This window comes from Treponema succinifaciens DSM 2489, assembly GCF_000195275.1.
Taxonomy (GTDB): domain Bacteria; phylum Spirochaetota; class Spirochaetia; order Treponematales; family Treponemataceae; genus Treponema_D; species Treponema_D succinifaciens.
The window spans coordinates 172,193-287,535 of the sequence record NC_015385.1; the positions used below are offsets into that span (position 1 = coordinate 172,193).

Annotated in this window: 104 protein-coding genes, 1 tRNA gene and 1 pseudogene (1 of these 106 cut by a window edge); 76 read left to right on the forward strand and 30 right to left on the reverse strand. The window is 38.7% G+C overall.

What is annotated here, in order from left to right:
* Window positions 1-1,539, forward strand: partial view of a formate C-acetyltransferase gene (gene pflB / locus TRESU_RS00835; protein ID WP_013700438.1) — the 3' portion only. The gene continues 759 nt to the left of window position 1, outside the view; the window shows 1,539 of its 2,298 coding nt (coding positions 760-2,298); its start codon lies off the left edge, out of view; its stop codon occupies window positions 1,537-1,539.
* Between the two features lie 96 nt (window positions 1,540-1,635).
* Here pflB and TRESU_RS00840 read toward each other — a convergent pair whose 3' ends face one another.
* The 4 genes and pseudogenes from TRESU_RS00840 to TRESU_RS15875 form a co-directional block, all read right to left on the reverse strand.
* Complete coding sequence (locus TRESU_RS00840) at window positions 1,636-2,802, reverse strand: hypothetical protein (protein WP_013700439.1); 1,167 nt, start codon at window positions 2,800-2,802, stop codon at window positions 1,636-1,638.
* A 20-nt stretch (window positions 2,803-2,822) separates the two neighbouring features.
* The gene (locus tag TRESU_RS00845; protein WP_013700440.1) at window positions 2,823-3,578 is read right to left on the reverse strand and encodes an exodeoxyribonuclease III; all 756 of its coding nucleotides are present in this window, start codon (window positions 3,576-3,578) and stop codon (window positions 2,823-2,825) included.
* A gap of 14 nt (window positions 3,579-3,592) precedes the next feature.
* Window positions 3,593-3,691 carry a DUF7723 family protein gene (locus TRESU_RS15870; RefSeq protein WP_423838478.1) on the reverse strand — a complete coding sequence of 33 codons (99 nt, stop codon included), beginning with the start codon at window positions 3,689-3,691 and terminating at the stop codon, window positions 3,593-3,595.
* A pseudogene (locus TRESU_RS15875) lies at window positions 3,681-3,961 on the reverse strand (DUF7724 family protein). The gene TRESU_RS15870 and the pseudogene TRESU_RS15875 overlap by 11 nt, the downstream one beginning before the upstream one ends.
* Before the next feature lie 178 nt (window positions 3,962-4,139).
* Here TRESU_RS15875 and TRESU_RS00850 point away from each other — a divergent pair.
* From TRESU_RS00850 to thrS, 7 genes are all read left to right on the forward strand, one after another.
* Window positions 4,140-4,487: a hypothetical protein gene (locus TRESU_RS00850; protein WP_013700441.1), complete on the forward strand. Its 348-nt coding sequence runs from the start codon at window positions 4,140-4,142 to the stop codon at window positions 4,485-4,487.
* A 119-nt stretch (window positions 4,488-4,606) separates the two neighbouring features.
* Window positions 4,607-5,353, forward strand: coding sequence for a pyruvate formate-lyase-activating protein (gene pflA, locus TRESU_RS00855; RefSeq protein ID WP_013700442.1), 747 nt, complete (start codon window positions 4,607-4,609; stop codon window positions 5,351-5,353).
* A 120-nt stretch (window positions 5,354-5,473) separates the two neighbouring features.
* Window positions 5,474-6,607 carry a hypothetical protein gene (locus tag TRESU_RS00860; protein WP_013700443.1) on the forward strand — a complete coding sequence of 378 codons (1,134 nt, stop codon included), beginning with the start codon at window positions 5,474-5,476 and terminating at the stop codon, window positions 6,605-6,607.
* Between the two features lie 116 nt (window positions 6,608-6,723).
* A complete protein-coding gene (locus tag TRESU_RS13965; protein WP_013700444.1) occupies window positions 6,724-7,530 on the forward strand; it encodes an HD-GYP domain-containing protein in 807 nt (268 codons plus the stop codon).
* 67 nt (window positions 7,531-7,597) lie between these two features.
* Window positions 7,598-8,866, forward strand: coding sequence for a peptidase T (gene pepT, locus TRESU_RS00870; RefSeq protein WP_013700445.1), 1,269 nt, complete (start codon window positions 7,598-7,600; stop codon window positions 8,864-8,866).
* Window positions 8,867-8,897: 31 nt separating this feature from the next.
* Entirely contained in the window at window positions 8,898-10,181 is a 1,284-nt protein-coding gene (gene murA / locus TRESU_RS00875) for a UDP-N-acetylglucosamine 1-carboxyvinyltransferase (protein ID WP_013700446.1), read from the forward strand.
* Window positions 10,182-10,253: 72 nt separating this feature from the next.
* On the forward strand, window positions 10,254-12,011 hold the full coding sequence (gene thrS, locus TRESU_RS00880) for a threonine--tRNA ligase (protein ID WP_013700447.1): 1,758 nt from the start codon (window positions 10,254-10,256) through the stop codon (window positions 12,009-12,011).
* On the opposite strand, the gene TRESU_RS13970 is transcribed toward thrS, so the two are convergent.
* On the reverse strand, window positions 12,008-12,670 hold the full coding sequence (locus TRESU_RS13970; RefSeq protein WP_013700448.1) for a hypothetical protein: 663 nt from the start codon (window positions 12,668-12,670) through the stop codon (window positions 12,008-12,010). The genes thrS and TRESU_RS13970 overlap by 4 nt on opposite strands.
* Window positions 12,671-12,699: 29 nt before the next feature.
* The gene (locus TRESU_RS00890) at window positions 12,700-13,272 is read right to left on the reverse strand and encodes a C40 family peptidase (RefSeq protein WP_169309723.1); all 573 of its coding nucleotides are present in this window, start codon (window positions 13,270-13,272) and stop codon (window positions 12,700-12,702) included.
* Window positions 13,273-13,671: 399 nt separating this feature from the next.
* On the opposite strand from TRESU_RS00890, the gene fabV reads away from it, so the two are divergent.
* Window positions 13,672-14,889, forward strand: coding sequence for an enoyl-ACP reductase FabV (gene fabV, locus TRESU_RS00895; protein WP_013700450.1), 1,218 nt, complete (start codon window positions 13,672-13,674; stop codon window positions 14,887-14,889).
* 81 nt (window positions 14,890-14,970) lie between these two features.
* A complete protein-coding gene (locus tag TRESU_RS00900; protein WP_013700451.1) occupies window positions 14,971-15,984 on the forward strand; it encodes an endo-1,4-beta-xylanase in 1,014 nt (337 codons plus the stop codon).
* Between the two features lie 34 nt (window positions 15,985-16,018).
* Here the strand turns inward: TRESU_RS00900 and TRESU_RS00905 are convergent, their stop codons facing one another.
* Window positions 16,019-17,164 (reverse strand): hypothetical protein, encoded by a 1,146-nt coding sequence (locus tag TRESU_RS00905; protein WP_013700452.1) that lies wholly within the window; start codon window positions 17,162-17,164, stop codon window positions 16,019-16,021.
* 396 nt (window positions 17,165-17,560) lie between these two features.
* Here TRESU_RS00905 and TRESU_RS00910 point away from each other — a divergent pair, with 396 nt between their 5' ends.
* A complete protein-coding gene (locus TRESU_RS00910) occupies window positions 17,561-18,583 on the forward strand; it encodes a LacI family DNA-binding transcriptional regulator (RefSeq protein ID WP_013700453.1) in 1,023 nt (340 codons plus the stop codon).
* On the opposite strand, the gene TRESU_RS00915 is transcribed toward TRESU_RS00910, so the two are convergent.
* Genes TRESU_RS00915 through TRESU_RS00925 form a run of 3 tightly spaced genes read right to left on the reverse strand, consistent with a single transcriptional unit; the run spans window position 18,561 to window position 20,100 of the window.
* Window positions 18,561-19,220: an epoxyqueuosine reductase QueH gene (locus TRESU_RS00915; protein WP_013700454.1), complete on the reverse strand. Its 660-nt coding sequence runs from the start codon at window positions 19,218-19,220 to the stop codon at window positions 18,561-18,563. The two genes, TRESU_RS00910 and TRESU_RS00915, sit on opposite strands and share 23 nt — an antisense overlap.
* Before the next feature lie 2 nt (window positions 19,221-19,222).
* Entirely contained in the window at window positions 19,223-19,846 is a 624-nt protein-coding gene (locus TRESU_RS00920; RefSeq protein WP_041611855.1) for a diacylglycerol/lipid kinase family protein, read from the reverse strand.
* A complete protein-coding gene (locus TRESU_RS00925) occupies window positions 19,843-20,100 on the reverse strand; it encodes an acylglycerol kinase family protein (protein WP_148228225.1) in 258 nt (85 codons plus the stop codon). Before TRESU_RS00925 ends, TRESU_RS00920 begins: the two co-directional genes overlap by 4 nt.
* A gap of 192 nt (window positions 20,101-20,292) precedes the next feature.
* Between TRESU_RS00925 and TRESU_RS00930 the strand changes: the two genes are divergently transcribed.
* The 5 genes from TRESU_RS00930 (at window position 20,293) to TRESU_RS00950 (ending at window position 26,534) form a co-directional block, all read left to right on the forward strand.
* Window positions 20,293-21,357 carry a PTS sugar transporter subunit IIC gene (locus TRESU_RS00930; protein ID WP_013700455.1) on the forward strand — a complete coding sequence of 355 codons (1,065 nt, stop codon included), beginning with the start codon at window positions 20,293-20,295 and terminating at the stop codon, window positions 21,355-21,357.
* A 47-nt stretch (window positions 21,358-21,404) separates the two neighbouring features.
* On the forward strand, window positions 21,405-23,810 hold the full coding sequence (locus tag TRESU_RS00935; RefSeq protein ID WP_013700456.1) for a putative glycoside hydrolase: 2,406 nt from the start codon (window positions 21,405-21,407) through the stop codon (window positions 23,808-23,810).
* Complete coding sequence (gene mnmE / locus TRESU_RS00940; protein ID WP_013700457.1) at window positions 23,807-25,195, forward strand: tRNA uridine-5-carboxymethylaminomethyl(34) synthesis GTPase MnmE; 1,389 nt, start codon at window positions 23,807-23,809, stop codon at window positions 25,193-25,195. The genes TRESU_RS00935 and mnmE overlap by 4 nt, the downstream gene beginning before the upstream one ends.
* Before the next feature lie 34 nt (window positions 25,196-25,229).
* Window positions 25,230-26,027: a hypothetical protein gene (locus TRESU_RS00945; protein ID WP_013700458.1), complete on the forward strand. Its 798-nt coding sequence runs from the start codon at window positions 25,230-25,232 to the stop codon at window positions 26,025-26,027.
* Window positions 26,028-26,117: 90 nt separating this feature from the next.
* Entirely contained in the window at window positions 26,118-26,534 is a 417-nt protein-coding gene (locus TRESU_RS00950) for a hypothetical protein (protein WP_013700459.1), read from the forward strand.
* Between the two features lie 46 nt (window positions 26,535-26,580).
* On the opposite strand, the gene TRESU_RS00955 is transcribed toward TRESU_RS00950, so the two are convergent.
* Complete coding sequence (locus tag TRESU_RS00955) at window positions 26,581-27,474, reverse strand: DUF4349 domain-containing protein (protein WP_013700460.1); 894 nt, start codon at window positions 27,472-27,474, stop codon at window positions 26,581-26,583.
* A 59-nt stretch (window positions 27,475-27,533) separates the two neighbouring features.
* A complete protein-coding gene (locus tag TRESU_RS00960; RefSeq protein ID WP_013700461.1) occupies window positions 27,534-28,415 on the reverse strand; it encodes a PHP domain-containing protein in 882 nt (293 codons plus the stop codon).
* A 118-nt stretch (window positions 28,416-28,533) separates the two neighbouring features.
* On the opposite strand from TRESU_RS00960, the gene TRESU_RS00965 reads away from it, so the two are divergent.
* Window positions 28,534-29,814, forward strand: coding sequence for a Crp/Fnr family transcriptional regulator (locus tag TRESU_RS00965; protein WP_013700462.1), 1,281 nt, complete (start codon window positions 28,534-28,536; stop codon window positions 29,812-29,814).
* A 106-nt stretch (window positions 29,815-29,920) separates the two neighbouring features.
* On the opposite strand, the gene TRESU_RS00970 is transcribed toward TRESU_RS00965, so the two are convergent.
* Window positions 29,921-30,481, reverse strand: a complete 561-nt coding sequence (locus TRESU_RS00970) for a flavin reductase family protein (protein ID WP_013700463.1) — start codon at window positions 30,479-30,481, stop codon at window positions 29,921-29,923.
* 341 nt (window positions 30,482-30,822) lie between these two features.
* Here TRESU_RS00970 and TRESU_RS00975 point away from each other — a divergent pair, with 341 nt between their 5' ends.
* Window positions 30,823-31,320 (forward strand): shikimate kinase, encoded by a 498-nt coding sequence (locus TRESU_RS00975; protein WP_013700464.1) that lies wholly within the window; start codon window positions 30,823-30,825, stop codon window positions 31,318-31,320.
* A 3-nt stretch (window positions 31,321-31,323) separates the two neighbouring features.
* Here the strand turns inward: TRESU_RS00975 and TRESU_RS00980 are convergent, their stop codons facing one another.
* On the reverse strand, window positions 31,324-33,564 hold the full coding sequence (locus TRESU_RS00980; RefSeq protein ID WP_013700465.1) for a patatin-like phospholipase family protein: 2,241 nt from the start codon (window positions 33,562-33,564) through the stop codon (window positions 31,324-31,326).
* Between the two features lie 212 nt (window positions 33,565-33,776).
* On the opposite strand from TRESU_RS00980, the gene TRESU_RS14540 reads away from it, so the two are divergent.
* The 15 genes from TRESU_RS14540 (at window position 33,777) to TRESU_RS01055 (ending at window position 52,389) form a co-directional block, all read left to right on the forward strand.
* Window positions 33,777-34,079, forward strand: a complete 303-nt coding sequence (locus TRESU_RS14540; RefSeq protein WP_245535682.1) for a hypothetical protein — start codon at window positions 33,777-33,779, stop codon at window positions 34,077-34,079.
* Complete coding sequence (locus tag TRESU_RS00985) at window positions 33,967-35,250, forward strand: hypothetical protein (RefSeq protein WP_148228226.1); 1,284 nt, start codon at window positions 33,967-33,969, stop codon at window positions 35,248-35,250. The genes TRESU_RS14540 and TRESU_RS00985 overlap by 113 nt, the downstream gene beginning before the upstream one ends.
* A gap of 374 nt (window positions 35,251-35,624) precedes the next feature.
* Entirely contained in the window at window positions 35,625-37,979 is a 2,355-nt protein-coding gene (locus TRESU_RS00990; protein ID WP_013700467.1) for a helix-hairpin-helix domain-containing protein, read from the forward strand.
* 185 nt (window positions 37,980-38,164) lie between these two features.
* Window positions 38,165-38,237: transfer RNA gene (locus TRESU_RS00995), tRNA-Met, on the forward strand.
* A 296-nt stretch (window positions 38,238-38,533) separates the two neighbouring features.
* The gene (locus TRESU_RS01005) at window positions 38,534-40,276 is read left to right on the forward strand and encodes a type I restriction-modification system subunit M (RefSeq protein WP_013700468.1); all 1,743 of its coding nucleotides are present in this window, start codon (window positions 38,534-38,536) and stop codon (window positions 40,274-40,276) included.
* The gene (locus TRESU_RS01010) at window positions 40,273-41,211 is read left to right on the forward strand and encodes an ORF6N domain-containing protein (protein ID WP_013700469.1); all 939 of its coding nucleotides are present in this window, start codon (window positions 40,273-40,275) and stop codon (window positions 41,209-41,211) included. Before TRESU_RS01005 ends, TRESU_RS01010 begins: the two co-directional genes overlap by 4 nt.
* 49 nt (window positions 41,212-41,260) lie before the next feature.
* The gene (locus TRESU_RS01015; protein WP_013700470.1) at window positions 41,261-41,701 is read left to right on the forward strand and encodes a DUF1016 N-terminal domain-containing protein; all 441 of its coding nucleotides are present in this window, start codon (window positions 41,261-41,263) and stop codon (window positions 41,699-41,701) included.
* A gap of 94 nt (window positions 41,702-41,795) precedes the next feature.
* Window positions 41,796-42,950, forward strand: a complete 1,155-nt coding sequence (locus TRESU_RS01020) for a restriction endonuclease subunit S (protein ID WP_013700471.1) — start codon at window positions 41,796-41,798, stop codon at window positions 42,948-42,950.
* A complete protein-coding gene (locus TRESU_RS01025; RefSeq protein ID WP_013700472.1) occupies window positions 42,947-44,284 on the forward strand; it encodes a hypothetical protein in 1,338 nt (445 codons plus the stop codon). Before TRESU_RS01020 ends, TRESU_RS01025 begins: the two co-directional genes overlap by 4 nt.
* Window positions 44,284-45,957, forward strand: coding sequence for a KAP family P-loop NTPase fold protein (locus tag TRESU_RS01030; RefSeq protein ID WP_041611864.1), 1,674 nt, complete (start codon window positions 44,284-44,286; stop codon window positions 45,955-45,957). The genes TRESU_RS01025 and TRESU_RS01030 overlap by 1 nt, the downstream gene beginning before the upstream one ends.
* A gap of 20 nt (window positions 45,958-45,977) precedes the next feature.
* The gene (locus TRESU_RS15400; protein ID WP_013702691.1) at window positions 45,978-46,268 is read left to right on the forward strand and encodes a transposase; all 291 of its coding nucleotides are present in this window, start codon (window positions 45,978-45,980) and stop codon (window positions 46,266-46,268) included.
* A 26-nt stretch (window positions 46,269-46,294) separates the two neighbouring features.
* A complete protein-coding gene (locus TRESU_RS01040) occupies window positions 46,295-47,176 on the forward strand; it encodes an IS3 family transposase (protein WP_041611865.1) in 882 nt (293 codons plus the stop codon).
* A gap of 267 nt (window positions 47,177-47,443) precedes the next feature.
* Window positions 47,444-47,911 (forward strand): hypothetical protein, encoded by a 468-nt coding sequence (locus TRESU_RS01045; protein WP_148228227.1) that lies wholly within the window; start codon window positions 47,444-47,446, stop codon window positions 47,909-47,911.
* A gap of 179 nt (window positions 47,912-48,090) precedes the next feature.
* A complete protein-coding gene (locus TRESU_RS01050; RefSeq protein ID WP_013700474.1) occupies window positions 48,091-49,146 on the forward strand; it encodes a Fic family protein in 1,056 nt (351 codons plus the stop codon).
* A gap of 12 nt (window positions 49,147-49,158) precedes the next feature.
* Window positions 49,159-52,389: a type I restriction endonuclease subunit R gene (locus tag TRESU_RS01055; RefSeq protein WP_013700475.1), complete on the forward strand. Its 3,231-nt coding sequence runs from the start codon at window positions 49,159-49,161 to the stop codon at window positions 52,387-52,389.
* 108 nt (window positions 52,390-52,497) lie between these two features.
* Here the strand turns inward: TRESU_RS01055 and TRESU_RS01060 are convergent, their stop codons facing one another.
* On the reverse strand, window positions 52,498-53,268 hold the full coding sequence (locus TRESU_RS01060) for a ZIP family metal transporter (RefSeq protein ID WP_013700476.1): 771 nt from the start codon (window positions 53,266-53,268) through the stop codon (window positions 52,498-52,500).
* Window positions 53,269-53,414: 146 nt separating this feature from the next.
* On the opposite strand from TRESU_RS01060, the gene TRESU_RS01065 reads away from it, so the two are divergent.
* The 5 genes from TRESU_RS01065 to TRESU_RS01085 all read left to right on the forward strand — a co-directional run bounded on the left by TRESU_RS01065 (window position 53,415) and on the right by TRESU_RS01085 (window position 60,769).
* On the forward strand, window positions 53,415-54,695 hold the full coding sequence (locus TRESU_RS01065; protein ID WP_041611867.1) for a TolC family protein: 1,281 nt from the start codon (window positions 53,415-53,417) through the stop codon (window positions 54,693-54,695).
* Between the two features lies 1 nt (window position 54,696).
* Complete coding sequence (locus TRESU_RS01070) at window positions 54,697-55,635, forward strand: efflux RND transporter periplasmic adaptor subunit (RefSeq protein WP_013700478.1); 939 nt, start codon at window positions 54,697-54,699, stop codon at window positions 55,633-55,635.
* Between the two features lie 3 nt (window positions 55,636-55,638).
* The gene (locus TRESU_RS01075) at window positions 55,639-58,743 is read left to right on the forward strand and encodes an efflux RND transporter permease subunit (RefSeq protein WP_013700479.1); all 3,105 of its coding nucleotides are present in this window, start codon (window positions 55,639-55,641) and stop codon (window positions 58,741-58,743) included.
* Window positions 58,744-59,034, forward strand: a complete 291-nt coding sequence (locus TRESU_RS01080; protein WP_013700480.1) for a PG0541 family transporter-associated protein — start codon at window positions 58,744-58,746, stop codon at window positions 59,032-59,034.
* 130 nt (window positions 59,035-59,164) lie between these two features.
* Entirely contained in the window at window positions 59,165-60,769 is a 1,605-nt protein-coding gene (locus TRESU_RS01085) for a CTP synthase (protein ID WP_013700481.1), read from the forward strand.
* Between the two features lie 186 nt (window positions 60,770-60,955).
* Here the strand turns inward: TRESU_RS01085 and TRESU_RS01090 are convergent, their stop codons facing one another.
* Window positions 60,956-61,537, reverse strand: a complete 582-nt coding sequence (locus TRESU_RS01090; protein WP_013700482.1) for an ANTAR domain-containing response regulator — start codon at window positions 61,535-61,537, stop codon at window positions 60,956-60,958.
* Window positions 61,538-61,548: 11 nt separating this feature from the next.
* On the reverse strand, window positions 61,549-62,757 hold the full coding sequence (locus TRESU_RS01095; RefSeq protein WP_013700483.1) for a glutamine synthetase family protein: 1,209 nt from the start codon (window positions 62,755-62,757) through the stop codon (window positions 61,549-61,551).
* Between the two features lie 369 nt (window positions 62,758-63,126).
* On the opposite strand from TRESU_RS01095, the gene TRESU_RS01100 reads away from it, so the two are divergent.
* From TRESU_RS01100 to TRESU_RS15760, 4 genes are all read left to right on the forward strand, one after another.
* Window positions 63,127-65,220 carry a glutamine synthetase III family protein gene (locus TRESU_RS01100; RefSeq protein ID WP_013700484.1) on the forward strand — a complete coding sequence of 698 codons (2,094 nt, stop codon included), beginning with the start codon at window positions 63,127-63,129 and terminating at the stop codon, window positions 65,218-65,220.
* 112 nt (window positions 65,221-65,332) lie between these two features.
* Window positions 65,333-65,812 (forward strand): CAP domain-containing protein, encoded by a 480-nt coding sequence (locus TRESU_RS01105; RefSeq protein ID WP_013700485.1) that lies wholly within the window; start codon window positions 65,333-65,335, stop codon window positions 65,810-65,812.
* 22 nt (window positions 65,813-65,834) lie between these two features.
* Window positions 65,835-66,827 carry a glycosyltransferase family 2 protein gene (locus TRESU_RS01110; RefSeq protein ID WP_013700486.1) on the forward strand — a complete coding sequence of 331 codons (993 nt, stop codon included), beginning with the start codon at window positions 65,835-65,837 and terminating at the stop codon, window positions 66,825-66,827.
* A gap of 237 nt (window positions 66,828-67,064) precedes the next feature.
* Window positions 67,065-68,816 carry an ammonium transporter gene (locus tag TRESU_RS15760; protein ID WP_013700487.1) on the forward strand — a complete coding sequence of 584 codons (1,752 nt, stop codon included), beginning with the start codon at window positions 67,065-67,067 and terminating at the stop codon, window positions 68,814-68,816.
* 163 nt (window positions 68,817-68,979) lie between these two features.
* Here TRESU_RS15760 and TRESU_RS15035 read toward each other — a convergent pair whose 3' ends face one another.
* The 7 genes from TRESU_RS15035 to TRESU_RS01145 form a co-directional block, all read right to left on the reverse strand.
* Entirely contained in the window at window positions 68,980-69,156 is a 177-nt protein-coding gene (locus tag TRESU_RS15035; RefSeq protein ID WP_169309724.1) for a hypothetical protein, read from the reverse strand.
* A 64-nt stretch (window positions 69,157-69,220) separates the two neighbouring features.
* Entirely contained in the window at window positions 69,221-70,522 is a 1,302-nt protein-coding gene (locus TRESU_RS01120; RefSeq protein ID WP_013700488.1) for a hypothetical protein, read from the reverse strand.
* Between the two features lie 43 nt (window positions 70,523-70,565).
* Window positions 70,566-70,814 (reverse strand): hypothetical protein, encoded by a 249-nt coding sequence (locus tag TRESU_RS01125; RefSeq protein ID WP_013700489.1) that lies wholly within the window; start codon window positions 70,812-70,814, stop codon window positions 70,566-70,568.
* 325 nt (window positions 70,815-71,139) lie between these two features.
* Window positions 71,140-72,357 carry an ATP-binding protein gene (locus tag TRESU_RS01130; protein WP_013700490.1) on the reverse strand — a complete coding sequence of 406 codons (1,218 nt, stop codon included), beginning with the start codon at window positions 72,355-72,357 and terminating at the stop codon, window positions 71,140-71,142.
* A gap of 328 nt (window positions 72,358-72,685) precedes the next feature.
* Entirely contained in the window at window positions 72,686-74,272 is a 1,587-nt protein-coding gene (locus TRESU_RS15280) for a carboxypeptidase-like regulatory domain-containing protein (RefSeq protein ID WP_013700491.1), read from the reverse strand.
* A gap of 285 nt (window positions 74,273-74,557) precedes the next feature.
* On the reverse strand, window positions 74,558-75,712 hold the full coding sequence (locus TRESU_RS01140; RefSeq protein WP_013700492.1) for a type II toxin-antitoxin system HipA family toxin: 1,155 nt from the start codon (window positions 75,710-75,712) through the stop codon (window positions 74,558-74,560).
* A complete protein-coding gene (locus TRESU_RS01145) occupies window positions 75,709-75,930 on the reverse strand; it encodes a helix-turn-helix domain-containing protein (protein WP_013700493.1) in 222 nt (73 codons plus the stop codon). Before TRESU_RS01145 ends, TRESU_RS01140 begins: the two co-directional genes overlap by 4 nt.
* A 160-nt stretch (window positions 75,931-76,090) precedes the next feature.
* On the opposite strand from TRESU_RS01145, the gene TRESU_RS01150 reads away from it, so the two are divergent.
* The 13 genes from TRESU_RS01150 to rnhA all read left to right on the forward strand — a co-directional run bounded on the left by TRESU_RS01150 (window position 76,091) and on the right by rnhA (window position 89,809).
* On the forward strand, window positions 76,091-77,056 hold the full coding sequence (locus TRESU_RS01150) for a substrate-binding domain-containing protein (protein WP_041611868.1): 966 nt from the start codon (window positions 76,091-76,093) through the stop codon (window positions 77,054-77,056).
* Entirely contained in the window at window positions 77,053-78,543 is a 1,491-nt protein-coding gene (locus TRESU_RS01155; protein WP_013700495.1) for a sensor histidine kinase, read from the forward strand. Before TRESU_RS01150 ends, TRESU_RS01155 begins: the two co-directional genes overlap by 4 nt.
* The gene (locus TRESU_RS01160) at window positions 78,536-80,104 is read left to right on the forward strand and encodes a response regulator transcription factor (protein ID WP_013700496.1); all 1,569 of its coding nucleotides are present in this window, start codon (window positions 78,536-78,538) and stop codon (window positions 80,102-80,104) included. Before TRESU_RS01155 ends, TRESU_RS01160 begins: the two co-directional genes overlap by 8 nt.
* Complete coding sequence (locus TRESU_RS01165; RefSeq protein ID WP_013700497.1) at window positions 80,101-81,138, forward strand: sugar ABC transporter substrate-binding protein; 1,038 nt, start codon at window positions 80,101-80,103, stop codon at window positions 81,136-81,138. The genes TRESU_RS01160 and TRESU_RS01165 overlap by 4 nt, the downstream gene beginning before the upstream one ends.
* Before the next feature lie 44 nt (window positions 81,139-81,182).
* Window positions 81,183-82,172: an AAA family ATPase gene (locus TRESU_RS01170; protein WP_013700498.1), complete on the forward strand. Its 990-nt coding sequence runs from the start codon at window positions 81,183-81,185 to the stop codon at window positions 82,170-82,172.
* A complete protein-coding gene (locus TRESU_RS01175; RefSeq protein ID WP_013700499.1) occupies window positions 82,169-83,047 on the forward strand; it encodes a DUF58 domain-containing protein in 879 nt (292 codons plus the stop codon). Before TRESU_RS01170 ends, TRESU_RS01175 begins: the two co-directional genes overlap by 4 nt.
* A gap of 9 nt (window positions 83,048-83,056) precedes the next feature.
* Complete coding sequence (locus TRESU_RS01180) at window positions 83,057-84,103, forward strand: hypothetical protein (RefSeq protein ID WP_013700500.1); 1,047 nt, start codon at window positions 83,057-83,059, stop codon at window positions 84,101-84,103.
* A gap of 135 nt (window positions 84,104-84,238) precedes the next feature.
* The gene (locus TRESU_RS01185) at window positions 84,239-85,240 is read left to right on the forward strand and encodes a VWA domain-containing protein (protein WP_013700501.1); all 1,002 of its coding nucleotides are present in this window, start codon (window positions 84,239-84,241) and stop codon (window positions 85,238-85,240) included.
* Window positions 85,237-86,853 (forward strand): VWA domain-containing protein, encoded by a 1,617-nt coding sequence (locus TRESU_RS01190; protein WP_013700502.1) that lies wholly within the window; start codon window positions 85,237-85,239, stop codon window positions 86,851-86,853. Before TRESU_RS01185 ends, TRESU_RS01190 begins: the two co-directional genes overlap by 4 nt.
* Window positions 86,805-88,187, forward strand: a complete 1,383-nt coding sequence (locus tag TRESU_RS01195) for an SH3 domain-containing protein (protein ID WP_013700503.1) — start codon at window positions 86,805-86,807, stop codon at window positions 88,185-88,187. Before TRESU_RS01190 ends, TRESU_RS01195 begins: the two co-directional genes overlap by 49 nt.
* A 14-nt stretch (window positions 88,188-88,201) precedes the next feature.
* A complete protein-coding gene (locus TRESU_RS01200; RefSeq protein WP_013700504.1) occupies window positions 88,202-88,759 on the forward strand; it encodes a Smr/MutS family protein in 558 nt (185 codons plus the stop codon).
* 62 nt (window positions 88,760-88,821) lie between these two features.
* Window positions 88,822-89,328, forward strand: a complete 507-nt coding sequence (locus TRESU_RS15880) for a DnaJ domain-containing protein (protein ID WP_013700505.1) — start codon at window positions 88,822-88,824, stop codon at window positions 89,326-89,328.
* Between the two features lie 22 nt (window positions 89,329-89,350).
* Window positions 89,351-89,809 (forward strand): ribonuclease HI, encoded by a 459-nt coding sequence (gene rnhA, locus TRESU_RS01210; RefSeq protein ID WP_013700506.1) that lies wholly within the window; start codon window positions 89,351-89,353, stop codon window positions 89,807-89,809.
* A 42-nt stretch (window positions 89,810-89,851) separates the two neighbouring features.
* On the opposite strand, the gene TRESU_RS01215 is transcribed toward rnhA, so the two are convergent.
* Both TRESU_RS01215 and hflX read right to left on the reverse strand, forming a co-directional pair.
* A complete protein-coding gene (locus TRESU_RS01215) occupies window positions 89,852-90,349 on the reverse strand; it encodes a flagellar basal body-associated FliL family protein (RefSeq protein WP_013700507.1) in 498 nt (165 codons plus the stop codon).
* Window positions 90,346-91,635: a GTPase HflX gene (gene hflX, locus TRESU_RS01220; protein ID WP_041612126.1), complete on the reverse strand. Its 1,290-nt coding sequence runs from the start codon at window positions 91,633-91,635 to the stop codon at window positions 90,346-90,348. Before hflX ends, TRESU_RS01215 begins: the two co-directional genes overlap by 4 nt.
* A gap of 163 nt (window positions 91,636-91,798) precedes the next feature.
* On the opposite strand from hflX, the gene TRESU_RS01225 reads away from it, so the two are divergent.
* A complete protein-coding gene (locus tag TRESU_RS01225) occupies window positions 91,799-92,074 on the forward strand; it encodes a hypothetical protein (RefSeq protein ID WP_041611869.1) in 276 nt (91 codons plus the stop codon).
* Window positions 92,075-92,076: 2 nt separating this feature from the next.
* Here TRESU_RS01225 and TRESU_RS01230 read toward each other — a convergent pair whose 3' ends face one another.
* On the reverse strand, window positions 92,077-92,469 hold the full coding sequence (locus TRESU_RS01230) for an acyl-CoA thioesterase (RefSeq protein ID WP_013700510.1): 393 nt from the start codon (window positions 92,467-92,469) through the stop codon (window positions 92,077-92,079).
* A gap of 16 nt (window positions 92,470-92,485) precedes the next feature.
* Entirely contained in the window at window positions 92,486-94,018 is a 1,533-nt protein-coding gene (locus tag TRESU_RS01235; RefSeq protein WP_013700511.1) for a DUF5312 family protein, read from the reverse strand.
* A gap of 85 nt (window positions 94,019-94,103) precedes the next feature.
* Here TRESU_RS01235 and TRESU_RS01240 point away from each other — a divergent pair, with 85 nt between their 5' ends.
* The 17 genes from TRESU_RS01240 (at window position 94,104) to TRESU_RS01315 (ending at window position 106,731) form a co-directional block, all read left to right on the forward strand.
* Window positions 94,104-96,323 carry a peptidase U32 family protein gene (locus tag TRESU_RS01240; protein ID WP_013700512.1) on the forward strand — a complete coding sequence of 740 codons (2,220 nt, stop codon included), beginning with the start codon at window positions 94,104-94,106 and terminating at the stop codon, window positions 96,321-96,323.
* Window positions 96,324-96,439: 116 nt separating this feature from the next.
* Complete coding sequence (locus tag TRESU_RS14550) at window positions 96,440-97,456, forward strand: phage tail protein (RefSeq protein WP_013700513.1); 1,017 nt, start codon at window positions 96,440-96,442, stop codon at window positions 97,454-97,456.
* Window positions 97,457-98,179, forward strand: coding sequence for a WG repeat-containing protein (locus TRESU_RS01250; RefSeq protein ID WP_013700514.1), 723 nt, complete (start codon window positions 97,457-97,459; stop codon window positions 98,177-98,179).
* Between the two features lie 267 nt (window positions 98,180-98,446).
* On the forward strand, window positions 98,447-98,791 hold the full coding sequence (locus TRESU_RS01255) for a hypothetical protein (protein WP_013700515.1): 345 nt from the start codon (window positions 98,447-98,449) through the stop codon (window positions 98,789-98,791).
* 185 nt (window positions 98,792-98,976) lie between these two features.
* Window positions 98,977-99,162: a phage tail protein gene (locus TRESU_RS15420; RefSeq protein WP_245535741.1), complete on the forward strand. Its 186-nt coding sequence runs from the start codon at window positions 98,977-98,979 to the stop codon at window positions 99,160-99,162.
* 163 nt (window positions 99,163-99,325) lie between these two features.
* The gene (locus tag TRESU_RS01265) at window positions 99,326-99,796 is read left to right on the forward strand and encodes a CIS tube protein (protein ID WP_245535683.1); all 471 of its coding nucleotides are present in this window, start codon (window positions 99,326-99,328) and stop codon (window positions 99,794-99,796) included.
* Window positions 99,797-99,932: 136 nt separating this feature from the next.
* On the forward strand, window positions 99,933-100,475 hold the full coding sequence (locus TRESU_RS01270) for a hypothetical protein (protein WP_013700517.1): 543 nt from the start codon (window positions 99,933-99,935) through the stop codon (window positions 100,473-100,475).
* On the forward strand, window positions 100,444-100,803 hold the full coding sequence (locus TRESU_RS01275) for a YolA family protein (RefSeq protein ID WP_013700518.1): 360 nt from the start codon (window positions 100,444-100,446) through the stop codon (window positions 100,801-100,803). The genes TRESU_RS01270 and TRESU_RS01275 overlap by 32 nt, the downstream gene beginning before the upstream one ends.
* Before the next feature lie 251 nt (window positions 100,804-101,054).
* Complete coding sequence (locus tag TRESU_RS01280) at window positions 101,055-101,465, forward strand: hypothetical protein (RefSeq protein ID WP_013700519.1); 411 nt, start codon at window positions 101,055-101,057, stop codon at window positions 101,463-101,465.
* 96 nt (window positions 101,466-101,561) lie between these two features.
* Window positions 101,562-102,476: a phage tail protein gene (locus TRESU_RS14560; protein ID WP_013700520.1), complete on the forward strand. Its 915-nt coding sequence runs from the start codon at window positions 101,562-101,564 to the stop codon at window positions 102,474-102,476.
* Complete coding sequence (locus TRESU_RS01290; protein ID WP_013700521.1) at window positions 102,476-102,964, forward strand: hypothetical protein; 489 nt, start codon at window positions 102,476-102,478, stop codon at window positions 102,962-102,964. The genes TRESU_RS14560 and TRESU_RS01290 overlap by 1 nt, the downstream gene beginning before the upstream one ends.
* Window positions 102,965-103,147: 183 nt before the next feature.
* Window positions 103,148-103,615: a hypothetical protein gene (locus TRESU_RS01295; protein WP_013700522.1), complete on the forward strand. Its 468-nt coding sequence runs from the start codon at window positions 103,148-103,150 to the stop codon at window positions 103,613-103,615.
* On the forward strand, window positions 103,615-104,379 hold the full coding sequence (locus TRESU_RS01300) for a DUF4097 family beta strand repeat-containing protein (RefSeq protein ID WP_013700523.1): 765 nt from the start codon (window positions 103,615-103,617) through the stop codon (window positions 104,377-104,379). Before TRESU_RS01295 ends, TRESU_RS01300 begins: the two co-directional genes overlap by 1 nt.
* 69 nt (window positions 104,380-104,448) lie before the next feature.
* Window positions 104,449-105,405, forward strand: a complete 957-nt coding sequence (locus TRESU_RS14565; RefSeq protein WP_013700524.1) for a phage tail protein — start codon at window positions 104,449-104,451, stop codon at window positions 105,403-105,405.
* A 9-nt stretch (window positions 105,406-105,414) separates the two neighbouring features.
* On the forward strand, window positions 105,415-105,891 hold the full coding sequence (locus tag TRESU_RS01310; protein ID WP_013700525.1) for a hypothetical protein: 477 nt from the start codon (window positions 105,415-105,417) through the stop codon (window positions 105,889-105,891).
* 94 nt (window positions 105,892-105,985) lie between these two features.
* Window positions 105,986-106,162: a hypothetical protein gene (locus TRESU_RS15040; protein WP_013700526.1), complete on the forward strand. Its 177-nt coding sequence runs from the start codon at window positions 105,986-105,988 to the stop codon at window positions 106,160-106,162.
* A 185-nt stretch (window positions 106,163-106,347) separates the two neighbouring features.
* Window positions 106,348-106,731: a hypothetical protein gene (locus TRESU_RS01315; RefSeq protein WP_013700527.1), complete on the forward strand. Its 384-nt coding sequence runs from the start codon at window positions 106,348-106,350 to the stop codon at window positions 106,729-106,731.
* 94 nt (window positions 106,732-106,825) lie between these two features.
* On the opposite strand, the gene metE is transcribed toward TRESU_RS01315, so the two are convergent.
* Complete coding sequence (gene metE, locus TRESU_RS01320) at window positions 106,826-109,099, reverse strand: 5-methyltetrahydropteroyltriglutamate--homocysteine S-methyltransferase (RefSeq protein WP_013700528.1); 2,274 nt, start codon at window positions 109,097-109,099, stop codon at window positions 106,826-106,828.
* Window positions 109,100-109,622: 523 nt separating this feature from the next.
* Between metE and TRESU_RS01330 the strand changes: the two genes are divergently transcribed.
* The 3 genes from TRESU_RS01330 (at window position 109,623) to TRESU_RS01340 (ending at window position 112,798) form a co-directional block, all read left to right on the forward strand.
* Window positions 109,623-110,792: a type III PLP-dependent enzyme gene (locus TRESU_RS01330; RefSeq protein WP_013700529.1), complete on the forward strand. Its 1,170-nt coding sequence runs from the start codon at window positions 109,623-109,625 to the stop codon at window positions 110,790-110,792.
* A gap of 197 nt (window positions 110,793-110,989) precedes the next feature.
* Window positions 110,990-111,529 carry a hypothetical protein gene (locus tag TRESU_RS01335; protein WP_013700530.1) on the forward strand — a complete coding sequence of 180 codons (540 nt, stop codon included), beginning with the start codon at window positions 110,990-110,992 and terminating at the stop codon, window positions 111,527-111,529.
* Between the two features lie 9 nt (window positions 111,530-111,538).
* Window positions 111,539-112,798 (forward strand): glutamate-5-semialdehyde dehydrogenase, encoded by a 1,260-nt coding sequence (locus TRESU_RS01340; protein ID WP_013700531.1) that lies wholly within the window; start codon window positions 111,539-111,541, stop codon window positions 112,796-112,798.
* A 245-nt stretch (window positions 112,799-113,043) separates the two neighbouring features.
* Here the strand turns inward: TRESU_RS01340 and pheT are convergent, their stop codons facing one another.
* A complete protein-coding gene (gene pheT, locus TRESU_RS01345) occupies window positions 113,044-115,341 on the reverse strand; it encodes a phenylalanine--tRNA ligase subunit beta (protein WP_013700532.1) in 2,298 nt (765 codons plus the stop codon).
* Window positions 115,342-115,343 lie beyond the last annotated feature (2 nt).

Genomic DNA, 115,343 nt, shown 5'->3' on the forward strand with positions numbered 1-115,343 from the left:
GCAAAGAATGCAAAAGAAGCTTTCCAGTGGCTTTATTTTGGCTACCTTGCCGCAATCAAGACACAGAACGGTGCTGCAATGTCTGTAGGACGCATTTCTACATTCCTTGACTGCTACATTGAGCGCGACTTGAAGAAAGGAATCCTTACAGAAGAAAAAGCACAGGAACTTGTTGACCATATTGTTATGAAGTTCCGCATGGTTCGCTTTGCACGTATTGAATCTTACAACCAGCTTTTCTCTGGCGACCCGATTTGGGCTACATTGGAAGTTGCGGGTCTCGGTCAAGATGGACGCGACATGGTTACAAAGAACGACTACCGCTTCCTCCACACATTGGAGAACATGGGACCAAGCCCGGAGCCAAACATGACAGTTCTCTATTCAAAGAGACTTCCAGAAAACTTCCGCCGCTATGCCGCAAAGATTTCTATTGACACATCTTCAATTCAGTATGAAAACGACGATGTAATGCGCCCAATCTGGGGAGATGACTACTCAATCTGCTGTTGTGTTTCTGCAACTCAGACAGGAAAAGAAATGCAGTTCTTTGGTGCGCGCGCAAACCTTGCAAAAGCACTTCTTTATGCAATCAACGGCGGAAAAGACGAGCCTGCAGGTCTTACACCTGGAGTTCAGGTTGGTCCGGAATTCGCTCCAATCACTTCTGATTATCTTGATTATGATGAAGTTATGCGCAAGTATGATGCTATGCTTGAATGGCTTGCAAGTCTTTATGTAAATACATTGAACGCAATCCATTATATGCACGACAAGTACTACTATGAGGCTGCCGAGCTTTCTCTTGAAGACACAAATCTTAAGAGAACATTTGCAACTGGAATCGCAGGATTCAGCCACGTAGTTGACTCACTTTCTGCAATCAAGTATGCAAAGGTAAAAGTAATCCGTGATGAAAGCGGACTTGCAAAGGACTTTGAAATTGAAGGCGACTTCCCACGCTACGGACAGGATGATGACCGCGCGGACGAAATTGCAACATGGCTTCTTAAAACTTTCATGTCAAAGATTGAAAAGAACCACACATACCGCAATGCTGAGCCTACAACTTCTATTCTTACAATTACTTCAAACGTTGTATACGGAAAGGCAACAGGCGCACTTCCAGACGGACGCAAAGCCGGCGAGCCATTCTCTCCTGGAGCTAACCCTTCTTACGGAGCTGAAACAAAAGGTCTTATCAAGTCTTTGAACTCTGTTGCAAAAGTTCCTTACAAATATGCTTTGGACGGAATTTCAAATACACAGACAATCAACCCGAATGCTCTTGGACACGATGAGAATGAGCGCATTTCTAACCTTGTAAACGTTTTGGATGGATACTTTGATCAGGGAGCACACCACTTGAACGTTAACGTGTTTGGAGTTGAAAAACTCAAGGACTGCCAGGCTCATCCTGATAAGCCAGAATATGCAAACTTCACAGTTCGTGTTTCTGGTTATGCAGTTCGCTTTATCAACCTTACAAAGGAACAGCAGGACGATGTTATTGCCCGCACTTGCCACGCAAGCCTCTAATGCTGACTTTTAAGACTGTATAAAAACGGCCGCTTTTGGTTTTCCAAAGGCGGCTTTTTTGTTATATAATGCTTTTTATTTTTTCTTCAAAAACATTTACCAGTTTTCAATCGCATTTCTTGGAACACGGACTTTTATATATGCTTTGCATGCTGAAGTGTCATAAAACTCATTTACTATTTCGTAAGGAAGTTGCGAGTTTGTTGCAGTGTCTGTATGCTGCGTAATATTTTTTATATGCTCACTTTTTTCATCTGACTGCGATGCCTGTGCAGAAGCAATTGTCTTTGAAGAAATTTCTAAAGACGAAATTGAAGAGAGCTCGCTTAATGCGTAAATTTTTGCAAGCTGAACGGCAGTTTCTTTGTCGCCCTTTTGTTTCGTTCCGCAGGCATAATAATAATCATTGTCTTTTTTTATTCCAAACTCATACCATTCGGGGATATTTTTATCTGGATAATATATTTCATATCCTGTTTTTGCAGGTTTCCAAAGCACTGACTGTGCGGTTTCTGTATGAGCTGAAATAGAATTTACAGTGGAGAATATATTCTGATTTTGGCTGCTTCCGTATCCACTGCCTGTTGTCGTTAAGGTTTTCAGGTCAAGTCCTCCTCCAGGTGAAAAAACACCTCTTGATTCAGATTCTATCGATGTGTTTGAACTTACCATTTGTCCCATGGAAATTTTTATTGTCTGGCTGTATCCGTTATAGAATGTTCCGTCGGCGTTTATAACTCCCGTGCCCCCTCCTTTGTAAACACCTTTTGCAACTTCTATTTCTATTTCGCTTCCCGATTTGTCTTTAAGCTTGTATTTTCCATCATAGGAACTGAATAGGGATTCCGCTCCTGTTCCGTGCCAAAGAAGAACGCAATGTTGTGTCAATAGATATGTTGTACTGTTTTCTTCAATTAGCATGCGGAAGTGCATTCTTCCGTCTTTTTCTGCATATCCATTTAGCGAAGGATTGCCTGGGCTTGATAGAGTCAAGTCGTCATTTACTTGTATGATAAAATTTAGTTCAGGCTCAAAGAACTGTGATTCCTTTACGAATACAGCTTGTCCATATCCTTTTCTGTCTATGTTTATGCTGTATTCTATTTCCGGCGAAATGAAGTCGTAGCTTTCCATTGTGCGCTCATAAGTATAGTAATATATTCCGTCCTTAAAAGAATGGTTTAAGGACTGCTCAAGATTATTTGGGGTTGATGTGCATGAAACAAGAAATGTCGCTAAAAAAATAAAACTGAATTTTTTCATAATATTTTCCTTTATTAATATTAAAATTCCATATCCAGCTCGACCGGGCAGTGGTCGCTTCCAAGAATTTCCGTGTGGATTTTCGCGCCGGTCATCTTGTCCTTTATGCTGTCGGAAACGAGGAAATAGTCGATCCGCCAGCCTGTGTTCTTTTCGCGGGCGTGGAATCTGTACGACCACCAGCTGTAGACTCCGGCGGTGTCGGGGTAGAAGTGGCGGAAGCTGTCCGTGAATCCTGACGAAAGCAGCTCTGTCATTTTTCCGCGCTCCTCGTCCGTGAATCCGGCGTTTCGGCGGTTCGTCTTGGGATTCTTGATGTCGATTTCCTCGTGGGCGACGTTCATGTCTCCGCAGACAATCACGCCTTTTTTAAGGGCGAGCGTTTTTAGATACGCGCGGAAGTCGTCCTCCCATTTCATTCTGTATTCAAGGCGGCGAAGCTCGTCCTGTGAATTCGGCGTGTAGACCGTCACAAGAAAAAATTTCTCGTATTCAAGTGTGATTACGCGGCCTTCCGTGTCGTGCTCTGCGATTCCGATTCCGTAGCTTGCGGAAATAGGCTCGTGCTTTGTGAAAACCGCTGTTCCTGAGTAGCCTTTTTTTTCGGCGTAGTTCCAGAACTGATGATAGTCCGGGAGCTCCATCTGAATCTGCCCGGCCTGGAGCTTTGTCTCCTGCAGGCAGAAAAAATCCGCGTCGAGCGAGCCGAACGCCTCCATAAAGTTTTTTCCCATCACGGCGCGAAGTCCGTTCACGTTCCACGAGATGAATTTCATATTCTGTTCCTTTTTTATTTTTTGTAGAATCCGTTTTCACATTTTGAGAATGCGTATCCGCAGATGATTACTTCCGCGTTGTCTGCCAGTTCCTTGATTTTTTCAGTATTCAATTTTCACTTCCTTTATCGGGGCTAGAAATTCTTTTTCATTAAAATGCAAATCTTTCAGAATTGGAATCAGGTCGATGTATTCTTCTGTGAGACCGAGTTTTTTGTAGTCTGCGGTTACAACCAGATAGCCTGAATCCCATTTTTGACTTCTGTGTATTTTTTCAGCGCGGCTGAGGTTCTGAATCTTATGCTGTGGTTCTTAAAAGTGAATGATGTGTATTTTCTGCAGCTGCTCAGAACCGCATAATCCGGCGTTTTTGGTGCTTCCATGTTTTCATAATACTACATCGTTTTTTTTCAGTCTATAAAGCGGGGAGGGGATGGAAAAATGGGCTAAATGAAAAAAAATTAACAAAAATTTATAAAAGTACTTGATAAATCCCGGGGGGGGGTACAATAGAGGCTGCTGAATTTTTTCAGCGTAATCTATTTTTTAAGGAGTGAACTTATGAGAAAGTTTGCTAAAATTTCAGCTGTATTGGCAGCTATGGTTCTTGCGCTTGCATTTGTAGGCTGCAAAGATGACGACGACGATCCAAGCGTTGTAACAACTTGGGCTATATCAGAGGAAGGCTACAAAGCAGTGCTGACTTTCTATGATAATGGTACCGCAAAACTTGAAGGTTCTGATGAAGAAGGAGGTTTTTCAGAAACAGGAAAGTATTCGGGCGACACAACAAAAGATGGTGAAATTGTAATTTTTTATGATGATGGCGAAACAGGAACTGCTGTCATAAAAACTGAGAGTGGTAAAACTTACCTTAAATGGGATTACGAAACATATTCTAAGCAGTAGTTTTTCATTTTTGAATTAAATTTTTAAGCTCCACAGGAATTCCTGCGGGGCTTTTTTTTTGCTAAAAGAAATGTTAAATTATTTTATAGATACACACTTTTTATCAGCAAGGAATCTTTATGCAAGGATATATTCATCAGCTGGAATCTTTTGGTTCTGTGGACGGACCGGGCGTTCGTTTTATAATCTTTTTTTCAGGCTGTCCTTTAAGATGCAAATATTGCCACAACCCGGACACTTGGGACATGGCAAAGGGCAAGCTTTACACTGCGGATGAGCTTTTAAATGAAGCTTTAAGCTGCAAGGCTTATTGGGGCGCAAAAGGTGGAATCACGGTTTCTGGCGGAGAGCCTTTAATGCAGCTTGATTTTTTGCTTGAGCTTTTTACAAAGGCAAAGGAAAAAGGAGTCAACACTTGCATCGACACTGCCGGTGGTCCGTTCACAAAAGAAGGCGAATGGTTTGAAAAATTCAAAAAGCTTATGGAAGTTACAGACATTCTTCTGATGGACATTAAGCACATTGATGAAGAGGAACACATAAAACTTACCGGTCGCACTGGAAAAAATATAATTGAAATGTTCCGCTATCTTGATGAAATTAAAAAGCCAATCTGGATTCGCCATGTTCTTGTTCCGGGCATTACAGACAATGATGAATATCTTTTGCGCACAAGAGATTTTATCCGCACACTTTCGAATGTTCAACGTGTGGAAATTCTTCCTTACCACGGACTTGGCGCAATGAAATACAAGGACCTTGGCATTGACTACGTTTTAAAAGATACAGAAAGTCCTTCCGCGGAACGTGTGGCAAATGCGAAAAAAATCCTTGAATGCGAAAAATATGACGGCTGGAAAAAGTAATTTTATTGAAAATTCAGATTGACAAAACAACTGATTTTGTTTAAGTTAGTCCTTGTAAACAAAAGTTAGCTTAGGCTAATAACATCTGGCTTTGTTTAAGTTTTTGTTCGAGGAGTATCTATGAAAATCAATTTTAAGGGTGCTGTTGCTTTTGCCGCGGCCTCTTTACTTTCTGTTTCCGCATTTGCACAGACTGTGGAATTCACAAACGAACTTTCTTCTGACGTTACAGCAATCAGAAAAGGAAAAGTTTACAATGGCGGTGAAGACGAAACAACAAAGGACTTTGCCGGACTTGAAGAAAATGTTGTTGCGACTTTCACTTCAGAAAAAGTAGATGCAGAGCTTGATGTTACTTTCATTCTTGACGACTGGAACGACAGAAACTTTGGTTTTGCTTGGGACGATGTAAGCTGGTTCGTTGAATACCGCCCAGTTGAAATGTTTGCCCTTGGATTCCATGAAGATGTTTGGCTTGAAGGTTCTTACCTCCCGATATACGATGACAATGTTGCTTTGGGAAATCTTGGTTCAGAAGGATTCACTGTTGCTGTAACACCAATTGAAGGTCTTAAGTTTGCAGTTACAGTTCCGTTTGGCGGCGAGAACAACGTAAATTATTTCACTAGCAAAGATGAAAATGATGACACTGTAAATCTTAATATTGGATTCGGCGCAGAATATGCTTTTGAAGAAATGTTCACAATTGGAGCCGCAGTTTCAAATGTTTCAGACAGCGACAACCGTGGCTTTGGTGTTTACGCAATGGTAAAGCCTCTTGCTGAACAGGATTTTTTAATCCGCGCAGGTTATGCTTATAGCAAATCACAGGATGATATTGAAGAAGACGGCGAGGTTGTTGGAAAAGCTTATAATTCAGGATTTGATGATTTGAGCATTTCTGAAGATTTCGGCGTATTCGGAAAGAGCCTTTTCAATGTTTCTGTTGAATATTCTCTTGATGCTTTGAGTTTTTCTGCGGAAACACTTTTCAACACAGATGACAAAAATTCAGAATACGATATGTACTTTGCGGCTTGTGTAGGCTATGAGCTTTCAGAATCCTTGAGTGCGGATGTTACAGGAAAATTCTTGTTTGACAAAACTTCAGACGGAGCAGAACCTGTAATCGGTGTAAATCCTAATTTTGCATATACTTTCGGAAACCATACATTCTCTGCTGGCTTGAACTACGAAACTTGCGACGGAGATTCATTTATTTCAATTCCGCTTTCCTGGAGCTATTCTTTCTAATTTAATAAATTTAAATTAAGAAATTTTTTATGCCGTTTGCCCAGTAAAATTTTTGCTAGGCAGGCGGCATTTTTGTTTTGTTGAAAATTTGCTTTGCGCATGGTAGAATCTTTTGAATGGGCGAAAACGACGATGTTCTGACAGAAATTATTCCTTTTATTCAGGATTTGATTCCGGGAATTCCTGCCGCTCTTGTTTTGTTTTTGACAAAGGTTGCTTTTTTTATTTTTGTCTGCAACTTGTTTGCTTTTATTGTCTTTGGTCTTGCTCTTCATTTTAAAAGAAGAATTTCAGCGAAAAGATATTTAAAGAATCTTCCAGTTTCAAAAGACTTGGAAAAAATCGAGCCTGAGCTTAGAAAAAAACTTTTTAACCTTGTGCGTCAATGCGTTGTTCTTGGGTCTGTAATTGATTCTTATACAAACAGAAAATCAAATTCAAAAAAAGTCAGCATGATTGTATTTAGTTTTTTAAAAGACAAGGAGCCTTTGGAGCGGATTCTTTTTTATGCAGCGGCAATGGTTTACGATGCTGGTTATTTGGAATTCAAGCAGTCGCTTTTTCATTCGGAAGTTTTAAGCAGAAAAGAAGAAATTTTTTTGCGCACTCATGTTGCAAGAGGACTTTTTCAGCTTGATTTTGTTCCGTATGAATATAAAAGCATATTTTGGGAAGCGGTGTTTTTTCATCATGAAAATCAAAATGGAACTGGATTTCCAGACGGACTTAATGGAGATAAAATTCCTTATGTGGCGCGTCTTATTCATTTGACGGAAGATTACGTTTCTCTTGTGCGGCAGGACGGATATAAAAAATCTTTGTCCAGAAAAAAAGCGTTGGACGAGCTGAAAAAAGTTTCATTTAAATATGACCCGGAGCTTCTTCTGCTTCTTGAAAAAATTTTGCTTACGCGTAAAAAATAAAAGTTAGTTGAGCTGCTGTTTTCGAAAATTGCAATTTTTAAAAGTAACTTGTATACTTAAAATTATTATGGAAGATAAATTAAATATAAAAAATTCTTTGCTTGAGCGGTTTTTGAAATATGTAAAAATTTGGAGCGAAAGCGATTCTCAGAAAGCTGATTCTGGAATTATGCCCAGCACTTCCGGTCAGAACGAAATGGCTTCTGTTTTGTGCGCTGAATTAAAATCGCTTGGACTTGAAAATGTCCAGACAACGGAGCATTGCTATACTTATGGAATTCTTCCTGCGAACGGTTCCGCGGAATCTTCAATTTGTCTTCTTGCACACATAGATACTTCTGAAGAAGTTTCCGGAAAAAACGTAAATCCAAAGATTCACAAAAACTATTCAGGTGGAAAAATTATTCTTTGCGGCGCAGAACTTGATCCGCAAAAAGATTCAGCACTTTCTCTTGCTGCAAAAAATGTCGAAACAATTATAACGGGCGACGGAACAACATTGCTTGGTGCGGATGATAAAGCCGGCGTTGCGGAAATTGTTTCGTGCCTTGAATATCTTTTTAGCCATTCGGAACTAAAGCATCCTGCGATTGAAGTTATTTTTTCCCCGGATGAAGAAACAGGACACGGCATGGATAAAGTTCCGCTTGAGCTTTTAAAGTCAAAATGCGCTTACACTGTGGACGGCGGACATATCGGCGAGCTTGAAACAGAATGTTTTAATGCGTTCAGGAGCGACGTTGTGTTCAAGGGAAATGCGACTCACACTGGAACTGCGCGTGGCACAATGGTAAACGCAATCAGCATGGCTTCATCCTTTGTTTCAAATCTTCCTGCTGGAGAACGCCCGGAAACAACAGACGGCAGGCAAGGATTTTTTGCGCCGATTTCAATTGAAGGTTCTATAGAAGAATCAAAGGTTTCTCTTTTGCTCCGCGATTTTTCTGCGGATGGAATGGAAAAAAGAAAATCTACGGTTGAGCTTCTTGCAAAAGCTGTTTCTGAGCTTTTTGGCGGAAAGGCTGAAGTTTTGCACACGCAGCAATATTTGAACATGAAAGAAAATCTAGACAAGAATCCGAAAGTCGCAGAGAGGCTCATTTCAGCATATAAAGCAAGCGGAATCGAGCCGGTTTTTACTCCGATTCGTGGTGGCACTGACGGTTCCAGGCTTACGGAAATGGGAATTCCTTGCCCGAATATTTTTACAGGCGGACACAATTTTCATTCACGCAATGAATGGGCTAGCCTTGACCAGATGATAAAAGCAGTTGAAGTTCTAGTTCATCTTTGCTGTGGTGAAGATTTTCCGCAGATAATATTTTGCCCAAATTGAAATTCATTCAAAATCTGTTTATAATTGCACTATGTATGAATATAGAATAGAAGGCGGTTTTCCGATAAAGGGAACTATAAAAGCAAGCGGAAACAAAAATGCGGCTCTTCCTTGCATTGCGGCTTCCTTGCTTACTTCCGAAAAAGTTATTTTACGAAATATTCCAGAAATTGAAGATACAGGCGTTATGCTTTTGATCTTGCAGTCGTTTGGCGCAAAAGTTGAAAAGCTTTCTGAAAATGCGTGGGAAATAAATGCTTCTGAAATATCACGCAATGATATTCCTCCCGAGCTTAGCAAGAAAATCCGCGCTTCAATTCTTTTTGCAGGACCTTTGCTTGCCCGCACTGGAAAAGCTATAATGCCGCCTCCTGGTGGAGATGTCATTGGCCGCCGCCGTCTTGACACTCATTTTCTTGCGCTTGAGGAGCTTGGCGCGCGTGTTTCAATAGATAGAAAATTTGAGTTCAGCGCGAATAAGCTTGTTGGCTCTGATATTTTCCTTGACGAAACTTCTGTTACTGCCACAGAAAATGCTGTTATGGCGGCTGTTCTTGCAGAAGGTTCAACAGAAATTACAAATGCGGCTAGCGAGCCTCATGTTCAGGATTTATGCAATATGCTGAATGCAATGGGCGCAAAAATTTCAGGAGTCGGATCAAATATTTTAAAGATTGAAGGTGTTAAAAAACTCAAGGGCTGCGATTTTTCGATTGGTCCGGATTTTATGGAAATAGGTTCGTTCATTGGACTTGCTGCCGCCACTCATGGCTCTATAAAGATTGAAGGAATCCGTGTAAATGATTTGCGTCCGCTGCGGATTTCTTTTAATAAACTTGGAATCCGCTGGGATATTGAAGAAGATGTTCTTACAGTTTCTGCAGATCAGGAAATGAAAGTGAACACAGATTTAGGCGGAATGATTCCAAAAATTGATGACAGTCCTTGGCCGGGATTTCCGCCGGATTTAACTTCGATTATGACAGTTGTTGCAACCCAGGTTGAGGGAACTGTTTTGATTTTTGAAAAAATGTTTGAAAGCCGAATGTTCTTTGTGGACAAGCTTATAAGCATGGGCGCGCGCATTACACTTTGCGATCCTCACCGTGCAGTTGTCGCTGGTCCAAGTTCTCTTCATGGCGAGCATCTTGTTTCTCCTGATGTCCGTGCTGGAATGGCAATGGTTATTGCGGCTCTTTGCGCCCGTGGAGAAAGCCGGATTAGCAATGTGTATCAGATTGAACGCGGCTACGAAAACCTTGTGGAACGCTTAAAATCCCTTGGCGCGCATATAGAAAAAATAGATGTCGCTTAATGCCTTGTTGAAATATAAATAAAAAAAGAATAATCTATGATGCTAATAGTATAGAATTTCGAGGAATTGAAAATGGCAGTTGATGAAAAATTACAGACAATACGCCACAGTTGTGCGCACGTAATGGCAGAAGCGGTTTTGAATCTTTTTCCGGGAACAAAAATTGCAATCGGTCCTGCAATAGAAAATGGTTTTTATTACGATTTTGATTTTCCAGAGGGACACAAAGTCTGCGCGGAAGATTTTGCTTCAATAGAAAAAGAAATGCGCAAAATTATTTCTGGTAACCATGATTTTATCCGCAAAGAAGTTTCAAAGTCAGAAGCGCTTGAGCTTTTTAAAGATCAGCCTTACAAAGAAGAGCTTATAAAGGAGCTTCCAGAAGGCGAAGTTATAACAACTTATGAGCAGGACGGCTATCTTGATTTGTGCCGCGGTCCTCATGTTGCGAATACAAAGGAAATAAATCAGCAGTCATTTAAACTTATGAGTATTGCCGGAGCTTATTGGAAAGGAGACGTAAAACGTCCGATGCTTACACGCATTTACGCAGTTTGCTTTTACAAGCCGAATGATTTAAAAGATTATATTACGATGCTTGAAGAGGCGGACAAACGCGATCACCGCAAACTTGGCGTGCAGCTTGATTTGTTCCATCTTGATCCGGAAGATCCAGGTCAGATTTTCTGGCATCCGAATGGCTGGACAATGTACGTAACTTTGCAGGACTATATGCGCGAAAAAATCCGTAAAGACGGTTATATGGAAGTAAATACACCGGCTATAATGCCTCGCAGTTTGTGGGAGCGTTCTGGGCACTGGGGACATTATCAGAAAAATATGTTCGTTACTGAAAGTGAAAAGCGTATGTTTGCAATCAAACCCATGAACTGTCCTGGCGCGCTTGAAATTTTCAATTCAAGAGTCCGCTCTTATAAAGATTTGCCTTTGCGTCTTGCGGAATTCGGGCATTGTGTTCGCAACGAGCCGAGCGGAACTTTGCATGGAATTATGCGTGTACGCGGATTTGTTCAGGACGATGCTCATATTATCTGTACAGAAGATCAGATTGAAAGTGAAGTTTCTAAATTCTGCCGTTTGCTTCTTGATGTTTATAAAGACTTTGGATTTGACAAAAATCTTCTTGTAAAACTTTCCACAATGCCTGAAGATCATGTTGGCGATTTGGAAACTTGGCAGCACGCAGAAAAAGCGTTGGCAGCGGCTTGCAAGTCAGCAGGAATGGAATATGAAATTCAGCCTGGCGAAGGCGCATTCTACGGACCTAAACTTGAGTTCACGCTTATTGACGCTCTTGGCCGTCAGTGGCAATGCGGAACAATTCAGCTTGACTATCAGCTTCCAAGCGCGGAGCGTCTTAACGCTGAATATATCGGTGCGGACAATCAAAAGCATCATCCTGTAATGCTTCATCGCGCAGTTCTTGGTTCTCTTGAGCGTTTCCTTGGAATTCTGATTGAAAATTATGCTGGTGTTTTCCCGGCTTGGCTTTCGTTTGAGCAGGTGGCGGTTGTTCCTGTTGCTCCGGAATTCAACGCTTATGCTGAAAAAGTTGCTGATGAACTTAAATCGCTTGGCGTGCGTGCAAATGCTTATACAGACGACAGCAACATGAAAAATAAAATCAAGAATATTTCAACGGAACACAGAACTCCATATATTCTTGTTGTTGGAGAAAAAGAGCAGGGAGAAAATTCCGTCACTTGCCGCTTTAGATTTTCATCCAAAATTCCGCAGAAAACATTTGCTCTCAAGGAATTTGAAGATTATGTTTTGGACAAAATCAGAACGCATTACAACGGAATTTAAAAATCTATAGAGAAAATTTTTTCTTCAGATAAAGTCAGGAAATCCGTAAGTGGAATAGAAAACCGTTTTGTTTTTCCGGCAGGCGAAACAAGCGAAAGTTCCACTGCGGATTTTTTTAGTTCCTGCGCAAGGTTTTCGCCGTAGACAACTGCGACTAAATCCTCGTATTCGTTGGCAGTCATTTTTTCGCCTGTAAAAACCGGAGCCATAAGAAGGTCAAAAAAACTTTGTGTTTCTGCGGGAAGCGTTGAAGCCAAATTTTTTATATTTTCCGGGCTGAATTTTATTTTTAATGATTTTTCATTTTGAAACGCAAAACTAGAAAGGTTTCCAGTTCCAGAAATATTCAGTTTGGAAAATTCAGGTGATGAAATTTTTGCATTTTTGAATTCTGAATTTTCTAGGGCGGATTTTATTTTCTTTGTGTCGAAAATTACAAACTCGTTATTTGAATCAAGTCCGCCACTGGAATTAATTTCGCTTAGTCCGCTTGAAGCTTCTTTTATTGCGTTTGTAATTACTTCGCCTAAATCAATTTCAGCTGAAAGAGTCTGCATTCCGCTTTTTTCCGCTTTGACTTGAACCAAAGATGCGCAGCCTGTAAATGCAAGAAGTGCAAAAAGATAAAAGGTTGCACATATATATTTTGCTCTTTTCATATTATTGAAACAGCTTTTTGCTGAAAATGTTACTTTTTTTGTACTCTTGCATTTTGTGTTTTTGTGTTTTGAGCTTGTACTTTTGTGCGCGGAAGAATTCTTCCATATCCAAAGAAATGGTTTTTCCAAAAACGTTCACTAATCAATGTGAGTTGAACTCCTGTTTTTGGTCCGTCGCTTACTGCTGAAACGAAAACGCGCTTTCCGTTGAATTCAGTGATCGGTCCGCGGTAAACTCCACAATAAAGTCCGATATGTGTTACGCGGTCAGAGTTCGGGTCGTTTTTAAAGAACATCAAGTCGCCTGGCTCTTTTTCCTTTGGGTCGATTTTTAGTATGCGGCTGCTGTTGTAAATTTCGTTTGCGGTGCGCGGAAGCTGAATGCCTGCTCCGTTTTTAACTGCATAATCTATGAATCCGCTGCAGTCGAATCCTGTTTCCGGATCTGTTCCGCCGTAAACATATTTTGTTCCTACAAGTGAAAGCGAATATGTTATGAGTTTTTGTCTTCTTTCTGAAACTTTCGGGGCTGCAAAGATTCCCTGAATAATTATAAGGGAAAAAATAAAATAAAATGAAAGTTTGTAAATTTTGTGGTACATTTTCATAATAATACCTCGGAAGAAATTCAGTTTTAGCTTAAAGCATTTTCAAAAAAATAGTGCCATAATGATGAATTTTTTTCAAGAAGATAAAAGGATTTGACATCAGGGCAAACGCATTATAAATAATTTAAGTAAAGTTTGAACGCAGGAACAGTTTCTGGGGCAAAAACACTCTGATTGCTACGACCGCGTGAGCGGGCAATTCTATAGTTATTTTGCAACAATCAGCGTGTAGCGCATTATTGCGCGATTTTGAACCAGGAAACCGTGTCTGGAAGCCAGTTTTATGCTGAATACATTTATAATACGTTTGCCCTGGATTTGACATATTGACGTAAAATGTCAAAGTAGATAGACTTTAAAATTATAACTATATTTTTTACAGGAGACTTTAAAATGATTATTAAACCGATGATCCGCAGCAATATGTGTATCAATGCTCATCCAATTGGCTGTGCAAAAGAAACTGAAAATCAGATTAATTATGTTATAGCTCAGAAAGCAAAGCGCGGAACTAAGACTTTAGCGGAAGGCGGAAAAGCTCCAAGGACTGTTCTTGTTCTTGGTTGCTCTACAGGCTATGGACTTGCAAGCAGAATTACAGCAGCTTTTGAATATGGAGCTGACACAATCGGAGTTTCATTTGAAAAGCAGCCTACACAGGTAAAAGGCGGAACTCCCGGCTGGTACAACAACATGGCATTTGACAAGGCCGCAGAAAAAGCCGGATTAAAGACAAAGACTTTCAATGCGGACGCTTACAGCGATGAATGCCGCGCGGAAGTTATAAAGCAGCTTAAAGACTGGGGCGCAAAAGCTGACCTTGTTATTTATTCTTTGGCAAGTCCTGTCCGCACAGATCCTGATACAAAAGTTATGTACCGTTCAGTAATCAAGCCTATTAATCAGGTTTATTCTGGAGCATCTCTTGATATGATGACTGGAAAAATTACTCAGGCTTCAACACAGCCGGCGGAAGGAGATGAAATTCCGAACACTGTAAAAGTAATGGGCGGCGAAGACTGGGAAAGATGGATTAAGCAGCTTTCAGAGGCAGATGTTCTTGCAGACGGATGCCGCACTTTGGCTTATTCTTACATCGGACCTTCTCTTTCTCATCCAATTTACCGCGACGGAACAATCGGCGAGGCAAAAAAAGACTTGGAAAAACGCGCGCACAATATTGACGCTGCTCTTAAGGCAAAAGGAGGAGCTGCTTATGTAAGTGTTAACAAGGGACTTATTACACGTTCATCTTCAGTTATACCGATTATCACACAGTACCTTGGAGTTCTTTTCAAGATTATGAAGAAGCAGGGAACTCACGAAGGATGCATTGAACAGATGGAGCGTTTGTTTGCTGAGCGCCTTTACACTGCCGACGGAAAGGTTCCTGTAGATTCAGAAAATAGAATCCGCATGGATGACTGGGAAATGGATCCAAAAGTTCAGGATGAAGTGAACAAAGTTATGCCGGCTGTTACAGAAGAAAATGTAAACGAGCTTGTTGACTTGGACGGAATCCGCCACGACTTCCTGATTATAAATGGCTTCGATGTTGATGGTGTTGACTACAACAAAGAAGTTACTGATATGTCAAAAATAGAATACTAGATTTTTTTCTATTATATATACTAAAAAAATCCTTGACAATCTGAATTTTGTAATTTAACCTTATTGTCAAGGAGTTTTTTTGTGAAAAATCAAATACACTTTTTTATTGCGTTATTTTTTACTGTACTTCTTTGTTCCTGTGGAAAATCCTTTAAATATGCCGCAAAAGACAACGGTTTTTATTCCGGAATGGCGGTTACTGTAGGGGATATTTTTAATCCTGAAACTATAAAAATATTGCAGAATGATTGTTCCATCATTGTTTATGAAAATAGCATGAAGTGGGCAAATTTAAGACCTAATAAAAATTTTTGGAACTGGAATGACATTGATTCTCTTGTAGAATTTGCAGAAAAAAATAATATGCGTGTAAAATGGCATACACTCTTTTGGCATCAGCAAAATTCCCCTTTTGTTTCAAGTTCATGGACAAGAGAACAGGCTATACAAATGATGAATGAACATATTGAGACAATCATGTCGCGCTATAAAGGAAAAATTGCAGAATATGATGTTGTTAATGAAATGTTCAATGAAGATGGTTCTATGCGTCAAAATATATGGTACAAAACTATTGGCGCAGACTATATTGAACTTGCTCTTAAAAAAGCACATCAGGTAGATCCAGATGCGAAATTGCTTTTAAATGAATTTAATAATGAAGAAAAAGGGCATCCAAAAGCAGATGCCATGTATAATCTAGTTAAAAATTTAAAAGAGCGAGGAATTCCTATTGACGGTGTTGGAATGCAGCTCCATCTTGATGCAAGAATAAGTTATAGCGAAGATGCAATCCGTCAGAATATCCAGCGTTATGAAGACTTGGGCATTGCAGTGTCTTTTAGTGAAGTTGATGTAAGAATTCCAATCGAGAATTCAAAAGCCTATGAAAGTGCTCAGGAAAATATTTATCTTATGCTTTATAAAATAGCAAGCGAAATGCCAAATGTTACAAGCTTTATTACTTGGGGAATTTCTGATAAGCATAGCTGGGTTCCTTATACTTTTCCGGGAACAGGAAATGCATTGCTTTATGATGAGGACTTTAAGCCAAAACCAGTCTATAATGAAATTCTTAAAGAATTAAAAAAATAGATAAAAGCTCCCCGGAAATATCCGGGGATTTTTTTTAGAATACAACGCAGACACCAGCCCCAATGGAATTTTTTCTTCTGTCGGTATCTGTGGAAATGTCGCCGTATACAGTCGCGGTAAATCCTTTTGCAATTTCAAAGTCAGCACGAGGAATTATGTTCGCATAAGTGTCTGTGTCTCCTTTGTACCGGCTGTCAAAAATTCTGATTGTGCTTTCAACGCTGAATGAAAGGCTGTCTAGTAAGTTATATTTTACCGCTGGAATTATAGAGAAGAAATTCAAAGTGTCGCCGTCTTTGTCTGTGTAAGTTTCGTCTTTAAAATGCTGATAGCTTGCGATTCCCAACAGCAGTTTGTCAATTCCTGTGTATTCAATGTTTTCAACAAAAACAAACTGGGCTGATTTCATTTTTTGAATTTCAGCTTTTCCCATTCTGAATTCGTTTCGTGTTTTTTGCTTTTGGTAAATTCCTTCCGCGCTGAATTTAATTCCGTTTGCAAACTTCAAATTTACATTTGCGTATCCGGCTCCAGCTGCGGCAATTGCTCCTCTAAAGCTAAAGAAATCTTTTGTGAAATTTATTCCGCCTACAAATGCGTTTTTTCCGAATTCTTTTGTTCCATTATCATAGCCGTTTTTTCTCGGATAAAATTTTTCACCTTTTGAATATGAATACAAATAGTCTTGAACTATTGCTCCGCCGATTTTCAGTTCAGGCATAATTGAATAAACTGCATAGCCTCCAGTTTTTTTTGTGATAAATGTGAATTGCTCAAATCCTGTTGAAGTAAAAAACATATCTTTTATTCTTCCGCCAGAAACAAAAAGCTTTTGGTCAAGAAATTTTCCCCAGGCGTTTGCATAAGTTATCTGTTTGTCGCTGAAGGCGATTTTGTCAAATGAACCTGCATATTGGTATCTTATACTTGCCCCGAATTTTTTTTCTGTTCCAAAGAATTCGCCGTCAAGCCTTATGCGGGAAAATTCATCATCGCCAAAATAATCGCCCTTTGTCCAAGTTGCCGCGGAAAATGAATTGATGTCGTCATTGTCTTCGCCTTTTGCGCCGTCAAATGCAGTTGAAATTCCAGAGCGGACATGGCCGGAAAGTTTAAAAGTCTGAGCGGAAACAAAGACCGATGCGCCCGCCAGAATTGCTAAAAGAAAATATTTTTTCATAGAAAACCTCTTATGTTGCCTTATGCTAACGATTTTGCCATTGCTATTCAACTATTCAAACAGGGCAAACGCATTATAAATGTATTCAGCATAAAACTGGCTCCCAGTCACGGTTTTGTGGTTCAAAATCGCGCAATAATGCGCTACACGCTGGTTGTTGCAAAATAACTATAGAATTGCCCGCTCACGCGGTCGCAACAATCAGAGTGTTTTTGCCCCGGGAACCGTTCCTTCGCGCAAACTTTAATTAAATTATTTATAATGCGTTTGCCTTGACTATTCAAAAAACTTAGGCTTCCAATATTTATTCAAGTTGTTTATAATTTATATTTAGCTGTCATTATCGGGCTTGATCCGGTAATAATCTGCTATAAAATCGAACCTTAAGGTGAAAATATGAAATCTGCGGTTACTCAAAACGATGTCGCAAAAGAAGCCGGCGTAACACGGAGCATGGTAAGCTATGTTATAAGTGGAAACTCTGACCGTTCAGTTGCTCCGGAAACACGCAAAAGAATTTTGGATGCAATTGAACGTCTTGGCTACAGACCGAACAAGGCGGCTCAGGCTTTGCAGCAAGGCGATGTTGGTTTTGCAGCGAATAAGATAGGCGTTGTCCTTTGTACCTCTGAAACTTTTTTGCGTCCGTACTATGCGGAAATTCTTTCTGGAATCCACATTGAAGCGCATAAGCAGAATTTTCAAGTGAGCTTTATAAGGTTTTTCCATGAGCTGAAAAATCCGGTTTTGTTTAACAGTTTGATTCACGAAGAGGAAATCGGCGGACTGATTCTTGTTGCTACAGACCAATGCCTGAAAACTGACGAAGATAAAAAAATCATCGCCAAAATAAAAGAGCGTCTTTCTAAAATTGTCTGCGTTGAATTTCAGTATGAAGGCTTAAGCAGCGTTATGTTTGACAGACAGGCTACTGCACAGCGGGCAACAGAATATTTGATTCAAAAAGGTTTTTCCGAGATTGGATATATTGGCGAGGACGATGATCGAGTGCATGGAGTTCAGCTTGCTTTGTCTGAAAAAAATCTTGATGCAAAACGTGACAATTTTTTTATTGCCGAAACTTTTGACATGAGCGGCGGATTCAATGCAATCGATTCTTTTCCAGCTGATAAAAAAATTCCACGCGCAATTGTCTGCGGTTCTGATGAAGTTGCGATTGGAGTTCTTCGCGGCTTGAGCAAAAAAAATATTTCAGTTCCGAATGATGTTGCAATAATCAGCATAGACAATATTGAAATTTCAGAATACACGTGTCCGCCCTTGACCACGATGAATGTACAGAAAAAAGCGATGGGCGAACAGGCTGTAAAAATGATTGTTTCTGGAACAGCAGGAAAAGATGAATGTGCGCTTAAAATTATGCTTCCGTCTTCTCTTATTGTCCGTGAGTCTTGCTAGAATTTTCTGCGGAAAAAATGCAGCCGCAGTATTGCTGCCGGTAAAGTGAAAATTCTTTGCTAAGCTCAAGGCTTCTAAGAAAACCGCCTTTCTTTTTAAAGTCAGAAAAAAGCCACTTTGGTTTTCCGTTTGCGCATTCAGAAAGTTCTTTTCCAATTTGATTTATTTTTTCTGAATCCTTAAAAGGACTTATTGAAAGTGTTGTGCAAAAATAATCAAAATTGTTTTTTTTCGCAAATTCAAAAGCTCTCTTTAACCTGAATTCGTAGCATCTTCTGCATCGCTCACCTTTTTCTGGTTCTTTTGCAAGTTCTGGATTTTCCTTGATTTTTATTGCGTCATAGAATTCCTGCGGAATATAATAATCTTCCACAAGCTTTACAGAATTTTCTTTTGCTGGAAAAAATTCAGGAAGAAATTTTTTTAGTTCTTCAAGCCGTCTTTTGTATTCTTCATCTGGAAAAATATTCGGATTATAATACAAGATTGTTATATCAAAAAATGAAGCAAGAAATTCCAAAACATAAGATGAACAAGGCGCGCAGCAAGCATGAAGCAGAAGCTTTGGTCTGTTTTCTATTGGAATATTTTTTTCTAGCAATGAAAGAATTTTTTCAAGTTCAATCTGATAATTCATTTTTAGATGCCCAATATTTTTAATTTTTTTTCAAAAGTGCGGACTGTTATTTCAGAAGTTTTTTGATAGACTTCGCCATCCGTGTGCAGCCAAAGCGGAATTGTTGTCTTGAATGTTGCGCTTGAAAATTCTATTAAATTTATTCCGGGAAAAATTCCGTGCAGTCCAAAAAATGCAGTTGGCAATGCAAAAAGAATTCCCGGAACTGTTTTGTTGTTCACAATGCACAAATTCATATTTCCGTCTGATGGATTTGCTTTTGGACAGAATTTAAATCCGCCGCCTTCATAACGATGAACCATTGAAGCCGCAAAAAGAAATTTTGGAAGGATAAGTTTTTTACCATTGTCAAATTCAACTGTGCAATCCGCCTTTGGAGCATGTATAATCTGATTCAGTGCGATTGCAAGATATGTCAATTTTCCAAGCCCGAATTTGTTCAAGTTTCTTTTTATAAATGAATGTGAAGATTTTTGGCAGACCGCCGCATCAAATCCCAAGCCTGCGCTTACAACAAATTTTCTTTTTGTTTTTTCTGCAATTACTTCGCCTAAATCAAATTCGGCTGGCTTTGTTGCTGAAAGAATTTTTTCAAGGCATTTTTTCACTGACTTTGAAATTTTCATGTCGCGCGCAAAATCGTTCCTTGAACCGCGTCATTTAAAGTTCCATCTCCGCCAAGAATTACAATTGTGCAGTTTTTTTCCGCTGAAGATTTTCCGCTGATTTTGGAACATATTTTTGTAACGTCTCCATGCTCTTTTGAAAATTCAACATCGTATAGAATTTTTCTTGAAATCAAAACAGGCTCAATTTTCCTTTTCCATAAACGGAGCCCTTTCCCTGAGCGCGAAACTGGATTTACAATAAAATGAAACATTAAAAAAGAATAGCACAAAAATTCAAAAACGTCAGCGGATTGTTTTTTTCTTTTTCCTCTGATAAAATAAAATTGTAACGATGATTACGTTGTGATGACTGTCGGTTGAATCCCACAACCTAACGAGCCTACGAACGCTCCTATCACTGCATTTCCAAGTAAGCAATCTAAAAAATTTTTAAAGGACTCTTTATGAACAAGTATGTGAAACGCTACTTAATCGATGCGATGGGCGGAATGGCGCAAGGACTTTTTGCGTCCCTTTTGATCGGAACAATTGTCAAGACTTTGGGACAGCAGCTGCTTAGGCTTGGAGCAAATCCTGTTTTTGAATTTTTTGTTTCAGCAGGAAACTTTGCCTGTGAAGCTCATGTTGTTGGCGCGGCGATGGCTGTTGGAATTGGATATGCGATGGGAGCTTCTTCCCTTGTCTTGTTTACTCTTGTTGCTGTTGGCGCGGCTGCAAATGTTTCTGGCGGAGCTGGAGGACCTCTTGCAGTTCTTATAATTGCAGTTCTTTCATGCGAGTGCGGAATGCTTGTAAGCAAAAAAACAAAAGTTGACATAATTGTAACTCCTTTGGTTACTATTGCGGCTGGAGTTTTTTTTACTTTGCTTTTTGCAAGCCATATTGGAAAAGCTGCCTATTCCTTTGGAAATTTAATCATGTGGGCGACAACATTAAAGCCTTTCCTGATGGGAATTCTTATTTCTGTAATTGTCGGAATTCTTTTGACTCTTCCGGTAAGTTCTGCGGCGGTTTGCGCGGCTCTTGGACTTACAGGACTTGCTGGCGGAGCTGCTGTTGCTGGCTGTTGCGCTCAAATGGTTGGTTTTGCAGTTATGAGTTTTAAAGAAAACAGCTGGAGCGGAATTTTATCCCAGGGACTTGGAACTTCAATGCTTCAGATGCCTAATATTGTAAAAAATCCACGGATATGGATTCCGCCTACGCTTGCTTCTGTTATAACAGGTCCGATTGCGACTTGTGTTTTCAAAATGCAAATGAATGGAGCTGCGGTTTCAAGTGGAATGGGAACTTGCGGACTTGTAGGGCAGATTGGAATAATAACAGGCTGGTTTGAGCCTTCACAAGCTGCGGTCGCGCATGGAGCTGTTGCAGTTTTACCAGGAATTTTTGACTGGCTTGGGCTTGCTCTTGTTTGCTTTGTTCTTCCGGCGATTTTTTCTGTGCTATTTTGTTCCATATTAAGAAAAATTGGCTGGATAAAAGACGGAGATTTGTTTCTTCAGTAAAATTTAATTCTTCTAAATTTTAATGCTGAAGTGCCGATAAAAAGACCATGCGTATACTCTTTTTAAAATTGTGCATTTCAGCTTCATTTTTTTCTTTTTTTTCAGGATTTTCTTTTGCCCAGTCAAAGCCTTTATATAAGCTTCCGGATGTCTATCTTGAAAGAAGAGTCTCTGAAAATCCAGAGCCGTTTTTAATCGGAACGGACACAGGACTTTTTAAAATTCTTCCGAGCGGAATTGCAGACCCTTTGTGGACGGAAGGAAAAGTTGAACGCATTTTAAGAACTCAGGCAAAATGGTTTTTTGTTACAGAAAAAGGAATTTATTCTTCTTTGGATTTAAAAGAATTTACACAGCACAATATTGGGCTTCCTTCGTTAATCGTAAAAAATTATGAAAACGGTAATAAAGAAATAGTTCAGAAAATGCCTCTTTTAAAAGACATTTGCGCAGATCCGTTGAATCCGGATATTTTAGTTACAGCCACAAAAGATGAAGTTTTTATAACTCGTGACGGAGGCTTGTCTTGGAAGTCGCTTGGTTCGGCAAGCAATTACACATCTGGAATGAAAGCGGTCGCAGTTTCGCATATGCCGGTTTATGGAAAAAACGGAGAAATTGAAAGCACCGAAGTTGTTGTTTTTATGTCGCATCCGATTTACGGTTTCAGCTATTGCCGTGCCGATGAAAAAAAGCCAAAGTGGATTGATGTAAGCGCAGGTTTTTCCGCAATGAAAAGCCTTACGCAGGTCGATGAAATTTCTGACATTTTGCCGGTTTTGTGCCGCGATTCAGCTGGAAGTATTTATGCGGAAATTTATCTTTCCCAGTCGTTTATTCCTAACATTTACAGATTTGACTGGCGGACAAAAAAAGCTGAAAAAATTTACCAAGGTGAAAATCCGTGCGATGCTATTGACGGACTTTGTCAAAACGGTTCTAATTTGATTTTTTCAACAGTCGGAAAAATTCTTTCGCTTTCTCTTGAAACAAGGGAAGTTTCAGAAATTTCAAGTTTTAATTCTTGGCGGGAAAATTTAACTGCTGCAGGCGACACTATAAATTCAGCTTTTGTTCCTAAGAGCATTTCGCAGCTTGGAGCGAATGTTACTTTGAATGAGCTTTGGCTTTTAAATCCTGAAACAATTCTTTCTCCTTGGGCTTATCTTGCAAACAAAAAAAAGTCAATTTATGCGTCTGTCTATCAGCTTAGAAATTCTGCGGGAATTGAAAAGTACAAAAAAATTGTTTCTGACAACAAGCTTAATTCTGTTGTAATCGACATGAAAGATGACTACGGACTTTTGAGGTTTGAGCCGAATAGCCAGCTTCTAAAACAAAAAGGAAAAGTTACTCAGTACAAAATTAACTTGGAGCAAGTTGTAAGTGAATTTAAAAAAGACGGCGTTTATCTTATCGCGCGCATTGTTGTTTTTAAAGACAGAAATTTAGCTTCCTATGACAAAGGAAAATACGCAGTTTGGAATTCCCACACAAATTCGCCATGGATTGGAATCCGCGGAAAAGAAGACGTTACTGACGAAAATGGAAATTTGTCTGGAACAAAAACTGTTTACTATGATGAAAACTGGGTTGATCCTTACAGCGAGGAAGTTTGGGAATACAATGTTGAAATTGCAAAGGAACTTGTTTCCCGTGGCTTTGATGAAATTCAGTTTGACTACATAAGATTTCCGACCGACGGAAAAAATTTAAATTCCGCAGTTTACCGATGGCGCGACAAAGGCATGGTAAAAGAAAGCGCATTGATTTCGTTTTTGTCTTATGCCCGCAAAAATATAAAAGCTCCTATTGGGATTGATATTTACGGTGCGAACGGATGGTACAGAAGCGGAACAAGAACAGGCCAGGACGTTGAGCTTATGAGCGAATATGTTGACGTAATCTGTCCGATGTTTTATCCGTCTCATTTTGAGCAGGATTTTCTTGACTATCCGCCTTGTGAAGAGCGCGCGTATAGAATTTATTTTTACGGCTCGTTTAGGAACACAATAATCGGCAGGAACAGAATTATTGTGCGTCCTTGGATTCAGGCATTTTACATGGGTGTACGGCATGATAGAAAATATTACGACAAAAATTATGTTCTGCGTGAAATTTTTGGCGTGCGCGATGGACTTGACAGAGGGTATATGCATTGGAACAATTCCGGCGGATATTATGAAGACATAAGCCCGGATCCTCAGTATAACGAAATTTCTCCGTGGCATGAAAAAGAATGCGATTTACAGAAACGGATTCCGGCGTTCAGTCTGGGAATAAAAAATTCTTTAGATTCCGATTTGCAGGATTTGGAGCAGAAAAAAGAAAATGCAAAGGACATGATTTCAATTTGGAATTCTGTGTTGGACAATGAGCTTGAATACGAAAACGCAAGTGTTACAACAAGAAATTTTCTTCATGTAAAGCCTGTATTTGGTGGAAGCAAATGAACAAATATACGCCGGAAGAACCGATAGCAGCAATTGCAACGGCTCTTGTTCCTTCTGCAATCGGCATAGTCAGGACGAGCGGAAAAAACTGCATTGAGCTTGTAAGCAAAATTTTTTCACGCAAAAAGGCTCTTTTGCAGGCTGCAGGAAATTCTCTTGTTTACGGTTGGATTGAAGATTCAAGAATTCAAAACGGAAACAAAAAGATTGATGAAGTCATGCTTGGCGTTTACAAAGCTCCAAAGTCTTTTACAGGCGAAGACATGGTTGAAATATTTTGCCATGGCGGAGTGAATGTTGTAACTTCAATTTTTTCCTTGCTGCTTGAAAATGGTTTTAGAAAAGCCGAGCGTGGAGAATTTACATTTCGGGCTTATATAAACGGAAAAGTTGATCTTACAAAAGCCGAAGCCGTAAAAGAAATAATAGACAGCCGCACAAATGCTTCCAGAAGCCGCGCCGCCGGACGTTTAAGCGGAAATCTTTTTGAGCAAATTTCTTCTATTAAAAAACTGATTTTGGACACAATTGGAAACATTGAAGTTGAAATTGAATATCCAGAAGACGAAGAAAATATTTCAGAATCATTTGACACTTCATTGCTAAAAGCCGCGCAGAAAAAACTTTCAGACTTGGCTTCTTCTTGGAAGGCTGAAAAACTTTATCAAGACGGAGCAAGAGTTGTTTTGTGCGGAAAAACCAATGCCGGAAAATCAAGTCTTTTCAATTCGCTTTTAAAAGAAGAGCGCGCAATTGTCAGCAGCATTGAAGGAACGACACGGGACTGGCTTGAGTGCTGGACAGATTTTGCAGGAATCCCTGTAAGGCTTTTTGATACTGCCGGTCTTAGAAAAACTTCGGACTTAATTGAAGAGCGTGGCGTTGAGCTTGCAAAAGATTTAAGCCAGGATGCGGATGTCATTCTTTATATTGTGGACAGTTCAAAAGGAATTTTAAAGGACGATTTGGATTTTATTGAAAGCCAGAAAAATATTCCGGTTGTTTTGGTTTTGAACAAATGCGATTCCTTTGATTTGAATTTGGATGGAATAAAAAAAGTCTGGAAAGATTCTGTAAAAATTTCTGCAAAAAATAATATCGGAATAGAGCTGCTTGTTTTTAAAGTAAAAGACATTTTGTTTGACGGCGAAAAAACTGAACGTGAGCAAAGCGGGCTTGGTTCGGCGCGGCAAAAAAAATCAGTTCAGGAAGCACTGGAACGAGTAACGCACGCTTTGGAAATTTCTCAAGATTTCAGCTACGGACTTGATGCGGTTGTTCAGGATTTGGAAGATGCTTTGGAATGCCTTGGTGAAGTTGCCGGTGAAGTTTCTCCAGATGATGTCCTTGAAAATATTTTCAGCCGCTTTTGTGTCGGCAAATGACAACAGATTTTTTTTTCAGTATAATCAGATTCAAATGAACGAAATTGATTTTTTAGCGGAAGAAATTTTTTTACGGTACGGAAATGTAAAGCGCGCGCGCGGACCGTTTTTGTATACAGAAAAAGGCAAGCGTCTTACAGATTTGTATCAGGAAAATGGCAGGGCAATTTTGGGCTGGGGCGGCTCTTCTGCATTCACAATGCTGAAAAATGCTATTGACCGTGGAGCAACCGGAAGCTTTAAAACTTGTTTTTCAGGTCGGCTTGAAAAATCTGTAAATGCACTTTTCTTTGGATGCGAACGCAAAGTTTTTATCTTTGCAAAAAAATCTGACTGCCTTTCCACCGCTGTAAGAATCAGTCCTCAAAATACTTTTGTCTGGAAGCCTTGGAGTGAAGTTGCTTTTGAAAACGACAATGCTGACTGCATAATTTTTGAGCCGCCTTTTCCTTGGACAAGCGGAATTTATATTCTTGCTGTAAAAACTGATTTGGCTGAAAAAAATCCACAAGATGTTTTAAAGGAAACTGTAAAACTTTCTTCTCCAATTGAAGCCGCTGTTACACGCTCAATTTATAATTTGATTTCAGCATTGCAAATCCGGCAGGAAAAAGACTGGTTTATTTACGATTTGGCTTTGACAAAATACTGGCAGAGAAAAGGTCCTTATCTTTTTCCGAAGATTTCAAAAGAGCTTTATGGAAAATTTATTTTGCATTGCCTTGACCTTGGAATTGTCGTAAGTCCTGTTTACGAGCAGCCGAGCATTGTTCCGTTTGGCGCGGATAGAGGCGTTTTTGAAATTTTAAAGAAAAATCCGTTTGTCTTTTAGTTTAATAAAAAACTGTTGGATTTTTGCTCAAAACTGAATTATATTTGATATAGGCATTTTATTGCTGAACATATTTCTAGGAGGAAAAATATGAGAACTGAAAAAAGCGGATGGACTGCGGCGCTTTTGATTTTGCAGATTGCAGTTGGAGCAATGCTTGCAGTTGGAGGAATCTGGGCTTTGCAGGGCGGTGGAGATTTTGCTGCAAGAGCAATCAAAGGTCTTGTTTCTGGCAATGTAGAAAATATTCTTGTAATTGTATTCGGAGTGATTGAACTTCTTGTTGGCGTCTTTATGATTTTAAAGATTGTGATTGGCGACCGCTTTGGAAGCTTTGGAACTGTTCTGGCTCTTATTGCAATTGTTGTTTGGATTGTTGCCATTGTTCTTTCTGATATTCTTGGAGCAAGCGGAATTCTTAACGGCGGCTCAAAAAATTTCCTTGAATGGCTTTATACTTTTGCCCAGCATCTTATTATTCTTGGCGCGATTTTAGCAGTAAGATAAGCTTAAAGTCAAAAAGCAAAAAGCCCGGCAAAAATGCCGGGTATTTTTATTTTCTTATTCTTGCAAAGAGTTTTCTTAAAAGTCCCACTTTTCCAAATCCGAGCCAGTAAATAAGCATAAGGAATAGAACAGAAGGAACTCCAAAAATTACAATGTACAATGCGGTGAAAATAAATTTCACAAAGAAATTCAGTATGTTTGCGAAGAACTGGCGCAGTTGTGAATTTGTGTCGGGCATTACAAATCCGCTTTCATTTTGATTTACAGGAAGCTCCGCAGTAACATAAATTGTAGAATAATCAATTTGCGACTTTAAGCGGTTCATTTGTCCTTGCATTCTCTCAAGCTCAGAAGTTACATCGTTGATTTTTGTTTCAATCTTGAGCATATCCTGCATGTCTTTTGCTTCTGAAAGATATTTTTTTAGACGTTCAAGCAAAACTTTGCGTGTTGAAAGCCGTGTGTCCAAGTCATAAAATTGCTCTGTAACATCGCTGGAATTTATATTTTTTGATTTAAGCTTTCCGATTTGTCCGCATTCCTGCATTGCCTGCGAAAAAGAGCCGCTTGGAATTTTTGCCGTTATTCTTATGGAGCTTGTGTTTTCAAACGAGTCTGAAATATATCCGCCGAATTTTTTTATCCAGGATTCAACGGATGATTTGGAGTCTGAAAGATTTGAAACTTCAATTGTAAGGTTTCCTGTGTAGATGAGTTTTCGGTCTTGTCTTGGCTGCCCTGATTCAGAAGGAAGCTCTGTTGATTCTTCAAACGCCATGTCCTGCATCACGTTCATTGCGGAATCTGCCCTTGCCGACATTTTCATTGTCTTTGCCATTGGCGCAAACATTTCCGTTTTTACAGCCTGATTTTTTCCGCATGAAATAAATAAAAAAGCCGCAACCAAAGCCGCCGCTGATTTTCTTAAAAGATGTTTCATTTTTCCTCCAAAGCTATGTATTCATAATAACTCATTTTGCCTTGGGTTACAATTTTGCGTTAGCCTGCTGAAAATGTGTGGTCTGTTCCGCTGTGAGCTTTTTCCAATGCGGGCTTTAACTGTTCTGTCCAGAATTTGTCTTCAATTTTGTATCCGCCTGACGAATATCCGATTTTTCTATCTGCGCGGACTTTTTCTCCGTGAAAATCGCTTCCTGCTGTTGAAAGCATTCCGAGCATTTCTGCAAGTTCTTCAAGCCGCCGGGCTTCAGAAAACCTGATTCCCGGATGATGCGCTTCAAGTCCCTCAACGCCCGAATTTCTTACTTCAAGCATTGTCTCTTCCATTTTTCCCCAGGAAACGTACATCGACATTGGATGCGCTTGAACTGGAATTCCGCCGGATTCTTTTATTGCTTCCACGGCTTTTCTTAAATTTTCCCCGGTTTTGTCTACATAGCAGGGACGGCCTTTTGCAAGGAACAAGTTAAATGCCTGCTGAGTTTTTTTTATTATTCCTTTTTCCATGAGAAGTTTTGCAAAGTGAGGTCTGCCGATTGTTTTTGTGCCGGATTTTTCCACAAGCTCTTCATAGGAAATGTCGATATTTTGTTCTTGAAGTTTTTGGATTATTTTTTTGTTTCTTGAATCGCGTTCGCCTCTTAAAAATTCAATTGTTTCAAGAAGTTTTTTTCCGGGCTTTTTAAGTCCCAGTCCAAGAAGATGAAATTCTCCGCTCGGCCATTCTATAGAAATTTCTATTCCCGGAATGAATTCAATGCCAAGCTCTTTTGCTTTTTCTTGAGCTTCCAGAATTCCGTCTATGTTGTCGTGGTCTGTAAGCGCGATTGCTGAAATCTTTTTTTCTGCGGCGTAGGAAATTAGCTGGCTCGGTGTGCAAGTTCCGTCGGAAGCTGTTGAATGTGTATGCAAGTCTATCATGCGGAATTCTCTTTAACAAGGTAGCATAAATAAAAAAATTGTGATATACTAAACAAGTATAGGTGTTTTTTTTCAAATCAATGCTCTTTTTAGAGTTTTGGTTTTTGCGAGGAAGGTTATGTCAAAGGTTGTGCAATTCAGCAAAGGCTCTATTATTTTTTTTGAAGGCGACAAAGACGAAAATATTTATATTCTCCAGTCAGGCGCAGTTGCTTTGCGTAGCATGGATTTGGAAACTGGAGAGCAAATTTCAGAGCAGCTTCATATTGGAGAATTTTTTGGTGTAAAAAGCGCGCTTGCCAAAATGCCGAGCCTTGTAACTGCTTCCGTGCTGGTTGATTCGATTGTTGTTCAGCTTTCAGTTTATGAGTTTGAAAAAATGTTCGGCTCAAAGGCTTTTATCACAGAAAAAATGCTTAGAGTTTTCAGCAAGTCGCTTAGAGATATTCATAAAAAAACAGAGCAGTATTTAGGCGGAAACAGTATTTCAATTTCGCCGGAACACGGAATGTTTATGGTTGCCAACGCTTTTTACAATGACGGCCAGTTCAAAAGCTGCTGCGATGTTCTTACTAGAATTTTAAAGCTGAATCCTAATCCTGCGAACAAAGTTGAAATTGCAAAGCTTTTTACCAATGCGAACACAAGAAAAGGCAGGGAAAATGCCAATAATATTTCTTCCGAGGATATTTCCGCAAAATCTGGAAGCCTTTCTGTAAACCAGTTTTCACTTCCTGCTTTTGACCGTTTTACAAAAAAATACAAGCGCGGTGATGTCATTATAAGTGAATTTGAGCCGGGCGAAACTTTTTATCTTATAAAATATGGCGAAGTTCAGATTGAAAAGTGCATAAAGAGCCAAAACAAAAGCCTGGATATTCTTGGCAGCGGAGCTTTTTTTGGTGAAATGGCGATTCTTGACAATTCCCAGAGAAGCGCGTCTTGTGTTGCCAGAACTGATGTTGCCTGTCTGGAATTCAACAAGGAAAACTTTAAGGCTCTTGTGCTTGGAAATCCGCAGATTGTAATGAATCTTCTTAAGCTTTTCTGCAAAAGAATTTATGACCAAAACCGCCAGTTTAAAATTATTCTTATAAAAGATATTTACACAAGAATTTGCGATGTTTTTTTGATGTATGATGAGCTTGCCGGCGGAACTTCCAGAAGAAAAGACGATGACGGAAATTTTAAGCGCAAATTTTTTATTACTGCAAATGACATTGCAAGCTGGGCTTCTATTCCGCTTGATCAGGCAAAAGATTGTCTTGTGCGTCTTATGGACCGCGGAAAGATTCAGATTTTTGAAGACTACATGATTGTTTCTAATATCCACGATTTAAGAAGAATTGTTGACTCATATTACATGAAACTTGGTTCAACAACAAAGCAGCCTACTTAATTAGCAAAAAAGGCTGTCTTTTAAGAAGTTTTGACAACTTAAATGACAGCCCTGACAAATGTGTGCATTCAGTAATGATAAAGAATCAAGACAGAAGATGACTTTTTTATTTCAGTTCAAGACCGATGCTGAACGCTTTTCCTGCAAAGTCGCCGAGTTTAAGATAATGCTGGTTCACCGGATCGTAGGAAATCGGATTCAGCTTTTTCACATCAACTTTTCCGTTTGAATCAAGAACAGAATCGTCAATGCTCACGTTCACGATTTGACCGAACAGGTGGCTTGTCTTTTCATCGTAGCTTATGAGATTGCACTCAAGCGCAAACGGAAGTTCCCTGATTAATGGCGCGTCAACAAATTCCGACTTTTCCGCATGGAATCCCGCCTTTGTGAATTTATCCGGCGTATTGTTTGCCGAAACAAGTCCGACGTAATCGCATTCCTTTGCTAATTCCGCAGTTCCCACGCTGACTGTAAAAGCCTTGCGCTCAAGGATGTTTTTTACAGTTTTATGCGACGCGCTCAGGCAAAGCCCTATCTCCTTTTCATCACTGATTGAGCCCCAGGCCGCGTTCATTGCGTCCGGAGTTCCGTCCTTGTCGTAAGATGCCACAATAAGCACCGGCATAGGATAAAGCCATTCTTTTGCACCGAAGTTTTTTCTCATAATTCCTCCAACACATTCGCAATGAAATGAGAATATGCAGTTGATAATAAGGGTTGCAACGCAAACTTTTAAATAAAAACTTTGACGCTATGTTAGGCAAAGTTTTTATTACATTCTCCTGTAGAATATTCAGTCTGTTAGCAGATATACAAAATATACAAAAAATTTTTACGTTTGGCATTAGCTGCTTCAGGGCAAACGCATTATAAATAATTTAAGTAAAGTTTGCGCGAAGGAACCGTGCCTGGGAGCCAGTTTTATGCTGAATACATTTATAATGCGTTTGTCATGTTAGCTGCTTGAGGTTGACCGGCAGTATTTTTTTTATGATAATCAGCTTTATGAAAAACAATGTGATTTTGATTGGAATGCCTGGAGCCGGAAAAAGCACAGTTGGCGTTGTGCTTGCAAAACTCTTGAATTATAAATTTGTTGACAGTGATATTGTGATTCAGCAGAAAATGAAGAAAAAACTCAATGAGCTGATTTTAGAGCAAGGTGCGGAATATTTTAAGAAGATTGAAAATAAAATCAATTCCGGCTTGAATATAAAAAAATGTGTTGTTGCTACAGGCGGAAGCGTTGTTTTTGGAAAAGACGCAATGGAGCATTTTAAAAAAATCGGCACAGTTGTTTATTTAAAAGCAAGTCTTGATTCCCTTGAAAAACGTCTTGGAGATTTGGACAAAAGAGGAGTTGTCCATAAACCGGGAGAAACTCTTTTGGACATTTTTAATGAGCGTTCACCTCTTTATGAAAAATATGCGGATATAATTATAGACGAAAATGATTCAGAAATATCCAAGATTGCAATGAAAATAGAAACTGCTATTTTTTAGGAATTATCTAAGTCCCAAAGTAATGCACCATTCCAGGCTTGAGTTCATGCTTCCGCCGAAGACTAAGTTTCCAAGAATCGTGTGAAGCACAATGTAAAGGTCTCCTCCAGCTTCAAATTTTCTGCCCGCAAAAAGCCTTCCCTCAGGAGAGTCTTGGTCTATAAACGGGTCATAGTCTGAGCTTACCGCGGCTTTTGCTTCTGCCACAGCGAGCAACGGTATTCCTGAAAGATTTGTTATCTTTTGCCTGAAAGAAATTCCTGCAATTGCAAAGTCGCGTCTCAATGTTCCTGTTGGATAGCCGCTCATTCCGTCCGCACCTCCAAAATTACAGTAGCCGGAATTCAGCTCGTAAGGAAATCTGTTGCTGCAGAAAACAGAAGAAATTCCGATTGAATTTTTTTCGTCCGCAAGCTCAAATCTTTTTTCCGCTGAAAATCTAAAGTCGTAAATTGGGTCGTCTTGCATATCGTCTGTTTTTCCGCCGAAATTAAAAATAGATTCCAGCCTGCCGCCGTAAAGAGAAGCGTAATCGTTGTGCAGCGTTGTAAAAATAATTTCGCTGTGAAGATAGCTCGTGTTGTGCCATTTTTCAGTTGCGATTAATTTTTCCGCGGAATATGCAATGCCGGCTTTTGCTGTAAAATAATCTGTGTGCCTGAATCTGATTCCGCCGAAAAGCTCAATGCCTCTGTCTTCTGCAATCGTTCTGTCGTTAAAGTAAATGTTTGTCGCCGGAGAACAGCTTCCGTACTTGAGTGAATTTTTAAAGTCAAGGCTCAATATGCTGTCTTTAAAATCCGCCAGCTTCGGGAAAAATTCAGTTTCAAAAGTTATTGTGTTTCCGAATGAAAGCCTGAAAAGGGATTCAATTGGAGTGCGCAAGAAAACTCCTGCCGTAAAATTTGGATCTACAGAAAGATATTGTTGAGGCTTGTAGCTTGCGACAGAAACAGATGAAGTTCCTGTGAAAAAAATCTGATTCATGTTCTGGTCGTAGTGGTTCGCAAGAATTTCAAGAGTTGTGGATTCGTCTTCGTTTTGGCTTAAAGAATAAGTGAGCGACGAAAGATGATAGTGCTCCTTAAGCTTGCCTAGTTTTTTTGTAAGCTGCTTTTTAGTTTTATCATTGAGCGTTTTCCCGAGAAATTTTTCAAATTCTTTTTCCGCGGGAATTGGAACTGGCTTGGAAAACGAAATGTCTTTTACGACAATTTTATCTATAGAAAAGTCCGGCATTTTGTTGTATTCACTTTCACGGTTGTAGTCCAGTTTTTCAAGTGTTCTTCCAGCTGATTCAATTTGCCTTGCAATCTGCGAAATTTTATCTTTGTTCTGCTGAACGCAAATTTCGCCTGCCCTTACAATTTGATGCGGTTTCATAAAATCAAATGTGCTGAATTCTGAAAGATCCGGCCGCAAGACGATGTCCGCATAGCTGTACTGTTCAACCGCATTGTAAGAAATAATCAAATTGAAAATCTGCACCGCCACAGAATAAAAGTCAGAAAGAGTTTCTGGAGGAGTATCAACAATGCTTGCAACGTCCATTGAAATTACGATGTCCGCGCCCATTTCCCGTGCAAGTTTGAGCGGAAGATTGTTTCTAAGTCCGCCGTCCATTGAGTACAAGCCTTTTTCCACTTGGGCTGGCGTAAAAACTGCTGGAATGGAAATGCTTGCTCTTACCGCGTTTACAAGCGAGCCGCTTTTAAATATTAGTTCCCTGCCAGAAATAGCGTCTGTTCCAATTGCCCTGAACGGAATCGGAAGCTTGTCAAAATCTGTGATTGCAAGAACCCTGCTAAGGTGATTGGTAAGCTCGCAGATAATCTGCTGGTCGCCAATGATTCCAGGGGCGGAGCCGAATTTTCCGTCTGCAATTGAAAACGAAAGAGTTATGCCGTCTGTTTTTTTTGAAAATGCTTCGGGCGGAATTTTTTCTGGAGTTGAAGGGCGTTCATTCAAAATTGTCATAAAATCCATGGACAAAAGAGTTTGTCTTATTTGCTTTGGAGTGTAGCCTGCCGCGTAAAGTGAGCCAATAAGCGCGCCCATGCTTGTTCCCAAAACCATATCCGGGCGGATTCCTTCATTTTCCAAGGCTTCAAGAAGAGGAATTTCCGCAAAACCTTTTGCGCCGCCTCCGCTTAGAACCAGCGCAATCTTTGGACTTTTTGCAAATGAAAAACCGAATGTAAAAACAGAAAGCAAAACCGCCGAAACAACAGACTTAAAACTCATGGCAAAAGAATATCATTTAGTAGAAAAAAAATCAAAAAAATGCCCTCAAATGCTGACAAAAAGAATATTTTAAATCATAATTATAAGGACTGTTGTTTTACGGTGCAGATTATCTGGTCAAGCCGGATAATGACAAGGTGATAGCATTTACTGACAAAAAAACTGTCATTCCCGCGCAGCGACACGGGAATCCCTGACAAAGGAGGAACATTATGAAAAAACTGATTTTTTCTATTTTACCAGCATTTTTGTTCGCATTTATTTCGTGCATGAACATGAGCTCCGGCTCCGGCGAAAACGGCTCTGTCCGTGTTGTCCTGCCCGGAAGCGGTCGCGCCACATACACTTACAGCAAAAACAACGCCGACAAATTCATTGTGCGCCTTTATAATGACGACGACTTTGACCAAACCGAGAAAGGAACTGTGGGGGGGGGTAATAGAGTTTGGCGACCTGGAGCCGGGAAAATACACTGCCACAGCGGAAGCCTGGAACGCAGGCGAAAACATCCTTGAAGGCAGCGGAAGCACAGAGATTACCGTAAGAGCCGGTGAAACCACAGACTGCAATATTGCAATGATTCTTGAGGGGCAAACCGCGTACTATTCAAAGTATATGATTCTTACGGATTATTCCAACATAAAGAAACTTTATAATTACACAACAATGCAAGAAATATATATAGAAGGCCTTACTTTAGGTGAAGCCCCCTACAATCCCGTGGAAGATAGAGAAGGCAAAATATACTATATAAGAGATGACACTTTACATAGAAACGATGAGCCATTATTATCACAGATTGACGCATCAAATCTTATAAAAAACCCTCTTTATTATGACAGCACAACAGACAGCCTTTGGCTTGCATCATTTGGTTCTGACAAGAGTTCTGTGAATTTTTCAGTTTTCGAAAATCCATCGGCTGCGACATCAAAGCCAGATCCATACAAAATATCATACGATGGTAGCTATTCAAATATTACTTCTTGCCAAGCGTTTGCAGTCAAAGAAGATAACATTTACATTGCTTACAATAATTTAAATATTTTGCTTACAAAAAAAAATAATTCTAGTAATACAGAACCTAACATTACTCTTTCCAGCATTACTCCGGCTCTTTCCGGCGAAGTTACAGACATGGCGGTTCTTGAAGACGGAACAGTGGCAGTTCTTGTAAACGAAAAAAGTTTAAATCCTGCAAATCAATTTACTTTAAATGATGGTTGTACAGTATACAGCCGCGGCGCGCTCGTTCTTTTGTCTTCGGACTTGTCTAAAGTTGAAAAAGTTCTAGGCTGGACAGCTTCTCCAAGAACAATAAGCGCAACTGGTGAAGATACAAAAAATCCTGTAAAAGAATGGACATCAATCACTGCTTACATTCCAGATTATGCCGAGCGCAATTCGCACTTTTACGGGCCAATGCGCATTGTAGCAATCCGCCCTAAGGAGCTTGTGATTGCAGACTGCGGCGCAAACTTTGTCCTTGCTGACTACAAAGAGCATAGGCAGGGTAAGATGTTCACGCACAACAGGCTAATGACCGTAAACCTGCGCAACTTTGCCATAGGCTGCAAAAAAGAATTCAGAGAAGATGAGCTAAAATTCCAGAACCTTAGCATCAGTGGCAATATTGAAGTAAGCACAAGCGGCGACTGGAGCAATAAATACGTAGACGAAAAATAAAGCAACTATATTGCCCCTTATTTTTAAACATAGTTACTATATTTGCTCAACGGACTGGGTACGTTTTTTATCGTTGTTTTGACATTTCAGTGCTTTCTGTCATAAAAGCTGAAGTAATACTTCCTAAGACCCTGAGTAATACTTCCTAAGACCCGTAGCGATACTTCCTAAGAGGCTGAGTAATACTTCCTAAGACCCTAAGGAATACTCTCTAAGGGCCTTAGGAATACTTACTTCAGGTCTTAGGGATATTCACTTCAGGTCTTAGGAATACTCACTTCAGGAGTTAGGAAGTATTCCTTCAGCGGCAATGTTTTCCTCCCTCCAAAAGTTCCACTTTACGCAAGGTTGTTTTTTTCGTAAAATAACGTCCTATGGAATTTACTCAAGAGAAAATCGACTCGTTGACAGTCAATGAAGTTGAAATTATGAAAAAAATCGCTGAGGAGCTGAATATAAAAGTTCCTCAGGTAAGCGCGGTCATCAGCCTTGTTCAGGAAGGATGTACTATTCCTTTTATTGCACGTTATCGCAAAGAAAAGCACGGCTCTCTTGATGAGCTTCAGGTGCGTGAATGCGACCACTTGTTTACTTCCTATAAAAACCTGGAAGAACGCCGCCTTGAAATTGTAAAAGGCATATTTAACCAGAACAAACTCACTGAATCTTTGTACAATGCCGCAATGGGAGCCAAAACTCTTTCTGAGCTTGAAGACTTGTGGGCGCCATTTAAAAAGAAGAAAAAGACACGCGGAATGGTTGCGCAGGAAAAAGGACTTGAGCCTTTGGCAGATGCCATGTATGACCTTGATGACGCTGCTCTTCTTGAAAAGGCAAAGGAATTCATAAAGACAGATAACGAGGATTCGGCTTTAAATGTTGAAACTTCGGAAGATGCGATTGCCGGCGCAAAGGATATTGTTGCCGAGCGTGTTGCTCAGGATTCCAAGAACCGCGAAACAGTCCATTCGCTTTATATGGAAACCGGCTCAATTGTCACAAAAGGAATTGTTCCAGACGGACAGGATGCCGAGACTGTTGAAAAAACTTCTACATATAAAATGTACTGGGATTACAGCGAACCGTTGAATCAGGTTAAGCCGCATAGAATTCTTGCAATCAACCGTGCAGAACGTGAAGGCGCGCTTGAAGTTACAATTTCTGTTGATGTTGACGAGGCTGTAAAAGTTATTCAGAAAAAATACACAATTAACAACAAGGCTTTTTCTGAAGCTATTGAAGACGGAGTTGTGCGCCTTTTAAGCCCTGCTGTTGTGCGTGAAATCCGAAGCGATGAAACTGATGAAGCTGACGAGCATGGAATTGGAATTTTCAGTGAAAACTTAAAGAACCTCCTGATGACTCAGCCTATAAAAGGTAGCCGCGTTCTTGGTGTTGACCCTGGAATCCGCACTGGAACAAAATGCGCCGCCCTTGATGAAACTGGAAAATATCTGGGCTACTTTTTGATTAAGCAGGTTGCAGATCCAGAAGGCTCATATAAAGCAATCAATGATGCGATTGACAAGTACGATATTCAGGTTGTCGCAGTCGGAAACGGAACAGGAAGCCAGGAAGTTCAGGCGATTGTAAGCAAGGTAATCAGCGAAAATTATTCTGATGTTATGTATACTGTTGTTGATGAGTCCGGAGCCTCTGTTTATTCTGCAAGCGACATTGCCCGCGAGGAATTCCCGGAACTTGACCTTACAATCCGCGGCGCAATTTCAATGGGAAGAAGATTGCAGGATCCTCTTGCCGAGCTTGTAAAAATCGACCCGAAGGCAATCGGTGTTGGACTTTACCAGCACGATGTAAACCAGAAAAAACTTTCGGATACTTTGGATGAAGTAGTTGGCTCTGTTGTAAATCAGGTTGGCGTGAACTTGAACACTGCGAGCGCAAGCCTTTTAAAATATGTTTCTGGAATCAACAGTTCTCTTGCAAAAAAAATTGTTGCCTACCGTGATACAAACGGAAAAATAACAAGCCGCGAGGATTTGAAAAAAGTTTCGGGGCTTGGACCAAAGGCATTTGAGCAGTGCGCGGGATTCTTGAAAATTCCAGAAAGTTCAAATCCGCTTGATAACACTTGGGTTCACCCGGAAAACTACGAAGTTGCAAAAGAAGTTCTTCCGCTTGTTCAGAAAAAAGAAAAGATTTCCGCAGAGCTGAAAAAGCAGCTGGAAGAAAAATACAGTGTCGGCGAAACTACAATTAACGATATTGTTGAAGAGCTTGCAAAACCTAACCGTGATCCGCGCGACGGCTATCCTGCTCCAATCATGCAGAAAGGCGTTTTGAACTTTGAAGACCTCAAGGTTGGAATGAAAGTTACCGGCAAGATTAAAAATGTTGTTGACTTTGGCGCGTTTGTAGATATCGGTTTGCATGAAACTGGACTTATTCACATTTCTGAGCTTAGCGACAGTTTTGTTTCTGATCCAATGGACGTAATCAAGGTTGGCGATGTAAAGGAATTTACAATAATCGATTTGGACACAGACCGAAAAAGAATCAGCCTTTCATTAAAATCTGATGCTGCAAGCCGTCCTGCTGGAGGAGTTTCTTCTGGTGCAAAGAAAAAAGTTGTGGTTGTGAAAAAACATTCAGCTTCTGGGGAAAAGACTTCGTTCGATAAGAATAGAAAGCCTCGCCATGAAAAGCAGAATTTTGGCAGCGACGACGGAATGTACTATAATCCATTTGCGGCATTGCTCAAGAAGTAAAAAATGCTAAAAGCCTAAAAGCTTGTGCTTTGCAATGTGCATTTTTGGAACAAGTTTTTCAGGCTGACTGTAATAACAATTTGCCTTGGCTACTTTTTTAGGCGGCGGGGCAAATTGTTATTAAAAACAGATATTGCTATTGACACTCGCTGTTATTTTTCATATTATATAAGAACATATTACGACGCTGGGTAGAGCAGTTGGCAGCTCGTCGGGCTCATAACCCGGAGGCCGTTGGTTCAAGTCCAACCCCAGCTATAAAAAACTTCAGATTCGCTCTGAAGTTTTTTTTGTTTTAAATCCATCTGTTTGGACTTGAAGCGAAACTTGCGCCGACCAAATGGGAGGAAGAGCAGACAGGAAGTCTGCGTAAGCAAGTGAAGCCGGGCTGGAATATTGACGCAGGACGCGGAAATATGGAAGCCAAGTCCAACCCCAGCTATAAAAAACTTCAGATTCGCTCTGAAGTTTTTTTTGTTTTGAAACACTTGTCCTATGATAACAACCTTTTTTTCGTGCTATAATCAACGCAGAAATATTTTTTGGAAGAAACAATGACCGACTCAGAACTCAAAACCTTAAAAGACAACCTCTGGCACGCTGCAGATGTTCTTCGTGCCGGAGCACACCTTGCGGCAAATAAATACGGACAGCCAATTTTAGGACTCATCTTTTTGCGTTATGCAGACATTCTTTATAAACAGCACAAAGCAGAAATAGAGGCCGAATACAATAAATCAAAAGGTACGCGAGCCGAAAAATCCATAAAGGACATTTCAATCAAATACTGTGGCTTTTACCTTCCGCCAGAAGCTTACTACACAACAATTAACGATGCGCCCGATGATGCAAACAAAGCAACCCTTGTAAAAAAGGCGATGGAGACAATAGAACGCGAAAACGAAAAGATGGACGGAGTTCTTCCAAAAGAAGTGTACGGTCAGCTTGTGCCCGAAGAAGAACCGGAACTTCTTTCCAACATCATGCGCATCTTTATGGATATCCCCGAAAATATCAGCGTAGACCTCTTTGGCGAAATCTACGAATTCTTCCTTGGCGAGTTTGCCCTTCAGGAAGGAAAAGACGGCGGAACCTTCTATACACCTGCAACCGTAGTCCGCTACATGGTAGAAGTTCTCCAGCCACAGAATGGCGAAAAGAAAATCTTAGACCCTGCCTGTGGTTCCGGAGGTATGTTTGTTCAGGCAGTCCGCTTTATGCACCGCCATAACAAAGCTTCGGACGAAGTAATGAAATTCCGCTGCTACGGCGTAGAAAAAGAACCCGACACCGTAAAGCTTGCAAAAATGAATCTTCTTTTGAACAATGTCCGCGGTGAAATCGTAGAAGCAAACTCCTTCTATTCAGACCCTCACAACGCAGTAGGCAACTTTGATTACGTAATGGCAAATCCACCTTTCAACGTAGACGAAGTTGTTTACGACAAAGTAAAAGACGACCCGCGCTTTAACATCTACGGAGTTCCAAAGAATAAATCCAAAACCGCCAAAAAAGGCAGCGACAAAAAAGAAACAGTTCCAAACGCAAACTATCTCTGGATAAGTTATTTTGCAAGCAGCCTCAATCAGACAGGAAAAGCAGCCCTCGTTATGGCAAACTCCGCAAGCGATGCCGGTGGTTCAGAACTCGAAATCCGCAAGAAGATGATAGAAGAAGGAATCATCAGCCAGATGGTAACGCTCCCAAGCAATATGTTTTCTTCCGTTACACTTCCTGCAACCCTCTGGTTCTTCGACAAACAGAAAACTCAGGATGCTCAGAAAAAAGACAAAATCCTTTTTATAGATGCACGCTCAATCTTTACACAGGTAGACCGCGCTCACAGAAAGTTCAGCGACGAACAGATAAAAAATCTGGGAATCATCACCCGGCTCTACAACGGCGACACACAGGCCTTTAAAGACCTTATAGCAGAATACACCGCTGCCCTTAAAGCCGCACCAGAGACAAGCGATGACAAAGAAGTAAAAACAAAAGCCTACTGGCAGACACAGATAGACTGGCTCAACGAACGCTTCCCGGACGGCACCTACACCGATGTAATAGGCCTTTGCAAAGCAGCCACCATAGAAGGCGAAGACGGCATCCGCGATCAGGATTATTCCCTCAACGCCGGCCGCTACGTAGGAGTTGTAATCGAAGACGACGGCATGACAGAAGATGAGTTCAAAGCCAAAATACTGGGCCTCAACACCGAACTTACCGGCTTAAGCAAAGAAGCCGCAACTCTCGAAAAACAGATTGCAGATAATTTGAAGGAGTTGTTTGGGGAATGAAAAACGAAATTGCAATTCATAACAGTGAATGGATAAAAGATAAAATCTACACGGTTTGTGGTGAACAAGTGATGCTGGATTTTGAGCTGGCAGAAATCTATGGCTATGAAACCAAAGCCTTTAATCAGCAGGTAAAAAACAACATTGAGCGATTCGATGAGGATTTCAGATTTCAACTGACAGTCGAAGAATTCAACGAAATCTTGAGGTGCAAAAATTCCGCCTCAAACGAAATTTTGAGGTCAAAAAATTTGACCTCAAAAACGGAAAACCGCGGCGGACGACGATATATGCCCTACGCATTTACTGAGCAGGGAATTTATATGCTTATGACTGTTTTGAAAGGCGAACTTGCTGTTGCTCAAAGTAAAATACTAATCAGAATGTTCAAGGAAATGAAGCATTTTCTTCAGAACAACGCAAATATTTTTGCCGAAATCAACACAATAAAGCAAAATCTGCTCGAAACAAACGTCCATCAAAAAGAAGCGGACAAGCGAATTGACGAACTTTTTACGCTTATGGATAAATACAATGTGGAAGAAAAACAGGGCATATTCTTTCAGGGACAGATTTTTGACGCTTATGCAAAGTTTGAAAGTTTTATTGCACAGGCGAAAAAAGAAATTATCCTGATAGACGGCTATGTGGATTTGTCGGTTCTTGAGCGGCTTTCAAAAAAGCAAAGCGGCGTGAATGTAACGATTTACACCGACCCAAAAACGAAACTCACCGCACAGGATATTCAAAAGTTCAATGCACAATATCCAACGATGAGTGTAAAGCATACAACAAAAATGCATGACCGGTTTTTGATTGTTGACGGAAAGACTTTGTATCACATCGGCGCATCCCTCAAAGATTTGGGCAAGAAATGCTTTGCGTTTGAATTATTGGAGCCGTCACTTATTCCGGCAATTTTGCAGAATGTGTGATTATCACACGGATTTGATTTTGTTAACGTAAAATCAATGGAGAATTAAGATGGAAAATAAACTTTTATTACAAGCAAAGATTGTAAATGATTCGGAATACTCGACTTGGTTTGAAGAATTAAAAACTCGATACAAAAAAAGCCAAATAAAAGCGGCTGTAAAAGTGAACAGTGAGCTTTTGGAATTTTATTGGTCTCTTGGTCACGATATAGCAGCGAAAAAAGCCGAACAGAAATGGGGAAGCGGAATCATAGAAAGACTTAGCCTTGACTTTAAGAGTGCATTTCTAAAACAAAGCGGTTTTTCTACGACTAACCTTTGGTACATAAAAAAATGGTTTGTATTTTATGATAGTCATAAGGAAAAACTCCACCAGCTTGGTGGAGAATTCAAAAAATTATTTTTTTTCTGTTCCGTGGCGGCATCATATATGCCAACGATTGAAGAGATAGAAAAAGGACTTTCCGAAAATATTTATACGGAAAACTGAAAGATTGCCACACGGATTCGAGCCGCCTAACGGCGTCTCTGTGAAAACCGTCATCCTGAACTTGTTTCGGGAGCTATAAAAGAGAATTAGGATAATGAAAGTGAAATATATAAAACTAAAAAAAATTGCGACATATCCAACAGGTAAACTCAATTCAAACGCTGCCGAAAAAGATGGTATTTATCCTTTCTTTACATGTTCACATGATATATATCGTATAAATAATTATGCTTATGACGGTGAATATGTTTTGTTAGGTGGTAATAATGCTACAGGAGATTTTCCAATTTTCTATTATAACGGAAAATTCAATGCTTATCAGAGAACATATTTAATTCAGCCAATAGATACTAATCAATTCGATACTCGCTATTTGTTTTATTCAATTGGTTTAAAATTAAAGTTGATGCAAAGTAATGCAGCCGGAACTGCAACAAGATTTTTGACGCAACCAATTCTTGATAATATAAATATTGAATATAGACCTCTCCCCACACAACAAAAAATCGCCTCAATACTATCAGCCTACGACGACCTAATACAAAACTACAAAAAGCAGATAGAAGCCCTGCAAACCGCCGCCAGCGAACTCTACAAAGAATGGTTCGTCCGCTTCCGCTTCCCAGGCTGGCAAAATGCAAAGTTTGAAAATGGAATACCAGAGGGGTGGTCTATTTGTCGCTTAAAGGATTTTGGAAAAGTAATAACAGGAAAAACACCACCAACAGAGAAAGAAGAATATTATGGTGGAGATGTTATGTTTGTAAAAACTCCTGATATGCATGGAAATATGTTTGTTCAATCAACTTCTGAATATCTATCAAAACTAGGATGTGAATATCAAAAAGCACAGTATTTACCAGAAAATTCAATTATGGTTTCTTGCATTGGAACAGGAGGAATAACTGCAATAAATGCTTATCCTGCAAACACAAATCAGCAGATTAATTCAATTATTTTGAAGGATAAGAAATATCTACCATGGTTATATTTTACAATTTCAAACATGAAAGAAACCATCGAAATGTTTGGAAACACAGGTACGACCATGACAAATTTAAGCAAAGGAAAATTTGAAAAACTTAAGGTTGTAAAACCTGAACATTCAATAATTCAGACATTTGAAAATAAAGTTTCACCTTTATTTGAACAAATAAAGAATCTGAATAAGCAAATCACCAACCTAACCCAACAGCGCGACCTGTTGTTACCACGCCTCATGAGCGGTAAACTGGAGGTATTGAAATGATTAGCTCTTGGTTTAATGAAAATAATATTTACTCTTCTAAAACGCGAAATTATTTTAAGGAAGTAATAAGTTCATATAACAATGAAAATTTCCGTTCAGCAATTGTTATGCTTTATTCTACTGTAATTTCTGATTTAATAATAAAATTACAAGAGTTAAGAGATTCTGATGGAGATAAAAAGGCTCAAACAATTCTTTCGCAAATTGAATCAAAACGTATTCAGAAATCTAGTAACGGAACGCAATATGATTCTAGTTGGGAACGAGAAATTGTCGATAAGATTGCAAAAGAAACAGATTTAATTGAATCTCATATCAAAATTAAATTAGATCATTTGCATGACATTAGAAATCTTTGTGCGCATCCTGCCTTGAGTTCTGAATATGAACTCTACCAGCCAAGTAAGGAAGAAACCGTTGCATTTATAAAAGAATTGTATCAAGAAATTCTAGTTAAGCCCCCATATTACATTGGTAGCGTATTCGATAAATTGACAGATGATTTAGTCATTCAAAAACAAAATTTTCATGATGATTATGATACTCTGAAATTCTATCTAGAAAAAAGATATTTCAATAGAATGTCAGATAAAATGTTCTTAATGATTTACAAAAAATTATGGAAATTCATTTTTATGAAAGACGAGGATCAACAATGTATTGATAACAGAGATATTAACTTAAAATGTATTCGAGTTATGCTCAATTTAAGAAAAGAGTTGATTTTCAAAGAAATAAAGGGTGATGAATCCTACAGTGATTTTTCACCTAATCCTGAAAAATGCGATTTACTAATTGATTTATTTATAAGTATTCCAAAATTATATGAACAATTCTCACCTTTATTAAGAGAGACTTTTGAAACAATGTTGCCAGATTTACCTGCAAGAAAAGGTGTTTTATCATGGTATATTCACAAAGATTTCGATGAGTATTATACATGGTTAATAAATGATGAGGCAATTAATGGCGAAACAGGTTATTCACGACCTATTGTAGATGCTTTGAGTACATACTTTAGTAATAATGGAATGGATATAGAGTGGATAGATTATTCCATTCTGCATTTTTCTAAAAGTGGTTCTTTTGATTCTGCAGATTCTCGTTTCAATTTATTTATACTTCCAATTCTTAATAAAATAAGCAAAGATCAATTGATCGTATTAATGAAAGGAATAAATGATAATTTCCAAGTATATAGGCGAGGTAGAAGTTGGTCAGATAACACAAAAATTGTGAATGAAACCTCAAAAAGATTTCAATTGGATGATTCATTTTTCTCCGATTATCAAAATTTCAGGTATAACAAAGATATTGATGAGGATGATTTCTAATGATTAAAAAGATATTATCAGATGACGCCATAAATTCTTTTGAAGATGATTTATTAAATCGTAGTAGTTTTGTCGAAAATCTTTCTTCTTCTCTGCTTTCATGGAATGATAAGAAATCATTAGTAATTGGCCTTTTTGGAAAATGGGGCTCTGGTAAAACTTCAATTATAAATCTGTTAGAAAAACAGTTGTCTTCCGGAAAAGAAGAGAAATCGTTAAAAGATAAGAAAAAATCTCCAATTGTAATCAATTTTAATCCATGGGGATATTCTGAAACAGAAGATTTATTAGAACCATTTATCCGACAGATTCAAGCAACATTAAAAGGACCTGATAAGATAAAAGGATTTGGAAAGAAATTAGAGTTATATTTGAATTTAATCAAATTAACTCCTACAAAACAATCGATGCTTTCATTCTGGTCAGCGATAACAATGGTTTTATCTTTTGTAGGAATAAGCTTGCCTCAATTGCTTCCAAATCTTTGTAAGGAAATAAAAGATACTGCAAAATGGGTATCACCTATAACACTAATAGTTTCCTTTATTATTATTGTGTGTAATATCGTTCTTTCTGTTATTAAGATTCGAAATAAAAATTTAGATGAATCTGTTTCAAAAATCAAAACAGATATTGGTAACATCTTAGAAAAAGAAAATAGAAAATTAATCATAATTATGGATGATATCGATAGATTATCATCACAAGAAATAAAACAACTTTTTAGAATTGTCCGCTCAAATGCTGATTTTCCAAACACAATATATCTGCTTTCTTTTGATCGAGAAATTGTCGAAAAAAGTTTGGATATTCAAAATAGAATTGATGGTAGAGAATACTTGGAAAAGATTATTAATATTGAATATGATTTGCCTTCAATTCCATCATCTACATTAAGCAGAATTTTAATGGACGAATTAAAAAATATTGCCCAGAATTTTACTGAAGATCAGAATTCGATTTTTGGAATAGAAAATACAAAATGGGCTTATGTATATAATTCGATAGTTTCAAATCTTACAACTATTCGTGAAATCAAAAGATATGTAAATGCTGTAAAATTCAAATTATCCCAGTATATAAATAAGGGTGTTTTAGAAATTAATCTTATAGATTTTCTTGCTACCGAGTTTATTCGTTTGAAATTTCCAGAGTATTATGACTTTATTAGAGATAATAAACTATGGTTTATTACTTCTAAAGAAAACCTAGAATATAAGCTCCCAAACAAAAAAGAAAAATATGATAAATGGTTTGCAGAAAGTTTTAAGGAATCATATACAGAAAATGACAAAGATTGTTTAGATTGCATCTTAGCTCAAATCTTTCCAGCTATTAGATATTGTTCAAAAAATGTATCAAGTATCCTGACCCCAACTTCGTATTATAATAATGATAAATATTGTTCCATTGCTTCAGAAAAATTTTTTGATGTGTATTTTAATCATGTGCCAGGCATTCCTAAGAATGATTGTTCAAATTATGATGTTCAGTTTGTTAAATCATTATCTAACAATTATGATGAATTGAGTAAAACATTTAGACAATATATCAAAGATGAAAAAATCTTATCTTTATTGCAATTATTGGAAAGCAATTCCCTTTCAGGCTCATTTATTATAATAAGCCTCAGATTTAGACACGGAGGAGAAAAAACAACGAATTTGTGCTAAGGTCAAGGTAGGACAAATTCATGGGAAGAAAAAGAAAGGATTTTTCAGACAAGTTCAAACTCGAAGTTGCAAAAGAGGCTCTTAAAAAGAGAGCTAAAGAGGCGGAGGTCGCTGCAAAGTACAGCATTGCACCAAGCACACTGTCTGAATGGATGGAGCAGTTTCTGGAAGGAAAACTTGAGACAGACGAACAGAAAGCCCTCCGTGAAGAGAATGAAAGGCTACGGGCAAAGCAGGATGAAATGCTCGCCTCATTAGGAAAGAAACAGCTCGAGGTTGACTTGCTAAAAAAAAAGCTTCATCTGGACTAGCATCATGGCAGCTTGTTCAAAAAGATATGCATGACAAAAATGGAGTCGGGCTGTCTGTACTTGAACAGTGCCGGATACTGAAACTTCCACGGGCAACTTACTATGAGCGCTGCAGATTTGAAGCAGAACGACAGAAAAAGAAGGCTGGGGAAAACAAAACAAGGTTCAATCGTGCAAAAATTGTAATCAATGAGTGGTCAACTCACAGTACCTATGGTTACAAAAAGATGTCAAAGCATCTGAAAAGACTCGGGTACGACTGGGCTGGAGAAAAGTTTATCCGCAACCTGTACAAGGAACTTGGAATCAAAGGCCAGAAGCCTGTCTTCAAGACCACAAGAAGCGGAAAAGCGCCATACGGAAAGTTCCCGTACCTCTTGCGGAACAAGCTCATCGCGTTCCCGAACCAGGTAATGGCGACAGACATCACTTACATCAAGACTCCATGGGGCATGATGTATTTTACGGCCGTGATTGATTTGTACAGCCGGAAGATTCTGAGCTGGCGGCTCTCGGACAGCATGAGGACAGATTTCTGCCTGGAATGCGTGAGGGAAGCCTTTGAGAAATACGGGGTTCCGGCAGTATTCAACACGGACTGCGGTTCCCAGTATACCAGCGGAGAGTTCATCGGGCTTCTGAAATCCTACAATGTTGAAATCAGCATGGACGGAATCGGAAGATGCAAGGACAACATCTTTGTAGAGCGAACCTGGCGTACTTTGAAATATGAATGGATTTTTCTCCGGGATTACAGATCCGAAGAAGAACTCCGGAAACTGCTTGGAGAATTCGTGAGGTTCTTCAACAATGAAAGAATTCATCAGGGCTTGGATTACAAGACTCCTGACGAAGTATACAGGGAAGGAAGTTTTCCTTCGGCAATCATCAACAAGATGGCTGCATAAAATTCGTTATTTTTCAGACAAAATGTCTGGACAAAGGGCTTAGCTTATATTGAAGAAAAGAATTATGTACCTTATTTTTCAGCATTATTTGATATTGCAGAAGAACTTCCTGATGGGAATGATTTTTGGAATTTTGGCAGTGATACCACTGTTTTTAGAATTTTTTACTTCTTAATAAAAGAAAAAAGTAAGGAACAGAATTCTGAATTATTGAAAAAACTCATAGCAAACACAAAAGACATTTATATGTTTATTCATATTCTTTATATGGATAAAGAATGTATTGAAAAAAAGAATTTCCACCAAATGATAACAACAGAAGATTCTTATAATGAACTAAACCTCTTGCTATTACAAAAAATCAAAGATCGTCAAGATTCTTTAATGGATCGTAAATTTTATACTAGAATTTGTTTTTATTGGAATACACAAGACACAGAGTCTTTTAAAAAATATGCAAGTAAAAAAATGGAATCAGATAATGATTTCTTAACAGTTGTTGATAAAATGATTTATACAACTAAATCTATCACAGGAAATCAGGTTTTTGAAAATACAAGATTTAATTATGATGCTTTAAAATTATTTTGTAATTTAGAAGAAGCAAAAGATAGAATAGAATCAATAATTAATATGAATGAAGAATTATATAAAAGTCATAAAAAAGGATGTGATCTTTTTATTAGATTTTATGACTGTCGAGATAATGACTTTATACCACCAATAATAGAGTAAGGATTTTTTCATTTCCCAAAATTGCAAATTTATCGTTTTTGCGAAACAGAATAGAAGAAAATAGGGGAAATCAGCGGTAAATTTCCCCTATTTTGTGCAAATACACATTTCATGCACAAAATATAAAAAATATTGTGCACGTCTTGACAATATGCGCAAACAGACGGAAAATATAGTTAATGACTAAACTTCCATACAACATTGATTTTGATGATGTTCAGATACTCAAAGCCCTTAATAACGCCAATCATAAACTTGGGCAGCTTAATGGGGCGATTAATTTGTTGCCAAATCCTTATGTTATTTTTAATGCTATCACATTAGGCGAAGCTAAGGAATCTTCGGAAATAGAAAACATTGTTACTACTTTTGATGAGATTTTTAAGGAGATGTCTTATTCAAAAACAAATCCCGCATCAAAAGAAGTCTTAAATTATCGTCAGGCAATGCTCAAAGGCTACAATCTTGTAAAAGAAAATGGATTTTTGAGCGTAAATCATATAATTCAGATTCATCACATTGTTGAGCCAGAAGCAGGAGATTTACGAAAGCTTCCTGGAACAGTGATTATGAATACAAAGACTGGTGAAACACTGCATACTCCACCACAGAATTATGAAGAAATTTCTGACTATCTTACAAATCTTGAAAAATATATAAACATCAAAGATCTGGAAGATACGGATGCAATTTTAAAAATGGCAGTAATTCATTTTCAGTTCGAGTCCATTCATCCATTTTATGACGGCAACGGTCGAACAGGCCGTATGATAAACGTTCTCTATTTAACACTTGCAAAAAAACTTGATATTCCGATTTTGTATTTAAGTAAATATATAAACCAAAATCGCCAAAAGTATTATGAATTGTTAAATGCTACTCAGCAGGATTTATCAAAAATAAAAGATTTTATTCTGTTCATGATTCAGGGAATTTATGAAATGTCAGATTTTACTCTAAATTTTATAAATTCCTTTATGAAAACAATGAATGATGCGTCTAATCTGATTAAAGATCGATGTCCAAAGATTTATTCACAGGAACTTGTTGAGCATTTATTTTTTGATTTTTATACCAAAAATGAATTTCTTTGCGAAAAACTTGGTATCAGCAGAAATACTTCAAGCAAGTATCTGCACGAACTGACAGAAGCTGGAATTCTGATTGAAGAAAAAGTTGGCAAAACAAAATTATATAAAAATGCATTCTTGTACAATTTGATCAGGTTATGGTAGGAGTAGCAGTTTATGGCAAACTACATTACAGAAGACGACATTGAAGTTTCTCTTATAAATATTCTTAAAAGCGATGAGCTTGCATATAACTTTATTCAGTGTGATGCCAATCCCAATTTAAAAGAAGATTTGAATGACGGAACCAGTCGTACTTCTAAAAAGCAATGTGTTTTACCGGAACAAATAAAAACCGCACTCTATAAACTCAATCCAGATATTCCTTCTGAAAATATAGATTCAGTAATCCGTGAATTATGCCGCGACTTTACCGGCACTGACATGGTAAAAACCAATTACGATAATTACAATCTGATTCGTAACGGTAAAAAGGTTGATTTCAAAAAAGACGGAAAGCCTACTTTTGATTTTGTAAAGCTGATTGATTTTGAAAATCCTGAGAACAACATTTTTACAGCTGTTTCCCAGATGTGGATTCAGGGACAGTATTACTGGCGAAGGCCTGATGTAATCATTTTTGTGAACGGTCTACCGGTCGTTTTTGTTGAACTTAAGAATGCAATAATCAAAATAGAAGAAGCTTTTAATAAAAACCTTACAGATTATAAAAAAGATATCCCGAACCTTTTCGCCTTCAATCAGATTTGTGTTTTGAGTAATGGACTTGAAACTCGTCTTGGAGCCTGGAATGCAGATTATGAATATTTTTTTGAATGGCTCAAAGTAGATAATGAAAACGAAAAACCAAACCGCAAGGACATAAAAGAGCGTGGAGTTTCAATTGAATATTTTGCCCGCGGTCTTTGTAAAAAAGAACATCTAGTTGATTACATCGAAAACTTTATTTTGTTCCAGAATCAGAAAGTAAAAATTATTGCTAAAAACCATCAGTTCCTTGGTGTAAATAACCTTATGCGAAACGTTGAACGCCGTGAAGAACTGAAAGGAAAGCTTGGTGTATTCTGGCACACTCAGGGTTCTGGAAAATCTTATTCCATGGTTTTCTTTGCCAGAAAATGTGCCCGCAAATTAAAAGGCAATTTCACTTTCTTTATTGTTACAGATCGAACAGATCTTGATACTCAGATTTACAAAAATTTTGTACGGACAGAAGTTATTGGTAATAAAGAAGAATGTCAGCCTAAAAATTCAGAGCAGCTTCGTGAATATCTTAAGAGCAATAAGAAATTCATTTTCTCTATGATTCATAAATTCCGTTATGATAAAGGAAAGAAGTATCCTGTTCTTAGCGAACGCAACGACATTTTTGTTTTGATTGATGAGGCGCACCGCACCCAGTACAAAGACCTGGCAGAGAACATGCACACCGCTTTGCCAAATGCAAACTTCATAGCTTTTACAGGAACTCCGCTGCTTGGTTCAAAACGCCTGACAAACCAGTGGTTTGGAGATTATGTTTCTGAATATAATTTTGCCCAGTCGGTAGAAGATGGTTCTACGGTTCCTTTGTTCTATAGTCGCCGTGTACCAGAAGTGGGACTTACAAATAACTTCCTTGATGATGATATTGTAGACATTATTGAAGATGAAAATCTTAGTGAAGAAGAAATCAAAAGATTAGAAGATTCTGGAAGCAAGATAATTGAAGTCCTTAAACGGGATGAACGTCTTGATAAAATTGCTCAAGATATTGCGCATCATTTTCCATGCCGCGGATTTCTTGGAAAAGGAATGGTAGTTTCGGTAGATAAGTTTACAGCGGTAAAAATGTACGACAAAGTTCAGCATTATTGGGAAGAAGAAAAGAAACAGCTTATAAAAGACAGGAATAGTGCTGCCACAAAAGAAGAACGCGATGAAATTACAGCCCGTCTTGACTACATGAACAATGTAGAAATGGCTGTAATCATTTCTGAAGATGCAGACGAAGAAAAGAAGTTTGCTGAGCAGGGATTAAATATAAAGCCCCACCGCGACAAGATGAATACTATTGTTGACGGCGTAGATATAGAAGACCGCTTCAAAAATAAAAATGATCCGCTGCAGCTTGTTTTTGTTTGCGCAATGTGGCTTACAGGTTTTGATGTGCCGAATCTTTCTACGCTCTATCTTGATAAGCCGATGAAAGGCCACACTCTTATGCAGGCAATTGCCCGTGCAAACCGAGTATATCCTGGAAAGACAAGCGGCATCATTGTTGATTATGTAAATGTGTTTAAGTACATGCAGCAGGCGCTTACCGATTATGCAACCGGCGATGACGGAAATGAGTTTCCGGCAAAAAATATTGACTATCTTCTTGAATTGATTGACCAGAGCATTGATGAGGCAGACGAGTTTTTATCGGAACTTGATATAAGCCTTGAAAAAATCAATAAACTTCCTGGAGATTTGGAAAAACTTGAAGCCTTGCGAAACGCACTGGAAATTATTTATCAAAAAGATGAAGGCAAAGAAAAGTTCCGCGTTATTACAAATACAATGCTCAATCTTTACGAAGCCAGCAAGCCAGAGATTTTTGAAATGGTCTGGCAGAACGAAAAGTTCAAGCCGTTAAAATATCTGAACGATTTAATGAGCAATAACGTAAATGATGAAAAACTTGACCGTGCAAAGGCAAGAATGCAGGCTTTGCTTGACACATCAGTCAGTTCAGAAAAACCGGAAGACACAAGCGACCCGGACGGCAAGAAATCTTCTGATTATCTCATTCACGAATTTAAAGTCATTGACCTTTCCAAAGTCGATGTGGAAGAGCTTAGAAAAGAGATTCATAAAGCCCAGTACAAGGCGATTGAAATCGATGACCTGAAAGAGTTCATTCAGAAGATGCTGCAGGTTATGATTAATAAAAACTGCGAGCGAATAAAGTTCAGTGAACGATTTAAAAACATCATAGACCAGTACAACGCCGGCGGCAGCGAAAGTGAAGATTATTATGAACAGCTCTTGCAACTTATTGAAGACATGAAAAATGAAGACAAGCGTGCTGAAACGGAATGTCTTGCCGAAGAAGAACTTGAAATGTTTGACCTGCTTATAAAAGGCCGAAAACTCACGAAAGATGAAGAGCAAAAAGTAAAGCTCGCCGCTAAAAATCTGTACAAAAAACTTACAGAAGAAAAACAAAATCTCTTTGTTGTAGACTGGTACAAGGACAATCAGGCTTCTACAACAGTAAAAGATGCAATTATTTCTTCACTTGATGCAGATTTGCCGCAAAGTTTTGATAAAGACGCATTTGACTCAAAAATAAATTTGCTGCTTAACCATTTTGTTGATATGTCTGTCCAACATTACGGCTGGCTGGGGGAGACCGCATAGAATCGGTTTGTTCCTGCTATCTGTCTATAAGATGATGCATTTTTCTTGTTTTTGTTTTAAATCCATTTGGCTGGACTTGAAGAAAACATTGCGCCGACCAGTGAAAGTTCAGCCTAGAGCCACATCTAGAATCATCATCAGAATAAAGCCAAGCGAAAATCCGATTGTGCCTAAGTTTGAATGCGGTTTTTCAGAAGCTTCGGGAATCAGTTCTTCCACAACAACGTAAAGCATTGCGCCGGCCGCGAATGACAAAAGGTAAGGCAGAACAGGCACTATTAAATTTTTTAGAAGAATTGTAATCACGGCTGCAACTGGCTCTACAATTCCAGAAAGAACTCCGAACGCAAACGACTTGCTTTTTGACTCGCCGTTTCCTGCAAGCGACATTGAAATTATCGCGCCCTCTGGAAAATTCTGAATTGCAATTCCCAATGAAAGAGCTGCCGCCGCCGCAAATCCCAGGCTCTGCGCGGAAAATGCCGCAAAGACAACACCGACCGCCATTCCTTCCGGAATATTGTGGAGCGTAACTGCAAGAAACATCATGGTGCTTTGCTTGAGCTTTGCTTTTAAACCTTCTGGTTTTTCCGAGTCAACATGAAGATGCGGAATCAAAACGTCGAGCAGGAAAAGAAAGGCAATTCCAGCCGCAGTTCCAATCGCCGCCGGAATAAACGCAAGTTTTCCCATCGAGGATGAACTGTCTATTGAAGGAATTATAAGCGACCACACAGAAGCCGCAACCATTACTCCAGCCGCAAAACCCAAAAGAAACTTCTGGACATTTTTATTTAAATTTTTTCCAAGAAAGTAAACGCAGGCTGACCCCAATGTAGTTCCAAGAAACGGAATCAGAATTCCATAAAAAGTATTCATGCTCTGATTATAGATTTAAAGAATCATATTTTCAATGTTGGGATTTTGGCTGGAATTTGTTGCATTTTTGTAAAATAACAATAAATTACTGTGTATAACAGGAATTTACTTTGTAACTTATGCGGAAAATTCAGTATTATAAAAGCATGGGATGCTTGAAAAAGAAAATCTTTATTTTATTTTTTTCCATTGCAGCCTTTGCATTTGCGGATGAAAATACTATTGAGCTTTCTCTTGAAGACGCGGTAAAAAGCGCGCTAAAAAATAATGTTTCCGTAAAGCAAAGTGAAATCAGCCTTGATGCAAAAAAACGCGAGTCAGATTATTCATGGAATTCTATAAGTCCGTCGATTTCTGGAACTGGGCGATATTCAAAAAATATTCCAAGTTCTTCTTCTGATGACAAAGCAAGTCTTTCCGCAGGAATTTCTTTGAGCGCAACTTTGTCGCCTTCTGTTTATACTTCTGCAAAAAACGCCGAGTTGAGCTACAGCCAGCAGCAACTTTCTTATCAAAATGACTTGCGTTCCGTGGAACTTGATGTAAGAAAAAATTATTATTCTCTTCTTTATAAGATTGAAGAAATTTCACTTAAAGAAAAGAGCCTTGAAACTTCAAAAAATCAATATGAGTCAAATTTGGCAAAATATAAGCGCGGAACTTTATCAAGGCTAGATGTTTTGAGCGCGCAGGTTTCGTATCAGAATGACCAGCTTGAACTGAAATCTCTTAATGCGGAAATGGAAAATTCAATCGCTTCGTTTAAGCGGCTTGTGGGACTTCCGCAGGAAACAAAAATTTCACTTTCCGGCTCGTTTGAAAATATTCTGAATCTAAAAAATATTTCAATTGAAGGAATGGAACTTAATTCATTCAGCGTTGAATCTTTGCAAAAACAGATTGACAGTGCAAAAAATTCTTTGCTTGCTTCTAGGTTCGCTGCTTACGGACCAAGCCTTTCAGCTTCTTATTCTTATAATTATTCTTCTATTGATGGCGGCTCGAATTGGGACGACAATGGAACTTTAAGTTTGCAGGCTTCGATTCCACTGGACGGATTTCTTCCTTGGTCGAACAGTTCGCTTAATGTTCAGTCAAAAAAAGATTCAGTAAAAAGTCTTGAACTGGAGCTTGAGGATGCTAAAGTTTCGCTTGAAGTAAATATTTCAACTTTGATGAATAAAATAAATCAATGCTTGGAAAATATTTCTCTTAGAAAAAACAGTATTGAACTTGCCCAGACAACTTACGAAATGACTTTGGAATCTTATAGCCACGGAACAAAAGATTTGCTTTCGCTTCAGACTGCTTCGGACAATCTTCTTTCCGCAAAAGTGAATTTAATTTCCGAGGCTTACAATTTGATATGCGCCGTTCTTGACTTGGAGAATGCGGCTGGAATTCCGTTTGGAACTTTGGAGAATTAATATGAAAATAAAAGCATCGTTTATTGTTGTTTCTTTTGTGTGCGTGTGCATTTTGTGTGGAACCTTTTTTGCGATAAAATTTGCGCCAAAGAAGAATCCGTTTCCTCCAAAAGGTGGATTTCCGCAGGAGCAGGAGACAGCGAGCGTAAGAACTATGGTTGCCGAGCGGAAAACATTGCATGCTTATGTTGACACAAACGGAGAAATTGAATGTGAAAGTTCCGTTGACTGCTATCCTGACATAGGCGGAAAAATTGCGAGAGTTTATGTTGCCCTTGGCGACACTGTAAAAAAAGGAGATGTTCTTGCGGAAGTTGATCCAAGCGAGCCTGGCTCATATTACGTGAACAGTTCCGTTTATGCTCCAATCAGCGGAATGATAACTTCCACTCCAAAAGAAATTGGAACTACAGTTGCGTCTTCAACGGCGATTACAACGATTGGCGATGTTTCTAATCTGCAGATCCGCGCAAAAGTTCCGGAGCGTTACGTTTCGTTTTTAAAGCGCGGACTAAAGGCAGCGATAATTCTCGAAGCTTATCCTAACGAAACATTTTCTGCAACGGTAAAAAAAGTTTCGCCAGTGCTTGATTCCCAGAGCCGCACAAAAGAAATCCTTCTGTCGTTTAATAAAACTGATTCAAGAATAAACGCCGGAATGTTTGCAAAACTCACGCTTTTTACAGCTGACTATGCCGGAAGACCCGTAGTTCCTATAAATTCAGTTGTTGAAAAGAACGGAAAAAACTGCGTGTTTATTTTTGATGAAGATGACAGCACAGTAAATCTGCGGGAAGTTGAACTTGGAAATTCTGTGGACAATATGATTCAAGTTGTTTCTGGAATTTACGAAGGCGAAAAAGTTGTAGTTGAAGGCATGACTTCTGTTTCTGACGGAAGCAAAGTCCGCAATATATCAAGCGGGTTAAATGCGGAGTAAAAAATGGTCAGCGAAAAAACTCTTGAGCATCCAGTTCTTACACTGATGGTTTTCACGTTGCTTGGACTTATGGGAATCTTCAGTCTGGGCAATACTTCTGTTTCTCTTATGCCGGATGTTGATATGCCGTACTTGATGGTTTCTGCGACTTATGAAAATGCAGGTCCTGAATCTGTTGAGAAATCTGTTACGACTTTGATTGAAGACGCGCTTGTGAGCCTTAGCAATTTAAAGGAAATAACTTCGACATCTTCGGAAGGAAGAAGCAGTGTTTTTCTTGAATTCAATTACGGAACGAATCTGGACATTGCGACTAACGATGTGCGGGACAAACTTGATCGCATTACAAGAAGACTGCCGGACGATGTAACGCCTACGATTTTTAAGATGGATTCTGACAGCCAGCCGATTATGAGAATTGCAGTACGCGGAAACCGTTCAGTCGATGAGCTAAAAAAAATTGCAGAAGATCAGGTTGTTGATATTCTTGAGCAGGCTCAGGGCGTTGGACAGGCGGAATCGATGGGAGGAAGAACTCAGATTGTCCGCGTGGAACTGGAGCAGAATAGACTTCAGGCTTATAATCTTACGCTTTCTGAAGTTTCGTCTTCGCTTTCAAAGCAGAATCTTGAAATCGGTGGCGGAACAATCACAGAAGGCACAATGGATTATTCTGTGCGTACAACAGGTGAATACACAAGCATTGAACAGATAAACAATACAGTTATCACAACAAAAAATGGCTACGATGTAAAGCTTAGCGATATTGGCCGCGCGTTCATGGGCTACAAGGATGCAAGCAATGTTGTTTATATAAACGGGCTTCCCGGAGTTTACGTTTCAATTACAAAGCAGTCTGGAGAAAACAGCGTTGCGGTTGCAAATGCCGTCTATGAAAAAATCAGCGAGCTTGAAAAAACTCTTCCTGCTGATATTTCGCTTGAAATAATCCGCGACGATACAGAAAGCATCCGCGACACATTGAATACGCTTTTTGATTCAGCATGGCAAGGACTTTTGCTTGCAGTTGTAATTCTTTTTGTTTTTTTGTGCGCTATAAAAACTACGATTATAATTGCGGTTTCCGTTCCGCTTTCAATTATAATAACGGTTCTGTGCATGAATTTTGCCGGAATTACGCTGAACATGATGACGCTTACCGGCTTGATTCTTGGCGTTGGAATGGTTGTTGATGCTTCCGTTGTTATGATTGACAACATTTATTCTTACAGAATGAGAGGCGCAAAACCTAATGTCGCCGCTGTTCTTGGAAGCTCAGAAATGATTCTTTCCGTTGTATCAGGAAATCTTACAACAATCTGCGTATTTATTCCGTTCCTTTTCTTTATGAAAGACTTGGGATTTATGGGACAGATGTTCAAGGGAATTATTTTTACAATTGTAATTGCTCTTGTAAGCAGTTTGTTTGTTGCGATTTTCCTCGTGCCGGTTTTGGCAGGACATTTTCTTCCGATTACAAACAGAAATGAAAAGCCTGTTAAGTCCCGCTTCTTTAAAGTTTTGTACGGAATATTCACAAAGTCGCAGGACATTGTTTCCCTTGGATATGAAAAACTTTTAAAAAAAGCCTTGGACAATCGCGGTGTTACCGTTGTTGTCTGCGTTACGGCTCTTGCTTTTTCTTTTATGCTTATTCCGACTTTAAGAATTCAGCTTATGACCGGCGGACATGATGACAGCGTTTCTGTAAAGCTTGGGCTTCCGGTTGGAACTTCGCTTGAAGAAACTTCGGACGTTGTCTTGAGATTTGAGGAAATCGTAAAAAATGAAATCAAAGGGTATAAGAATATAATTACAAGCATCGGCTCAAGCTGGAGAAGCTCAGGCTCGTACAACGGAACAATTCAAATTTCCCTGCCGAATTCAGACAAGCAGATTGACAATGATGAAACAATAAAGCAAAAGCTCAGAAAGCATTTTACAGAATTTGCCGGAGTTGATTTTAGCTTTGGTCAGAGCCGGCGCCAGCAGATGACAGGAGACGACATCGACGTTGTTCTTAGAAGCTCCAGTTTGGACAGCGCGCTTGATGTGGCAAAGAAAATTCAGGAAGTAATGGCAGCCATTCCAGATATAGGAGAATCTTCGGTTGACACAGATGAAGGACTTCCGCAGGTTCAAGTTGAAATTGACCGGCAGCGCGCGTACAGTTTCGGCGTGAATGTTGCCACTGTTGCAAATGAAATTCAGGCTAGCATAGAAGGAGTTTCCACAACAACTTACCGTGAAGACGGAGACGATTATACAGTTTATGTAATGCTTCGTCCGGAAGACAGGCAGAAAGTTGTTGACCTTGAGCAGATTTACGTGAACGGCACAAATGGACGTGTGTGTGTTGCTAATTTTGCACGGGCAGTAAAAGGCTACGGTCCTGTTACAATCAGCCGTGAAAATCGCCGCCGAATTGTCCACGTTACCGCGGATATTGTTTCGGATGAGAATGCAAACGTTGTTGAAGAAAAAATCAAGGAAGGAATAAAGAATTCGTTTATTGTTCCAGACAATGTTTCTGTAAGCTATGAAGGCTCTTGGAAAGATGTAAAAGAGCAGACTGCGATTTTTGCAAAAATTATGGTCATGGCGGTTCTTCTTGTATTCGGTGTAATGGCGGCGACTTACGAAAGCTTTAAAGCTCCGTTTATAAATCTTATGACAATTCCGTTTCTTGCAATCGGCGTTGTGCTTATTTACAAAATCACTGGGCAGTCATTCAGCTTGCTTTCTGCGGTAGGACTTGTAATGCTTGTTGGAATTGTTGTAAACAACGGAATTATTTTGGTGGACTACACGAATCTTCTTGTGGAACGCGGAATGCCGTTAAAGGATGCCTGTTATAAAGCCGGATGCTCAAGACTTAGACCTGTTTTGATGACAACTCTTACAACAATTCTTGGAATGATTCCGATGTGCTTTGCTTCAAGCGGAAGCGCGGGAATGGTTCAGCCTATAAGCGTGGCAGTTGTTGGCGGACTTACAAGCTCTACATTTATAACGCTTTTCTTTATTCCTGTGCTTTACACTTTTGTAATGAAGAAAAAGAAAAATCAGCAGTCTGTTGTTCAGCTTGCTTTGCCGGAGGAAAAATAAATGCAGCGCGTGGAAATAATTTCAAATAAATCTGTTGAAGATGATGTTACTCAGGCTTTGGAAGAATATGTTCCTGATATTTTATACACGAAGTTTCCGCTTGTTTATGGCCGCGGAGGAAATGACCGCAAGCTTGGAAATACAACTTGGCCTGAGAAAAATTTTGTGCTTGTAAGCTACATTGAAGATGAGGATTTGCCAAAAGTGCAAGCAGTAATGAAGGCGATAAAGAAAAAGTTTCCCGGCGAAGGAATAAAACTTTTTGCGATAAAAGCAGAAGAGCCGTTTTAAATGAAGAGCTTTCAATCTTGACGGTAAGGCGTAATTTTGGCATACTAACTTACATTGTAATTTAAAGCGACTATATGCCGCAGATTGCTTTTGTAGTCTGCGGATTTTTTTTTGAATAGGAAGGCGTGCTATGAAATCAACAAAGTATATTTTTGTTACAGGTGGTGTTGTTTCCGGACTTGGAAAAGGAATTACAGCTGCATCTTTAGGACGTCTGCTCAAGTCGCGCGGACTTAAAGTTGCTTCACAAAAACTGGATCCGTACATTAACGTTGATCCGGGTACAATGAGCCCTTACCAGCACGGCGAAGTTTATGTAACAGATGACGGCGCGGAAACTGACCTTGACCTTGGACATTACGAGCGTTTCATTGATGAAGACTTAAACAAATTTTCAAACCTTACTTCTGGAAAAGTTTACTGGAACGTGCTTAACAAAGAACGCCGCGGAGAATATCTTGGTGAAACAGTTCAGGTTATTCCGCACATTACAAACGAAATAAAGTCATTTATTTACAATGTTGGAAAAACTTCTGGCGCGGACATCGTTATTACAGAAGTCGGAGGAACAACAGGCGACATAGAAAGCCAGCCTTTCCTTGAAGCAATCCGGCAAGTTGGTCTTGAAGTGGGCAGTGAAAATTCACTTTATATACATGTTACGCTTCTTCCGTTCCTTCACGGTTCTGACGAGCATAAAACAAAGCCTACCCAGCATTCTGTAAAAGAACTTCAGGGACTTGGAATCAAACCGGACATTCTTGTTCTGCGCTGCGATGAAAAACTTGAAGAAAGCATTTTCCGCAAAGTCGCCATGTTCTGCAATGTAAAGCCTGACTGCGTTATTGAAAATCTTACGTTGCCGGTTTTGTATCAAGCTCCGATTATGCTTGAAAAACTTCACTTTTCAGACATCGTTTGCCGTGAACTGAATCTTTCTGTTCCTCCTTGCGATTTGACTGAATGGAACAATATGCTTGAAAAAATCCAGAACCGCACAAAGAAAGTTACAATCGGTCTGGTCGGAAAATATGTTCAGCTTCACGATGCTTATCTTTCTGTTGCGGAAGCTTTGCAGCACGCAGGCTATGAGCTTGGCTCTTACGTGAACATAAAATGGATTGACAGCGAGTCTATTTCAAAAGAAAACGTGGACGATATTCTTGGCGGATGCAACGGCGTAATTGTTCCGGGCGGATTCGGTTCACGAGGAATTGAAGGAATGATTGCTTCCGCCGATTATTGCCGCGAGCACAATTTGCCTTACCTTGGAATTTGCCTTGGAATGCAGATTGCGGTTATTGCGTTTGCCCGTTCTGTCTGCGGATTCAAGGATGCCAATTCAGGCGAATTTGATGAAAACAGTGCGCACAAGGTAATTGACTTTTTGCCTGACCAAAGTGAATCTGTAAACAAAGGCGGAACTTTGCGTTTGGGTGCTTATCCTTGCAAAATCAAAAAAGGCACTCAAATGTACAAGTGCTACAAGACAGAAGAAATTTCCGAGCGCCACCGCCACCGCTATGAATTCAACAATGATTTTAGAAGTGCGCTTGAAGATTCTGGTCTTACATTGAGCGGAACATCTCCAGATGGAAATATCATAGAAACTGTTGAATATGACAAGAACAATTTTTATGTTGGTGTTCAGTTCCACCCGGAATTCAAGAGCCGCCCGAACAAGGCGCATCCATTATTCCTTGGACTTGTGGCAGCTGCTCTTGGTGAATACTAAATATAGGATTTGACTTCTGTCATTGCATGATTTGATATTTTGTGTTATTGGGCTGTCTAATAAGTTCTAATTGTCATTGCCGGGCTTGATCCGGCAATCCTTTAATATTTTTAATAAACATATAAAGATTTTCGGGTCAAGCCCGAAAATGACATAAAAGATACTTTTAAAACATTCCAAGTTTTTCTAATCGTAGCGTTCTATTATTTCTTCAGCGACTTCACGCTTGCTTTGGCGGTTGTCCATTGAAAGTTTTTCTATGTGCTTATGGGCATTGCTTTCTGTCATGTTCAGGTTTTCAATTAAAAGCCACTTTGCCTTGTTTATAGTTCTTATGTCCTGCATTTTTTCTTGAAGCGTCTTGTTTTTTGCTTCCATTTTTTGCAGCCTGAATGACATTGCGGAAAGCATTTTTATCGCTGTAAAAAACATTTCAGGCGAATTAGGCTTGGGCAAAGTTACAATTCCCTGCTCTTCAACTTTATATGAAGTTTCCTCATAAAGCTCGCTTTTTACAAGAAGCAGAATTCCCATGTTTAAGTCAGCGAAACTTTCAGCGAACATAATTCCGTGCTCGTCTGGAAGAGGCGAGTCTACAATCAGAATGTCAACAGGAAGCTCAAGCAAAAGCCTGCGCGCCTCTCCTCCAGAGGATGCATGAAAAACCGGGAAGAAATCACTTTTGGGTAAGATGCAAGAAATGTTGTCGTGAAAACTTTGCGTTTCAGAGACAATCAAAACTTTTCTTCTGCCTTTCAAAGGAATCATTTTGCGTCCTTTTAAACTTTGAAGAATGAAGTGAAATCCGCGCTAAGATGCTTTTTTACAAACTCGCTGTTTTTGGCAAGTTCTACGGCTTCTCTTAGGCTTTCTGGCAGACGCTCAAGTTTTGAAGTTATTTCGGGGCTTGCAGTTGAAAGGTTCATTTCAATTGGCTCGCAAAGCTTCATGTCTTTTTCAATTCCGTCAAGTCCGGCGTAAATTAAAAGTGAATATGCGATATAAGGATTTGCCATTGGATCTGGAGAGCGGACTTCAAAACGTTTGTGGGAATTTATTGCAGACGGAACTCTTATAAGCTGAGTTCTGTTTTCATGTGCCCAGCTTACATATTTGGGAGCTTTTCTTGAGCCGAGCCTTTCATAAGAATTTTCTGTTGGGTTTAAGAACGCTGTAATTTCTTTTATGTGCGCCATGATTCCCGCCATAAATGCATTCTGAACTTCCTTGCCAGAATTTTCCTGCACAGAAATATTTATGTGGAATCCGTTGCCGCTTTCTTCTGGAAGAGGCTTTGGTGAAAAATCCGCATAAAGTCCGTTGCGCACAGCCACTGCTTTTACAACTGTTATAAAATTCATTGTGTTGTCTGCGGCGGCAAGAGCTTGTCCGTAGCGGAAGTCGATTTCGTTCTGTCCAGGTCCTTCCTCGTGATGGGAATTTTCCGGATGAAGATCCATCTGCTCCAAAGTCAGGCAAATTTCGCGTCGGATATTTTCACCTTTGTCTTCTGGAGCAACATCCATGTAGCCTGCGTTATCAAAAGGAATTTTTGTAGGCTTGCCTTTTTCGTCAGTCTGAAAAAGATAAAATTCGCATTCAGAGCCGAAGTTTACTTTTAGATTTTTTTCTTCCGCCTCTTTAACAGCTTTCTTTAAAATGTTGCGGCAGTCTTTTTCAAATGGAGTTCCGTCGCTTTTTTTAATCTCGCAGAACATACGCACAACTTTTCCGGAAATTGACCGCCACGGAAGAACTGTGAGTGTTGAAGGAATTGGGAAAAGAAAAAGATCAGAATGCGCTTCATCTGTGAAACCCGCGATTGAAGAGCCGTCAAATGCGATTCCTTCTTTGAATGCGCGTTCAAGCTCGTCTGGAATAATTGCGGCGTTTTTTTGATTTCCGAAAATATCACAGAATGCAAGGCGGATAAATTTGACATCTTCCATCTGAACAAATTCAATAACTTCTTCTTTTGTGTAGGACATTTCTTCCTCCCATTTTTTGTGCGACGATTTTTTTAGATTAATGTATTGCGGTTTTGCTGTCAATTATTTTGGGAAATTGGTATATTTTATAATAATTGAGCTAATAAATACATAGAAGAATATTGCCACACGGATTTAGGGATTTCTAACGAATCCCAATTAAAATAATAAATGCTTGCATGGAAGTCCGCTTTGCAAACTCTGCATTTAAATTCCTTGAAATTTCTTTTCAAAAACTCATTGACATTTTTTTGTGAATTAATTAGAGTAGTCCATGTAAACATCAAAGGCGATGTGGCTGAGTGCTAAGTTTTCTTGGCGTTCAATCACATCGCCTTCTTTGTTTTAGATTTATATGGGGGTTAGCAAATGTCTACAAATGTACCAGAATTGTTTGGAAGCATGGTGTTCAATCAGAAAGTAATGAAAGAACGTCTGCCAAAGGAAACATTCAAGGCTTTGAAAAAAACTTTGGATGATGGCGAGCCGCTTAAAATCGATGTAGCGAACCAGGTTGCTCACGCAATGAAAGAATGGGCAATTGAAAAGGGCGCAACACATTTTACACACTGGTTTCAGCCGCTCACAGGAATTACTGCGGAAAAGCATGACAGCTTTATCACTCCCCAGGATGACGGAACTGTTATCATGTCTTTCAGCGGAAAGGAGCTTGTAAAGGGTGAGCCGGATGCTTCTTCTTTCCCAAGCGGAGGCCGCCGTGCAACTTTTGAAGCCCGCGGTTACACTGTATGGGATCCAACTGCATATCCGTTTGTAAAGGAGCACACTCTTTGTATTCCTACAGCTTTCTGTTCTTACACAGGCGAAGCGTTGGACAAAAAGACTCCGCTATTGCGTTCAATGGAAGCACTGAATAAACAGGCTCTTAGAATTCTTAAGCTCTTTGGAAATGAAGACGCTACTCATGTTGCCACAACTGTAGGACCAGAGCAGGAATATTTTATTGTTGACCAGAAGCTTTACAGTCAGCGCAAAGACCTCCGCATGACAGGACGCACTTTGTTTGGCGCAAAACCTTCAAAAGGCCAGGAAATGGATGATCAGTATTTTGCCGCCCTTAATCCTCGCATTGTTGAATACATGGAAGACTTGAACGATACTCTCTGGAAGTACGGAATTCTTTCAAAAACAGAACATAACGAAGTTGCTCCGGCTCAGCATGAAATGGCTCCAATATTCACAACTACAAACCTTGCCGCTGACCAGAATCAGCTTACAATGGAAGTTATGAAGAAAGTTGCGCGTCGCCACGGTCTTGTCTGCCTTCTTCACGAAAAGCCTTTTGCAGGTCTTAACGGAAGCGGAAAGCACAATAACTGGTCTATGTCCACAAACCTTGGTGAAAACCTTCTTGAGCCAGGAAAGACTCCAGAGAAAAACGCGCAGTTCCTTTTGTTCCTTACAGCCGTAATCAAGGCTGTAGATGAAAATCAGGACTTGCTAAGAATTTCTGTTGCTTCCGCAGGAAACGATCACCGCCTTGGAGCAAATGAAGCACCGCCTGCAATTATTTCAATGTATCTTGGCGACGAGCTTTATGCTGTTCTTGAGTCTATAAAGGACGGAAAGCCTCTTGGTGAGCATGGAGCGCAGAAGATGACAATTGGAGTTGACGTTCTTCCGCCGATTCCAAAAGATTCAACTGACCGCAACAGAACTTCTCCGTTCGCTTTCACTGGAAACAAATTCGAATTCCGTTCATGCGGATCTTCACTTTCAATTTCCGGTCCGAATACAACATTGGATTCAATCGTCGCATATACTCTCAGGGAATTTGCAGACGAGCTTGAAAAGGCAACTGACTTTGATGCTGCTCTTGCTGAGCTTATCAAACGTGAAGTTACAAAGCACTGGAAAGTTATCTTCAACGGAAACGGTTACGATTCAAGCTGGATTGATGAAGCTGAAAAACGCGGACTTTTGAACCTTCGCACTCTTCCTGATGCAATGGCTCATTATCTTGATTCCAAGAACGTCAAGCTCTTTACAGAAATGGGTGTTTATACAGATATTGAAATGAACAGCCACTATGAAATCAAGCTTGAAAAATACGCGCAGATTCTGAATATTGAAGTTCAGACAATGCTTGAAATGATTAGCAAGGATATTCTTCCTGCCGCATTTAAGTACATGGATTCAGTAAGCAAGACTGCAATTGATCTCAAGGCTGTTGTTCCTGGAGCAAAGGCAAGCGCGCAGTCAGAACTTCTTTCTAAACTGGATACTCTTGTAAACAGCTTGGCAGAAAAAGCCGCAAAACTTGACAAGCTCCACGAAGCTGCCCAGAATGCCGGTGACTGCATGAAAATTGCCCGCGCTTATGTTGATTCAGTTATTCCTGCGATGACAGAAGCCCGCGATGTTGCCGATGCAATTGAGCCTTTGCTTGGGGAAGAATACAAGCCGTTCCCAGGCTACGAGGATTTGCTTTTTAGAGTGTAAATTTATTGAATAGTATTTTGTCTCCTTAAAAATACACATTTCCCCGGTATGGTTTTTCTGTGCCGGGGATTCTTGTTTTTAATTTCCATGTTTTTGTGCTATAATTTTACGCATGAAATTCAATAAGATATTTGTTTTTCTTTTAGTTTTTTGCGGTTTGCTTATTTCTTGCGATGCCTTTGATGAGGACGATGAAAATTCTGTCGGGGGGGGCGAAGCTACTTCCTATGATATGCAGATTTTCAATCTTGTGAATGCGCATAGAAAACAAAAAGGGCTTGCGGCTCTTAAATTTGATGATGACATTTTCAATCAGTGCTGCATTCATTCAAAAAACATGTCAACTGGCAAAACTGCATTTGGGCATGATGGCTTTGATGATAGGGTGAAAAATCTGACACCTTTGTGTGGGGCTGCTGAAAACGTTGCGTTCAACTATTCCACAAAGCCGGAAGATGTTGTAAATATGTGGCTTAATAGTTCGGGGCATAGGGCTAATATTGAAAGCACTCAGGCAACGCATTCCGCAGTGAGCGCAGTTAAAAATTCAGAAGGCGCATGGTATTACACGCAAATTTTTATAAAAAGGTAAAACTCTACAGGAGAAAAGCTTTATGAAAAAGCCTAAGGTTTCTGTTTGCATTCCGGTTTACGGAACGGAAAAAGTTCTAAGAAAATGTCTTGACTCTGTGGCGATGCAGGATTTTGCTGAAAAGGAAATTGTTGTTGTAAGCGATGCTTCATGTGGAGTCAATGAAAAAGGCGAGGATGCAAAAAAAATCGTAAAGAAGTTTGCCAAGGAAACAAAAGTTCCGGTTGTGTTCAAGGAGCATTTGAACAACCTTGGAATTCTTGAAACTAGGCGCGACTTGCTTTCGTTTTCCAGCGGCGATTTTATTTTTTATATTGACAGCGATGACTATCTGGAAGGAAGCAATGCAATTTCATTTTTGTACAATGAAGCGCAAAGAACAAATGCCGACATAGTAAATTCCACAGCCATTGCAGTTACAGAAAATCCTGAAAAAAATTCAGCGCAGCAAGAGCATCTTCAGAAAAAAATAGGCAAGATAACTTTGGGCGAGCTTTCTGGAAGTCAGATTTCAGAAGACTGCTTTGTAAACTGCAAGCACTGTGGTTTTTTGTGGGGCAAGCTTATAAAAAGATCTTTGATGGAAAAAGCGTTTTCTTTTATTCCGTTTACAGAATGCACCATGGCGGAAGATCTTTGCCTTTACTTTTTTCTTTCGGTTTTTGCAAAAAAATATTTTGGAGTGCAGGAACGCTTTTACAGATATTCCGTGGATTCAGGAATTTCAAGCGCGCAGTCGATTACGGACATTGGGCGGTGGCGGCGTGTGTGTTCCGCGGCATCGGCGTTTGTTCCAGTTGTGCAGTTTATACAGTCTCCAGAAGGAGCTTGCCTTAGCAGTTCTTTGGTGGAAAGCATGAAGGCGGCTTGTAATAATTTTGTGGCGAATAATTTAAAGCAGCTTGAACAGCGTGTTGTGCCGGAACTTAAAGAGCAGGCATATAGTCTTCTTTGCGAATACTGGGGCGAAGACTACGTAAAAACAATTGAGCGTGCAATAGAAGTGCAAAAATAAATTTTATAAAAATATATATTGACATTTTTTTTTCAGAATGGTAGAACTAAAACATCAGTTGACAACGGAGTCACAGATTGCCTTGGGCAGTTTGTGGCTTTTTTTGTTTTAAACTGAATTATAATTTGTTAAAAGCGACAATGGTGTCGGTTAAGAGATTCCGCAGTGGAATTCTCTTGTCGGTATCACTGTCGCTTTTTTTATTTTCATTACCGTCTTTTTAGACAAGGGGTTTTTATGGAAGATGTAATGCAAGCTGTTCAAAGCGTCTCCAAGGATTTATGGGGCGTATGGTTCTTGCTTGGCGCTGCCTTGGTATTCTGGATGCAGGCAGGATTCGCAATGGTTGAAACCGGTTTTACACGCGCAAAAAATACCGGCAACATTATTATGAAAAACCTGATGGACTTCTGTATTGGTACAGTTGTTTTCATCCTTATTGGTTTTGGTCTTTTCCTTGGTGAAAATATGCTTTTTGGTTTTCTGGGAAAACCGAACTGGCAGATATTTACAGACTATGCAAACTTTGACTGGTCTGGATTTGTATTCAACCTTGTATTCTGCGCTACAACAGCGACAATTGTTTCTGGCGCGATGGCAGAACGCACAAAGTTTCTTTCATACTGTGTTTATTCAGCTGTAATTTCAGCAGTAATTTATCCGATTGAAGCTCACTGGACCTGGGGCGGCGGCTGGCTTGCTCAGCTTGGATTCCACGACTTTGCAGGTTCAAACTGTATCCACATGGTTGGCGGTATCTGCGCTTTGATTGGTGCTGCAATGGTAGGTCCTCGCATTGGAAAGTTTACAAAGAACGCTGATGGTTCTATAAAGGTAAACGCTTTCCCTGGACACAATATTCCGATTGGTGCGCTTGGCGTGTTCATCTTGTGGTTGGGTTGGTACGGATTCAACGGTGCGGCTGCAACTTCTGTTCCGCAGCTTGGAAGCATCTTTGTTGCTACAACAATTGCTCCGGCTCTTGCAACAGTTACTTGTATGATTTTTACTTGGATAAAATTCGGCAAGCCTGATGTTTCAATGTGCTTGAACGCTTCTTTGGCTGGTCTTGTTGCAATCACAGCTCCGTGTGATGTTGCGGATGCTTTGGGTGCTTCAATCATTGGTATTGTTGCAGGTCTTTTGGTTGTATTTGGAGTTTGGTTCTTGGACAACAAGCTCCATGTAGATGATCCTGTTGGTGCTGTTGCCGTTCACTGCTTTAACGGTATCTGGGGAACAATTGCGGTTGGACTTTTTGCAAGCCCTTCAGTTCCTGGATATTCACTTGCAAACAAAGCTGGCGAGCAGATTTCAGGACTTTTCTACGGCGGCGGACTTGAATGTCTTGGACTTCAGCTTCTTGGAATGGTCTGCACAATCGCCTGGACTGTTGTAACAATTACTATTTTGTTCTTCTTAATCAAGAAAATATTCGGCTTGCGTGTATCTGCGGAAGAAGAAATCATCGGTCTTGACAAGCTTGAGCACGGACTTGATTCAGGCTATGCAGGATTTATGACACCTTACAGCACAGAAGAAATTGCGGAAGCTGCAGAAGCTGGCGTTGCAATTCCAATGCATGAGGCTGTTCCGGTTGTTGCTCCTGCCACAACTCCTTCTTCTAAGGATGCTGCAGTTCACAAGGTTGTAATTATAACACGCCAGAACAAGTTCAATGCTCTTAAAGCTGCCATGAACTCCATTGGCGTAACTGGAATGACAGTTATAAATGTTATGGGCTGCGGAATGCAGAAAGGCGCAAGCGAATACTACCGCGGTGTTCCAGTTGAAATTAACCTGCTGCCAAAAATCAAGGTAGAGATTGTAGTTTCAAAGGTACCTGTAGCAACTGTTGTGGAAAGCGCAAAGAAAGCCTTGTATACAGGACACATCGGAGACGGAAAGATATTCGTTTACCCTGTTGAAAATGTAATCAAGGTTCGCACTGGTGAATCTGGATACGATGCACTTCAGGATGAAGAGTAACGTTTAGCAAAAAAAGCAGGCTTGGAGAAAGAAAAAGCTCCAGGCCTGTCTGTAGTTTAAAGCGAAAATCCGCGGAGCAATCCGCAGGTTATATGCCGGTTGTCTGCTGTATTTGTAACCCCGCAGCGGATGGCCGGTTTCCTTTTGGAGTGGAGAAAACCCTCTACTTCGAAAGCGGGGTTTTCTCCACTCCAAGCCTCCCTTCTTTTTCAGCATCGCTTAGGGCTGTCGTCCTAAGAACCCACTGTTTTGTACCTATTATAAAAAGTGTCATTATTGGGATAGAGCCCTGTGATATTTCTGAAAGAAGTCCGATTGATAATCTTTTGTAAAATTTCAATAGATTGCCGTATCATGTGCGGCAATGACATTTTAAGACTTATTGGACATCCCCGTGACAAAGGCTATTCCCATGCTTTTGTATAAACAGTGCCGTTTATTGTGCCGCCGTTGCAGTAGATGTTTGCGCCTGCGTTATTTTTTGCTGTAGTATTGCCGTTCATGTAATTACTTATGTAACTGTCTATTTCCATAGTTGCGCCGCTTGCATCTTTTAGGAACAGATTTGCATCTGACTGTTCTATTAAAACAGCTCCGCCATAACCGTAAGCGTCATCGCTATCTGTTGAAGTTACGCTGTTGTTTTCAAATCTTGTGCTTTGCAAAGTAAGCGAGCCTTTCTTTATACTGATTGCACCTCCGCCAAGTTTTTGGAATTTTCCATTTTCTGTGACTTCACTTCCTGGATTATAACCACCAGCCTTATTGCCTGTGAATGTGCTGTCTGTGATTTTTACACTTCCGCCTTGAATAAATATTGCGCCGCCTCTTCTTGCATAATATCCGCCGTTAGAAGTGCACGTATTGCTGTCGAACGTTGAATCCTCAATTTCAAGAATTCCATTGTCATTGTTCATTATTGCGCTGCCTCTATTTGCTGTGTTGCCTTTAAATGTTGTATTGGTTATGTGGCATGAACCAGAATTTTCTATTGCTGCGGCGTTTGACATTAAATTTCCATCACCGTTGCTTTCAAAATTGCATGAAACAACTTCCACTTGCGCTCCGTTTTCTATTCGTATGCATTCAGAGAAAGATACATTGCCTTTGTTTGTGCTTGTGTTATTATAAAAAGTACAGTTTTCAACAAGAAGTTTTCCGCCACTTTTTACATATATAAGGCTTATTCCTTGGTTTGACATGGACATTCCATTTATATAGCATTGCTTTAAAATTACAGTTGCTCCGTCATCTACACAGATTAGAGCTCCGTCAAGCGTAGAAGTAGTTCCAACCGTGCTTGAAGCCGTAAATGTAAGATTGTTTATTTCAAGGATTGTGGAGCTTCCGGTTACATTGAAAAGTTTTATCTGGCCGCCTTCTGTTGCAAGAGTTTTGTTGTCATCTGTGCTTTCTTGAACTTTTCCACCGTTGCCTCTTATAATTTTTGTGCCGGAAGTTATGTTTGCAAATTGATAGTTATTTGCTTGTGTAGCTTGATTCGTGCTTACAGAAGAATTTCCGCCCATAAAAATATATGCGTTTCCGTCTGATTCGCACGCTGTTTTTAGTTCTTTTGCATCAGCTGAAATATTGTAGATTTGGCAGTCTTTTTTCTTTAAATTTACTTGGCAATCAGAATCTTGTCCTGCTGTTACTTTTGCTTCTTCTGTTCCAAAATATAAAAGAACGTCCTTGCTGGACATCCAGCCTTCTACTTCTACTGTGTATGTGGCAGGCTCAAGTTCGTCAAATACAATTACCCCCCCCCGTCTCGTCGGTTTCTGTGTTTATGGTTTCTTCCTTTATGATTTTTTCGCCTAGCGAAAGCCTTACCGTGAATGAATCAACATCGTCATGCCCTGATGAATAAAGCGCGCGTGAAGAGCTGGGCAGAACAACCCGAACAGAACCGCTTTCGCTTCCTTGCGATGTGTTCATGCAGGAAACAAATGCGAGCAATAACGCTGGTAAAATTGAAAACGCAAATTTTTTCATAATTCCCCCTGTAAAAAAATTGTTAAGATAACCTATTAACCTTAATTTCGAGTTTTATAATTTAATGTCATTATCTAGTTTGACTATTTGTCATTATCGGACTTGATCCGATAATCTTTGTGTTTGTACACGAACAGATTCCCGTGTCGTAGCACGGGAATGACACTTAAATTACTGTTCTTATCAAAACTCGAAGTTTGGGCTATTACTATTCTATATCAAACTCCAGCTGATTTCCACTTTTGGCAGAAAATTCTTTAAATTTTTATTGATTTATGTTTGTGTGGAAAGATTCCTGTGTCGTAGCAAAGGAATGACAGACCTGTTAATACTGTAAAAGCCAGTCTGATAAAAGCATAATTTTTATTCCGTCAATAGTTCCAACGTCCATTTTATTTGATGTAAGAACATACTTTGGAAAGTTGTCTTTTATTTCTCTTAAATTTCCAATTTCCCGCTCATCATTATCAGGCAAACTTCTGCAAACTTGTATATAAATTTTTTCATTATTCTTGATTGCGACAAAATCAATTTCCTTGTTTCCGTCCTTTCCAATATAAACATTGTATTTGCGGCGAAGAAGTTCAAGATAAACAATGTTTTCAAGCATAGAAGCAACAGATTTTGGGTTGTATCCTAAGATACAATATTTTAGAGAAGAATCAGCAAGATAGTATTTTTCTTGCGTTTTTAATATGCTTTTTCCTTGAATGTCATAGCGGCTGCACTTGTAAATTATGAAAGCTTTTTGCAGATATTCAAGGTAATTGTAAACTGATTCAACATTTGCGCTTCTGTTCTGGCTTTTTAGAAATTTCACAATTGAGTTTGCTGAAAAATTCTTTCCTAGATTTTCAAAAACAAATTTTACAATTCTGTCGAAAAGTTCTTTGTTGGAAATTGTATGGCGAATGGCAATGTCGTGGTCTACAACGGAAAGATAAATTCCTTCTACAATCTGATAGCAAGTTTTTTCATCAAAATTATTTTTTGCAATAAGCGGAAATCCACCGAATCGCAGGAAGTTATCAAAAGCATCATCGATTTTATCTTTACTAGTAATATTTTTGAATTCAAGAAATTCAGAAAAAGAAAGCGGCAGCACATGGATAAGAACATATCGCCCGGAAAGATAAGTTGAAATTTCAGAGGAAAGAAGCTTTGAATTTGAGCCGGTTACATAAATATCCACATTCTTGTTTTCTAAAAGCGAGTTTATAACTTTTTCCCAGCCATCAATAATTTGAACTTCATCAAGAAGAAGGTAACATTTTTTATCTTTTGGTATTTTTTGCAGAATATCCTGATACATTTCATTTGCCGTTTCAACAGCGGAAAAATCCATGTCTGAATATGAAATAGAAATAATCTGGTTTTCTTCTATTCCGCTTTTTTGCAAAAGATTTTTGTACAAGGACAATATAGATGATTTTCCACATCTGCGGATTCCAGAAAGAATTTTTACAAGCGGAATGTCTTTGTATTTTTTAAGTTCTTCCAAATATTCTTTTCTTAAAAACAATTGATTTTCAGGCATTTTCATAAAAAAAGAATATCACGGAATGTAAAATTTTTCCATAGTTTTTACTGAGTTTAAATAAAAACTATGTAGATTTATAAAGTTTTTTCTGAAATACAATAAAAACTTTTTATTTGTTTGCTTTTTTTATTTCCCAAAAATGAAAAAATGTTAAAAATGGGAAACAGAAATAGCGTTTCACTTCCCAAAATTGAAAAAATATTGATTTTGGGAAATGGGCGGTTTTATTAGGATTTGCGGAATTACATTTTGCAAGGGGCACTGACATATACACGGCAGGGGATGTTGCAAGCATACGACAGTAGGGCTGCCGTGTGCTTGTAATTGAAAATTATTCATCTGCTTCTTTAGAGGCTGTATAGTAGTCTGTGGAAAATCCAATTGTTGTATTTATAGATGCTGCGACGAACGAAATGCTGTTCAAATCAACAACAGAACTTGAGTCTATGGCAAACTTGTAAAGGTCTACATTTACAACTCTGTTATGCTTAAAGAATCCGCCTGTTTTTTGTTTGTCATAGTCTGGAAGCATAAGGTTTGCACCGCAGTCTGCAATTGCAAGTTCCTTTGGTTTTATTGCAACAAAACGACGTGGACCATAGAAATGCGAGTTTCGTTGTGAATAATTAGGGATATATAAATCTAATCCGTTTCTAAATGATTCTAATGTAGTTACAGAGTCTTGGACACCACTGGAGGGGCTATTTAACGCATCTGGGAGGTCTCCTTTTGTATAAATAGTTCTTGCGGATTCAGTCCAGCCAGTTTTTGCGGATACTTTGAATCCGTTTGAAGTGCTGTAAAGTCTTAAAATTGCTCCGCGGCTATAAATTGCTTTTGTTGTTTCACTTGTTAAATAGGCATCAGTAGCATATTTTTCGCCAGTCTGTGCAACCAGCACGTAAACATAGCCGTCGTAATGGATAAGTATGTCCGTTATTTGTCCGTCTACGCCCATGCTTTGTGTGGACTGCGCTTCTCCTTTTGCGGTTATTGTAAAGCCATCATTGTTGTTTCCTGTTATTGTGGCGCGCTGAAGATATGAAGTTCCGTTATTTGTATATGCAATGTAAAGCTCTGTTCCACTTGCAGCAAATGCTGTGATTTCTCCAGGGTAATACGTAGGGATTTCTGTTTTGTTGCTGAATGTTTCATTATATTCCAACTTGTTAATGTCTTTTGCAAAAAAATACTCATTTGAACTGGACATTGCTCCAATCCAAAGGCTGTTGTTTACGGGGTCATAGTAAAGGCTGTCTGCAAATTTTTTAGATGCGCCATCTATTGTGATTGTATAGTCAGAAGTATCAGTATTGTTTTTGAATATATCAAATGCAAGACCTGTGCTAGGATTGGATACATCATTGATATTTATATAGTATTTATTTCCATCTATATCTTCAAATGCGTCATCTGGATTCATACTTGATATAGTTGTGCTTGAAGAAATATTATCAAAGAATTCTGCACTAGATGAAGAGCCGGACGGTTCTCTTAACACATAATAATTTGAACTGAATACTTTTCCTTTATTGCCTGCTAGAATAAGTGTAATCGGGCAGTTTTGGGTTTCGCCGGCTGTAACTTCTACTTCTGCGCTGTTGCGGGCAAGGAATGTTCCGTCCTGCTGTCTTGCCGTAACAACTATTTTGTATGTTCCAGGTTCTAGCTCGTCAAATACAAAATCGCCCCCCCCGGTGGATTCCGATGACAGGGTTTTAAGTGTTTTGTCGCCCTGCATAAGGCTTACTTCATATAAAGGATTATCTTTTGAAAGTGTATAAGTTCCGCGCGAACCGCTTTCTGGCAAGGTAATACGGATTGCTCCTTCTTTGCCGCTAGAGCCGTCAATATTCATGCAGGAAGCAAATGCAAGAAGCAGCGGAAATAATGCAAGCGCAAGTTTCTTTGTATTCATAAAAATCCTCCAGTTAGTGGTAAATTCTTTATTAGGTCAAATATCAAGTTTTGATAAAGGAAGTCATTTTACTGTCATTCCCATGCTACGACATGGGAATCTATTATAAAATTTCAACAGATTATCCTGTCAAGCAGGATAATGACAAATGCCGCTTTCTTTTTCTTACCGCATATTCATTTTTTTTGTTAAATATGTCTTGTTTTTTCTGTATCGAATATTTGTTCAATCTATGTTATTATTTTATTGCGTTTATGGGGAAAAGTCCAGTGAAAGATAAGATGTCTATGAATGCATTTTTTCGTTCAAGGATTCAAGAGTTTCAAAAATAATTTTCTTATTTATATTTAGTTGCTGTGCTAGTAAAATAAAATCGTCTTTGTTGATTTTGTCCAAGTCATAATGCGTGCCGATTTTCATTGACATTTTTTTTGTTAAAGACGGAAAGGCTTTTGTAGAAACAACATCGTAAATTGGAGAGAGCCTTGCATTCCCCTTTTTGTCATAAAGAATTGAATAGTTTTTTGCATGGGCATCGCAGTTTCCAATAAGGTAGTTAAAAAGAATTTCAGTTATAAAAAAACGCAAATCAATAATCGGCATAACGGAATGAAGTTTCAGCAAGTCATAAATTTCTTTGATTCCAGGACCGCCGTCAGACTGGTATTTGTTTTCCGGCATAATTCCAAGAGCCTGGCACATATCTTCCTGATGAAGTCTTGTGATTTTCCCGTTCTTTATAATGCGGTCATATCGCTGGACTATAAAAACATCTTTTCCTGCGATTTTTTCAAGCCTTGATTCCGGCGCATTTAAGCCACATTTTTTTGCAAGCTGCATACAGTCATATTCATTTTGCGCTAATGTGGAAAGATTTCCTTCTCGTGTCGGCTTTAAAATATGGGTTGAAGGCGCGCCGTTTAAAGGCAAATACCACTGGTTTTCAAAAAATGCCAACGAAAGTTTTTCCTGTGCGCCGGCAAGAGAAAGTCTAAGCTTGTCATCAGCTTTGAGAAACGGTCTTTGTGGAATATTTAAAACAAAATCTTCTAGTTGTTCCTCTGAAAGTTTTTCGTAGTTTGAACTGTTTAGTTCGTATTCAGTTTTAATATTTTTTGGATTAAAATCGTCATCTGCAATTGTTATGAATCCTGCGCATTCCTGACCTATGGCTTCAAGGAGCTTAATGTCGCTGAGTTCTGAAATATGGAGATAATCGGCAACTCTTTTCCTTGTAAATTCTTCTGGAAGCAGTCCTGAAAAAAATGGAAGGCATTCTTTCTGCGAAAATTCTCCTTTTTTAAGCGGAAGGGAAAGAGAAATAGCCTTTGAATCTGGAGATGAAAGATATTCTTCTATATAATAGAATGCAATTCCTCTGTTTTCCGTAGTGAACAATTCCCCGCATTTTTTTTCTCCAAAATAAACATTCAGCTTCATTCGTTATCCTCGCGGTTTGTCAAAGAAATGTTTATTCCAAGAATTTGGAGGCAATTTATTACTTTTCCGATGTGAAGAGTTTCTTTGCCGTTTTCAAGCTCGGAAAAAAAACGGTTTCCAACATTGCACATTACGGCGCATTCAGACTGGGTAATTCCTAGGGATTTTCTGCGTTTTTTTACAGCTTCTGAAATATCGCTGATAGAGTTTATTATCATAACGGCAATTATAGCATTCCCGAACGGTAAAATCTATGTATTTTAAAGGTAATTTAAATCTTTTGTTACCGTTCGGGAAGATTTCTGGCAAAGAAAAGCGGATAATGACATTCAGATATAAAACTGTTATTATTTTATTGCGTTTATGGGGAAAAATCCAGTGAAAGATAAAAATGGTTTTGTGCTAAAGGCGGCGGTTCCGCTTGCTGTTCTTTTTGCGGCGGGAATTTTTTTTCTTATGCGCATTGTCTCTGGAATTTCTACTCATGGCGCGGAATTTGAAGGCGAAGACAGAAACTACCATATTCTTGTTGTGGGGCAGGCTGACAGTTCCGTTTTCCTTAACCAGATTTTTGAAGGCGCAAAAAGCATGAGCCATGACTATAGCGCGCTGGTGGAACTAAAGTCCCCGGATTCCCTTGCGGAAAATATTTCGCTTCAGTCTTTAATTGACTACGGTTCGTTTGTAAATGCGGATGGAATCATTGCCTATGTAAGCCCTTCATCGCTTCCGTTTGAATCAGTAAGCCGCATTGACGGCACAGAAATTCCTGTTATAACAATCGGACATTATCTTGCAGAAAATCCGCAGATTTCTTTTATCGGAAGCAACTATTCAAATCTTGGGCGCAGAATCGGCATTGAATCCGAAGAGCTTTTTGAGCCAAGTGGAAAAGCATATATCGTTATAAGCGGAATTTCAGGCAGCCCGAACCACAGCAATCTTTTAGACAGCCTAATGGATTATTACAAAGCTAGGGGAATTTCAAATTTTGAAGTGTTTGACAAGTCGCTCAAGGAAAACAAAAAAAGTGTGGAAGAAGTTCTTCTGCATGGAAAAACTGACTGCTGCGCCGTTGTCTGTCTTACAGAAGAAGACACGATTATGGCTCTTCAGCTTGTTGCAGCCTCTCCTGCTTCTGGACGCATAAAAATTTTAGGCTATGGTGAAAATGAAACTGTAACAATGTATCTTGAAAAAGGAATTCTTTCTAAGCTTGTTTCGTTCAATCTTAACAAAATCGGAAGAACGGCAATGGCGGAACTTTTTGAATACAGAAACAAAGGCTATGCGAACAGCTACATTACAGCTGACCTTCAAGTAAGGAGGGCAGAAAAAAAATGAAGCTTGCAGAAAACAAAAGCCTTCGATGGAAAATCATGGCAAGCATAGTTGCCGCCTTTCTTATAATGAGTGCGAGCCTTGCGCTTACAATGCTTATGGAACATTACGTTTTAAAATCCGTGGGCGAATCCTACAAGTCAAATTCCGAGCTGAATGTGTTTGCAAATGATTTGGCTCGTCTTGAAAATTCACTTGAACTTTACATTGAATATAGAACATTTGAAAGCATTGACGCTTATTATGCAAGTTTAGCCAGAGTTGAAGATCTTTGCGATGCGATGCAGGATTCTCCGTCTACAAATGAAGTGCGCCAAAAAGAATATGTTGTGAATCAGCTTGCGCAGTCTTTTCTATATTATAGTTCTAAAGCAGTTGCAGAACGAAGGGCAAACAGCACAAGCGGAAATTTTTATTTGCAGAGCCTTGAATGCTACAGATTTCTTTTGGAGGAAATTCAAAAGCTGAACATTCTCTATATGCAGAACAACGCCGAATTTTACGCTGCGGACAGAAACAATATAAATTTGCTTTTTAAGGTTTATGCAGTTTTCTTTGCGCTTTTCTTTGTTTTTATTCTTGCCTTGCTGAATCTTCTTATAGGAAAAATCACTCGGCCTCTTGCGGAAATTTCTTCGGTTGCGCTCCGTGTGGCTCAGCAGGATTTTGATGTTCCGCTTTTTAACAAAAAGTCGCATGATGAAATTGGAAACATCTGCCGCGCTTTTGACAGAATGATAATCAGCATAAGAGAATACATAGACAAAATTTGGGAAAAGGCTAGAACTGAAAACGAGCTTAGGGAACGCCAGATGGAAATGCAGGCTCTTTATGCGGATGCCCAGCTCAAGGCGTTTCAGAGCCAGATAAATCCGCATTTTTTGTTTAACACATTGAACACCGGGGCGCAGCTTGCCATGATGGAAGGCGCGGACAAGACTTGTTTTTTTATTGAGCAGACTTCGGATTTTTTTAGATACAACATTGCGCAAAAAGAAGATGCTAGTATTGATGACGAGCTTGGGCTTGTGGACAATTTTGTTTACATTATGAAAGTTCGCTTTGGAAAAAGGCTTGAGTTTGTAAAAAATATTCCAGAGCAGCATAAATTTTCTCAGAGGCTTCCTGCAATGACTTTGCAGCCGCTAGTTGAAAACTGCATTCAGCATGGCTTGCAAAATTCCATGGGCAAAGTTTTTCTTTCTGTAAAGGAAGCTGACGGTTTTGTTGAAATACTTGTGGGCGACAACGGCAGCAAATTTGATTCGGCTGTGCGTAAAGAAATTTTAAAGGCTGCAAGAAGCGGCGGAATGAAATCTCTTTCTGCAAAGGAAAATTCTTTGGAAGGCAAAGGCGGAGAGCATACGGGTATTGGGCTTATAAATGTTTTTTCGCGGCTTAGAATTTATTTTCACCGTGATGATGTTTTTGATATTTTTTCTGAAGATGATTCAGAAATGAAATTTTTAATCAGGATTCCAAATGTATAACATTTTAACTTGTGATGACGAGCAGATTATGATTGACTCGCTTCAGTTTATAATCAAAAAGAATTTTGAAGGGCAGGTGAATTTATTTTCTGCATTGTCTGGAAGCGATGCTGTTTCTATTGTGAGCCGGGAAAAAATCGACATAATTTTTATGGACATAAATATGCCGGGAATGAGCGGACTTGACGCAATCAGCTGCATAAAAAGTCTTAAGCCTTCCGCAGTGATTATTGTCTTGAGCGCGTTTGATAAATTTCAGTATGCGCAGGAAGCCATGAACATTGGAGCGTACAAATATATTACAAAGCCCGTAAACCGCAACATTGTAATTCAAACTGTTCGCAATGCCATGAATCTTGTTGACGAGCGCAACGGAACAACTTCTGGAAATTTGGAGCTTCAGAAAAAACTGGATATTGTCTACCCGATGATTGAAAGCGATTTTATTTACTCGTGCATTTTCAGCAAGGCGAAGAACGAAGACTTTAAAAGCTATCTTGACTATTTTAACATGAAAGTTGATGAATTCTTTTTTGCCTGCATAGAAATTCCCGGTTCTGAAAAAAATATATACGAAGCTTGCGCAAAAATCAGAAAAATTATTTCGCAAAAATTCAAATGCTTAGCCGGCTCATTTATGACAAATAGAGTCGCTGTATTTGTTTCTATGGAAAAATCAGCGGAAATTTTTGAAGATGATTTTCATTCTGCGGCAAGGGAAATATTTACGCTTTTGTCTGTGGAAATCGGGCAGAAGCTTCGGGCTGGAATAAGCAACATCTCCGGCAAGCTTGAAGAAGTTTCTGACCGCTGCAAAGATGCGATTCAGGCTTTGAACAGAACTTCTCCAGACGGAGGACTTTTATTTTCTGATGAGCTTTTGAATTCTTCTAGCGGCGATGAAAAAATTCAGGAGTTGTGCGAGCGCATTTTGAACCGTTTAAAGCTTGGTGATGCTGCCGGAGTTCAGTTTTTGGCAGAGCATTATATTGGGGAGCTTTACGAGCAAAATTTTCCGCTGGATAAAATAAAAGGAAACATTTTTGAAATTTTGATTGAAGCAAAAAATTCTGCAAAGTCCGCAAGTTCTTCATGGAAAAATGCTGCGTTTGAAAATATTTTTTCTGACTTGAGCAAGATTGACTCCAAGACGGAGCTTTTGAATTTTTTTAAGAACAGGCTTTCCGAGTGCGCGGCTTTTATTTGCAGTTCAAAAGATGAAAAAGAAAATCCGCTTGTAAAAAAAGTCTTCGGATATATTCAGGAACACATCGCGGAAAATTTTTCGCTTGATGATGCGGCTTCTTTTGCAGGTGTAAGTTCTTTTTATTTGAGCAAACTTTTTAAAGAAGAAACAGGCGAAACTTTTATAAACTATGTGACGGACAGGCGGCTGGAAAAAGGTCGGCTCATGCTTTGTGAAACCGAGCTTTCTATAAAGGAAATTTCTGCGGAAATTGGCTACAACGATCAGAATTATTTCAGCAGAATTTTTAAGAACAAGTTTGGAATTTCGCCAACTGATTTTAGAAACACAAATAGAAATTCGGAGTCCTTATGAAAAAAACTTTTTTAGTTTTGGCAGTTTTTCTTGCATTTATTTTTGCCGGATGCGCAAAGAGCAAGAGAACTTTTTCTGTGCAGAAGCAAAATTCTTTTGTGGATGAAAAGAAAACTACAATCGGATTTTCTATAGACACTCTTGCAATTGAACGGTGGCAAAGGGACTTGGATGTTTTTATGGCGCGCGCAAGAGATTTTGATGCGGATGTTATTGTTCAGAATGCGGGCAACAATGTTGAAGTTCAGAAAAAACAGCTCATGTATCTTCTGGATAAAAATGTGGATGTGGTTGTTGTTCTTGCAAAAGTCGCAGATTCTCTTAAAGATGAAATTGAAAAAATCCGTGCAAAAAATATTCCTGTCATTGCCTACGACCGCCTGATTTTGAACACAAAAATTGATTTGTACATTACGATTGATTCTGGGCAAGTCGGCGTGATTATGGGAAAAGAGCTTCAGCGTATTGCGCCTTTGCGTAACTGGCTTTGTATTTTGGGACCGCAGGAAGACTACAACATGGAAATGCTTTTGCGCGGACTTAGCGGAACTATAAAAACTTCCTTGCCGATTATAAATGAAATTTTTTACACTCAGGACTGGAACTATGATTTGTCCCGTCAGAAAATGCTTGACGTTATTACAAGCGGAAAAATTCCAGGCGCGATTATCTGCGGAAACGATGCGGTTGCGGACAGCGTGATTTCTGTTTTGCAGACTTACTATCCGGATAAGCACATTCCTATTTGCGGACAAGATGCTGACATTGCCGCTTGCCAAAATATTGTGCGCGGGCTTCAGGACTTTACTGTTTACAAACCGATTGTGGATCTTGCCAGAACTGCCGCTGAAATTTCAGTGAGAGTTGCACGCGGAGAAAAAATCCAGTCGCTTTCTAATTTAAAATCAATCGATAATAATTTTGCAGAAATTCCTGCGATTCTTTTAAAGCCTGTGCTGGTTACAAAAAACAATATAGACGATGTTATAATTGATTCCGGTTTTCACACTTATGGTGAAGTTTACATGGAATAGTTTTATAGATATAATTGTTGCAAAAAGGAAAAGTTGGGGTTCAAATGAAAGTTGTTACAAAAGCTGAACTTGATGAATGTTTTGATTATATAAATAAATGCCGCGCGGAAGTTGCAAAGCGTGTTGTTGGCCAGAAAGATGTTGTGGACGGAATCATCACAGCTCTTATTGCAGGCGGCCATGTTCTTCTTGAAGGCGTTCCGGGGCTTGCAAAAACTTTGGCGGTAAAAACTTTTGCTGATGTTTCAGGACTTGAATATAAAAGAATTCAGTTTACGCCGGATCTTCTTCCTGCTGATGTTAGTGGAACGCTGATTTATGAACAAGGTACTGGAAAATTTTCTGTTAGAAAAGGACCTGTGTTTTCAAATCTTGTTCTTGCGGACGAAATAAACCGCGCGCCGGCAAAAGTTCAGTCTGCTCTGCTTGAGGCTATGGCGGAGCATCAGGTTACAATCGGGGAAACAACTTACAAGCTGAACGAGCCTTTTTTTGTTCTTGCCACGCAAAATCCGATTGAGCAGGAAGGAACTTATAGTCTTCCAGAAGCGGAACTTGACCGTTTCTTGCTTAAGCTTCTTATTTCATATCCTACGCCGGAAGAAGAAATTTCAATTATAAAGTCGGAAGGCAGGGCAGATGAAATTCCTGTGAACAAAGTCTTTTCCGCGGCTGCTCTTCAAAAATGCCGGGACGCTGTGGACGCTGTTACTGTTGCTGACAAAATGCTTGCCTACATAGTTTCGATTGTGAATTTTACAAGAGCCGATGTCGCATTAAAAATGAACCGCCGCAACGACATTCAGCGTTACATTTCATTTGGAGTTTCTCCTCGTGCTGGAATTGCTCTTTTAAGATGCGCAAAAGTTCATGCGCTTTTTGAAAACAGAAGCTTTGTTCTTGCGGAAGATGTTCAGGCTGTTGCAAAGCCGGTTTTAAGGCACAGGCTTGTTTTGAATTATGAAGCTGCTGCGGATAATATTTCTGCGGACAGCTTGATTTCAAAAATCATAGACTTGATGCCAGTTCCATGAAAAACGACATAAGCCGCCGTGCTTCCCTTTTGCATTTGTCTTCTCTTTCTCTTGCTGAAAAAATGAAAAGCGGTTCATTTCGTTCGCTTTACCGTGGACGAGGAATTGAATTCAGCGGAGTCCGTGAATATCTACGAGGCGATGATGTGCGTGCAATTGACTGGAATGTTACGGCAAGAATGGGAAAACCTTTTGTAAAAGTTTTTGAAGAAGAACGTGAACTCGATGTCTTTATAGTTGCCGACGCTTCTCTTTCAATGTGCGTGGGAACAAGCCAGCAGACAAAAATTGAAAAAGCAATGGAGTGCGCTTCTCTTTTAACGCTTGCTTCATTTTATAATTCAAGTCCTGTTGGCGCCGTTGTTTTTGACGGTGAGCTAGAATTCTTTTGTTCTCCTGAATCTGGAAAAAAACATTCGCTTATGCTTTTGTCCCATTTTGAGCTTGACAGAAAAAAACAAAAGGCTGGTTCTGTTCTTGACAGCGCGCTTAGGGGTGCAGAAAAGCTTTTAAAGAAAAGAAGCCTTGTCTTTGTTATTTCTGATTTTAGGGCTGCGGAATGGCATGCTTCTTTTGCGCGTCTTTGCCAGAAAAATGATGTCATTGCAATAAATATAGTTGATTCTTCTGATTACAATATTCCTTCCGTTGGCTCTGTTCTTTTTGCAGATCCAGAAACAGGATACGAAGCAGTTCTTCCGACTTCAAGTCAGAAATTTATCCGCGGATGGAGAGAAGAAAATGAGCAGCGCAAGGAAAACTGGTTTAAAGAATGCGTGCGCCACGGAGGAATTCCTTTGTTTATAAGCACTGTTCAAGATCCTGCTGCAGAACTTATAAAATTTTTCAGCAGCAGGCACAGACATTCATTTTAGGAAAATGGCATGAAGAAAAATCTTTGCTTTGTTTTTAGCTTGTGCTTTTTTATTCAGTTTTTAGTTGCTCAGAATCCAAATGAAAATACAGCGGCTTTTGGAACGCAAGTTATGGTTCCGCGCGATGTCTTTATTGGCGACAGCGGACAGATTCAGTATTCGTTCAGAACGCCTATAGATTTTTTTTCTTTTGCAGATCCGTCAATGATAAAAGATGAAGTTCTTTCACTGAATCTTTCTTCAAGTGATTTTTTAGAAAATCCGGATGACTGCCTTGTTACAAAATCGGTTCTTGTTAGAAACGGCGTAAATTACAACCTTTACATAACGATAATTCCTTGGAAAACTGGAACAATAAAATTTAAGGAATTCAGCTTGGAAAAATTCTGCCACGGGCAAAACAGCGGCAGGGAAAATGTTGACTTTAGAATTCAGCTTGCGCCGGTTACAATTCTTTCGCTTGTAGAAAAACTTGAAGTAAAAAATTTAAAGTCTCCGCAGGCTCCTCTTTTGCTTCCAAATACAAATTATTTTTTGTGGATTGCAGGCTTTTTAGTCGCCGGATTTTTTTCATTGTCTTGCATTGTCCTGATAAGGCTTCCGCATATTTTGAAAAAATTGAAATTTTTAAGAGAACAGTTTGAACTTTACAGAAATGCAAAACGGACAAAGAAAAAGATTTCCATGCTTTTAAAAAAGAAAATTGATGACAAGGACTTTTGTGAAAAATGGCAGCTTGCAATGCGCGAATACTTGGAATTTAGATTTGCAGTTTCTTTTTGTTCTGTGCCCGGAAAAAAAGTCGGTGCGAAAATATTTGACATACTGAATGGTCTTGCAGGAGAAAAAGTTTGTGAAGCGATAGAATCTCTTTCGTGTTTTTTTGTGCGTACAGACTACATTCGGTTTGCAAGCGGTTCAATTGATTCTAAGCTTTTGCCACTGGAAACTCATCAGGCTTTGTTTGTTGAAAACGAAAAAAAATCAATGGTTGCGGAAACTTACAAGATAATTGATTTGCTCGAAAAAGGAGAGTGTAATAAAAATTTTGTCTGAAATAGTGTCAAAGTTTTTATTCACAAAGTTTGCGTTGCAAGCTTTCTTATCAAATGCAATTTCCGCTAGAAAATTGCGCTAAAAAGTCAAATCGAAAGTTAAAACTTTCTCAATGGCTTTTTATAGGAGAAAAAAGTGTTTGAATTTGAAAATCCTCCGGCATTTTTTCTTTTGCTTTTGATTCCGGTGCTTTATATTTTGCGTTATATAAAAATTTTTTCACGGCTTTCTTTGCCTTTAAATTTAAGCGACTGGAACGGAAGCAATTTTAAGTGGAAGGGAAATGCAAGAAAATTTCTTTCTGTTTTTGGAAGAGTTGTTTGTGTCTTATTTTACATTTGCCTTGTCTTTGCCTATGCGGATCCTGTTTTTCATCTTCAGCAAAAAGTCTATTCTTCAAAAGGCGCGTCGATTGTTTTTGTTTTGGACGTGAGCCCTTCAATGGCTGCAAAAGATATTGGTTCGCAAAGTCGTCTTGAAGCTGCAAAAAATTCCATTGTTTCCATGGCGGAAATGAATAGCGGCTCGGAGCTTGGGCTTGTTGTGATGGCTGAAAATGCCGCTGTTTTAGTTTCTCCCACAATGGATAGAAAATTCTTTTTGAACCGATTGAAAACTGTAAGTGTTGGAGAGCTTGGAGATGGAACTGCGATTGGAACTGGACTTAGCAGCGCAATTTATCATCTTGAAAAATCAAAGTCGCCTAAAAAAAGCATCGTCCTTATTACTGATGGAGAAAATAATTCAGGCGCGGTTCATCCTCATACTGCGGCTCGTCTTGCCGTGAACAAAGATATTTCACTTTACATTCTTGGTGTGGGAACAAGAGGCGTTGTTCCGATTGATTATGTAGATCCAAAGTCAAATAAAATTTATTCAGGTTATCTTGAATCGAAATTTGATACGTCTTCAATTGCACGGATTGCATCAGAGGGAAATGGAAAATTTTTTGAGATTGAATCTATTTCCGCATTGTCGCAGGCTATTTCTTCAATTTCAAAAAGTGAAAATATTGCTCAAAGCTACTACATAAAAAATCAGGATATATTTTATTACAGATATTTTTTGATTGCCGCGGTTGTTTTTGCTTGCATTGCATGGATTGTGCGCAGATTTCTTCTGCAGGAGACTTTATGAATTTTTCTGTTGAAAATCTATTTTCATTTTATCTTTTTATTCCTTTAGTTTTTGCGCTTTTGTTTGTTGTGGCACGGTATATTCGTTTAAGAAAAAATATCTGCGGAAAAGTTTTTGAATTTAAAAACGGCTCTTTTAGAATTTCAGCTTGTTTCTGGAGCAGAACTTTTTTTAGATTCATTTGTGGAATTTGCGTTGTTCTTGCACTCGCAGGAATTTCATTTGGAACAGATTCTGTGCCTGTACAAAAAAACGGAAAAGCCGTCTCTCTTGTGTTTGACATTTCTTATAGCATGGAAGCAAAAGATGCGCCCGGAGGAATTTCAAGACTTCAGGCAGTTTCCAGTTATGCAAGTGAGCTTTTGGACAGAATGAACGGATGCGCGGTTTCCGCTGTTCTTGCGAAGGGCGATGGAATTATTGCTGTTCCTCTTACAGAAGATTTTCAGAGTGTAAGAAGTTTAATAGAAAATCTTTCGCCTTTGCTTATGACTTCCGAGGGGACAAGCCTTGGCAATGGAATAAAATCCGCGCTTTCTTCGTTTCCAGAGCAATCTTCCGCAGCTTCATTTATCTGGCTTTTTACCGATTGCGAAGAAACAGACAACAGCCTTCAGTCTTCTCTTTCTGAATGTTTAAAATCCGGAATTCCTGTTGTTATTATCGGATTTGGCTCTGAGCGTGAAAGTGAAATTTTTGCGGGCGATGGAATTACAAAAGTAAAAACAGCTTTAAGATCCGGCAGCGTTGAAAAAATGATTTTATCTCTAAAGGAAAAATTTGTTTCGTCCAAAAGAAATAACTCTGCGCCTTCTGTTGTTTACATTGATGCCTCGGAAATGGGCTCTGCCGCCGCTATTTTAAAAATGCTTGATCTTAATGGTTCGTTGCCGTCGGTTTCTTATGAAATTCAGAGCACTCAGCGTTATGGACTTTTTATTTCTTTTGCAATTTTATTTTTCCTTGCCTCGATTTTTTTTGGCGAGCTTGATATTGCAGGCGGAAAGAAAAAATTGATTTCATCTGTTTCCATGGCTTCGCTTGTTTTTTTGTTTACAGGATGTTCGCCACGTTTTAATGACGGCATAAAAATTCTTGAAGGAAAACTTGACTGGTCTAAGCAGGATTATCAAAATGCAGTCGGAGATTTTTTTGAAACAGCTTCAAATGCACAATCCCGTGGAGATTTTCTTGTTGAACAGTATGCGGTATTTGGACTTGGCTCGACTTATCTTATGCAAGGCGAAACTGATGCAGCGTTAAAAAGATTTTCGAAAATATACGAAAATTCTTCAGATAAAATTAAATTTGCAATCCTTTATAATTTTGGAATAATTGCGCATCGTAACGGAGATTATAAAGCGGCAACTGATTTTTTCAAAAAAGCTATTTTAATAGACAGCACCAGCATAAATGCAAAAATTAATCTTGAACTTTCGTTGAGGGAAAATTCAGAACGCTCAAGAGAATCCGCGCAGGAACTTGTGCCTTTGTCAGAAAATAAAGAAGAACAGAATATTCAAAATGCTCTTTATTCTATAATTCGGGAGGATGAAAGACAGCAATGGAAAAATATGCAGAAAGATTCAGAACGGACTTCCCGCGATTATTAATTTTTGTCTTGCTTGTTGCTTATGCATTTCCTGTTTTCGCAAAGCCAGTTTCATGGAATTATCTATGGAGCTTGCGTTTCAAGCAAAGTCAGGAAACTTTATTTACAGAAACCGACAATTCATTTTATGTTGAAATTGAAGGAGTTACTCCAGACAGCATTCAGCTTGCCGTGAATTCTCTTCCGCATAATGTAAGTTTTGTTTCGTCAAAAAAAGAAACCGTTATGATAAAAAGCGGAAACGGACAGAACGAAAAATATTCAGCAGGAACAAGAATTACAATCTGGATGAAATTTTTAAAAACCGGATTTTACAAAATCAGTCCGATTGATCTTGTTATAAACGGAAGTTTTTATCAGATTCCGTTTAATCCTGTTGAAGTTTTTGAAAATCCAAAATTTATAAATCCGCAGGTTTCAGTTTCTTTTAACAATCTGAATATTTCTTCAAAAGGAAAAACCGCTGAAGCTTATGAGGGGCAGCACATTGTTTTTACAGTGAATGTGAAATACGCGAATTCTGTAAAAAATGTTTCTTGGAATATTCCGGAAGATTCTGTATTTAAAAAACTTCGGGAGTTTAATTCTTCTGATGAAGATTTTTTTTCCACGGAATTCAAACCTATTGCTGTATTTGACTGGCAGCCTTTAAAATCCGGAAATTGGAATCTTCCTGAAATCTTTGTTACGGCGGTTTCGTACAATGGAACAATCAATGATATAAAATGTCCGCCTATTTCTTTCAAGGTTCATGAAAAAAAATCAGTGGTCAATGAACCAAAACAGGAAAGTCCTTTTGCCTACGCTTTTATAGAATCTTCAAGTTATGATAAAAATGTTTCCAGACCGGAAGCGAAAAATTATGATATTTTGAATTTGATTGAGCTTCATAAAAAGGAACGCCATTCAATTCCATTTTTTAATTCGGCATTTAAAGAAAGAAGACAAATTGAGCTTTCGGTTGGACTTTCTCCTTCTGGAGTTGAGCCGAGCGTTGTTTTTTTTACCATAATGTTTTGTGCTGTTTTTATTTTGCTTGCTGTTTCAGTTTTGCTTTTTATTTTCAAGCGAAAAAAAACTTGCGCAATTTTTGTTTCTATGTTTGTTACGTTTGCAGTTTTCTTGTCGATTTATGGATATCATTTGTTTACTTCCCGCGGAATTTATGCAGGAGGAACAATGAGTCCGATTCCAGAAAAAACTGCTCCAACAGGTGTAACCATTCAGGCTGGAAGCGTTGTTTCTATAATAAGAACTGCGGGAGGCTGGATGTACATAAGGCATAATGATACTTACGGTTGGGTTTCGGCGGAAAATGTTTATATAATAAAATAGCAAGGAATTTAAAAATGGATTTTGGTGATATTTTGTCGCAGTGGGATTCTATTCAGAAGAATCATGTTCCAAAAAATAAAGGTCCTCAAATTTGCCGTAAAAAAGCAAATGCTCCTACAAAAGAAGAAAAAGAAGCCGCGCGTCAAGGTTATTCTTACGAGCAGATTATGGATCAGAACAGCCAGAAGCGCATAAATCCGATGGAACTTTGGCTTAGGCGATACGGTACGGTAGACAAAGACAAGGCTTTTGAAGAAAATGCGCGTCAGGAAAAACTTAATGATATAAATTATTTAAAGACGCTTGCTCCAGAAGCTACAATAGATTTGCATCAGCTTACAAGAGAAGAAGCGTGGGACAAACTTAAGATTTTTGTTGACAGCTGCTACATCCGGAAACTCAAGAAAATTCTTATCATCCACGGAAAAGGAAATCACAGCCATGGAACAGATCCAGTTCTTGGGCAACTTGTGCGGCTTTTTATTGAGCAGGACAAGCGTCTTGGAACTTCCGGCCATCCAGACAGAAATCACGGCGGCTCTGGAGCAACTTGGGTGATAATAAAAAATTAGATTTTTTCAATTGATTTATTCAATGGATTTTAGTAAGTTTAGTTTTAAGAGTTTTTGCTGATATGGAAGATTTGTATAAAATTTTGAATGTTGAAAAAAATGCCTCTGCGGAAGAAATCAAAAAAGCCTATAGAAATTTAGCATTTAAATTTCATCCAGACAGAAATCCAGGCGATAAATCCGCGGAAGAAAATTTCAAAAAGATAAACGAAGCTTATTCAGTTTTAGGAGATGAAATAAAACGCCGCCAGTACGACCAGTACAACATGAATGGCTTTTCTGAAAATTTTCAGCAGAACGGCGGATTTTATCAAGGCGACCCTTTTGCAGATTTTTTTAACAACAGAAATTATCAGTACACTTACACTTATTCTTCAAAAAATTCAGAGAGCAAAAAAGGCTTTTCTTTAATAGGATTTTTCTTAAGCATAGTTCAGATTTTGTTCTGCTTCTTGGGATTTACCACAGTCGGCAGATGGAGTTTTTTGCTTGGCATTTTATTTTTTATTGGACTAGTCAATGGAATAAAATCAGCGGCAGGAAATTTAAAATGGATTCTTGCTGAATAAAAAAGTGAAAGGAAAATTTTATATGGAAAATAATTCAGGCATTGTTGTTTACACAGATGGCGGTTGCCGCGGAAATCCTGGCTGCGGAGGTTGGGGTTGCGTTATAATTGACGGCGAAAAAGAATACAAATTTTCCGGCGGAGAAAAACTTACAACAAACAACCGCATGGAACTTATGGCTGCAATTAGCGCGCTAAATTCAATTGCCGAAAATACGCTTTGGAAAAATCAGCATATTTCAGTTTATTCAGACAGTCAGTATGTAAAAAACGGAATAACTTCTTGGATTCAAAACTGGAAAAAAAACGGCTGGAAAACTTCTGCAAAGAAACCTGTTCTTAATAAAGATTTGTGGGTTCAGCTTGATTCGGTTTACAATCTTCTTGACATCGAATGGAAATGGGTCAAAGGCCATGCGGGCGTAAAGTACAACGAAATTTGCGATGAACTTTGCAATATGGAAATGGACAAGCAAGGGTAAAATTTGTTCGCAAGAAATATTTTGTTGTAAAGAGAATATTTTTTACTCTATAAAGATATAATCATTGAAATAAACCGCTCGGATTTGTCCCATTACAAGATTTTCGTTTATTTTTTGAAGCAGTTCTTCTTTTATTAAATTTTCTCCTTTTGCCCGGATTTGGCTGAAAGTGAGCGCGGAAAAATAGTTTGTAAAAATCGATTTTATCTGCCGTTCCTTTAGTGAAAGTTCTTCAAATAAAGCCTTGTCTTCCGCAGGGTACGAAAACCATGGGGAAACAACGATTACAACTTGCTCGTCTTTTTCTGAAATTTGTTTTGTGAAAATCCTAAGCTGCCCGATGTCCGTAAACGCATTCATGCTTTTTTCTTTTCCTGTGTTCATGTTTGTGATTTTTTTTGGACTTGGATCTGATTTTCTGTATGCGCTCGCAGGATTTTCTTTTGTGAATATATAAAATGCAATTGTAACAATTATTATTGTAAGAAGAATTGCGGCTGCCAGTGCAAAAAGAAATCTATTCAATTTATTCAGATTCATACAATAAATTCCTTTAGCAAAGAAAGCGTTCTTGTTGTCGCATTTCCGGTTTCATCGAATGTTCCAGGAATTCTTGCGGTCAGCTCGATAAAATTTTCAAGCCATTCTTCTTTTTCAATTGTTCCGTTTTTTCTTGCAAGCTCAACCAAGTCGGCTTTTTCCATTGGGATTTTGAATTTCCGTTTTGTGCCAAGAAGATTTTCTGTAAGCACCGAAATTATTTCTTCAAATCCGAGTTCTGTTTTTGCGCTTGCATGAATTGCGTTTGGAAATGCCTTGTTCAGCTGTGAAACCGTGATGAACTTTTCTTTTACAAGATCGAATTTGTTCAAGACAACAGTCTGCGGAATTTCTTCAGCGTGAATTTCCTTTAGAACTTTCTGCACTTGCTGATATTGTTTTTCGCAGTCAGGGTCAGAAGCGTCAACCACAATCAAAAGAAAATCAGAAAGCGAGGTTTCTTCCAGCGTGGATTTGAATGCGTCGATTAAAGTATGCGGAAGATTTGAAATAAATCCGACTGTGTCCGTCATTAAAACAGACGAGGCTTCCGAAAGTGCGAATTTTCTTGTGGTTGGATCTAGCGTTGCAAAAAGCTTGTTTTCTACAAGAACATCCGCCCCTGTGAGCGCATTTAGCAGGCTTGACTTTCCGGCATTTGTGTATCCAACCAAAGAACAAGTTGCGGTTGCGGTTCGTTCCCTTTGCTTACGCTGAATGTTCCTGTTTATTGCGACTTGTGCAAGTTCTTTTTTTATCTGAACGATTTTATCTTCTATTTGACGGCGGTCAAGTTCCAGCTGAGTTTCGCCGCTTCCTTTGTTTCCGAATGAGCCGCCTCTTTGTCGCGCCATGTCTCCGTAAGTGTGGCTTAATCTTGGAAGTGAATACTGAAGTTTTGCAAGTTCTACCTGAAGGCTTGCTTCTTTTGTCTGCGCGCGTGAATCAAAAATTCTTATTATTACTTCGTTTCTGTCAAAAACCGGCATATTGGCAAGTTTTTCCCAGTTGCGCTGCTTGGACGGATCTATTTCCCAGTCAAAAACTATGCAGTCCGCAAAAACTTCCTTTGCCTTATCTACTATTTCCTGCGCTTTTCCTGTTCCCATTCCGTAGGCGGGAGTTGGCTCTATGCGTGTAAGTACAATTGTGCCGGCAATTTCCATGTCCAGCGTCTGCACTAGACTTTGTAGTTCCTTTGGCTCTGGATTTCCGTTTTTCTTGTCTGGCGCGCCGACTAAAAGACATTTTACTTTGCGTTCTTGCTCTTGCTGAATTTCAATCATAAAATTTATTATACATTTTAAAATAAACAAATGAAAGTGCGCCTTAATTTTTGCATTATGCTAACTTTTCGCTTGATTTTTCTTTGGAATTTTCGGAAAATAAATGTGCTAAACTTTTTTATCCTTATGTCGAAAATTTATAAGTTCAGGACTCTAAAAGAAAATGCCGGAATTTGAAAAAGAACAAAAAATCTGTAAATCTTCCTCTTCTTCCTCGGAGCATGGACTTATGAAAAAAGCTCTTGAAATAACAAAGCAAAACAATGCTTGTGCTTCGGGACTTCTTTCAAAAATTACAAAATCATCATTAAGGGCAAAAAATATGACTAAGGCAATTGTTGAGCAGAACGGAATCTTTACAATAAAAGAAAATCTTGAAACTTCATCAGTAAAGCAAGATCCGGGCTTAAAGGCTTTAGTTGAGTCTGTTTTAAAATAAATTTACGGTCGAAGTCCGTCTACAATAAATTCTTTTGGAAGGCGGGCAGGCGCATTGTTCTTTACAGAAGCCCAAGTTACATCAGCTTCCGCGCAAATGTGTCCGTCTTCTTTTTTTATAGTCTGATGAAAAGTTCCGCTTACAGCTCCAAGTTTTACAGGAGTTGTTTCGATTATCAGGTTGTCATCAAGAAACGCTGAATTCTTGTAGAAAATATCAATGTGCGTTATGTAAAGATAATAGCCGGCTTCTACAATTCCCTTGTAGTTGAATCCAATCTGGTGCAGATAATCCATGCGCGCTGTTTCAAGATAATTTAAATAAACCGCGTTGTTTACGTGGCTGTAGCTGTCGCATTCGTAAGAGCGGACTGTAAGATTTGTTGTGTAAGTCATGTATGCTCCGTGATTTTTAAGCGTCTTCGTTTACTTCAATGTGGAAATTCTGCATAAGGGAAACAAAAGAAAAAAATTCCTTGTATACGCTGATGCACATTTGCTTGAGTTTTCCTTCTGCAAAGTGGTCTATGTCTTTCCAGTTTCTTATTAAAGTTGGATGCGGCTTTATGCAGTCTTCAAGAACCATTTTAAGGTTTTTTCCATAAGTAATGAAAAGATTTACAGAGCCAAGAATGATTTTTGCTGCGGATGTGTTTACAAAATTCAGTGTTGAATGAATTATGTTTCTTGATTCCTTGTCTCGTTCGGTTCGCGGAAGATGAGTTTTCATTTTTAAGCCGAGATCAACACTGTCGTCAAGGCTGTTGTCCAAAGCTATGATTTTGTCTGCGTTTTCAACAAGCTGATGGAAAGCCTCGCTCATTGGAGCTGCCAACTCCTGGTTTGCCCATTCACCGCGGACAAGAAGAATGTCAGAAAGTTCCTTTACATCTTTTTTTACATAGTCGAGAATAAATTTCTTTAAATATGAAAGCGGTTCACAGTATTCAAACTTTCCTATTTCCTTGCGTTCAAAAGGCGCGCTTCCTGCTTCTGTATAAAATTTGAGTTTTTCTATCTGGGTTGTTCCAAAAATTTGGTTCAGCAAAACTTCAATTTTTCCTTCTGTCTGCTTTTCTTTTAGAGCAGTCAAAGTGTTTTCCGCCTGCTTTTTTACTTCCGTGATAAAATCGTCAACAATGTACAAATCTTTTGCTGCGTAAACTTCGTTGTAAGACGGATCTTCGGAAATGAGCTGAATGAGCATTTCCACAATTCTGTTTTCCTTTAAATAGCGGATTCGTGCAAGAATTTTTTTCCAAACGCCCGGCGATACCGGATCCACGCCTTTTACTTTCTTTATCAGCTTAAAAACTTCATCCCAAGAAGAATCAAACGGAAGCGACCAGGCGACATCCATGAAATTTTTCAAGTCTTCAAGAACATAAGTTCCGCTTATTGGTATGAATCTCGGTGGATTAGAAAAGTTGTGTTCTTTAAGCGAACTGTCAAATTTTTTGAGCATAAAGAAATAATCGAACTGCACAAAATTTACAAAGCCCATGAGTTTTGTGTAAACGCCGTCAATGGCAGAAATTTTGTTGCTGTCGAATTCTGAGGAAAAGGCGTCCATATAAAGTTTTGTCTGCTCGAAAACTTCTTTTAGCGGCTTTTTCTTTGCAGCGTCTATAATTGCAAGCTCCGAGATGTTTCCCAGTGATTCCAGTTGTTTATCCGAAAGGGAATTGTCGATTACAATCCGCTTAAATGCTTTCGGATTTATAGATTGAATCATTGCCTGTGCCGGCGAAATTGCTTTATATATTTCATAGAAGAATTTTGCAAAACTTGGATCTATTTCATTAGAAGAAGTCTTGTAAAAATGATACTTAGTTTTAGAAAGATTTTTTGCAATGTTTTTTAAGGCGCGTTTTTTTGCGGCCTCTGGACTGTTTCCTCCAAAGAATGAATTGAGCAAGTCCTTAAAAAAGTTTCGATTCCCCATGCAGAAAATATACCTAAATAAACGAGCTTATTCAAGGCTGTTGACTTGCAATGACAAACTTAAAGAAAACTTGTATACTGAAAAAATGACAGAATTATTAGCTCCTGCGGGAAATATTGAAGCGCTTGATGCTGCTATAGGCGAAGGCGCGGATGCAGTTTATATGGGTTTGAAGAGTTTTAATGCAAGACTTAGGTCTTCAAATTTTGCCTGGAATCAGTTTGAGGCTGCTGTTCAAAGCGTGCATCGGCTTGGCAAGAAAATTTATGTAACTGTAAATACTGTTTGTGAAGAAAACGAAACAGAACGTCTTTATAGATTTCTTTCATATTTAAATAAAATCGGGCCGGATGGAATAATTGTTCAGGATTTTGGTGTAATAAGAATGTGCCAGGAATTTTTTCCGGACTTGGAGCTTCATGCATCAACCCAGATGAATGTGGAAAGCGCGGCGGCTGCAAATCTTTTGTGCAAGCAGGGGGTAAAGCGTGTTGTTGTTGCCCGTGAGCTTGGTCTTGAGGAAATCCGAGCGATAAAATCAAAGACAAATGCCGAAATTGAAATGTTTATTCATGGCGCGCTTTGTGTAAGTGAGTCAGGGCTTTGTCTTTTTTCAAGCTATCTTGGCGGAAAATCAGCTAACCGCGGAGTTTGCACTCAAGCTTGCCGCAGAATTTATTCAGCTGAAATTCCCGGAACTGTTGCGAACGGTTATTATTTTTCACCTTGCGACTTGGAGCTTATTTCCCATGTTCCAGAATTGATGGAAGCCGGAGTTGACAGCTTTAAAATTGAAGGCAGAATGAAAAGCGCAGAATATGTTGGAGCTGTTACCGCTGCCTACCGTTATGTAATGGATCATTGGCACGAAGATAAAAAAGGCTCTATTGCGGAAGGAAAGAGAATTTTAAGCACAGATTTTGCGCGCTCAAAAACCGATTATTGGTACGGCTTTAAATCTGTGGAAGAAGGAGTTGATTCAGCTGGCGAAAAAATTTTGAATCCAAAGCAAGCTGGAGGAACTGGAATTTTCCTTGGAAAAATAAATCAGACAAGACCGGCTTCTGCTTCTGAAAAAGAGCAATATGCATCTTCTTTGGAACGAAAACAAGAGTTTTCTATTCAAATGGCGACAATTTCTGGCGGCGACTACAATCCTGATCCGGGAGACAGCATCCGGCTTCATAAAAAAGATGACACAGGCCGCGAAAGCCACAAAATCCGCGTTCTTTCCGAAGATGAAAAAGGCTCAAGATGGATTGATATCCCTTCTGGATTTTCCAAGGGAGACAGCGTCTATCTTTTGCAGACAAAATCCATGTCCAAGCGTTATAAAAGAGTTCTTCCGTCCGACCTTTCAAAGTTTAGAAAACAGCCCGGTCCGGAACGTCTTCCTGTTTTGGATCTTACTCCGCTTGCAAAAAATGAGCTTAACTGGTTTCCAGAAGGTCTTTATATTCAGGTTTCGACTGTGGCGGACGCGCATATTGTTTCTTCGCTTCATCCTGTGCGGCTTATAATTGAGCTTAATTCTGAAACAAGTTACGACCTTTTAAACAAAGATTCGCCTGCAAAACCATTGCTTCCGTACAGCAAAAAAATGCTTGTGATTTCGCTTGATCCGTTTTTTGCTGAAGGAAAATCAGAGGAATTTGAAAATGTTGTTTCAGTTCTTGTGGAAAAAGGATATTCAACTTTTATTGTAAACAATATTGCGCATATAAATATCCTGAAAAAATACAAGGTGAAGTTGATTGCCGGTCCTTACCTTTATACTTTTAACCGCTGGGCTGTAAGTTTCCTTGAAAACAGCAATATTATGGCATTGCAGTCTCCTGCGGAAAATTCTGAAAAAAATCTTGAAGCCATTTTTGAAAATTCTGCGGAACGCTCGCGCGTTCTAGTTAGCGTTTTCTCTTATCCTGTTTTGTTCCGAATGAGATTCAAGCTTCCGGGCGATTATGATTTTACTTATTTCAGCGACAAGGAAGGCATGGGATTTAAAGTGAATTCAACGCCGGACGGTTCGTTTGTAATGCCGGAATATCCGTTCAGTCTTTTAGACAAAATGGAAACCTTGAAAAGCAAAGGATGGACGCATCAGATCATAGATTTTTCAAAGACAAAAATTTTAAAGAGCGACATAAGAAACCTTGTTTCGATTATCCAAAAGCATGAATTTATAGAAGGAGCTTCCCGCTTTAACTGGAAAAATGGATTTTATAATCCTGAAAAAATGGAAGCTTATCAGGCAGCTCAGGCTAGAAATGCCCAGGCTTCAAAAGACAATAAAAAGCGGAAATAGTTTTTGAAAGAAATGTTATTGGGGCTGTCCAAAAAGAAATGGGCAGCCCTTTTTGAAGTCTGTTAATAACTTCTAGAACAGCCTCTAGATGACTAACTGTCAGGAGAAACAGAGAAATGTCAGATGATTCAAAACTAAGGGCTTACTTGTTTACTGTGGAGATTGACGGAATAGAGACAGCCAGGTTCCAGAAATGCGAGGGGCTTGAGGCCGAGACCTATGTCTATGAAGTTGAAGAGGGAGGCCTGAACCACACCACAAGAAAGTTCAGGGGAAGGACGCGGTTTCCAAATTTAATCCTTGAGAAAGGGATAACTGAGAACGACTCGCTTTTCAACTGGTTCAAGGAGACGTGCCTTGAGAACAAGAAGCTGGAAAGAAAGAACGGGTCAGTGGCGCTAAAAGACACAGAAGGAAACGAAGTGAAAAGATGGAATTTCTTCCGTGCCTTTCCCTGCCGCTGGATAGGTCCGAAGCTGGTGACAAATCTTGGGAGCGACTTTGCGGTTGAAAGAATAGAGATAGCGCACGAAGGTGTCGAAGTTGATAATGATTCTGAACCTTTTGAATTAAAAATTGATACAAGCAAATGGATTGCACAGGTAGGAATCTCAGATATGCCTTTTTTTGATAATTATGGAAATCCAAGCTCTGATCCTTATGTCGTAACCGGACAAAATATTGGAGAACCGGATGTTATTCCCGCATCTACAAAAATAACTGATGCTGCTGAAAATCATTTAGGCGAAGATTACTATGATAGTAATAGCTGTGACGAATGGGCTACAAAAGTAATTAAAGAAGCTGGTTATTATCCGGAAGATTATCAGTTAGAAAATACCGATCAAACCGTAAAACAGCATATAAATGCATTACAAGCTACAGGAGCAGATTACTCTCAAACGTCAGATAATTCTGCTTATGTAGTATTTATGGGAGATGGAACAAAGCCATATACAATAGGACATGAACATGCAGGTTTACTTGTCACAGATTCATCTGGCAAAGTTTCTTTTTATCATTCTTCAGCCAATAATGAAGGTACAGTTTCTATGGTGGAAACTTATGATTCTGTTTCAGAATTTCAGAATGATTTTGCCTATTCATCTTTTTATTACCAGGAGATTAACTAAATGAAAAGCAAGCGATTTTTTTATATTCTTTCTCTTATATGTTTATTTCAATTTCCCTGTAAAGCAGATGATTTTCCATCTACTTCAAAAATCAAAGTTATAAAAAACTATAATACCTACACATTTTTAGATGAAAATGAAAATGTTCTTTTTACAAAACAGTTAAAAAGATTCTATGGATTCACCGAAGGCTATGCTGCTGTAGCACTTATGAATTTTGACAGTGCGATTCTTGATGAAAATGGAAATATATCAGATATTCACTTTGAGCAGTTAGGTCAAAAATTTTCAGAAGGGAAAAATTTCGCAATGTTTTTAGACGGAACGACAGGTGTTATAGATACTAAAGGTAATATTCTTTTTAAGATTAAGGTAGAATTTGATGAATGCGGAGCTCTTGCTGCAACTAATTTTTCAAATGGAAAAGCCTTTGTCAAGGAATCCAGAGAAACAGGAGTAGTCTGGCATTTAATTGATGATAAAGGAAATAAATTAAAAGAATTTAATAATATATCTGGTCTAAGTTATTTTTATAGTGGTTGGATAAAAGTACGAGTTCAAGAAAGTTCGTCCTGGAAATGGAATTACTTAGATAGTAATGGGAATTTTATTTCAACTATTAATTTTGATGATGCTTATAACTTTGTCGATGGAAAAGCTAAAGTTAAAATTGGTATAGAAGAATTTTTCATCAACGAAAATGGCAAACGCTTGATAAATTAATTTCTGATTTATTAGTCTAAAATAAACTTGCTGTTGAACATTAACTTATACACCTGATGGAGAATAGAATGAAAAGAAAAATTTATTTGCTTGCAATTTTGCTAAGCACATTTTCTTTATTTGCTGAAAACAATTTAAGAGACTTGAAATGATATAACGAAAAGCGATATTTTGATGTATTTAAATTCAGAATCAGAATTCATTTTATATGACTATTTTCCACAAGCAATAGAATACAAATCTTACAGAAAGTTGAGGCTGGATAATATGGTAATAGGTGAAACAAGTTTTTGCTCCTCAATAGAAGAGTTAAAAGCCGACGCAATATTTACGTATCATATATATTTCATTGACGGAGAGGATATATATCGGTTTATTCTGCAATGTGGATATTCAGAATCCGAAAAAGAATGTTTGTCTGAATTAACTGATATTTTTGACAAAAAAGATGATGTGCTTTATTGGAAAAGCAAAGACTCCCGCTATGACCTATTTCTTCTGCTGGAAAAAAAAGACGGCAAAATACCAGGTTATCTCTTAGACTTTCAAGAATTATATGAAAATATTTGTTCCAACCTAAAAATCAATGGTAAAACAGTTCAAATAAAATAATTTAATGACTGTCAGGAGAAACAGAACAATGTCAGATGATTCAAAACTAAGGGCTTACCTGTTTACTGTGGAGATTGACGGAATAGAGACAGCGAGGTTCCAGAAGTGCGAGGGGGCTTGAGGCTGAGACCTATGTCTATGAGGTCGAGGGCTGGTTCAAGGAGACGTGCCTTGAGAACAAGAAGCTGGAAAGAAAGAACGGGTCGGTGGTGCTAAAAGACACAGAGGGGAACGAGGTGAAAAGATGGAATTTCTACCGTGCCTTTCCATGCCGGTGGATAGGACCAAAACTGGTTACAAATCTTGGGAGCGACTTTGCAGTTGAAAGAATAGAGATAGCGCACGAAGGCCTGTCTGTAGACGGAAACTAGGAGGAGATGTTATGGCACTTGAAAAAAGCAGTTATCACAAATATGGATACCAACGAAGAAATTGAGGTTATGTTCAATCCTAAAGAATATGTCGTAGAGAAAAAGACTCCGTGGTCTGAAATTAATGTGTTCGGGCTTGACTCGCCCCCCTGTGCAGTTTACAATGGGCGAGAGAAAACGGCTTTCCATGGAATTGTTTTTCGATACCTTTGAGGAAATGGCAGATGTCCGTCAATACACATCAAAAGTTGAAGAGCTGATGCTGGTAAATGCACAGGAGCACAGGCCTCCTGTATTAAGATTCAGCTGGAGCAGCCTTAGCTTTGACTGTGTCTTAGAAGATCTTGTCCAGAGGTTCACAGTCTTTGGTGATGACGGAACTCCCCTCAGGGCTATATGCAAAGTTGTCTTCAAGGAATATGCGACAGCCACAACACAGCTTTCAAATACAAGAAGAGAATCAGCAGACCATACAAAGCGGATGGCTTTAAGGGAGGGTGAAACCTTGTCCTCATTGTCAGCAAGAGAATACAATGACTGCAGGAAATGGAGAGTCATTGCAGATGCCAACAACATAGATGATCCTGAGAATCTGGCCGCAGGAACTATAGTAGAACTGCCGCCACTATATTAGATGGTGAGATTTTTAGTAACTTATGAAGCTCATTAAAGAGATGGAAAATACGGCAGAAAGCTTGCTTTTTCTTTTATAAAGCTGTTGGAAGCCGAACCGTCTGAAATGTATGTGCTAAAAAAGTTTTGGAGAAGAGATGAAAAAAAAGAAGTTAAAAATTTGCTTATTTTTTGTTGTTGTAAGTTTAATACTAAGCTGTAAGAACAATAAAAAATCAATACCGAAAATTAAATATGATATTTCAAAAGAAACTATAAATATATCAAGCCAAGATGATTCATTTCAAAATTTATTAAATTCAGTTTCTATTGAAAAATATAAAGATGAGAGTGTTTCAAAAATAGGTATTTTTTCTATTGTAAATTTATTCGATAATGAAGCCATTATTGATAATTTTGAAAGCTATCTTTCTAATCAAGAGAAAGATATTTATATTGGCATATATACTTTATTGGAACCGCAGACAGAATTTGTTAGAATAGATGACAATGAGCAGCTGTTTTATCAATATTTTACTATTGTAAATTTTGATGAAAATAGACGGATGTTAATTACGTTTTGGAAATACAATCCAAAATATAATAATAAATTTGAATACATTTTTGAAAATAAAAATAAAAGAATAAAAATATTAATGGAGAAAAAAGATGCCGCAAGCTATGCCATTACAAGAAGTTAGAGTGATAGGTGTTTGCTCTGAAAAATCAAAGGGTGAATGGGAAGAAATAAAAAAAGGTCAATCAATGACTCGTCACTCTCATGGTGGCTCTTTTTTACGAATTGCTACTGTTGACATTGGATATGGACATTCTGGTGTTGAAAAAATGAATTCATCCCAATTAAAACAATATGATAGCTCTATAGAAACAGATAGCTCAGGAATTGCCTTTGCGTTTATAAAATATTGGAATGCAGATGGATATAATGGTGGAAATTTTACATACGAAAATGATACATTGACCGGAACTTATTGTACAAAATCGACACGTTTGTTAATACAGTCATAAATACAGTCTAATAAAACTATCTGATTAATACTATAAAATTTTTTTGCAAAAGTAATAAAAAAAACATAATATATAAGCAACCATATAGAATGAACCAGAATATAAGAAAGAAACTAGAGGCTTATTATATTTCAAGCGTTTAGAATATATAATGGCAATATAAATCCGCCGCCTGCTTCGGCAACTACAGATAGAACCGAACATAGAGACTATTATGCTGATTTAGTTATAGAATTAGGAAGTGATTAAGTATGAATAAGAAGTTCCTACTTTCTTTTATTATATTGTGTTCAGTCTTTGTTTCATGCATTTCAATGTCAGACACCCAAAAAAATGAATTAATAATTTTAAATCCTACACTATTCCATAATGAGGATAATTTTGTATTTATCGGAAAAATAAATTTATCAACAAACAGATTTGTGGAAATTTATTTTACAGAATATTTATTTGCTAATAACAGGGCAACTTATAGATTAGTATTTTTTGACAATAACAATTCAATTTCATGTTATAAAATTGAAGATAAGCCAATTTTAATAAATAATATTCTAGTATTTCCATATAAAAAGGAACTTGGAAACGAAATAAAGATAAAGGATAATATTCCGAATAATATATATTTAAATGGAGAAATAATAGAATTACTTATAATAAGATAACTATCAAGTAAAGCAGTTCTTAAAGCTAACGAGTTGCTGTTACAAATTACATCTAACGAATAAAATAGTTTAATGATTGTCAGGAGAAACAGAGAAATGTCAGATGATTCAAAACTAAGAGCCTACTTGTTCACTGTGGAAATCGACGGAATAGAGACAGCGAGGTTCCAGAAATGCGAGGGGCTTGAGGCTGAGACCTATGTCTATGAAGTTGAAGAGGGAGGCCTGAACCACAACACAAGAAAGTTCAGGGGAAGGACGCGGTTTCCAAATTTAATCCTTGAGAAAGGGATAACTGAGAACGACTCGCTTTTCAACTGGTTCAAGGAGACGTGCCTTGAGAACAAGAAGCTGGAAAGAAAGAACGGGTCAGTGGCGCTAAAAGACACAGAAGGAAACGAAGTGAAAAGATGGAATTTCTTCCGTGCCTTTCCCTGCCGCTGGATAGGACCGAAGCTGGTGACAAATCTTGGGAGCGACTTTGCGGTTGAAAGAATAGGGATAGCGCACGAAGGTGTCGAAGTTGATAATGATTTGGCAGAAGTTAGCTATGGTATAGCAACTCCAGTTGGCAAAACTTGGAATGATGCTCAGTACGTTACAAGTGTTTGGGGAAAACGAAATTCATTTATTGTAGATAACGGTGAGAAAACTTTATCTGGTCATAATGGAATGGATTTTGCAGCTCCTCAAGGGACAAGAATAAATGCAGTAAAATCAGGTACAGTTAGTAAAGTCGAAAATGATGAAAAAAATATTCATGGTTATGGTAAATATATTGTAATTACTCATGAAGACGGAACAAGTACCTTATATGCTCATCAAAGTAAAATAATTGTTTATGAAGGAGAAACTGTTGAGGCAGGAGAAAAAATAGGAGAAGTCGGAAAAACGGGTAAAGTAACAGGTCCGCATTTGCATCTTGGTTATGATGGAAATAAAAATGGAAAATTTACTAATAGCGAACAACTCGATGATCCAGCTAAATTATTATATTCGGATGGTAATTAATGAAAAAAAAATTATTTATCTTATTTTTATTTATTTTAGGATTTTTTTCATTATATGCAGAACAAAGCATTGAAATTTCTGGCAAAATAATACATCTTGAAGATTCATTAGAAAAAATAAAAGAAAAATTCGGTTCTGAAGAGGAATATTTTGAAATTCCTTTTGAATATAATTCTGATTGGGATTCTGTTTGCTATAGATATGAAAATTTTACTGTTTATACATATCGAGTAACAGAAATGCCATATTGTATTGCAGTATTTGGAAATGATTTCGTTTTAGATATTAATAACAAAAAAATAAATGGCAATTCAAAAAAACAGGAAATCGAATCTCTTCTTGGGGAAGAACTTGAATTTGACTATAAAGATAAAAACAATAATTTATCATATATCCATTATTTACCCGATTTCATAGAAGTCGCTTTTGTATTTGATGAGAATGAAGTATTACAAAAATTTTGTCTTCAATATGTACCCATGGATTAAAGTAATTGTTTGAAATATTTTTTTTAAGCAGAACAACAACTTATTTATCATTCCAAGCTGATGCTTCACGGCTCTATTTTATAAAGGAGATTAAATTACAATATGATACAGATATTGTATTCTTAAAACCAATGAATTGCCGCAAAGTGGTGAAATCAGAAGATTAAGATTTTAGAGGTAATTATGAAATATTTTAATAAAGTCGTTGCTGTCGTTTTTTTGTTATTTGTAAACTTTATTAATGTTTATTCAAATGAGTATTTGAATAAATTTTTCGGTGAACAGAAGTATATTGTAAAAGAAATTTTTATTGGAAACAAACAAATGCTTTTTGCAGGCACATGCAAAAATTTTTCAAAACAGATATATGATAAAGCAATTATTTATGAAATACAGAATAATGATGATTTTATACCTCATATTACGTTTACTGAAAATAAAATTTCAACTGTTAATTCTATTCTTTTTTCATCTTACATAAAAGGAAAAAAGTTTTATGGCTGGAAAATTGTAATTACAGAAAAAGATGGTTACATCGATACAGATTATTATGCTGAAAATGGAAAGAATGTGGCAGATGGAATTTCAATATATTGGGATAATGCTAATAAAGAATTTAAACAATCTGAATTTGATACGAGTCAATTATAATGAAAATTATCTTTCTTTTAATACTACTTAGTTTTGGAATAATTTATGCAGAAAGTTTTACGAATACTCAAAAGTTTGATAAAAATTCTATAAGAAACCTCAGCATTTCTTTGAAGTACGAGAGCTTGTATATTTCAAATACAAAGGGAAATGAAATATTTATCACCATTGAAGCAAATAAACAAGGCTTGCTTCCTGAAATCATTGTTCAGAATGATTGTTTTGCGGTAAAAACTGTGGCAGATAAACCTTTGGATAATTTTTTGTGTGATGTAAATATCTTTATTCCTGACAATTATGATTTAAATTCATTGTTTATAGAAAATAATATGGGGAAGACAAATATAGAAAATACCAGTGCGAAATTGATGAAAATTGAGACAGAAGGACAAAACAACTATAGCAATCTTAATGCCGATTCTTTTGAGCTGAATGATATGGGAGATAGTAACAGTATTATCAAAAATTTGAACTGCAATTATTTTAAAATAAACAGATTTATGGGAAAGACTCAGTTATCTCTAAAACATCCTCCTTTAACTGAATCAAGCATAAGGGCTAAAAATGGAGAAATAGAAATTTCTTTAGAGGAAAATGAGAGTTATTCTTTCTTTGTAAAGTCTTTTAATTCAAAATTAATAAACCGATTTAACAACACTGAGACAGCTTATATTCGTGATGGAAAGAAGATAGTTCAAAATAAAGGAAGCTCCTTTATAAATATTCAAACCCACACTGGAAACATAATTTTAGCAAGAGATTGAATTATCTTCCAAATCTAACGAAAATGAATTAAATAAGACAATTTAATAACTGTCAGGAGAAACAGAGAAATGTCAGATGATTCAAAACTAAGGGCTTACTTGTTTACTGTGGAGATTGACGGAATAGAGACAGCGAGGTTCCAGAAATGCGAGGGGCTTGAGGCTGAGACCTATGTCTATGAAGTTGAAGAGGGAGGCCTGAACCACACCACAAGAAAGTTCAGGGGAAGGACTCGGTTTCCAAATTTAATCCTTGAGAAAGGGATAACTGAGAACGACTCGCTTTTCAACTGGTTCAAGGAGACGTGCCTTGAGAACAAGAAGCTGGAAAGAAAGAACGGGTCAGTGGTGCTAAAAGACACAGAAGGAAACGAAGTGAAAAGATGGAATTTCTTCCGTGCCTTTCCATGCCGGTGGATAGGACCAAAACTGGTTACAAATCTTGGGAGCGACTTTGCGGTTGAAAGAATAGAGATAGCGCACGAAGGAATTGAAGTTGATAATGATTCTGAATCGCAAGAAAACGATAATTGGTTTCATATTGGGAAGAATATGTCTGAAGAAACGAATTTTATTGGAACAGAAGAATCTTCTGCAGATGAATTGGAAGATAATAATATTCCGCAGTTAAATGGTAGTGCAGATCAATTTGCAACAAATATGGAAGACTTAGTGGGAACTCCCTATGTTTGGGGAGGAAATACTCCTGAAAATGGTGGTATGGATTGTTCCGGATCCATAATCTATGGACTCAATAAAATGGGTAATGATATACTAGATCAATCAGCTAGTGATTTATATAATAATTATACTGAACCTGCTACTGGAAATGTGCAACGAGGTGATTTGCGATTTTTAAGAGATTCTGATGGAAATATTACACATGTCCAGACAATAACAGATGTAAATGGAACTAGAGTTAATGCAAGTGGTGGACCGGAAAATAGCATAGAAAATCCAGGGATTATAGAATTACTAGATCCGCCTTTGCCAACATCAGGTGATATTAGACGATTACATTTTTAGGTGATATCAATGAATATATTATTTAGAAAAATTAGTTTAGGAATTTTAATTTTATTTATTTTTAGTAGTTATTGCTATTCTGAAAATGAAAAAAAATTTCTTAATAATTTTTTCGATGGAGATGAATACCAAATTCAGCATGTTCTTATCTGTGGAAATGACATGAATCTTGCAATAAAATATAAAGACTCTTCACGGTTTATCGTTGAGAAAGCTATCATTTATCAATTAGAAAAAAATACTATAATTCCGCACATAAAATTTACTAAAGATAAGATAGAAATTAAAAATGAAGCAGTTTTTTCTTCGAATATTAAAGGAAAAGATTTTTACGGTTGGAAAATCAAAATTACCGAGAAGTCTGGATTCATTAGAACAACATATTATTGCGAGAATGGTAAAAATATAGCTGATGGAATATCTTTATTTTGGGATAAGAATAGAAACACTTTTATTAAATATGAAATAGATAGAAGTCAATGGTGAGCATATAGGCGAGAGGGAAAGAATTCGGGGTTAAATTGACGCTTACAAACAGTTCCTAAAGCCAATGAGTTGCTGACACCTGATGGAGAATAGAATGAAAAGAAAAATTTATTTGCTTGCAATTTTGCTAAGCACATTTTCTTTGTTTGCTGAAAACAATTTAAGAGACTTGATTGGAAATAACGCTCAAGACTTAAAAACACTGTCAAAAAAAGAGCCTATATTCGGAGCAGATTCAAAAATTGTTTACAGGATTGATGCAAAAAAATAAATGATTTAAAAAACGAAAGACCGTATCTGCTTTCACATTGCATCAAAAATTATTTAGACAAATACAATGATATAACGAAAAGCGATATTTTGATGTATTTAAATTCAGAATCAGAATTCATTTTATATGACTATTTTCCACAAGCCATAGAATACAAATCTTACACTAAGTTGAGGCTGGATAATATGGTAATAGGTGAAACAAGTTTTTGCTCCTCAATAGAAGAGTTAAAAGCCGACGCAATATTTACGTATCATATATATTTCATTGACGGAGAGGATATATATCAGTTCTATATTAATTATATATGTTCAGAATCCGAAAAAGAATGTTTGTCTGAATTAACTGATATTTTTGACAAAAAAGATGATGTGCTTTATTGGAAAAGCAAAGACTCCCGCTATGACCTATTTCTTCTGCTGGAAAAAAAAGACGGCAAAATACCATGTTATCTCTTGGATTTTCAAGAATTATATGAAAATATTTGTTCTAACCTAAAAATCAATGGTAAAACAGTTCAAATAAGACAATTTAATGATTGTCAGGAGAAACAGAGAAATGTCAGATGATTCAAAACTAAGGCTATGAATTTAAATTGATGACTTTTTGTTTTTTTCTTGCAATGCCCGGGCGGGACTTGCCCGGTAAGAGTTTTATAAAAAACTATTCGTTCCTTACGATTTTTGCGGCGGCAACAAGGTTTTTAAGGCTGGCAACTGTTTCTTTTTCGCCGCGGGTCTTGAGTCCGCAGTCCGGATTTATCCAGAGCTTCTGTTTCGGAACGTAATTTTCCATTTTTTTAACGGCAGAAACGATTTCTTCTACGGTTGGAACGCGAGGGCTGTGGATGTCGTAAACGCCCGGGCCAACCTGCGTGCGGAAATTGTTTTCCTTAAGAGCGGAAAGAATTGTAAGGTCTCCGCGGCTTGCTTCAAATGTGATTACGTCCGCGTCCATGTTGTCAATGTCTTTGATAATGTCGTTGAATTCGCTGTAGCACATGTGTGTATGAATCTGGGTTTCTGGTCTTACGCCGGAATGTACAAGGCGGAACGCCGGGATTGCCCAGTCAAGGTATTCTGTGTGCCAGTCTGAATGTCGCAGCGGAAGTTTTTCGCGCAATGCGGCTTCATCAATCTGGATGATTTTGATTCCGTTCTTTTCAAGGTCAAGAACTTCTTCCCGGATTGCAAGCGCAATCTGCAGAACTTGTGTCTTTAGGCTGATGTCCTCGCGCGGGAATGACCAGTTCAAGATTGTTACCGGTCCTGTTAACATTCCTTTTACCGGAGCGCTTGTGCAGCTCTGCGCAAATGTCGACCATTCAACTGTGATGGCTGATTTTCTTGAAACGTCGCCCCATACTACCGGCGGTTTTACGCAGCGTGTTCCGTAAGACTGAACCCACGCTTTTTCTGTAAAGAGGAATCCTTCAAGGTTTTCGCCAAAGTATTCAACCATGTCGTTTCGTTCGTATTCGCCGTGAACAAGAACGTCAAGACCAAGCTCTTCCTGAAGCTTAATGCATTCCGCAATCTTGTTTTTGTTGAATTCCTTGTACTGCCCGGCTGTAATCTGGTCTTTTTTGAATGCGCTGCGGTTTGCGCGAACATCTTTTGTCTGCGGAAATGAGCCGATTGTTGTTGTAGGGAACAGCGGCAGGTTCAGGGCATTTTTCTGGATTTCCTCGCGTTCTTCAAATGCAGGAAGACGAGTGTAGTCCTTTTCGCCAAGTCCGTTGATTTTTGAGGCAAGCACAGAATTTTCCTGGACGCGTTCGTTCTTGAACAAATCCTGGTTTCTGTTAAAAAGATTTGAATTAGGGTCTTTTCCGTCGATAATCCGGGAAAGATCTGTAAGCTCAAATAGTTTTTCGCGCGCAAAAGAAAAGTGCTTTAGAATATCGCTTGAAAGTTTGATTTCGTTTCTGATTGTGTAAGGAACGTGGAGCAGCGAGCATGAGGTTGAAAGAACTACTTCCGCTTCTGTGGCCGCCTTGATTTTGTTCACAAGTTCAATTGTTTTTGCGTAGTTGTTTTTCCAGATGTTTTTTCCGTTTACAACACCGGCAAAAAGAATTTTGTCCTTAGGGAAACCTTCTTTCTGAAGAAGATTCAAAGTTTCTTTTCCTTCTATAAAATCAAGTCCTATGGCATCGAACGGAAGTTCTGTGACAGTCTTGTAGCTGTCGCGGATGTCGCCGAAATATGTCTCAAGAAGTACGCTCAGTTTTTTTTCGTCAAGCACGATTTTGTAGAGTTTTTCAAAAAGAACTCTGTCGTCGGCTGTTGTGTCATGAACAAGGGCAGGCTCTTCAATCTGAACCCATTTTGCGCCGGCTTCCGCAGCTTTCGCCAGAAGCTCCTTGTAAAGATTTGCGGCTTTTTCCGCATAGGCGCATAAATTTTTTGTTCCCTTATAGTGCGCAAGCTTAAGGAATGTGTATGGACCGATTACATTTATTTTTGTCTCTGTGCCTGTTTCTTTTGCCTCGTTGAATTCTTCAAGAATTTTTGTTGCGTCCAAAGCAAGTTCAGTGCTGTCGTCAAATTCCGGCACAATGTAGTGGTAGTTTGTATTGAACCATTTTTTCATTGGAAGAGCCGTAACGTCGTTTCCGCCTTCCTGATAGCCGCGCGCCATCGCAAAGAACGTGTCGAGTTTTGAAAGTCCGAGTTTTTTGTATCTTTCCGGAATAGCTCCAAGCATAAAGGCAGTGTCGAGCATTCCGTCATAAAAAGAAAAGTCGTTTGAAGAAATAAAATCAATTCCGTCGTTTTTCTGAGTGTGCCAGTTTGAAAGCTTAAGCTCATGGGCGACTTTGTTCAATTCTTCCTGAGAAATTTCTTTTGCAAAATATTTTTCAGAGGCGAATTTAAGTTCGCGCAAAGAACCAATTCTAGGATAACCAATTACAGATATACGTGTTTTACTCATAGCCAAAATATAATTGAATTAAAAAAAAATGAAAAATATAAGTTTTTTACAGTTTAATATAGGTTTAAACTATGGCAAGTACAGAATAGCAGCATGCCCCTACAGCAATTAAAATATGTAGTGGCAGTTTCAGAAGAAGGCAGTGTTTCAGCAACTGCATAACACCTGTTTATTTCTCAGCCAAGTCTTACACAGGCAATCCATCAGCTAGAAAATAAAAATTTTTTCACATACGAACAAAGGTGTTGAAACAACCAATGAGGGCAAAATATTCATTAGATATGCACAGAAGGTTATAGAACAGGCAGACCTTCTTGAAGAAACTTATACAACCGAGCCATTTCGAGCAAAAACAGGGTATAATGAATATAATTTTTTATAAAAAAAAGCCGTTTTTTTCCAAAAATCATTTATTCGATGATAAAAATCTGTTACTATCCGCATTAACGCTGAAAAAAAACAGGGTTCTCTGTGCAGCGCGCGGCCAAAAAAGGCTGTTATCTGACATTACAGGAGATATGTAATGTTTAACCGCAAAGACTACGTTAGCGACAAAGACTGGTCCCGTTTTTTAGAGTTCTCAAAGGATTTAGAAACTCCGAATATCGTAATTAACCTTAACAAAGTTAAAAAGAATTTTTTAACCCTTAAGGACTCTTTTCCTTATGCGAGAATTTTCTATGCAATAAAGGCAAATCCCGGAGAACCTGTCCTCGAGCTTCTTTCGGATTTGGGCTCAAACTTCGATATAGCCTCAAGATACGAACTTGACTTGATTTCAAAATTTAACGTTTCGCCCGACAGACTTTCCTACGGAAACACAATCAAAAAAGCAAAAGACATAAAATATTTTTACGACAAAGGCGTCCGAATGTTCGCAACCGACAGCCGCGACGATTTAAAGAACATTGCGGAATTCGCGCCGGGAAGCAAAATCTATGTGCGCATCCTCGTTGAAAATTCCGCCACAGCAGACTGGCCTCTTTCCAGAAAATTCGGCTGCCACCCGGACATGGCTTACGACCTGATTGTAATGGCCCGCGACCTTGGGCTTGTTCCTTACGGAATCAGTTTTCATGTCGGAAGCCAGCAGCGCGACATTGGACAATGGAACGACGCAATCGCAAAGGCAAAATATCTTTTTAATTCGCTTGAAGAAGAAGAATCTATCAAACTTTCAATGATAAACATGGGAGGCGGATTTCCAGCGTCATACATCGATCCAACGAACGACCTTAGCGTTTACGCTTCAGAAATCTCACGCTACCTTCACGATGACTTTGGAGATGAAATTCCACAGATAATCCTCGAGCCGGGCCGCTCACTCGTAGGCGACAGCGGAATCCTCACAAGCGAAGTAATTCTGACTTCACGAAAAAACAACACCGCCCTTGCACGCTGGGTTTACCTTGACTCAGGAAAATTCAACGGACTTATAGAAACTCTCGACGAATCCATAAAATACCCGGTAATAACAAGCCAGGACGCTCCCGAAAAAAAAGAAGGCGAAGTAATCATCGCCGGCCCAACCTGCGACAGCATGGACATAATGTACGAAAACGCAAAGTACAAGCTTCCAGTTTCGCTAAAAGCAGGAGACAAAGTTTACTGGCTTTCAACAGGAGCCTACACCTCCACTTATGCCTCGGTCGCATTCAATGGATTTCCTCCGATAAAAACCTATTTTATGTAAAAAATGCCTGCAAAAGGCAGTTTTTAAATTTTTGGGCGTTACCCGTAAAAACGGGTCGCGCTTTCCATGGCTACGACGCCTTACGCGTCTTCGGTGCCATGCACTTGCTTCGCAACCATTCCAATCGCTAACGCATAAATCCTAAAAACAAATTTCAACCCATTGCAACAACGAAAGTAAAAATTTATAATGTTTTCATGTCAGAAAATCTTATAGAAAAATTTGTGGATAATGATTCGCTCAAGGCATTGAAAAATCTTATCGAATCAACTTCGGATAATGCGGCTCTTTCTTCTTCTGTACAGTTTGCAGATATTTTTGACGCAGGACAGGCATTCAAAGAAATCGCTGATAAAAATTCAGATGCGGAATCAAAACTCGTTTCCAGCTTTAACAATAACCTTGTGCTTTTGATTCAGAAAACCTGGGTTGAAAAATCTGACGAAGAACTTAAGGCGCAAATTCTTTATCAGCTTGAAGAATTCCGCATTCAGCTAAATTCAAAAGATTATATCAAGGCTTATCCTCAGTTTTTTTCTATATTAGACAATGTTGTTTACCTTATGTTCGGAAATCAGGCAAAGGCAAAAGATTTTCCAGAATACGCGCTTAGAATCGATCCGGAATTTGGAATTTTCTGGTGGTATGTAAAAAGCCTTCCGCGGGATGCGCAGTGGTCAAGTGAACGCTCAAGAATTGCCATTTTGCTTGGAATTTATTTTTTGGCAAACTATTAGAGGGAATTCATGGAGCTTGATTTAATTTGCGCTGAATTAAAAAAAGGAGCGGCACAACTTGCGCTTCATACAGAGCTTCAGAAAAACAATGCGTTAAAATGTGTTTCCGAGGCAATTTTAAAAAATAAGCAGGAAATTCTAAACGCAAACCAAATTGACGTGGAAAACGCACGTGCAAAAGGAACTTCGGAATCCCTTGTTGAACGCCTGGCTCTAAATGAAAAAAAGTTCAATGATATTCTGGACGGAATCAAAATTGTAATTCAGCAAAAAGATCCTGTTGGCAAAATTGTTGACGGATGGAAAGCTCCGAACGGAATGGAAATCCGTCAAATAAGAGTTCCGCTTGGAGTCGCAGCAATTATTTACGAAAGCCGCCCGAACGTTACAGCGGATGCGTTTGCACTTGCCTACAAAAGTGGAAATTCTATTCTTTTGCGCGGTTCTTCTTCTGCGCTGAATTCAAACAAAGCCGTAGTAAAGGCAATCAAAGATGGACTAAAAAATGCTGGAAAAGATGGCGTTGAGTCAGCGTTGTATTTGTGTGAATCCGGCAATCATTCCGAAGTAAACGAAATTCTCAATGCAGTCGGAAAAATCGATGTAGTTCTTCCGCGCGGTTCTGCAAAACTTATAAATCTTGTTGTTGAAAATGCGAAAGTTCCGGTAATTCAGACTGGAGCCGGAGTCTGCCACCTTTATGTTGACGAAAGCGCAAATCTTGAGAATGCGGCTAAAATTGCACAGAATTCCAAAATGCAGCGTCCGGGAGCTTGCAACGCAATTGAAACAGTTCTTGTAAATAAAAAAATTTTAAAAGAATTTCTTGTGCTTCTTGCAAAGGAATTTGATGAAAAAGTTCAAATCCGCGCAGACAAGGAATGTTATTCTGTTCTGCAAAATGCCGGCTACAAAAATTTAAATGAAGCAACTGATTCCGACTTTGGCTTTGAATTCCTTGACTTTATTGTTGCCGTCCGCCAAGTTGAATCCACAGAGCAGGCAATTGAATTTATAAACGCCCACAACACCAAGCACAGCGAATGCATTGCCACAAACGACAGAAGCCACGCGCTTATGTTCCAGCAGCAAATTGACGCAGCCTGCATCTACGTGAATGCAAGCACAAGATTTACAGACGGCGGAGTTTTCGGTTTTGGAGCAGAGCTTGGAATCAGCACGCAAAAACTTCATGCCAGAGGTCCTATGGGAGCCGAAGCCTTGACCACAACAAAATTCCTAATCGATGGAAACGGCCAGATTAGATAAAAACAACTGAAAATTTTCGGCGAGAATTTATTAAAAACACGCCGTACTTTTTAAATTTCACGCCGAGAATTTTAGAAAACCCGGTGTGTGTTTTTTTAGATTACCACGCTTATTTTAAATGACCTTTTTTCTTTCATACAAAAAAAGACCGCCTTTTCAGACGGTCTTCTGTTTTTTGTCATTACCGTAATTGATACTGCGATGTTTCTGGAAGAAACTCAGTCAACAATCCAGCTTGTTTTAAACTATTCAATATCTGCGTTGACTGTTTTTTCCATCACAATCGGTTTTCCGGCGGCAACAAGATTTTTTCCGGCGGCTTGTGCCATTTTGTTTACAATCTTGTATTCAACTTTGCAGAACTTGTCTATGTCGATTTTTGCAGGCTTTTCTGAAGGCTCAAAACCTTCAAGAACAACTTGAGTTCCAGGAGCAGCCCAAGGAGCTGTCAAAAGCTCAACTTTTTCAACGCCGTCTTCCACATAGTCAGAGGCAAGCAGCATTCCACGGCTTTCAACGCCCTTCATTTTTCTTGGGGCAAGGTTGGCGGCAATAATAACGTGTTTTCCCAAAAGCTCCTCTTCCTTTAAATAAGGACGCAATCCAGACTGAATAATGCGCTCTGTTCCGCTTCCGTCGTCAAGATGCTCAATGTAAAGCTTGTCGCCCTGCGGATTTGTTTCCACGCTCAAAATTTTTGCAACTTTAAGCTCAATGTGCTTGTTAAAATATTCAACCGGGTCAATTTTCGGCGCGGCAGATTCAGGCTTAGGCTCTTCTTTTGACTGAACGTTCTGGCTGTGCTCTTTAGGTTCTGTCGCCATAAGATATTCAAGGTCAATTTCTCCGGCAACACAAGGAACTCCAACCTGCCAGTTTTCAAGAATCTGCGGATGAATTTCTCCAAAAATTCCAGCCTGCTTTCCGTTTACCATAATTCCAGCCTGACGTCCCGGAATAAAGCGCGGATCATTTGTTTCATGAACTTCATATTTATGGTCTAGGTAATAAAGGATTGTGCTTACTTCGCTTGCAGCCTCGTTGAAGTTTGCATTGTTGGAAGCAGTAAGAAATCCAAGGCTCTGAATTGTCTTTGTGCCGGTATTTTCAGTTTCATCGATGAATGCGATTTTTCCGACTTCAAAAATTTTGTGAGGATAAACTGCGTTTCCGCTCTGGGCTTCGGCTTCAAAAAGAGAAGCGATAATCGACGGACGGATAAACTGATAATTTTCACTCATCGGATTTGCAATTTCAATTACATTTTTTCCATCGATTCCCATATTGTCGATATAAGTTTTCTTTGAGCCAAGGTAATTGAAAATCATTTCCTGATAGCCGATTCCAGCCATTATGTTTTTTACTTTGCGGCTATAAACGGTAATTGGCAAAAGACGTCCGATTGTAAAGTCGTTCGGCTTTTCAGGCTTAAAGAAATCAAGTCCTTTTCCAATCATAACATCTTCAATAACATCAACTTCGTGCAAAAAGTCGTTGCGGTAAGGAGCTGGATGCACAACAAAAACAGTTTCGCCGTTTTCATTTAAAACATCAACTTTGCTTCCCATGCGCACAAGAGCATCTTTCACTTCATCTTCGGAAAGAGAACTGCCAAGCTTTTTGTTTATTGCGGAAAGGCGGGCTTTTGTTGTCTGCTGGAAATAATAAGGAATGACGACATCGTTTCCAAATCCAGTGTCATATTCGTGGTGAACTTTTACAGGAAGAATTTCATAGCCTGCATCTGCAAAATCACAGGCAACAATGTTCGCTGCAAGCATCAAGTCTTTCATGTCAATGCCGGTAAGCTCAACCATCAAGTCCTTGTCGCCAACTTCAATCTGTCCCAAAGTCGCACTATTGATTATAGGGCTCATGCTCATAATTTCGCCGGAATCGTCCTGCAAAACCGGATATTTTTCAAAGTCTTTTAAAATCCAACCGTATTCTTTTCCTTTTGGATGATTTTCAAGAATTTCACGGCAAGTCTGTTTTTCTTCACCCTGAAGCGGAACAAAGCTCACCTTGTCTGGATCTGCCGCAATAAAATGAACCGGCCACTTTAAATTTTCGGCGCGGTAAACGCCCATTGAAATTGTTTTTCTTTTGCGTCCAAAGTTCCAGGCAAGTTTTTCCTGAGTCTGCATAATGTCAATAAGCATTGCGTTGTCTATAGGTTTTCCGCTTATAACAAAAGAAACCATAAACGGCCTGATATGCCTTAAAGCCGGATCAACAACAGCAAGACGGTTTCCTGTGTCTTTTAGGTTGCCTTCATACGACATGAATTTGCTGTAGTCTGAATGACCTTTTCCTTCATGCTCGCGAAGACATCTTGCAACTCCTCCGGCAGACCACAAGTCAGGACGATTTGTGTCGTTCAGCTCAATTTTTATAACACGCTCATTTTCCGGAGCAGATTCATCAGGCTTTTCATCAAGTTCGGCTTTTGCAAATGTAAGCTTCTTTTCAAAAGTATCCCAGTCGTATTTAGTTCCAAGCAAATTAAAAAAAAGTTTTTCGTTGACTTCAATCTTAGGCATGG

What these genes read in the sequence shown, in the direction of transcription:
- TRESU_RS00890 (WP_169309723.1), bottom strand. Translation starts at nt 13,272, where the DNA reads ATGTACCACAAAATTTACAAACTTTCATTTTATTTTATTTTTTCCCTT.
- pepT (WP_013700445.1), top strand. Translation starts at nt 7,598, where the DNA reads ATGGAAGATAAATTAAATATAAAAAATTCTTTGCTTGAGCGGTTTTTG.
- TRESU_RS00920 (WP_041611855.1), bottom strand. Translation starts at nt 19,846, where the DNA reads ATGAAAATTTCAAAGTCAGTGAAAAAATGCCTTGAAAAAATTCTTTCA.
- TRESU_RS01105 (WP_013700485.1), top strand. Translation starts at nt 65,333, where the DNA reads ATGAAATTCAATAAGATATTTGTTTTTCTTTTAGTTTTTTGCGGTTTG.
- TRESU_RS01010 (WP_013700469.1), top strand. Translation starts at nt 40,273, where the DNA reads ATGAAAAACGAAATTGCAATTCATAACAGTGAATGGATAAAAGATAAA.
- TRESU_RS01050 (WP_013700474.1), top strand. Translation starts at nt 48,091, where the DNA reads ATGACTAAACTTCCATACAACATTGATTTTGATGATGTTCAGATACTC.
- TRESU_RS15280 (WP_013700491.1), bottom strand. Translation starts at nt 74,272, where the DNA reads ATGAATACAAAGAAACTTGCGCTTGCATTATTTCCGCTGCTTCTTGCA.
- TRESU_RS01225 (WP_041611869.1), top strand. Translation starts at nt 91,799, where the DNA reads ATGCCGGAATTTGAAAAAGAACAAAAAATCTGTAAATCTTCCTCTTCT.
- TRESU_RS15040 (WP_013700526.1), top strand. Translation starts at nt 105,986, where the DNA reads ATGAAAAGAAAAATTTATTTGCTTGCAATTTTGCTAAGCACATTTTCT.
- TRESU_RS01160 (WP_013700496.1), top strand. Translation starts at nt 78,536, where the DNA reads ATGTATAACATTTTAACTTGTGATGACGAGCAGATTATGATTGACTCG.
- TRESU_RS00975 (WP_013700464.1), top strand. Translation starts at nt 30,823, where the DNA reads ATGAAAAACAATGTGATTTTGATTGGAATGCCTGGAGCCGGAAAAAGC.
- TRESU_RS01270 (WP_013700517.1), top strand. Translation starts at nt 99,933, where the DNA reads ATGAAAAAAAAGAAGTTAAAAATTTGCTTATTTTTTGTTGTTGTAAGT.
- TRESU_RS00945 (WP_013700458.1), top strand. Translation starts at nt 25,230, where the DNA reads ATGAACGAAATTGATTTTTTAGCGGAAGAAATTTTTTTACGGTACGGA.
- TRESU_RS15880 (WP_013700505.1), top strand. Translation starts at nt 88,822, where the DNA reads ATGGAAGATTTGTATAAAATTTTGAATGTTGAAAAAAATGCCTCTGCG.
- TRESU_RS01005 (WP_013700468.1), top strand. Translation starts at nt 38,534, where the DNA reads ATGACCGACTCAGAACTCAAAACCTTAAAAGACAACCTCTGGCACGCT.
- rnhA (WP_013700506.1), top strand. Translation starts at nt 89,351, where the DNA reads ATGGAAAATAATTCAGGCATTGTTGTTTACACAGATGGCGGTTGCCGC.
- TRESU_RS01070 (WP_013700478.1), top strand. Translation starts at nt 54,697, where the DNA reads ATGAAAATAAAAGCATCGTTTATTGTTGTTTCTTTTGTGTGCGTGTGC.
- TRESU_RS01265 (WP_245535683.1), top strand. Translation starts at nt 99,326, where the DNA reads ATGGGCGAGAGAAAACGGCTTTCCATGGAATTGTTTTTCGATACCTTT.
- TRESU_RS00980 (WP_013700465.1), bottom strand. Translation starts at nt 33,564, where the DNA reads ATGAGTTTTAAGTCTGTTGTTTCGGCGGTTTTGCTTTCTGTTTTTACA.
- TRESU_RS01275 (WP_013700518.1), top strand. Translation starts at nt 100,444, where the DNA reads ATGCCGCAAGCTATGCCATTACAAGAAGTTAGAGTGATAGGTGTTTGC.
- metE (WP_013700528.1), bottom strand. Translation starts at nt 109,099, where the DNA reads ATGAGTAAAACACGTATATCTGTAATTGGTTATCCTAGAATTGGTTCT.
- TRESU_RS01340 (WP_013700531.1), top strand. Translation starts at nt 111,539, where the DNA reads ATGGAGCTTGATTTAATTTGCGCTGAATTAAAAAAAGGAGCGGCACAA.
- TRESU_RS00960 (WP_013700461.1), bottom strand. Translation starts at nt 28,415, where the DNA reads ATGATAGACTTGCATACACATTCAACAGCTTCCGACGGAACTTGCACA.
- TRESU_RS01045 (WP_148228227.1), top strand. Translation starts at nt 47,444, where the DNA reads ATGGATAAAGAATGTATTGAAAAAAAGAATTTCCACCAAATGATAACA.
- murA (WP_013700446.1), top strand. Translation starts at nt 8,898, where the DNA reads ATGTATGAATATAGAATAGAAGGCGGTTTTCCGATAAAGGGAACTATA.
- TRESU_RS15760 (WP_013700487.1), top strand. Translation starts at nt 67,065, where the DNA reads ATGGAAGATGTAATGCAAGCTGTTCAAAGCGTCTCCAAGGATTTATGG.
- TRESU_RS00935 (WP_013700456.1), top strand. Translation starts at nt 21,405, where the DNA reads ATGCGTATACTCTTTTTAAAATTGTGCATTTCAGCTTCATTTTTTTCT.
- TRESU_RS01300 (WP_013700523.1), top strand. Translation starts at nt 103,615, where the DNA reads ATGAAAATTATCTTTCTTTTAATACTACTTAGTTTTGGAATAATTTAT.
- TRESU_RS01235 (WP_013700511.1), bottom strand. Translation starts at nt 94,018, where the DNA reads ATGGGGAATCGAAACTTTTTTAAGGACTTGCTCAATTCATTCTTTGGA.
- TRESU_RS01075 (WP_013700479.1), top strand. Translation starts at nt 55,639, where the DNA reads ATGGTCAGCGAAAAAACTCTTGAGCATCCAGTTCTTACACTGATGGTT.
- TRESU_RS01145 (WP_013700493.1), bottom strand. Translation starts at nt 75,930, where the DNA reads ATGATAATAAACTCTATCAGCGATATTTCAGAAGCTGTAAAAAAACGC.
- hflX (WP_041612126.1), bottom strand. Translation starts at nt 91,635, where the DNA reads ATGATTGAAATTCAGCAAGAGCAAGAACGCAAAGTAAAATGTCTTTTA.
- TRESU_RS01315 (WP_013700527.1), top strand. Translation starts at nt 106,348, where the DNA reads ATGGTAATAGGTGAAACAAGTTTTTGCTCCTCAATAGAAGAGTTAAAA.
- TRESU_RS01130 (WP_013700490.1), bottom strand. Translation starts at nt 72,357, where the DNA reads ATGAAAATGCCTGAAAATCAATTGTTTTTAAGAAAAGAATATTTGGAA.
- TRESU_RS00910 (WP_013700453.1), top strand. Translation starts at nt 17,561, where the DNA reads ATGAAATCTGCGGTTACTCAAAACGATGTCGCAAAAGAAGCCGGCGTA.
- fabV (WP_013700450.1), top strand. Translation starts at nt 13,672, where the DNA reads ATGATTATTAAACCGATGATCCGCAGCAATATGTGTATCAATGCTCAT.
- TRESU_RS14550 (WP_013700513.1), top strand. Translation starts at nt 96,440, where the DNA reads ATGTCAGATGATTCAAAACTAAGGGCTTACTTGTTTACTGTGGAGATT.
- TRESU_RS13965 (WP_013700444.1), top strand. Translation starts at nt 6,724, where the DNA reads ATGGGCGAAAACGACGATGTTCTGACAGAAATTATTCCTTTTATTCAG.
- TRESU_RS00990 (WP_013700467.1), top strand. Translation starts at nt 35,625, where the DNA reads ATGGAATTTACTCAAGAGAAAATCGACTCGTTGACAGTCAATGAAGTT.
- TRESU_RS01335 (WP_013700530.1), top strand. Translation starts at nt 110,990, where the DNA reads ATGTCAGAAAATCTTATAGAAAAATTTGTGGATAATGATTCGCTCAAG.
- TRESU_RS01125 (WP_013700489.1), bottom strand. Translation starts at nt 70,814, where the DNA reads ATGAAAAAATTTGCGTTTTCAATTTTACCAGCGTTATTGCTCGCATTT.
- TRESU_RS00930 (WP_013700455.1), top strand. Translation starts at nt 20,293, where the DNA reads ATGAACAAGTATGTGAAACGCTACTTAATCGATGCGATGGGCGGAATG.
- TRESU_RS14560 (WP_013700520.1), top strand. Translation starts at nt 101,562, where the DNA reads ATGTCAGATGATTCAAAACTAAGAGCCTACTTGTTCACTGTGGAAATC.
- TRESU_RS01030 (WP_041611864.1), top strand. Translation starts at nt 44,284, where the DNA reads ATGATTAAAAAGATATTATCAGATGACGCCATAAATTCTTTTGAAGAT.
- TRESU_RS00915 (WP_013700454.1), bottom strand. Translation starts at nt 19,220, where the DNA reads ATGAATTATCAGATTGAACTTGAAAAAATTCTTTCATTGCTAGAAAAA.
- TRESU_RS01240 (WP_013700512.1), top strand. Translation starts at nt 94,104, where the DNA reads ATGACAGAATTATTAGCTCCTGCGGGAAATATTGAAGCGCTTGATGCT.
- TRESU_RS01200 (WP_013700504.1), top strand. Translation starts at nt 88,202, where the DNA reads ATGGATTTTGGTGATATTTTGTCGCAGTGGGATTCTATTCAGAAGAAT.
- TRESU_RS01195 (WP_013700503.1), top strand. Translation starts at nt 86,805, where the DNA reads ATGGAAAAATATGCAGAAAGATTCAGAACGGACTTCCCGCGATTATTA.
- TRESU_RS01295 (WP_013700522.1), top strand. Translation starts at nt 103,148, where the DNA reads ATGAAATATTTTAATAAAGTCGTTGCTGTCGTTTTTTTGTTATTTGTA.
- TRESU_RS01095 (WP_013700483.1), bottom strand. Translation starts at nt 62,757, where the DNA reads ATGTCCTACACAAAAGAAGAAGTTATTGAATTTGTTCAGATGGAAGAT.
- TRESU_RS15400 (WP_013702691.1), top strand. Translation starts at nt 45,978, where the DNA reads ATGGGAAGAAAAAGAAAGGATTTTTCAGACAAGTTCAAACTCGAAGTT.
- TRESU_RS01230 (WP_013700510.1), bottom strand. Translation starts at nt 92,469, where the DNA reads ATGACTTACACAACAAATCTTACAGTCCGCTCTTACGAATGCGACAGC.
- TRESU_RS01020 (WP_013700471.1), top strand. Translation starts at nt 41,796, where the DNA reads ATGAAAGTGAAATATATAAAACTAAAAAAAATTGCGACATATCCAACA.
- TRESU_RS01055 (WP_013700475.1), top strand. Translation starts at nt 49,159, where the DNA reads ATGGCAAACTACATTACAGAAGACGACATTGAAGTTTCTCTTATAAAT.
- TRESU_RS01100 (WP_013700484.1), top strand. Translation starts at nt 63,127, where the DNA reads ATGTCTACAAATGTACCAGAATTGTTTGGAAGCATGGTGTTCAATCAG.
- TRESU_RS01040 (WP_041611865.1), top strand. Translation starts at nt 46,295, where the DNA reads ATGCATGACAAAAATGGAGTCGGGCTGTCTGTACTTGAACAGTGCCGG.
- TRESU_RS01140 (WP_013700492.1), bottom strand. Translation starts at nt 75,712, where the DNA reads ATGAAGCTGAATGTTTATTTTGGAGAAAAAAAATGCGGGGAATTGTTC.
- TRESU_RS00955 (WP_013700460.1), bottom strand. Translation starts at nt 27,474, where the DNA reads ATGAAACATCTTTTAAGAAAATCAGCGGCGGCTTTGGTTGCGGCTTTT.
- TRESU_RS01280 (WP_013700519.1), top strand. Translation starts at nt 101,055, where the DNA reads ATGAATAAGAAGTTCCTACTTTCTTTTATTATATTGTGTTCAGTCTTT.
- TRESU_RS01065 (WP_041611867.1), top strand. Translation starts at nt 53,415, where the DNA reads ATGGGATGCTTGAAAAAGAAAATCTTTATTTTATTTTTTTCCATTGCA.
- TRESU_RS01190 (WP_013700502.1), top strand. Translation starts at nt 85,237, where the DNA reads ATGAATTTTTCTGTTGAAAATCTATTTTCATTTTATCTTTTTATTCCT.
- TRESU_RS01060 (WP_013700476.1), bottom strand. Translation starts at nt 53,268, where the DNA reads ATGAATACTTTTTATGGAATTCTGATTCCGTTTCTTGGAACTACATTG.
- TRESU_RS01085 (WP_013700481.1), top strand. Translation starts at nt 59,165, where the DNA reads ATGAAATCAACAAAGTATATTTTTGTTACAGGTGGTGTTGTTTCCGGA.
- TRESU_RS00965 (WP_013700462.1), top strand. Translation starts at nt 28,534, where the DNA reads ATGTCAAAGGTTGTGCAATTCAGCAAAGGCTCTATTATTTTTTTTGAA.
- TRESU_RS01175 (WP_013700499.1), top strand. Translation starts at nt 82,169, where the DNA reads ATGAAAAACGACATAAGCCGCCGTGCTTCCCTTTTGCATTTGTCTTCT.
- TRESU_RS14565 (WP_013700524.1), top strand. Translation starts at nt 104,449, where the DNA reads ATGTCAGATGATTCAAAACTAAGGGCTTACTTGTTTACTGTGGAGATT.
- TRESU_RS00845 (WP_013700440.1), bottom strand. Translation starts at nt 3,578, where the DNA reads ATGAAATTCATCTCGTGGAACGTGAACGGACTTCGCGCCGTGATGGGA.
- TRESU_RS01120 (WP_013700488.1), bottom strand. Translation starts at nt 70,522, where the DNA reads ATGTCCAGCAAGGACGTTCTTTTATATTTTGGAACAGAAGAAGCAAAA.
- TRESU_RS01250 (WP_013700514.1), top strand. Translation starts at nt 97,457, where the DNA reads ATGAAAAGCAAGCGATTTTTTTATATTCTTTCTCTTATATGTTTATTT.
- TRESU_RS01215 (WP_013700507.1), bottom strand. Translation starts at nt 90,349, where the DNA reads ATGAATCTGAATAAATTGAATAGATTTCTTTTTGCACTGGCAGCCGCA.
- TRESU_RS00860 (WP_013700443.1), top strand. Translation starts at nt 5,474, where the DNA reads ATGAAAATCAATTTTAAGGGTGCTGTTGCTTTTGCCGCGGCCTCTTTA.
- TRESU_RS01170 (WP_013700498.1), top strand. Translation starts at nt 81,183, where the DNA reads ATGAAAGTTGTTACAAAAGCTGAACTTGATGAATGTTTTGATTATATA.
- TRESU_RS00905 (WP_013700452.1), bottom strand. Translation starts at nt 17,164, where the DNA reads ATGAAAAAATATTTTCTTTTAGCAATTCTGGCGGGCGCATCGGTCTTT.
- pflA (WP_013700442.1), top strand. Translation starts at nt 4,607, where the DNA reads ATGCAAGGATATATTCATCAGCTGGAATCTTTTGGTTCTGTGGACGGA.
- TRESU_RS00925 (WP_148228225.1), bottom strand. Translation starts at nt 20,100, where the DNA reads ATGTTTCATTTTATTGTAAATCCAGTTTCGCGCTCAGGGAAAGGGCTC.
- TRESU_RS00840 (WP_013700439.1), bottom strand. Translation starts at nt 2,802, where the DNA reads ATGAAAAAATTCAGTTTTATTTTTTTAGCGACATTTCTTGTTTCATGC.
- TRESU_RS01165 (WP_013700497.1), top strand. Translation starts at nt 80,101, where the DNA reads ATGAAAAAAACTTTTTTAGTTTTGGCAGTTTTTCTTGCATTTATTTTT.
- TRESU_RS00950 (WP_013700459.1), top strand. Translation starts at nt 26,118, where the DNA reads ATGAGAACTGAAAAAAGCGGATGGACTGCGGCGCTTTTGATTTTGCAG.
- pheT (WP_013700532.1), bottom strand. Translation starts at nt 115,341, where the DNA reads ATGCCTAAGATTGAAGTCAACGAAAAACTTTTTTTTAATTTGCTTGGA.
- TRESU_RS01090 (WP_013700482.1), bottom strand. Translation starts at nt 61,537, where the DNA reads ATGATTCCTTTGAAAGGCAGAAGAAAAGTTTTGATTGTCTCTGAAACG.
- TRESU_RS01180 (WP_013700500.1), top strand. Translation starts at nt 83,057, where the DNA reads ATGAAGAAAAATCTTTGCTTTGTTTTTAGCTTGTGCTTTTTTATTCAG.
- TRESU_RS00850 (WP_013700441.1), top strand. Translation starts at nt 4,140, where the DNA reads ATGAGAAAGTTTGCTAAAATTTCAGCTGTATTGGCAGCTATGGTTCTT.
- TRESU_RS01110 (WP_013700486.1), top strand. Translation starts at nt 65,835, where the DNA reads ATGAAAAAGCCTAAGGTTTCTGTTTGCATTCCGGTTTACGGAACGGAA.
- TRESU_RS01025 (WP_013700472.1), top strand. Translation starts at nt 42,947, where the DNA reads ATGATTAGCTCTTGGTTTAATGAAAATAATATTTACTCTTCTAAAACG.
- TRESU_RS14540 (WP_245535682.1), top strand. Translation starts at nt 33,777, where the DNA reads ATGAAAAAACTGATTTTTTCTATTTTACCAGCATTTTTGTTCGCATTT.
- TRESU_RS01155 (WP_013700495.1), top strand. Translation starts at nt 77,053, where the DNA reads ATGAAGCTTGCAGAAAACAAAAGCCTTCGATGGAAAATCATGGCAAGC.
- TRESU_RS01310 (WP_013700525.1), top strand. Translation starts at nt 105,415, where the DNA reads ATGAATATATTATTTAGAAAAATTAGTTTAGGAATTTTAATTTTATTT.
- TRESU_RS01015 (WP_013700470.1), top strand. Translation starts at nt 41,261, where the DNA reads ATGGAAAATAAACTTTTATTACAAGCAAAGATTGTAAATGATTCGGAA.
- TRESU_RS01255 (WP_013700515.1), top strand. Translation starts at nt 98,447, where the DNA reads ATGGTAATAGGTGAAACAAGTTTTTGCTCCTCAATAGAAGAGTTAAAA.
- thrS (WP_013700447.1), top strand. Translation starts at nt 10,254, where the DNA reads ATGGCAGTTGATGAAAAATTACAGACAATACGCCACAGTTGTGCGCAC.
- TRESU_RS13970 (WP_013700448.1), bottom strand. Translation starts at nt 12,670, where the DNA reads ATGAAAAGAGCAAAATATATATGTGCAACCTTTTATCTTTTTGCACTT.
- mnmE (WP_013700457.1), top strand. Translation starts at nt 23,807, where the DNA reads ATGAACAAATATACGCCGGAAGAACCGATAGCAGCAATTGCAACGGCT.
- TRESU_RS01080 (WP_013700480.1), top strand. Translation starts at nt 58,744, where the DNA reads ATGCAGCGCGTGGAAATAATTTCAAATAAATCTGTTGAAGATGATGTT.
- TRESU_RS01330 (WP_013700529.1), top strand. Translation starts at nt 109,623, where the DNA reads ATGTTTAACCGCAAAGACTACGTTAGCGACAAAGACTGGTCCCGTTTT.
- TRESU_RS00970 (WP_013700463.1), bottom strand. Translation starts at nt 30,481, where the DNA reads ATGAGAAAAAACTTCGGTGCAAAAGAATGGCTTTATCCTATGCCGGTG.
- TRESU_RS01290 (WP_013700521.1), top strand. Translation starts at nt 102,476, where the DNA reads ATGAAAAAAAAATTATTTATCTTATTTTTATTTATTTTAGGATTTTTT.